The sequence below is a fragment of the Micromonospora sp. NPDC085948 genome (genome assembly GCF_040686315.1).
GTDB lineage: Bacteria > Actinomycetota > Actinomycetes > Mycobacteriales > Micromonosporaceae > Micromonospora.
Map to the genome: position 1 here is coordinate 225,431 of NZ_JBFBJW010000002.1, position 113,183 is coordinate 338,613.

The 113,183-nt window shown below is 72.1% G+C and carries 108 protein-coding genes, 1 tRNA gene and 2 riboswitches (2 of these 111 running past the window's edge); of the genes, 56 read left to right on the forward strand and 53 right to left on the reverse strand.

Going from position 1 to position 113,183, the window contains the following annotated elements; all coding sequences use genetic code 11:
- The 3 genes from AB0O48_RS06795 to AB0O48_RS06805 form a co-directional block, all read left to right on the forward strand.
- Positions 1-1,283, forward strand: the end of a protein-coding gene (locus tag AB0O48_RS06795; protein ID WP_357570802.1) for a BTAD domain-containing putative transcriptional regulator. The gene continues 1,696 nt to the left of window position 1, outside the view; the window shows 1,283 of its 2,979 coding nt (coding positions 1,697-2,979); its start codon lies beyond the left edge, outside the window; the stop codon is at positions 1,281-1,283.
- A 35-nt stretch (positions 1,284-1,318) separates the two neighbouring features.
- Positions 1,319-2,728: a class II fumarate hydratase gene (locus AB0O48_RS06800; RefSeq protein WP_357252710.1), complete on the forward strand. Its 1,410-nt coding sequence runs from the start codon at positions 1,319-1,321 to the stop codon at positions 2,726-2,728.
- 274 nt (positions 2,729-3,002) lie between these two features.
- Positions 3,003-3,587: a GNAT family N-acetyltransferase gene (locus tag AB0O48_RS06805; RefSeq protein WP_357570804.1), complete on the forward strand. Its 585-nt coding sequence runs from the start codon at positions 3,003-3,005 to the stop codon at positions 3,585-3,587.
- Here AB0O48_RS06805 and AB0O48_RS06810 read toward each other — a convergent pair.
- Positions 3,554-4,099, reverse strand: coding sequence for a CGNR zinc finger domain-containing protein (locus tag AB0O48_RS06810; RefSeq protein ID WP_357252704.1), 546 nt, complete (start codon positions 4,097-4,099; stop codon positions 3,554-3,556). The genes AB0O48_RS06805 and AB0O48_RS06810 overlap by 34 nt on opposite strands.
- 85 nt (positions 4,100-4,184) lie before the next feature.
- Between AB0O48_RS06810 and AB0O48_RS06815 the strand changes: the two genes are divergently transcribed.
- Together AB0O48_RS06815 and AB0O48_RS06820 are read left to right on the forward strand one after the other, a co-directional pair.
- Positions 4,185-5,150: an EamA family transporter gene (locus AB0O48_RS06815; RefSeq protein WP_357252701.1), complete on the forward strand. Its 966-nt coding sequence runs from the start codon at positions 4,185-4,187 to the stop codon at positions 5,148-5,150.
- Between the two features lie 13 nt (positions 5,151-5,163).
- Positions 5,164-5,886: an HAD family hydrolase gene (locus tag AB0O48_RS06820; protein ID WP_357252699.1), complete on the forward strand. Its 723-nt coding sequence runs from the start codon at positions 5,164-5,166 to the stop codon at positions 5,884-5,886.
- A gap of 149 nt (positions 5,887-6,035) precedes the next feature.
- Here AB0O48_RS06820 and AB0O48_RS06825 read toward each other — a convergent pair whose 3' ends face one another.
- Both AB0O48_RS06825 and AB0O48_RS06830 read right to left on the reverse strand, forming a co-directional pair.
- On the reverse strand, positions 6,036-7,244 hold the full coding sequence (locus AB0O48_RS06825; protein WP_357252697.1) for a hypothetical protein: 1,209 nt from the start codon (positions 7,242-7,244) through the stop codon (positions 6,036-6,038).
- Between the two features lie 396 nt (positions 7,245-7,640).
- Positions 7,641-8,261 carry a helix-turn-helix domain-containing protein gene (locus AB0O48_RS06830; protein ID WP_365064356.1) on the reverse strand — a complete coding sequence of 207 codons (621 nt, stop codon included), beginning with the start codon at positions 8,259-8,261 and terminating at the stop codon, positions 7,641-7,643.
- Positions 8,262-8,468: 207 nt separating this feature from the next.
- Between AB0O48_RS06830 and cysS the strand changes: the two genes are divergently transcribed.
- Both cysS and rlmB read left to right on the forward strand, forming a co-directional pair.
- Positions 8,469-9,884 (forward strand): cysteine--tRNA ligase, encoded by a 1,416-nt coding sequence (cysS, locus tag AB0O48_RS06835; RefSeq protein ID WP_357252694.1) that lies wholly within the window; start codon positions 8,469-8,471, stop codon positions 9,882-9,884.
- Complete coding sequence (rlmB, locus tag AB0O48_RS06840) at positions 9,884-11,029, forward strand: 23S rRNA (guanosine(2251)-2'-O)-methyltransferase RlmB (RefSeq protein WP_357252691.1); 1,146 nt, start codon at positions 9,884-9,886, stop codon at positions 11,027-11,029. The genes cysS and rlmB overlap by 1 nt, the downstream gene beginning before the upstream one ends.
- A 48-nt stretch (positions 11,030-11,077) precedes the next feature.
- On the opposite strand, the gene AB0O48_RS06845 is transcribed toward rlmB, so the two are convergent.
- Positions 11,078-11,659, reverse strand: a complete 582-nt coding sequence (locus AB0O48_RS06845) for a hypothetical protein (RefSeq protein ID WP_357252688.1) — start codon at positions 11,657-11,659, stop codon at positions 11,078-11,080.
- 168 nt (positions 11,660-11,827) lie between these two features.
- Positions 11,828-12,919 carry a sn-glycerol-3-phosphate ABC transporter ATP-binding protein UgpC gene (ugpC, locus tag AB0O48_RS06850; protein ID WP_357252685.1) on the reverse strand — a complete coding sequence of 364 codons (1,092 nt, stop codon included), beginning with the start codon at positions 12,917-12,919 and terminating at the stop codon, positions 11,828-11,830.
- A 341-nt stretch (positions 12,920-13,260) separates the two neighbouring features.
- On the opposite strand from ugpC, the gene AB0O48_RS06855 reads away from it, so the two are divergent.
- A tRNA-Thr gene (locus AB0O48_RS06855) sits at positions 13,261-13,337 on the forward strand.
- 116 nt (positions 13,338-13,453) lie between these two features.
- Here the strand turns inward: AB0O48_RS06855 and AB0O48_RS06860 are convergent.
- Positions 13,454-14,371 carry a copper transporter gene (locus AB0O48_RS06860; protein ID WP_357252682.1) on the reverse strand — a complete coding sequence of 306 codons (918 nt, stop codon included), beginning with the start codon at positions 14,369-14,371 and terminating at the stop codon, positions 13,454-13,456.
- A 232-nt stretch (positions 14,372-14,603) separates the two neighbouring features.
- Positions 14,604-15,527 (reverse strand): NADP-dependent oxidoreductase, encoded by a 924-nt coding sequence (locus AB0O48_RS06865; protein ID WP_365063692.1) that lies wholly within the window; start codon positions 15,525-15,527, stop codon positions 14,604-14,606.
- Positions 15,528-15,623: 96 nt separating this feature from the next.
- Here AB0O48_RS06865 and AB0O48_RS06870 point away from each other — a divergent pair, with 96 nt between their 5' ends.
- The 4 genes from AB0O48_RS06870 (at position 15,624) to AB0O48_RS06885 (ending at position 18,238) form a co-directional block, all read left to right on the forward strand.
- Positions 15,624-16,598: an AraC family transcriptional regulator gene (locus AB0O48_RS06870; RefSeq protein ID WP_365064359.1), complete on the forward strand. Its 975-nt coding sequence runs from the start codon at positions 15,624-15,626 to the stop codon at positions 16,596-16,598.
- 39 nt (positions 16,599-16,637) lie between these two features.
- The gene (locus tag AB0O48_RS06875; RefSeq protein ID WP_357252675.1) at positions 16,638-17,039 is read left to right on the forward strand and encodes an AraC family transcriptional regulator; all 402 of its coding nucleotides are present in this window, start codon (positions 16,638-16,640) and stop codon (positions 17,037-17,039) included.
- 35 nt (positions 17,040-17,074) lie between these two features.
- Positions 17,075-17,494: a VOC family protein gene (locus AB0O48_RS06880; RefSeq protein WP_357252672.1), complete on the forward strand. Its 420-nt coding sequence runs from the start codon at positions 17,075-17,077 to the stop codon at positions 17,492-17,494.
- 99 nt (positions 17,495-17,593) lie between these two features.
- Positions 17,594-18,238, forward strand: a complete 645-nt coding sequence (locus AB0O48_RS06885; RefSeq protein ID WP_357252669.1) for a histidine phosphatase family protein — start codon at positions 17,594-17,596, stop codon at positions 18,236-18,238.
- Here AB0O48_RS06885 and AB0O48_RS06890 read toward each other — a convergent pair.
- On the reverse strand, positions 18,226-18,756 hold the full coding sequence (locus AB0O48_RS06890; RefSeq protein ID WP_357252666.1) for a hypothetical protein: 531 nt from the start codon (positions 18,754-18,756) through the stop codon (positions 18,226-18,228). The two genes, AB0O48_RS06885 and AB0O48_RS06890, sit on opposite strands and share 13 nt — an antisense overlap.
- Positions 18,757-18,940: 184 nt before the next feature.
- Between AB0O48_RS06890 and AB0O48_RS06895 the strand changes: the two genes are divergently transcribed.
- The gene (locus AB0O48_RS06895) at positions 18,941-19,708 is read left to right on the forward strand and encodes an enoyl-CoA hydratase/isomerase family protein (protein WP_357252663.1); all 768 of its coding nucleotides are present in this window, start codon (positions 18,941-18,943) and stop codon (positions 19,706-19,708) included.
- A gap of 63 nt (positions 19,709-19,771) precedes the next feature.
- Positions 19,772-21,280 carry a serine/threonine-protein kinase gene (locus tag AB0O48_RS06900; RefSeq protein WP_357252660.1) on the forward strand — a complete coding sequence of 503 codons (1,509 nt, stop codon included), beginning with the start codon at positions 19,772-19,774 and terminating at the stop codon, positions 21,278-21,280.
- A gap of 61 nt (positions 21,281-21,341) precedes the next feature.
- On the opposite strand, the gene AB0O48_RS06905 is transcribed toward AB0O48_RS06900, so the two are convergent.
- The 4 genes from AB0O48_RS06905 to AB0O48_RS06920 all read right to left on the reverse strand — a co-directional run bounded on the left by AB0O48_RS06905 (position 21,342) and on the right by AB0O48_RS06920 (position 25,343).
- Positions 21,342-21,785 carry an HNH endonuclease gene (locus AB0O48_RS06905; protein ID WP_357252658.1) on the reverse strand — a complete coding sequence of 148 codons (444 nt, stop codon included), beginning with the start codon at positions 21,783-21,785 and terminating at the stop codon, positions 21,342-21,344.
- 213 nt (positions 21,786-21,998) lie between these two features.
- Complete coding sequence (locus AB0O48_RS06910; RefSeq protein WP_357252655.1) at positions 21,999-23,210, reverse strand: hypothetical protein; 1,212 nt, start codon at positions 23,208-23,210, stop codon at positions 21,999-22,001.
- Between the two features lie 67 nt (positions 23,211-23,277).
- The gene (locus AB0O48_RS06915; RefSeq protein ID WP_357570810.1) at positions 23,278-24,831 is read right to left on the reverse strand and encodes an FAD-dependent oxidoreductase; all 1,554 of its coding nucleotides are present in this window, start codon (positions 24,829-24,831) and stop codon (positions 23,278-23,280) included.
- Between the two features lie 29 nt (positions 24,832-24,860).
- Positions 24,861-25,343: an MSMEG_6728 family protein gene (locus tag AB0O48_RS06920; RefSeq protein ID WP_357252649.1), complete on the reverse strand. Its 483-nt coding sequence runs from the start codon at positions 25,341-25,343 to the stop codon at positions 24,861-24,863.
- Positions 25,344-25,438: 95 nt separating this feature from the next.
- Here AB0O48_RS06920 and AB0O48_RS06925 point away from each other — a divergent pair, with 95 nt between their 5' ends.
- From AB0O48_RS06925 to AB0O48_RS06950, 6 genes are all read left to right on the forward strand, one after another.
- Complete coding sequence (locus AB0O48_RS06925) at positions 25,439-27,409, forward strand: NAD-binding protein (protein ID WP_357252646.1); 1,971 nt, start codon at positions 25,439-25,441, stop codon at positions 27,407-27,409.
- Between the two features lie 69 nt (positions 27,410-27,478).
- On the forward strand, positions 27,479-27,778 hold the full coding sequence (locus AB0O48_RS06930; protein ID WP_357252642.1) for a type II toxin-antitoxin system Phd/YefM family antitoxin: 300 nt from the start codon (positions 27,479-27,481) through the stop codon (positions 27,776-27,778).
- Complete coding sequence (locus tag AB0O48_RS06935) at positions 27,775-28,017, forward strand: type II toxin-antitoxin system RelE/ParE family toxin (protein WP_357570811.1); 243 nt, start codon at positions 27,775-27,777, stop codon at positions 28,015-28,017. The genes AB0O48_RS06930 and AB0O48_RS06935 overlap by 4 nt, the downstream gene beginning before the upstream one ends.
- A gap of 90 nt (positions 28,018-28,107) precedes the next feature.
- Positions 28,108-31,044 (forward strand): BTAD domain-containing putative transcriptional regulator, encoded by a 2,937-nt coding sequence (locus tag AB0O48_RS06940; protein ID WP_357252639.1) that lies wholly within the window; start codon positions 28,108-28,110, stop codon positions 31,042-31,044.
- A 30-nt stretch (positions 31,045-31,074) separates the two neighbouring features.
- Positions 31,075-32,064, forward strand: coding sequence for an ATP-binding cassette domain-containing protein (locus tag AB0O48_RS06945; protein ID WP_357570813.1), 990 nt, complete (start codon positions 31,075-31,077; stop codon positions 32,062-32,064).
- Entirely contained in the window at positions 32,061-32,846 is a 786-nt protein-coding gene (locus tag AB0O48_RS06950; RefSeq protein ID WP_357252634.1) for an ABC transporter permease, read from the forward strand. Before AB0O48_RS06945 ends, AB0O48_RS06950 begins: the two co-directional genes overlap by 4 nt.
- A gap of 27 nt (positions 32,847-32,873) precedes the next feature.
- Here AB0O48_RS06950 and AB0O48_RS06955 read toward each other — a convergent pair whose 3' ends face one another.
- On the reverse strand, positions 32,874-34,112 hold the full coding sequence (locus tag AB0O48_RS06955; protein ID WP_365063707.1) for an APC family permease: 1,239 nt from the start codon (positions 34,110-34,112) through the stop codon (positions 32,874-32,876).
- Between the two features lie 10 nt (positions 34,113-34,122).
- On the reverse strand, positions 34,123-34,869 hold the full coding sequence (locus AB0O48_RS06960) for a phosphatase PAP2 family protein (protein ID WP_357252628.1): 747 nt from the start codon (positions 34,867-34,869) through the stop codon (positions 34,123-34,125).
- 102 nt (positions 34,870-34,971) lie between these two features.
- Between AB0O48_RS06960 and AB0O48_RS06965 the strand changes: the two genes are divergently transcribed.
- On the forward strand, positions 34,972-36,183 hold the full coding sequence (locus AB0O48_RS06965; protein WP_365063710.1) for a DUF4032 domain-containing protein: 1,212 nt from the start codon (positions 34,972-34,974) through the stop codon (positions 36,181-36,183).
- A gap of 38 nt (positions 36,184-36,221) precedes the next feature.
- On the opposite strand, the gene nagA is transcribed toward AB0O48_RS06965, so the two are convergent.
- Genes nagA through AB0O48_RS06980 form a run of 3 tightly spaced genes read right to left on the reverse strand, consistent with a single transcriptional unit; the run spans position 36,222 to position 39,249 of the window.
- On the reverse strand, positions 36,222-37,331 hold the full coding sequence (gene nagA, locus AB0O48_RS06970) for an N-acetylglucosamine-6-phosphate deacetylase (RefSeq protein WP_357252622.1): 1,110 nt from the start codon (positions 37,329-37,331) through the stop codon (positions 36,222-36,224).
- Entirely contained in the window at positions 37,328-38,323 is a 996-nt protein-coding gene (locus AB0O48_RS06975; RefSeq protein ID WP_365063714.1) for an ROK family protein, read from the reverse strand. Before AB0O48_RS06975 ends, nagA begins: the two co-directional genes overlap by 4 nt.
- On the reverse strand, positions 38,320-39,249 hold the full coding sequence (locus tag AB0O48_RS06980) for a sugar isomerase (protein WP_365063717.1): 930 nt from the start codon (positions 39,247-39,249) through the stop codon (positions 38,320-38,322). The genes AB0O48_RS06975 and AB0O48_RS06980 overlap by 4 nt, the downstream gene beginning before the upstream one ends.
- A 190-nt stretch (positions 39,250-39,439) precedes the next feature.
- Between AB0O48_RS06980 and AB0O48_RS06985 the strand changes: the two genes are divergently transcribed.
- The 6 genes from AB0O48_RS06985 (at position 39,440) to AB0O48_RS07010 (ending at position 44,513) form a co-directional block, all read left to right on the forward strand.
- Positions 39,440-40,225 carry a DeoR/GlpR family DNA-binding transcription regulator gene (locus AB0O48_RS06985; RefSeq protein ID WP_357252614.1) on the forward strand — a complete coding sequence of 262 codons (786 nt, stop codon included), beginning with the start codon at positions 39,440-39,442 and terminating at the stop codon, positions 40,223-40,225.
- A 122-nt stretch (positions 40,226-40,347) separates the two neighbouring features.
- The gene (locus tag AB0O48_RS06990) at positions 40,348-41,358 is read left to right on the forward strand and encodes an ATP-binding cassette domain-containing protein (protein ID WP_365063721.1); all 1,011 of its coding nucleotides are present in this window, start codon (positions 40,348-40,350) and stop codon (positions 41,356-41,358) included.
- Positions 41,355-42,371, forward strand: a complete 1,017-nt coding sequence (locus AB0O48_RS06995) for an ABC transporter permease subunit (RefSeq protein WP_357570818.1) — start codon at positions 41,355-41,357, stop codon at positions 42,369-42,371. The genes AB0O48_RS06990 and AB0O48_RS06995 overlap by 4 nt, the downstream gene beginning before the upstream one ends.
- A gap of 111 nt (positions 42,372-42,482) precedes the next feature.
- The gene (locus AB0O48_RS07000) at positions 42,483-42,890 is read left to right on the forward strand and encodes a DUF3263 domain-containing protein (RefSeq protein ID WP_365063724.1); all 408 of its coding nucleotides are present in this window, start codon (positions 42,483-42,485) and stop codon (positions 42,888-42,890) included.
- A 124-nt stretch (positions 42,891-43,014) separates the two neighbouring features.
- Positions 43,015-43,863 (forward strand): hypothetical protein, encoded by an 849-nt coding sequence (locus tag AB0O48_RS07005; protein WP_365063727.1) that lies wholly within the window; start codon positions 43,015-43,017, stop codon positions 43,861-43,863.
- 140 nt (positions 43,864-44,003) lie between these two features.
- Positions 44,004-44,513: a GNAT family N-acetyltransferase gene (locus AB0O48_RS07010; RefSeq protein ID WP_357252603.1), complete on the forward strand. Its 510-nt coding sequence runs from the start codon at positions 44,004-44,006 to the stop codon at positions 44,511-44,513.
- A gap of 61 nt (positions 44,514-44,574) precedes the next feature.
- On the opposite strand, the gene AB0O48_RS07015 is transcribed toward AB0O48_RS07010, so the two are convergent.
- From AB0O48_RS07015 to AB0O48_RS07050, 8 genes are all read right to left on the reverse strand, one after another.
- Positions 44,575-45,507: a superoxide dismutase gene (locus AB0O48_RS07015; RefSeq protein WP_357252600.1), complete on the reverse strand. Its 933-nt coding sequence runs from the start codon at positions 45,505-45,507 to the stop codon at positions 44,575-44,577.
- Positions 45,508-45,599: 92 nt separating this feature from the next.
- The gene (locus tag AB0O48_RS07020) at positions 45,600-47,813 is read right to left on the reverse strand and encodes an AAA family ATPase (protein ID WP_357252597.1); all 2,214 of its coding nucleotides are present in this window, start codon (positions 47,811-47,813) and stop codon (positions 45,600-45,602) included.
- Between the two features lie 36 nt (positions 47,814-47,849).
- Complete coding sequence (locus tag AB0O48_RS07025) at positions 47,850-48,365, reverse strand: hypothetical protein (protein ID WP_357252594.1); 516 nt, start codon at positions 48,363-48,365, stop codon at positions 47,850-47,852.
- A gap of 37 nt (positions 48,366-48,402) precedes the next feature.
- The gene (locus tag AB0O48_RS07030) at positions 48,403-49,149 is read right to left on the reverse strand and encodes an ATP/GTP-binding protein (RefSeq protein WP_357252591.1); all 747 of its coding nucleotides are present in this window, start codon (positions 49,147-49,149) and stop codon (positions 48,403-48,405) included.
- Positions 49,127-49,615 (reverse strand): DUF742 domain-containing protein, encoded by a 489-nt coding sequence (locus AB0O48_RS07035; RefSeq protein WP_357252588.1) that lies wholly within the window; start codon positions 49,613-49,615, stop codon positions 49,127-49,129. Before AB0O48_RS07035 ends, AB0O48_RS07030 begins: the two co-directional genes overlap by 23 nt.
- Entirely contained in the window at positions 49,612-50,085 is a 474-nt protein-coding gene (locus tag AB0O48_RS07040) for a roadblock/LC7 domain-containing protein (RefSeq protein WP_355027544.1), read from the reverse strand. The genes AB0O48_RS07035 and AB0O48_RS07040 overlap by 4 nt, the downstream gene beginning before the upstream one ends.
- A complete protein-coding gene (locus AB0O48_RS07045; protein ID WP_357252584.1) occupies positions 50,082-52,610 on the reverse strand; it encodes a sensor histidine kinase in 2,529 nt (842 codons plus the stop codon). Before AB0O48_RS07045 ends, AB0O48_RS07040 begins: the two co-directional genes overlap by 4 nt.
- Positions 52,597-53,775, reverse strand: a complete 1,179-nt coding sequence (locus AB0O48_RS07050) for a hypothetical protein (RefSeq protein WP_357570821.1) — start codon at positions 53,773-53,775, stop codon at positions 52,597-52,599. The genes AB0O48_RS07045 and AB0O48_RS07050 overlap by 14 nt, the downstream gene beginning before the upstream one ends.
- A 375-nt stretch (positions 53,776-54,150) precedes the next feature.
- Between AB0O48_RS07050 and AB0O48_RS07055 the strand changes: the two genes are divergently transcribed.
- Both AB0O48_RS07055 and AB0O48_RS07060 read left to right on the forward strand, forming a co-directional pair.
- A complete protein-coding gene (locus tag AB0O48_RS07055) occupies positions 54,151-57,015 on the forward strand; it encodes an alpha/beta fold hydrolase (RefSeq protein ID WP_357570822.1) in 2,865 nt (954 codons plus the stop codon).
- Positions 57,015-57,881: an ABC transporter permease subunit gene (locus AB0O48_RS07060; protein ID WP_357252575.1), complete on the forward strand. Its 867-nt coding sequence runs from the start codon at positions 57,015-57,017 to the stop codon at positions 57,879-57,881. Before AB0O48_RS07055 ends, AB0O48_RS07060 begins: the two co-directional genes overlap by 1 nt.
- Positions 57,882-57,890: 9 nt before the next feature.
- On the opposite strand, the gene AB0O48_RS07065 is transcribed toward AB0O48_RS07060, so the two are convergent.
- Entirely contained in the window at positions 57,891-58,571 is a 681-nt protein-coding gene (locus AB0O48_RS07065; protein ID WP_357570823.1) for a DUF4232 domain-containing protein, read from the reverse strand.
- 413 nt (positions 58,572-58,984) lie between these two features.
- On the opposite strand from AB0O48_RS07065, the gene AB0O48_RS07070 reads away from it, so the two are divergent.
- Positions 58,985-59,440 carry a DoxX family protein gene (locus tag AB0O48_RS07070; RefSeq protein WP_357252568.1) on the forward strand — a complete coding sequence of 152 codons (456 nt, stop codon included), beginning with the start codon at positions 58,985-58,987 and terminating at the stop codon, positions 59,438-59,440.
- A 123-nt stretch (positions 59,441-59,563) separates the two neighbouring features.
- On the opposite strand, the gene AB0O48_RS07075 is transcribed toward AB0O48_RS07070, so the two are convergent.
- The 3 genes from AB0O48_RS07075 to AB0O48_RS07085 form a co-directional block, all read right to left on the reverse strand.
- Positions 59,564-60,172 carry a hypothetical protein gene (locus AB0O48_RS07075; RefSeq protein ID WP_357570824.1) on the reverse strand — a complete coding sequence of 203 codons (609 nt, stop codon included), beginning with the start codon at positions 60,170-60,172 and terminating at the stop codon, positions 59,564-59,566.
- Positions 60,165-60,356, reverse strand: a complete 192-nt coding sequence (locus AB0O48_RS07080) for a type II toxin-antitoxin system HicA family toxin (RefSeq protein WP_355027555.1) — start codon at positions 60,354-60,356, stop codon at positions 60,165-60,167. The genes AB0O48_RS07075 and AB0O48_RS07080 overlap by 8 nt, the downstream gene beginning before the upstream one ends.
- Before the next feature lie 151 nt (positions 60,357-60,507).
- The gene (locus AB0O48_RS07085) at positions 60,508-60,813 is read right to left on the reverse strand and encodes a metalloregulator ArsR/SmtB family transcription factor (protein ID WP_357252559.1); all 306 of its coding nucleotides are present in this window, start codon (positions 60,811-60,813) and stop codon (positions 60,508-60,510) included.
- Between the two features lie 91 nt (positions 60,814-60,904).
- Between AB0O48_RS07085 and AB0O48_RS07090 the strand changes: the two genes are divergently transcribed.
- From AB0O48_RS07090 to AB0O48_RS07100, 3 genes are all read left to right on the forward strand, one after another.
- Positions 60,905-61,873 carry a DMT family transporter gene (locus AB0O48_RS07090; protein WP_357253714.1) on the forward strand — a complete coding sequence of 323 codons (969 nt, stop codon included), beginning with the start codon at positions 60,905-60,907 and terminating at the stop codon, positions 61,871-61,873.
- Between the two features lie 143 nt (positions 61,874-62,016).
- A riboswitch (SAM riboswitch) is annotated at positions 62,017-62,152 on the forward strand.
- 10 nt (positions 62,153-62,162) lie between these two features.
- The gene (gene thrC, locus AB0O48_RS07095; protein WP_365063742.1) at positions 62,163-63,449 is read left to right on the forward strand and encodes a threonine synthase; all 1,287 of its coding nucleotides are present in this window, start codon (positions 62,163-62,165) and stop codon (positions 63,447-63,449) included.
- Positions 63,450-63,824: 375 nt separating this feature from the next.
- Positions 63,825-64,844 carry a GNAT family N-acetyltransferase gene (locus tag AB0O48_RS07100; RefSeq protein ID WP_357253718.1) on the forward strand — a complete coding sequence of 340 codons (1,020 nt, stop codon included), beginning with the start codon at positions 63,825-63,827 and terminating at the stop codon, positions 64,842-64,844.
- A gap of 9 nt (positions 64,845-64,853) precedes the next feature.
- Here the strand turns inward: AB0O48_RS07100 and AB0O48_RS07105 are convergent, their stop codons facing one another.
- Positions 64,854-67,046 (reverse strand): hypothetical protein, encoded by a 2,193-nt coding sequence (locus AB0O48_RS07105; RefSeq protein WP_357570826.1) that lies wholly within the window; start codon positions 67,044-67,046, stop codon positions 64,854-64,856.
- A 178-nt stretch (positions 67,047-67,224) separates the two neighbouring features.
- Between AB0O48_RS07105 and paaN the strand changes: the two genes are divergently transcribed.
- Positions 67,225-68,898 carry a phenylacetic acid degradation protein PaaN gene (gene paaN / locus AB0O48_RS07110; RefSeq protein ID WP_357570827.1) on the forward strand — a complete coding sequence of 558 codons (1,674 nt, stop codon included), beginning with the start codon at positions 67,225-67,227 and terminating at the stop codon, positions 68,896-68,898.
- 179 nt (positions 68,899-69,077) lie between these two features.
- On the opposite strand, the gene AB0O48_RS07115 is transcribed toward paaN, so the two are convergent.
- Complete coding sequence (locus AB0O48_RS07115; protein ID WP_357253722.1) at positions 69,078-69,608, reverse strand: GNAT family N-acetyltransferase; 531 nt, start codon at positions 69,606-69,608, stop codon at positions 69,078-69,080.
- 282 nt (positions 69,609-69,890) lie between these two features.
- On the opposite strand from AB0O48_RS07115, the gene AB0O48_RS07120 reads away from it, so the two are divergent.
- Together AB0O48_RS07120 and groL are read left to right on the forward strand one after the other, a co-directional pair.
- Positions 69,891-70,094: a cold-shock protein gene (locus tag AB0O48_RS07120; RefSeq protein ID WP_088950422.1), complete on the forward strand. Its 204-nt coding sequence runs from the start codon at positions 69,891-69,893 to the stop codon at positions 70,092-70,094.
- Positions 70,095-70,569: 475 nt separating this feature from the next.
- The gene (gene groL / locus AB0O48_RS07125; protein ID WP_030490078.1) at positions 70,570-72,192 is read left to right on the forward strand and encodes a chaperonin GroEL; all 1,623 of its coding nucleotides are present in this window, start codon (positions 70,570-70,572) and stop codon (positions 72,190-72,192) included.
- Between the two features lie 56 nt (positions 72,193-72,248).
- Here the strand turns inward: groL and AB0O48_RS07130 are convergent, their stop codons facing one another.
- The 3 genes from AB0O48_RS07130 to AB0O48_RS07140 form a co-directional block, all read right to left on the reverse strand.
- Positions 72,249-72,497 (reverse strand): hypothetical protein, encoded by a 249-nt coding sequence (locus tag AB0O48_RS07130; protein ID WP_357253725.1) that lies wholly within the window; start codon positions 72,495-72,497, stop codon positions 72,249-72,251.
- Between the two features lie 78 nt (positions 72,498-72,575).
- Positions 72,576-73,511, reverse strand: a complete 936-nt coding sequence (locus AB0O48_RS07135) for a GNAT family N-acetyltransferase (protein ID WP_365063751.1) — start codon at positions 73,509-73,511, stop codon at positions 72,576-72,578.
- 40 nt (positions 73,512-73,551) lie between these two features.
- A complete protein-coding gene (locus tag AB0O48_RS07140) occupies positions 73,552-76,086 on the reverse strand; it encodes a S8 family serine peptidase (protein WP_357253728.1) in 2,535 nt (844 codons plus the stop codon).
- A gap of 226 nt (positions 76,087-76,312) precedes the next feature.
- On the opposite strand from AB0O48_RS07140, the gene AB0O48_RS07145 reads away from it, so the two are divergent.
- Together AB0O48_RS07145 and AB0O48_RS07150 are read left to right on the forward strand one after the other, a co-directional pair.
- Positions 76,313-78,130 carry a glycerol-3-phosphate dehydrogenase/oxidase gene (locus tag AB0O48_RS07145; RefSeq protein ID WP_357253969.1) on the forward strand — a complete coding sequence of 606 codons (1,818 nt, stop codon included), beginning with the start codon at positions 76,313-76,315 and terminating at the stop codon, positions 78,128-78,130.
- 88 nt (positions 78,131-78,218) lie between these two features.
- Positions 78,219-78,752, forward strand: coding sequence for a hypothetical protein (locus AB0O48_RS07150; protein ID WP_357253730.1), 534 nt, complete (start codon positions 78,219-78,221; stop codon positions 78,750-78,752).
- A gap of 39 nt (positions 78,753-78,791) precedes the next feature.
- On the opposite strand, the gene AB0O48_RS07155 is transcribed toward AB0O48_RS07150, so the two are convergent.
- A complete protein-coding gene (locus tag AB0O48_RS07155) occupies positions 78,792-80,192 on the reverse strand; it encodes an FAD-linked oxidase C-terminal domain-containing protein (RefSeq protein ID WP_357253732.1) in 1,401 nt (466 codons plus the stop codon).
- A 68-nt stretch (positions 80,193-80,260) separates the two neighbouring features.
- Between AB0O48_RS07155 and AB0O48_RS07160 the strand changes: the two genes are divergently transcribed.
- Positions 80,261-80,551: a DUF4031 domain-containing protein gene (locus tag AB0O48_RS07160; RefSeq protein WP_357253734.1), complete on the forward strand. Its 291-nt coding sequence runs from the start codon at positions 80,261-80,263 to the stop codon at positions 80,549-80,551.
- On the opposite strand, the gene AB0O48_RS07165 is transcribed toward AB0O48_RS07160, so the two are convergent.
- The gene (locus tag AB0O48_RS07165) at positions 80,517-81,179 is read right to left on the reverse strand and encodes a metal-dependent phosphohydrolase (RefSeq protein WP_357253736.1); all 663 of its coding nucleotides are present in this window, start codon (positions 81,177-81,179) and stop codon (positions 80,517-80,519) included. The two genes, AB0O48_RS07160 and AB0O48_RS07165, sit on opposite strands and share 35 nt — an antisense overlap.
- 139 nt (positions 81,180-81,318) lie before the next feature.
- Between AB0O48_RS07165 and AB0O48_RS07170 the strand changes: the two genes are divergently transcribed.
- Positions 81,319-82,521, forward strand: coding sequence for an FUSC family protein (locus AB0O48_RS07170; protein WP_365064363.1), 1,203 nt, complete (start codon positions 81,319-81,321; stop codon positions 82,519-82,521).
- 15 nt (positions 82,522-82,536) lie between these two features.
- Here AB0O48_RS07170 and AB0O48_RS07175 read toward each other — a convergent pair whose 3' ends face one another.
- Entirely contained in the window at positions 82,537-83,802 is a 1,266-nt protein-coding gene (locus tag AB0O48_RS07175; protein ID WP_365063756.1) for an aminotransferase class V-fold PLP-dependent enzyme, read from the reverse strand.
- A gap of 46 nt (positions 83,803-83,848) precedes the next feature.
- A riboswitch (SAM riboswitch) is annotated at positions 83,849-83,969 on the reverse strand.
- Between the two features lie 23 nt (positions 83,970-83,992).
- Here AB0O48_RS07175 and AB0O48_RS07180 point away from each other — a divergent pair.
- Entirely contained in the window at positions 83,993-85,474 is a 1,482-nt protein-coding gene (locus tag AB0O48_RS07180; protein ID WP_357253740.1) for a PrsW family intramembrane metalloprotease, read from the forward strand.
- Between the two features lie 25 nt (positions 85,475-85,499).
- Here the strand turns inward: AB0O48_RS07180 and AB0O48_RS07185 are convergent, their stop codons facing one another.
- Together AB0O48_RS07185 and AB0O48_RS07190 are read right to left on the reverse strand one after the other, a co-directional pair.
- Positions 85,500-85,667, reverse strand: coding sequence for a hypothetical protein (locus AB0O48_RS07185; RefSeq protein ID WP_357253742.1), 168 nt, complete (start codon positions 85,665-85,667; stop codon positions 85,500-85,502).
- A 93-nt stretch (positions 85,668-85,760) separates the two neighbouring features.
- Complete coding sequence (locus AB0O48_RS07190) at positions 85,761-86,099, reverse strand: co-chaperone GroES (RefSeq protein ID WP_355027574.1); 339 nt, start codon at positions 86,097-86,099, stop codon at positions 85,761-85,763.
- A gap of 106 nt (positions 86,100-86,205) precedes the next feature.
- On the opposite strand from AB0O48_RS07190, the gene AB0O48_RS07195 reads away from it, so the two are divergent.
- Positions 86,206-87,570 (forward strand): AI-2E family transporter, encoded by a 1,365-nt coding sequence (locus AB0O48_RS07195; protein ID WP_357253743.1) that lies wholly within the window; start codon positions 86,206-86,208, stop codon positions 87,568-87,570.
- 112 nt (positions 87,571-87,682) lie between these two features.
- Here AB0O48_RS07195 and AB0O48_RS07200 read toward each other — a convergent pair whose 3' ends face one another.
- Positions 87,683-89,845 carry an ATP-dependent DNA helicase gene (locus AB0O48_RS07200; RefSeq protein WP_357253745.1) on the reverse strand — a complete coding sequence of 721 codons (2,163 nt, stop codon included), beginning with the start codon at positions 89,843-89,845 and terminating at the stop codon, positions 87,683-87,685.
- A 143-nt stretch (positions 89,846-89,988) separates the two neighbouring features.
- On the opposite strand from AB0O48_RS07200, the gene AB0O48_RS07205 reads away from it, so the two are divergent.
- Positions 89,989-90,495: a DUF402 domain-containing protein gene (locus AB0O48_RS07205; RefSeq protein ID WP_365063762.1), complete on the forward strand. Its 507-nt coding sequence runs from the start codon at positions 89,989-89,991 to the stop codon at positions 90,493-90,495.
- A gap of 19 nt (positions 90,496-90,514) precedes the next feature.
- Here the strand turns inward: AB0O48_RS07205 and sigJ are convergent, their stop codons facing one another.
- Entirely contained in the window at positions 90,515-91,480 is a 966-nt protein-coding gene (gene sigJ, locus AB0O48_RS07210) for an RNA polymerase sigma factor SigJ (RefSeq protein WP_357253749.1), read from the reverse strand.
- A 170-nt stretch (positions 91,481-91,650) separates the two neighbouring features.
- Between sigJ and AB0O48_RS07215 the strand changes: the two genes are divergently transcribed.
- The 3 genes from AB0O48_RS07215 (at position 91,651) to AB0O48_RS07225 (ending at position 94,365) form a co-directional block, all read left to right on the forward strand.
- The gene (locus AB0O48_RS07215; RefSeq protein WP_357253751.1) at positions 91,651-92,592 is read left to right on the forward strand and encodes a PPK2 family polyphosphate kinase; all 942 of its coding nucleotides are present in this window, start codon (positions 91,651-91,653) and stop codon (positions 92,590-92,592) included.
- A gap of 128 nt (positions 92,593-92,720) precedes the next feature.
- A complete protein-coding gene (locus AB0O48_RS07220; RefSeq protein ID WP_053655020.1) occupies positions 92,721-93,347 on the forward strand; it encodes a DUF47 family protein in 627 nt (208 codons plus the stop codon).
- Between the two features lie 4 nt (positions 93,348-93,351).
- Positions 93,352-94,365: an inorganic phosphate transporter gene (locus AB0O48_RS07225; RefSeq protein WP_357068198.1), complete on the forward strand. Its 1,014-nt coding sequence runs from the start codon at positions 93,352-93,354 to the stop codon at positions 94,363-94,365.
- 51 nt (positions 94,366-94,416) lie between these two features.
- Here the strand turns inward: AB0O48_RS07225 and AB0O48_RS07230 are convergent, their stop codons facing one another.
- Positions 94,417-95,385: a Gfo/Idh/MocA family oxidoreductase gene (locus AB0O48_RS07230; RefSeq protein WP_365063769.1), complete on the reverse strand. Its 969-nt coding sequence runs from the start codon at positions 95,383-95,385 to the stop codon at positions 94,417-94,419.
- Positions 95,386-95,490: 105 nt separating this feature from the next.
- On the opposite strand from AB0O48_RS07230, the gene AB0O48_RS07235 reads away from it, so the two are divergent.
- Complete coding sequence (locus tag AB0O48_RS07235; protein ID WP_365063772.1) at positions 95,491-96,324, forward strand: NUDIX hydrolase; 834 nt, start codon at positions 95,491-95,493, stop codon at positions 96,322-96,324.
- A gap of 135 nt (positions 96,325-96,459) precedes the next feature.
- Here the strand turns inward: AB0O48_RS07235 and pstB are convergent, their stop codons facing one another.
- The 7 genes from pstB to AB0O48_RS07270 all read right to left on the reverse strand — a co-directional run bounded on the left by pstB (position 96,460) and on the right by AB0O48_RS07270 (position 103,658).
- The gene (gene pstB, locus AB0O48_RS07240; protein WP_355027583.1) at positions 96,460-97,236 is read right to left on the reverse strand and encodes a phosphate ABC transporter ATP-binding protein PstB; all 777 of its coding nucleotides are present in this window, start codon (positions 97,234-97,236) and stop codon (positions 96,460-96,462) included.
- 17 nt (positions 97,237-97,253) lie between these two features.
- Complete coding sequence (gene pstA / locus AB0O48_RS07245) at positions 97,254-98,342, reverse strand: phosphate ABC transporter permease PstA (RefSeq protein WP_357253757.1); 1,089 nt, start codon at positions 98,340-98,342, stop codon at positions 97,254-97,256.
- Positions 98,339-99,430, reverse strand: coding sequence for a phosphate ABC transporter permease subunit PstC (gene pstC, locus AB0O48_RS07250; RefSeq protein ID WP_357253759.1), 1,092 nt, complete (start codon positions 99,428-99,430; stop codon positions 98,339-98,341). The genes pstA and pstC overlap by 4 nt, the downstream gene beginning before the upstream one ends.
- Positions 99,431-99,468: 38 nt before the next feature.
- The gene (gene pstS / locus AB0O48_RS07255; protein ID WP_365063777.1) at positions 99,469-100,575 is read right to left on the reverse strand and encodes a phosphate ABC transporter substrate-binding protein PstS; all 1,107 of its coding nucleotides are present in this window, start codon (positions 100,573-100,575) and stop codon (positions 99,469-99,471) included.
- Positions 100,576-100,865: 290 nt separating this feature from the next.
- Positions 100,866-101,792 carry a mycothiol synthase gene (mshD, locus tag AB0O48_RS07260; protein WP_357253763.1) on the reverse strand — a complete coding sequence of 309 codons (927 nt, stop codon included), beginning with the start codon at positions 101,790-101,792 and terminating at the stop codon, positions 100,866-100,868.
- Positions 101,793-101,920: 128 nt separating this feature from the next.
- The gene (locus AB0O48_RS07265) at positions 101,921-102,745 is read right to left on the reverse strand and encodes a polysaccharide deacetylase family protein (RefSeq protein ID WP_365063780.1); all 825 of its coding nucleotides are present in this window, start codon (positions 102,743-102,745) and stop codon (positions 101,921-101,923) included.
- Between the two features lie 193 nt (positions 102,746-102,938).
- The gene (locus tag AB0O48_RS07270; protein WP_357253767.1) at positions 102,939-103,658 is read right to left on the reverse strand and encodes a response regulator transcription factor; all 720 of its coding nucleotides are present in this window, start codon (positions 103,656-103,658) and stop codon (positions 102,939-102,941) included.
- A gap of 242 nt (positions 103,659-103,900) precedes the next feature.
- Here AB0O48_RS07270 and AB0O48_RS07275 point away from each other — a divergent pair, with 242 nt between their 5' ends.
- The 7 genes from AB0O48_RS07275 (at position 103,901) to AB0O48_RS07305 (ending at position 108,988) form a co-directional block, all read left to right on the forward strand.
- The gene (locus AB0O48_RS07275) at positions 103,901-104,962 is read left to right on the forward strand and encodes a hypothetical protein (protein WP_357253768.1); all 1,062 of its coding nucleotides are present in this window, start codon (positions 103,901-103,903) and stop codon (positions 104,960-104,962) included.
- A 104-nt stretch (positions 104,963-105,066) separates the two neighbouring features.
- Positions 105,067-105,855, forward strand: a complete 789-nt coding sequence (locus AB0O48_RS07280) for a DUF2993 domain-containing protein (RefSeq protein ID WP_357253769.1) — start codon at positions 105,067-105,069, stop codon at positions 105,853-105,855.
- A 92-nt stretch (positions 105,856-105,947) separates the two neighbouring features.
- A complete protein-coding gene (locus AB0O48_RS07285) occupies positions 105,948-106,025 on the forward strand; it encodes an Ms5788A family Cys-rich leader peptide (protein ID WP_310503780.1) in 78 nt (25 codons plus the stop codon).
- Between the two features lie 206 nt (positions 106,026-106,231).
- A complete protein-coding gene (locus tag AB0O48_RS07290; protein ID WP_357253771.1) occupies positions 106,232-107,080 on the forward strand; it encodes a sulfurtransferase in 849 nt (282 codons plus the stop codon).
- Between the two features lie 2 nt (positions 107,081-107,082).
- The gene (locus AB0O48_RS07295) at positions 107,083-107,403 is read left to right on the forward strand and encodes a DUF1416 domain-containing protein (protein ID WP_357253773.1); all 321 of its coding nucleotides are present in this window, start codon (positions 107,083-107,085) and stop codon (positions 107,401-107,403) included.
- Positions 107,404-107,579: 176 nt separating this feature from the next.
- Positions 107,580-108,065 carry a winged helix-turn-helix domain-containing protein gene (locus tag AB0O48_RS07300; protein ID WP_357253973.1) on the forward strand — a complete coding sequence of 162 codons (486 nt, stop codon included), beginning with the start codon at positions 107,580-107,582 and terminating at the stop codon, positions 108,063-108,065.
- Between the two features lie 155 nt (positions 108,066-108,220).
- Positions 108,221-108,988 (forward strand): hypothetical protein, encoded by a 768-nt coding sequence (locus AB0O48_RS07305; RefSeq protein ID WP_357253975.1) that lies wholly within the window; start codon positions 108,221-108,223, stop codon positions 108,986-108,988.
- 18 nt (positions 108,989-109,006) lie between these two features.
- Here AB0O48_RS07305 and AB0O48_RS07310 read toward each other — a convergent pair whose 3' ends face one another.
- The 3 genes from AB0O48_RS07310 to AB0O48_RS07320 form a co-directional block, all read right to left on the reverse strand.
- Positions 109,007-111,061 carry a glycogen debranching N-terminal domain-containing protein gene (locus tag AB0O48_RS07310; RefSeq protein WP_365063787.1) on the reverse strand — a complete coding sequence of 685 codons (2,055 nt, stop codon included), beginning with the start codon at positions 111,059-111,061 and terminating at the stop codon, positions 109,007-109,009.
- Positions 111,058-111,438, reverse strand: coding sequence for an SCP2 sterol-binding domain-containing protein (locus tag AB0O48_RS07315; protein ID WP_357253777.1), 381 nt, complete (start codon positions 111,436-111,438; stop codon positions 111,058-111,060). Before AB0O48_RS07315 ends, AB0O48_RS07310 begins: the two co-directional genes overlap by 4 nt.
- A 78-nt stretch (positions 111,439-111,516) precedes the next feature.
- Positions 111,517-111,891, reverse strand: a complete 375-nt coding sequence (locus AB0O48_RS07320) for a DsrE family protein (RefSeq protein WP_030490116.1) — start codon at positions 111,889-111,891, stop codon at positions 111,517-111,519.
- Between the two features lie 12 nt (positions 111,892-111,903).
- Between AB0O48_RS07320 and mtfM the strand changes: the two genes are divergently transcribed.
- Together mtfM and AB0O48_RS07330 are read left to right on the forward strand one after the other, a co-directional pair.
- Positions 111,904-112,008: a small membrane protein MtfM gene (gene mtfM / locus AB0O48_RS07325; RefSeq protein WP_030327764.1), complete on the forward strand. Its 105-nt coding sequence runs from the start codon at positions 111,904-111,906 to the stop codon at positions 112,006-112,008.
- A gap of 114 nt (positions 112,009-112,122) precedes the next feature.
- On the forward strand, positions 112,123-112,710 hold the full coding sequence (locus tag AB0O48_RS07330; RefSeq protein WP_365063792.1) for an FABP family protein: 588 nt from the start codon (positions 112,123-112,125) through the stop codon (positions 112,708-112,710).
- Here the strand turns inward: AB0O48_RS07330 and AB0O48_RS07335 are convergent, their stop codons facing one another.
- On the reverse strand, positions 112,711-113,183 hold the 3' portion of the coding sequence (locus tag AB0O48_RS07335; protein ID WP_365063795.1) for an aminotransferase class IV. Its footprint extends 406 nt past the window's final position; the window shows 473 of its 879 coding nt (coding positions 407-879); the start codon falls outside the window, past its right edge; its stop codon occupies positions 112,711-112,713.

Consider the following 113,183-nt stretch of genomic DNA (forward strand, 5'->3'; position numbering starts at 1 on the left):
TGCACGACCTGGTCCGGGAGTACGCGCGGACCCTGGTGTCCGAGCCGGGCCGCGAGGTCGAGCGGCGGGACGGCATCGAACGTCTCCTCGACCACCATCTGCACGTCGCCACGGCGATCGCGCGCAAGACGGAACTCTCCTCGCTGCACTCGCTGATCGTGGTGGCGGAACCGCTCCGCCCGGACCTGGTCGCGCTCGTCGCCGAGCAGGGCCAGGCCTGGCTCGACGAGAACCTGGCCGTGTGGACCGCCCTGGTCCGACTGGCGGAGACCGAGGCATTCCTCAACTACTGCTGGCAGTTGGCGAGGGCGTGCTGGTACGCCCAGTTCGAGGGCGGTCGGCTGGATGAGCTGATCGAGACCCACACGATCGGCCTGCGCGCCGCCGAGGCGTTGGGCAACGACCGGGCAGTGGCGACGATGCTCAACTATCTGGCCTCGGCCCACTACCGGCTGGGTGATTTTCCCGAGTCGATCCGGGTCATGGAGAGGTCACTCGAAATCTTCCGCGAGCTGGGTCTGCGCAGCGGGTTCCGCAACACCCTCGGCAACCTGGGCAGCTCGTACGCCGGCAACTTCGAGTTCCGCCGCGCCCGGGAGTGCTTCGACGAGGCCCGCGCGGTGGCGACGCGGATGCGCGACAAGGAAGCGCTGACGAACGAACTCAACAACCTGTCGATGACCCTGCTGCTGTGGGGACGGCTCGACGAGGCGCTGCTCGTTGCCCGACGGCACCTGAGCATTGCCCGCGAGGTCGGCGGCCCGCGCCGGATCGGCAACGCCCTCGGGCATCTCGGGATGATCCGGCATCGGATGGGTGATGTGGGACCGGCCAGCCGGTTGCTGCGGGTGGCACTGCGTTTCAAGCGGGAGATGGGCACCCGGTTCGGTGAGGGTGAGGTGTTGAACGAGATCGGGATGATGGAACGGGAGGCCGGGCGTCCGGAACAGGCCGCCGACCTGCACCGTGCGGCACTCGTCGCGATGACCGAGGTGGGGGACCGCGTCGCCCAGTGCGGTTCGCGCAACCTGCTGGCCCGAGCCATCCTGGACCAGGGGGACGTGACGAGCGCACTTGACCTGCATCGCCGGGTGCTCGCCGACGCCACCGGGCTGGGTGCCAGAAACGAGCAGGGTCGGGCACTGGAAGGAATGGCCCGCTGTCTGCTGCCGACCGACCCGGCGGCGGCGCGAGCGCATCTGACCCGGGCGCTGTTCCTGCTCCGTCAGATCGAGTCGCCGGACCAGCGCGAGGTGGAACGCCTGCTCGCCGAGTTGGGCTGACGGATCATCTGCGAGTCGGCGGCGGGCGCGGCAGGATGGTACGTGTGACGACTCCAGAGGCGACCGGATACCGGATCGAACGCGACTCGATGGGCGAGGTGGAGGTGCCCGCCGAGGCGCTGTGGCGGGCACAGACCCAGCGTGCGGTGCAGAATTTCCCGATCTCCGGCCGCGGCATCGAGCCGGCCCAGATCAAGGCCCTCGCCCAGATCAAGGGCGCGGCGGCCGAGGTCAACGGCGAGTTGGGCGTGATCGAGGCCAACGTGGCCGCCGCCATCGCCGCGGCCGCCGCGCACGTGGCCGACGGCGGTTACGACGACCAGTTCCCGGTGGACGTGTTCCAGACCGGCTCGGGCACCTCGTCGAACATGAACGCCAACGAGGTGATCGCCACGCTCGCGGGCCGGGAGCTGGGCTCACCGGTGCACCCGAACGATCACGTCAACGCCTCCCAGTCGAGCAACGACGTCTTCCCATCGTCGATCCACCTGGCCGCCACGCAGTTCATCGTGGAGGATCTGCTGCCGTCGCTGGGCCACCTGGCCTCGGCACTGGAGGCCAAGGCGGCGGAGTTCGAGACGGTGGTCAAGGCCGGGCGCACCCACCTGATGGACGCCACCCCGGTCACCCTGGGCCAGGAGTTCGGCGGGTACGCCGCCCAGGTTCGCTACGGCATGGACCGGCTGGAGGGCGCGTTGCCCCGACTGGCCGAGCTGCCACTGGGTGGCACCGCCGTCGGCACCGGGATCAACACCCCGCTCGGCTTCGCCGCCGCCGTGATCGGCAAGCTACGTGAGTCGACGGGGTTGCCGCTGTCCGAGGCGCGTAACCACTTCGAGGCGCAGGGTGCCCGGGACGCCCTGGTGGAGACGTCGGGGCAACTGCGGACCGTGGCGGTCGGTCTTTACAAGATCGCCAACGACATCCGGTGGATGGGCTCCGGGCCGCGTGCCGGACTCCGCGAACTGCGTATCCCCGACCTCCAGCCCGGCTCGTCGATCATGCCCGGCAAGGTCAACCCGGTGGTCGCCGAGGCGATGCGACAGGTGTGCGCACAGGTGATCGGCAACGATGCGACGGTCGGCTTCGCCGGCTCCCAGGGCGACTTCGAGCTGAACGTGATGCTCCCCGTGATGGGCCGCAACCTGCTGGAGTCGATCCGGCTGCTCTCCGCGGTGAGCCGGCTGTTCGCCGACCGGCTGGTGGCCGGCCTGGTCGCGGACGCCGAGGTCTGCCTGGCGTACGCCGAGGGTTCACCGTCGATCGTCACCCCGCTCAACCGCTACCTGGGGTACGACGAGGCCGCCTCGATCGCCAAGGAGGCACTGGCCAAGCAGACCTCCATCCGCGAGGTGGTGATCTCCCGGGGGCACGTCGACTCCGGCAAGCTCACTGAGACCCAACTGGACGAGACGCTGGACCTGCTCCGGATGACCCACCCCTGACCTCCGGTCGGCGGGGAGCGCGCCGTGCGGGGTGATCGCGCTCGATCCAGGAATTAGTGGCCTCCACACGCCCGGACCCCACTGTTTCCTGGATCGAGCACGATCTTGCGTGGTCGGTCGGGTGGTGAGCGGGTGTTCTCCCACGCAACTTCACCGACGTTGCTGTCTCGTGGTGGCCTGAGGCAGCAACTTCACCGATGTTGCGCGGATCTTGGGCTTGGGCGGGGCGGGTAAACGGCTCGACGGTGGTGACGGGCGGCGGGATGATCCCGTCATGGGTGACCTGCCACGGACCGAGCGGTTGTGGTTTCGGCGGCTGACCATGGCCGACGTCGACGTGCTGGTCGAGTTGGACAGTGATCCCGAGGTGATGCGGTTTCTCAGCGGTGGTGTCGCCACGCCGCTGGCCACGGTCCGCGACGAGCAGTTGCCCAGGCTCCTCGGCCAGTACGAGCGGCATCCCGGGCTGGGTCGTTGGGCGGCGCTCGACCGGGAGAGTGGCGACTTCCTGGGCTGGTTCGCGCTCGACCCTTCGGCGGACGGCACCGAGGCCGAGTTGGGCTACCGGCTGCGGCGCTCGACGTGGGGTCGGGGGCTGGCTACCGAGGGGTCGCGGGCGTTGGTCCGGTACGCCTTCGACACCGTCGGGGTGCGGCGGGTCTGGGCCGAGACGATGGCCGTCAACGAACGCTCGCGGCGGGTGCTGGCCAAGGCGGGTCTGCGCTATGTGCGGACCTTCCACCTCCAGTGGGACGACCCGATTCCGGGGACCGAGCAGGGCGAGGTGGAGTACGAGTTGCGGGCCGAGGAGTGGGCGGCCGCCGCTCAGGAGCGACCGGTGGCCCGACGGGCGCGGTAGGCGGTCACCGCGGCGCGGTTGCCGCAGCCGGCCTCGCAGAACCGCCGGGACCGGTTGCGGGACAGGTCGACGACGACGTTGTCGCAGTCCGGGTACTCGCAGACTCGCAGTCGGCTCAGCTCGCCCATCCGGACCAGGTCGGCGATCGCCATCGCCGCCTCCACCGCGATCCGGGTGGCCAGTGGCGCGTCGCGGGGCACGGCGTGCAGATGGTACGGCTCGTCGTCGTGCTCGATGAGCTGCGGCAGCGCCCGGTGTTCCAACAGCAGGCCGTTGACGATGGCGACGATCTCGGGCGGCTCGGCGTCCCAGATGCGGCGCAGCCCGGGCCGCAACCGCTGGACGGCGCGTAGCTCGGCGTCGGTGTGCTCGTGCCGCCCACTGTAGGAGTGGCGGACGAAGAACGCGTCCAGCGCGGCAACGTCGGGCAGCAGTTCGCCGGACCGACCTGCCGTATTCACAAGCGCGGCGGCAGCAATCAGGGAACACTCGGTGTCATGAGCAAAGAGCATCTTGACTCCTGTCAGAGCTTCCGCCTAGCGTCATCAGCACAAGGATAGTTTGCTCATGACACGGTGCCGACCCGAGGAGCGCGACATGCACTCACGACCTGCCGCCGGCGTCGCGTTGGCGCTGCTCTCCGCAATCACCTTCGCCACCTCGGGCACCTTCGCGCGATCACTCATCGAGGCCGGCTGGTCGGCCGAGTCGGCAGTGATCGCCCGGGTCGGCATCGCCGCCCTGGTGCTGGCGATCCCCGCCGTGCTCGCGATGCGGGGGAGGTGGGCCGTCCTGCGGAGCAACGCCACGTCCATCGGGCTGTTCGGGCTCCTCGGGGTGGCGCTGGCCCAGGTCTGCTATTTCAATGCCGTGCGCTACCTGCCGGTCGGTGTCGCGCTGTTGCTCGAATACCTGGGCATCATCCTCGTCGTGGGCTGGATGTGGCTGCGGCACGGGCAACGACCCCGCCAGCTCACCGTGGCCGGGTCGGTAGCCGCCCTGATCGGACTGGCGTTCGTGCTCGACCTCGCTGGCACCGCCGACTTCCACCCGGTAGGGGTGCTCTGGGGGCTGGGCGCGGCATTCGGCCTGGCCGGATACTTCGTGCTCGCCGGACGGGTCGACCCCCGGTTGCCCTCGGTCGCCATGGCCAGCGGCGGAATGGCCATCGGTGCCGTCGTGCTGCTCCTCCTCGGGCTGACCGGTCTGCTGCCGCTGCACGCCACCTTCGGCGAGGTCACCTTCGCCGGGCAGCCCACCAGTTGGCTGCTGCCCATCGCCGGGCTCTCGCTGGTGGCCGCCGTCATCGCGTACCTGGCCGGCATCGCCGGCAACCGGATCCTCGGCCCCCGGCTGTCGTCGTTCGTCGGGTTGACCGAGGTGCTCTTCGCGGTGCTGATCGCCTGGCTGTTCCTGGACGAGTTGCCCACCGGCTGGCAGCTCCTCGGCGGCGCGATGATCGTCGCCGGGGTCGCGCTGGTCCGACTCGACGAGCTGCGCAGGACTCCATCAGCGTCCGCGTCCGACCCAACCGAGCCGGCGCTGGCGCTCGACGGTCGGTGAGACAGTGGGCAGCGTGCTGACCACAGTGGTGTTCGACGCCGACGAAACTCTGCTCGATCTGCGCCCCGCGGTGACCGGCGGGCTGGAGGCCGTCCTCGACGAGATGCGACGGCGTACCCCTGCGGCGACCGAGGTGACGCTCGCCGAACTCGAATCGGACTGGGACGCGGTCTTCGGTGACCTGTCGGCCGCCCCGGTCATGGAGATCCGCCGCGCCGCACTGGCCCGGTCGCTGGCCCGCGCCGGCCTGAACGACGACCTGGACGACATCGCCGACCTCTTCTTCGCCCGCCGGTTCGCCCTCACCAGACCCTTTCCGGACGTGCCAGCGGCGCTGGCCACGCTGCGCTCCCGGTATGCCCTGGGCTTCGCCACCAACGGCAACAGCCGCGCCGAGCGCTGCGGGCTCACCGGAGAGTTCGCCTTCGAGGTGTACGCCCACCAGAACGGCCTGCCCAAGAAGCCGGCCCCGGACTTCTACGCGGCGGTGGTAGCCGCAGCCGGGGTGCCGGCCGGGCAGATCGTGTACGTCGGGGACTCGTGGGAGCACGACGTGGTGGCACCCCGGCGGGCGGGCCTGCGGTCGGTGTGGTTGAACCGGCACGGGCTGCCTCGTCCACACGGTCACCCGCCCGACGCCGAGGTGTCCAGCCTGGCCGACCTGCCAGCCGCGCTGGCCAGCCTGCCCGCCGGGCTGACCGACGTGCCGGCCGAGCCGGCCGGTCTGCGGGCCTGACCGACCGTCGAACGGTGCGGGCTTGCGGTGCGGGCTGGCCGTGCGGGTCGGCGGGCTTGATCCACTCGGGTTTCCTGAGGGTGGGGTGTCGACGTCCGGTGGACGGCGCGGTTTCCAGGAATCTGAGTTGATCGTGGTCCGGTGGAGGGTCACCGTCGCCACCCGCGGGAGGCCAGCGCGGCGCGCACCTCGCCGAGCACCGCCGGGAACTCGCCGTGCAGCCGTCGACTGGTCACGTGCAGGACCAGCCAACCCGCGCCGACCAGCAGGTTCAGTCGACGGCGGTCGCGGTGCAGCTGGTCTGCGTCAGAGCGCCACTGCCCGTCGTAGTCGACAGCAACCCGAAACTCGGGCCACGCCAGATCGGGATGCAGGACAACGCCATTGGCCAGGTACACCGGAAGTTGGACGACTGGGCGTGGCAGCCCACCGAGCACCAGCCGTACGCGTAGGTGCGACTCCGGTGGGGACTGGGCTGAGCCGTCGGCCAGGTCGAAGAGCCACCGCGCTCGTCGCCCACCGGGCCGGTCCGCGTTTCCGGCCGCCAGAGCGCCAAGCGTGTCGCGATCGGTCAGTCCCTGACCGAGCAGCGAGTCGACGATGGCGACGGCACGGACCGGGTCGAGCCAGACGGCGGTCTCCCAGGCGGACCGTCCCGGGTCGGAACGGGGAATCCTGCCGCCCGGCTCCCAGGGTGGCCCGGGCGTGTCGACTCGTCGATCGTCGTCGCATCTGGGCAGTGCCACGCTGCCCGTTTCGACCGACAATGCGGCTGGCCCGGGCATTTGCCGTGTGCGGCCGGGTGGCATTCCGACGGCGGTCTGACGCCCGACTCTCCGGAGAGAGTCCGCGTCTGGTGTTCGGCTCGGGCCTGGCGGGCGTCCGGCGACCGCTGCTCGCCCGGGGTGCGTCAGTCGACGTGCGTGGTCCGGTGTTCGATTGTCGTTCGTTGCACGACACGGGTTCGGCATGCTCCCGGCCCGCCCCGGTGACTCGATGGTTGACAGTGGGGTGCTGGCGTTGACGTGCACGCGGAGGCCGCGTTGGGGACCGATCCGCAGGGGTCGGGGCACGAGGACGTGGACGTCGTCGGTGAAGGCGGCGGCGTGTTCGACACCGTGCAGGTAGGCGGCCGACGGGCCAGCGATCATCACCCCGGACGGCAGCCGGAGGAGGGCCGCGCGACAGGCCAGGGCGTGGTCCCGGTCCAGCCGCGCGTCGGCGTACACGTCGTGGCGCAGCCGCACCCAGGCGGAGCTGCGTAGCTGATGCTCGGTGAGCAGGCCATCCCGGACAGCGTCGGAGCCGCGGAAGACCTGCCAGGTCAGGGCGTCGGGGCGATGCGGACGTGGTGGCATGCCGAGCAGCCTGCCGACCACCGGTCGGCCGCCGAAACCCCTGTGGACAACCTGACCCACGCCCGCCCTCGCGCCCTGTGGACAACCACGAGCCCGCCCGCCGATCGTGGTATGGCGCGCCCGCCTGGTCAGATCCCGGCCCGTTGGCGGACGTCTTCTGTCCAGGCCACTTCGTGCGGGGTGATCCGGGCCGTGGGACGTGGCGGTGCTGCCGGTGGCGATGTGTGCCGGGCGGCGCCTGTCGCGGGCAGGATCCGGGCCGTGGGTCGGCAGTGATCGACTCGCGTTTCTGGAAGGTGGGCCATCGCAGGCCTTGGGATACCGCGCCATCCTTGAACCCGAGTCGATCAATGGCAGTGCCGGGCCGGGCGCGAGGTGGTGGGGCGGCGGTCGGGATCAGGTCAGGGCGGTGGTGATGGCTGTGGCGGCGGCCAGCACCTGGGGTCCGATCGTGTCGACGTCCAGTGGAGCGAGCGCGACCACGCCGACGCTGGCCTCCAACCCGGGCACGCCGAGCACCGGTGCGGCCACCCCGTACGCCCCGGCCTGCAACTCCCCGCTGCTGCTCACCGGCGTCGCCTCTCCGGCTCGGCCGGCCAGGATGGCTCGGCCCGCCGCCCCTCGATCCAGCGGGTGCCGTGCCCCGGCGCGGTACGCGACGTGGAACGACGTCCAGGTTGGCTCGACCACGGCCAGGGCGACGCCCTCGCCACCCTCGACGACGGTCAGATGTGCGGTTGCGCCGGCCTGCTCGGCGAGGCGGCGTAGCGCGGGCAGGGCACCTTCGGCGAGCAGCGGCTGGGCGCGTCGGGCCAGGTGCAGCAGCCCGGCGCCGAGGCGCAGCCGACCGTCGCCGTCGCGGCGCAGCATGCCGTGCCCGGTCAGTGGGCCGACCAGCCGGTAGACGGCGGCCCGGCCGATGCCGAGCCGGTTGGCGGCCTCGGTGACGGTCAGGCCGCCTGCGGCGTCGGCAACCAGGTGCAGCAGCCGTAACCCTCGGTCGAGGGTCTGCGACATCTCTCCGGGACGTCCCGCCACGGCATCGGCACGCCCGGCCGCGCTGGCTTGTCCGACCGGGCCGGCTTGTCCGATCGGGCTGGCCTGCCCCGGCACCGCGTCGGTGGGGGCTGGAGTATCGCCGGAGCGTGCGGTCGCGTCCACGCCTGGCAGCGTACGACCCGGCACCGGCAGGTCCGGACAGGCACGGACAGCTACCCTTGTACGGTGACACTACGCCTGTATGACACCGCCACCCGATCGGTGCGGGACTTCGTCCCCCGGGAAGCCGGCAAGGTGGGGGTCTACCTGTGTGGTCTCACCCTCCAGTCTCCGCCGCACATCGGTCACCTTCGCTCCGGCGTCAACTATGACGTGCTGCGACGGTGGCTGCTGGCCGCCGGCTACGAGGTCACCTTCATCCGCAACCTGACCGACATCGACGACAAGCTCCTGGTCAAGGCGGGCGAGCAGGGGCGACCGTTCTGGTCGATCGCGTACGCGAACGAACTGCTCCTCGCCGAGTCGTACCGGGCGTTGAACGTACTGCCGCCCACCTATGAGCCGCGCGCCACCGGGCACATCCCGGAGATGCACGAGCTGATCACCAAGTTGATCGCCGACGGGCACGCGTACCCGGCCACCGACGGCTCCGGCGACGTCTACTTCGACGTGGCGTCGTGGCCGGCGTACGGGTCGCTGTCGGGCCAGTCTCCGGACGCGATGCAGTCGGCCGGGGACGCCCCCGACCGGGGCAAGCGGGACCCGCGCGACTTCGCGCTCTGGAAGGGCGCCAAACCGGACGAGCCGGCGGACGCCTACTGGCCGTCGCCGTGGGGGCTCGGCCGCCCGGGTTGGCACATCGAGTGCTCGGCGATGTGCTGGCGGTATCTCGGCCCGGAGTTCGACATCCACGGCGGCGGGCTGGACCTGACGTTCCCGCACCACGAGAACGAGATCGCCCAGTCCAAGGCCGCCGGTCTGCCGTTCGCCCGCCACTGGGTGCACCACGGTCTGCTGAGCATCGGCGGGGCCAAGATGGGCAAGTCGGCCGGCAACGCGCTCGACCTGGCGTACGTGGACTCGCTCGGGGTGCGGCCGGTCGAGCTGCGTTACTACTATGCCGCCGCGCACTACCGCTCGGTGATCGACTACTCGGAGGACTCGCTCCGCGACGCCGCGACCGCGTACCGCCGGATCGAGGGTTTCGTGCAGCGGGCGGCCGAGCGGGTCGGCGTCGGTCAGCCCGGCGAGCTGCCCGGCGGCTTCGTCGCGGCGATGGACGACGACCTCAACACGTCCGCCGCGCTGGCTGTGCTGCAACAGCACATTCGGGACGGCAATACCGCGCTGAGCGTCGGCGACGATGTGACCGTCCGCACCACCCTGGCCGCGGCACGGGCGATGCTGGATATCCTCGGGGTCGACCCTCTCAGCCCGGCCTGGACCGGCGGTGGCCGCACGGATGATCTACGTGCCGTGGTGGACTCCCTGATCGCGTTGGCCCTGGAGCAGCGCGCGCAGGCCCGGGGCCGCAAGGACTGGGCTGCCGCCGACGCGGTACGGGACCAGCTCAAGCTGGCCGGTGTGGTGGTCGAGGACACCCCCCAGGGCCCCCGTTGGACTATTGGAGAGCAGGACTGATGGCCGGCAACTCGCAGCGCCGTGGCCGGCGACTGACGTCGAAGGCAGGCGCCCCCAAGGGCACCGGCGGCAAGAACAAGGACTCGTTGGCCGGGAGGGGGCGCACCCTGCCCGCCGACGAGCGGCCGTGGCACAAGGGCTACTCGGGCACCGAGAAGCTGCCCCAGCGCACCGCCTGGAAGCAGGACAAGGAGCGTCGCGCGGCGGCTGAGGAGGGGCGCGCCCCCAAGATCGGTCAGCCGGGCAGCAAGGACACCACCTGGGGCCGGGGCGGCGGTCGGGGCGTACCGGGCGGCCGGGGTGCCGCCACCGGTAGAGGTGCAACCGGCGGCCGGGGTGCCACCGGTGGCCGAGGCGGCCCTCGGGTCGCGCCGGGGCGCAAGTCCAACCCGAGCAAGGACACGCCGGAGCTGCTGGTCGGGCGCAACCCGGTGCTGGAGGCGCTGCGCGCCCAGGTGCCGGCGACTGCGCTCTACACCGCGCAGGGCATCGACATGGACGACCGGATCAACGAGATCATCCGGACTGCCGCCGACCGGGGCATCGCCAACCTGGAGATCAGCCGGGCCGAGCTGGACCGGATGACCGGCGGGGTGCTGCACCAGGGCGTCGGGTTGCAGGTGCCGCCGTTCGCGTACCAGCCGTTCGAGGACATGGTCGCCGCCGCCCTGGAGCAGCAGGCCCCGCTGCTTGTGGCGCTGGACGGTGTCACCGACCCGCGCAACCTGGGCGCCGTGATCCGCTCGGCTGCCGCGTTCGGCGCGCAGGGTGTCTTCGTACCCGAGCGTCGTGCCGCTGGGATCACCGCGACCGCCTGGCGGACCAGCGCCGGCGCGGCCGCGCGGGTGCCCGTGGCGCAGGTGACCAACCTGACCCGGTCGCTGAAGGCGTGCCGCGACGCCGGCTTCATGGTGGTCGGCCTGGACGCCGACGGTGACACCGACCTGTACGACCTGGAGGCCGCCGTCGGCCCCCTGGTGGTCGTGGTCGGTTCCGAGGGGCGCGGGCTGTCCCGCCTGGTCGGGGAGACCTGCGACCTCACCGTCAGCATCCCGATGATCTCCGAGGTCGAGTCGCTGAACGCCAGCGTGGCCGCCGCGGTCACCCTCGCCGAGGTCGCCCGCCGCCGTTCGGTCGAGCTGTAACGACGTCGACGAGGCCCCTTCCGCCCGGTGCGGGAGGGGGCCTCGCCGTCAGATCTGCCGGGTCCAGGAGACGAAGAGCAGCGCCCCGGCGAGCGCCATCAGCAGGGTGGCCGGGAGTAACCAGCGCGGACCTCGCTCCCCGTCCAGGCGCCGGGTCAGCCGTTGGTGCACGGCGGCGATGCCGATCAGCGCAGCCAGGCCGGCCGCGGCGATCGGCAGGCCGATGAGGAAGTGCGCCAGCCACGCGCCGGCCCGGGTCGGACCACCCCAGGCGTCGTCGTAGGGCCCGGAGACCACCAGGCCGTAGAGCACGCCGCGCAGCACCAGTAGCAGTTGGACGCCGAGCGGCAGCAGGGCCACCGCGCCGAGGAGCAGGCTGAGCAGCGCGTGGCCCAGCACCGCGACCGGGCCGGGTCGTCGGCCGGGCACGGGCGTCGGGGGCGCGCCGAGCAGTCCGGTACGCAGGGACCGCCACCGCGCGACGGCGGCATCGGCCCCGCCCCACGGGGTCGTCACCAGCGCGAACAGGGCGACCGGCACCAGCGTCGCGCAGTAGACGAGGCTGCGGCCGGCCAGGCGGACCACCAGGTACGACCGGGGACTGTTGATCGGTTGAGCGGTGGCGGACACGGCGTCTCCTCGGGTTGGGCGTGCCACGAGGCTAGGAGCGCGGCCCGCCGTGCCGAGTCACCCCAGAGAGCCACATCCGCGCTGGCTCCGCGGGGTGAAGAGCCACCACCGGTACGACGACAGGGGCGGCCCGCCGAAGCGGACCGCCCCTGTCGGTTGCGCGTTACGTCAGATCCGGCCGCCGGTGGCGGCGTGGAAGACGTGGCTACGACCGGTACGCGGCTTGACGAACACGGTGTCACCCATGTTCGGCATGGTGCGCCGGTCGGTGCGGACGACGAAGCGCTCCGAGCTGCCACCCAGCGCGGCGTGCCCGTAGACGTTGGCGTCCGAGCCGAGGTCCTCGACCAGCTCGACCACGACCGGCATGCCACCCTCGGTCGGGCTGACCAGGTCGCAGTCCTCCGGACGGAAGCCCACGGTCACCTTGCCGTTGCCACCCTCGGCGCGGGCCGCCGCGACCTGCTCGCGGGTCAGCGGGATGTTCAGCTCGGCGAACTCGGCGCCCTGCTCGTTGAGCGCGACGGTCTTGATGTTCATGGCGGGGGAGCCCATGAAGCCGGCGACGAACACGTTCGCCGGGGTGTCGTAGAGCGCGCGGGGGGTGTCCACCTGCTGGAGGACACCGTCGAGCAGCACGGCTACGCGGTGACCCATGGTCATGGCCTCGACCTGGTCGTGCGTGACGTAGACCGTGGTGACGCCCAGCTTGGCCTGCAGGGACGCGATCTGGGTACGGGTCTGCACACGCAGCTTGGCGTCGAGGTTCGACAGCGGCTCGTCCATGAGGAAGACCTGCGGCTCGCGGACGATCGCGCGGCCCATCGCGACACGCTGACGCTGACCACCGGAGAGCGCCTTCGGCTTACGGCTGAGGTATTCCTCCAGCTGCAGCAGGGCTGCCGCTTCCTTGACCCGCCGGTCGATCTCCGACTTGGAGGTCTTGCGCAGCTTGAGGGCGAACGCCATGTTCTCGTACACCGTCATGTGCGGGTAGAGGGCGTAGTTCTGGAAGACCATCGCGATGTCGCGGGCCTTCGGGGGCAGGTGGGTGACGTCACGCTGGTCGATGTAGATCGACCCGGCGTCCACGTCCTCCAGGCCGGCGAGCATCCGCAGGCTCGTGGACTTGCCGCAACCGGAGGGGCCGACCAGGACGAGGAACTCGCCGTCGCCGATCTCGAGGTTGAGCTCGTTGACGGCGGGACGCTCTTGGCCCGGGTAGACCCGGGATGCCTTGGAATAGGTGACCGTAGCCATGGTGAAGCGCTTCCTTTCACCGGCAGGAACGTGCCGGACGATCCGAGTGAAGGAGCGACCGGCACGTATCCGTGCCGGTCAGCGGACGGCGGCTCGGCGCGCGGGGGCACCGGGCTGTCTCCCGTGTCAGTGAACCGTAAACGGGTTTCCCCCTGCTGCCAAGGCAGGGCGGCACCCAACCTGGCCCACGGCCTACGCATTCCGGTCACTCGGGCACGCTCAACCACCAATCGACACGCCCGTGGACCCTTGCGCGTCGGGTTGTTGACGTTTCCAATGCTCGGGAGGCCTCGCGAGCGGGATATCCGGACGTCACTCGCTATGCTGACCTCGACGCACGCGCCCCTGTAGCTCAGCTGGCCAGAGCACTCGCCTTGTAAGCGAGATGTCGCCGGTTCGATCCCGGCCGGGGGCTCCAATTTCACAAGGCGTTTCGGGGCGGTGCCGCCGCCGGGGCGTCAAGTTTCACTCCGGCGCTGCGGCGTGCGGCCCATGCGTGAGGGCTGGGGTTCGGTCCTGATGAGGTCATGAAGCTCATCCGCCGGTGATCGTTTGCCGTGGGATGAGGGCGTCAGCATCACCGGCAGTGCCGTAGCGACCTCCCCGGTTGGCGGTAATCTGCTCAGCCAGGGCGAGCGCCGCCGCGACCTGACCTTGCGCCCCAGCTACACCGTCTACCGTCGAGATCCGTGCGTGCAGCGCTTCGTCGCCGCGGACTATCCCGACAGAGCTGCCGTCGCCGGAGATTGTGCCCGCCAAGACGGTCCGTCCGATCAGGGCGATCTGTGCGGCCATGGTCACGATCGCGGCGTTCCGCTCGGCTGAGTTTCGCTCCACGTATGGTGCCCCGGTCACCAGGACCGCCCCATCCGAGGGGCCGTCGAGCTGTTTGGGTGCGGCGAGGTACCCGGCGTTCGCGAAGGCGGGCAGCACCGTCGGATGGTGGGCGCTGGCCGGTCCGAGCAGAGTCGTGGCCAGGAGGGCGCTAGCGGTTTCGACTCCGTTGCTGTTGCCCGGCAGAGTGATCGGCGGAGGGCTGCTACGGCGGGTCAGCCCAAGCAGGTCCAGACTGTTCTTCGGGTCGAAGAATGCTTCCTGGATGTGGATGGGCCCGGACACGGCGGCGCCGGCCAGCTCAAGCTTTTCGATCACGCCCTCGGCACGGTCGCGTCCGGACGGTGTCGTCAGTACCACGATTCGGCGGTTGGCCAGCGTCCCGCGCAGCACTGCGGGCGCCGTGTCGTTGATGTAGTCGTCCTTACGGCTCGCCTCCTCTTGGAGGTCGTCGGTCGTCTGACGAAGCTGATCGTTGGTCTTGTGCGCTGCATCGATCGAGCCCCGGAGCACGTCGGTGGCGTAACCGTTCGCTGCGGCGGTGCCGAATACCGCACCGACCGCCAAGGCGACAAACACCGCGGCAAGCGAGATGACGTGGTAGCGAAAATTGATCATCGGCGCACCTTAGTGACGAGGTCCGTGCGAGTCACTGGGACAACCCGCGCGGTGCGAGCCCGCCCGCTGCCGGCAAGAAAGCGGCGGTAACCTGGATGATCATACGGCGGCTGACGGCAGTCGATTGGCCCTGAACGGCATTCCAGTTCCATCAGGCATTTCCGATGGTCGCTGCCACGAGATGGTCACTGCCACGAGTCGACCGGACCACGGCAACGGCCCACGGGTTCCGTCACGGCATCAGGATGATCTTGCCGCGGGTGCGGCCGGACTCGGCGTCGTCGTGCACCGCGGCCAGATCGGCGAACGGGCGGGACGCGGCGATGTCCAGATGGACTGCGCCGGCGTCGACGAGCTTCACCAGCGCGCCCAGGTGATTCACGTCGTTTCGGGCGACCATGTGCACCGCGCGCAGTGGGACGTCGGGAGGTGGTTCGATCGGGGTGGTGACGGAGACGATGACACCGTCGGGCCGAACCAACGGCACCAGGGCCGCAGCCTCCACGGGGCTGATGGCGACCAGGTTGAGGACGATGTCGACCGGTTCCTCCACCGCATCGCCGACCGGCGTGGCCGTGTAGTCGATGATCTGGTCAGCGCCGGACCGGCGGACGGCGGCGGCACTGCGCGGGCTTGCCGTGGCGATGACCTGCGCTCCGGCGTGCCTGGCGAGTTGGACGACGAACCCGCCGACGCCGCCACCCGCGCCGTTGACCAGGACCCGCTGCCCGGACGTGACGCGGCCATGCTCGAACACCGCCTGCCACGCGGTGAGGCCGGCAACAGGCATGGCGGCGGCGTTGGCGAGCGGGATGGCGGCGGGTGCCGGGACAAGGGTGTCGGCTGGGGCGGCTACGTACTCAGCTGCGGCGCCGCCGCCGTCGAGCCGGCCGATGACTCGGTCGCCGACGGAGAGAGTGTGCACGCCACCACCGATCTCGACCACGGTGCCTGCGACGTCCCAGCCGAGCGTGTACGGCAGGTCGACCGGGAGTATCGACCGCAGAAGCCCGGACCGCAGCGCCGTTTCGGTGGGATTGAACGAGGATGCGGCGACCCGGAGGAGTACCTCACCCGGGCCGGGCACCGCGCGCGGGACGGTTTCGTAACGGATGACGGTCGGATCGCCGTACTCGTGGAATCGGGCTGCTTTCATACCTCGAACCTATGGAGCAAGCCGAGGACGGACCATCTGCCTCGATCCTTGATTCATGCTCGATCGTCTCGACGTCGATACTCTCGCCGAGTGGATGTGCTCAGCGACGTGATAGCGGTCATGCGTACCGGCCAGCCACGATCAGCGCGGGTGGAATGGCAGGCGCCGTGGGCGCAACGATTCGCCCCCGTGCCGGGATCCGCGGGCTTCCAGATGATCCTGCAGGGGCCGTGCTGGCTCATCCCGCCGGACACCGACCCGGTGTCACTGGCCACCGGGGATGTGGTGTTCCTACCGCACGGCAGGGGACACGCCCTTGCCGACAGTCCGTCGACCCCACTGGTCGCGCCCGCCTGCGACCCGAACGACGGACGGTTCCTTCAGCGCTACGCCACCGCCACCGTAGGCGAACCTGTCGGCACCGGCGGTCCTACCGCGGTGACGCTCTGCGGTGCCTACCAGCTCGATCGGGCCCGCACTCATCCGCTGCTGGACGACCTGCCCGGCCTCATCCACCTCCCCGCCCACCTCGGGCGTCAGCCCGAACTGCGCGCCACGGTGGCCCTGCTCGCCGCTGAGTTGCAAAGACCCCGCCTCGGCACGGATGCCATAGTGCCCGCCCTGCTGGACACGCTGTTGCTCTATATCCTGCGCGCCTGGTTCGACGAGCAGGCCACCAGCGGTGTCGCCACCGGCTGGGCTGCGGCGCTCAACGACCCGGCCATCACCGCCGCCCTGCGGTCCATGCACCGTGACCCTGCGTGGCCCTGGACGGTCGCGACGCTGGCCTCCGAGGCAGGGCTGTCCCGAGCGCCGTTCGCGCGTCGCTTCACCACCCTCATCGGCGAACCGCCGCTCAGCTATCTGACGTGGTGGCGGATGACCATCGCGGCCCGGCTCCTTCGGGAGTCCGATGCCCCACTGAGCGCCGTCGCGCACCAGGTCGGCTACCGGTCGGAGTTCGCCTTTGCCAGCGCGTTCAAGCGTCGATACGGGGTCGCCCCCGGCAGATACCGCTGCGCCGGTCCGCCGAGGGCGACGACTGCCCGTGTCGGTTGGTCGGCCCGATAGCCTGGAGCCTGGCAGTGAGCGAAAGCGGGACGGGGGCCGATGAGTCGCGCGGTGGAGGAGTCGAACCGGGCGATGCTGCGTGCTCGGGACGCGATGGACCGGGCGTACGCCGAGCCGCTGGACATCCCCGCGCTGGCGCGGATCGCGTACGTCTCCGAGTCGCACTTCATCCGCACCTTCCGGGCCACGTTCGGTGAGACACCGCACCGTTACCTGCAACGCCGCCGGGTGGAGCGGGCGATGATGTTGCTGGTGGAGACCGATCGGGACGTGACGGACATCTGCTATGCCGTCGGCTTCAGCAGCCTGGGCACGTTCAGCCGGACGTTCCGCCAGATCGTCGGCGAGTCACCCTCGGATTTCCGGCGGCACCGCGTCGCGCCGAGCAACGTGCCGTCGTGCTTCGCCAAGGCTTGGACCCGACCAAGTAGTTTTGGATAAGCAGCAGGTCACGGGCGCCCTCTAACGTCATGGGCATGACGATGAACGCGATCAGCCGCTCCCAGATCTACGTCCTCGACCAGGACGAGGCGCTCGACTTCTACGTGAACAAGCTCGGCATGGAGGTCAACACCGACCAGGATCTCGGCTTCATGCGGTGGCTGACGGTCAACCTGCCCGGCGACCCGGAGCGGGAGATCCTGCTGGAGAAGCCGGGCGCACCGGCGCTGGACCCGGCCACCGCCGAGCAGGTCCGCGAGCTGCTCACCAAGGGCGCCCTGGGTGGGTACCTCTTCATGACGACCGACGACGCCCACAAGACGCACGAGGAACTCGTGGCGAAGGGCGTCGAGATCACCGACGAGCCGACCGAGCGCCCGTACGGGATCGACTTCGGCATCCGGGACCCGTTCGGCAACCGGATCCGCATCGGCCAGATGTTCCCGCGGGCGTAGGGGAGCGGACGGCGTCGGCCGGGCCGACTGAGCTGACGGCCGCAGGACCGGGAGGTGCGGGGTGGAGCCCGTGCCTCCCGGTGTGTTGGGGTGGGCGGCATGCTGACTCGCCTGCTGTACCTCGCCCGACACGCCGAGCAGGACCTGACCGCCGTGCGGGAGTCGGACGACGGCGAGCCGGACACGGGCCTGACGGAGCGCGGCCGGCAGCAGGCCGCGCTGCTCGGCGAGCGCCTGCGGGGCCGCCGGTTCGCCGCCGTCCACCACGGACCGTTGCGCCGGGCCGCGCAGACCGCCGAGCTGGTCGCCGGGTCGCTGCCCGAGAGCCCGGTGTACGCGTCGGAGTTGGCCGGCGACCACCTCCCACACGACACGGACCCGGCCGGCCTGCCACCCGCGTACGCCAAGTTCCTGGCGCAGTTTTCGGCGGCCGAACGGGTCGACGGGCCGCGGGTGACGGCGGCGGCCGTGCGGCGGTTCGCCGGCCCGGTTCCCGGGGAGGCCCCCGACGGCGAGCCGGTCCGCGAGCTGGTCGTGACGCACAGCTTCCTGATCGCCTGGCTGGTGCGGCACGCGCTCGACGCGCCGGAGCGGCGTTGGCTGGGTTTGAATCTGCACAACGCGGGCCTGACCGTGATCCGGTACGGCCCGGCCGGCCCGCCGAATCTGATCGCCGTCAACGACGTGGCCCACCTTCCGCCGGAGTTGCGGGGTACCGGCCTGCCCCCGGACTACCTGGTCTGAGTGCCGGTTGCCCGCAGCAGCAGCTTGACCAGGGCCTGGGTGGCCGGCGGTGGGCTGGCGTCGGCCGGGCAGTCGACGTAGCCGGTCTCGATGCCGCCCACGGTGAGCCGGTAGCTGAACGCGTCCGAGCAGGTGGTCGAGCGGGTCGGCTGCCGTGCCTCGGCGGCCAGCCGGGGGTCGGCGGCCAGTCCCGTCAGGCGGCCGAGGTCGGCGGGGGTGAGCTGGCCGGTACGTCGACTGCCGGCCCGGTCCACCGCGGTCCACCGACCGTCCGGCTCGACGGTCACGGCGTCACCGCGGCCGGCGAAGCCGCCGGAGGTGCGCAACATGACCTGGGTTGGCGTGCCGCTGGTCGCGGGGCCGCCGGTGGGCGGCGGGGTGGCGGTGTCGGCCGGGCCGGGAGCGGCGCTGGCCGAGGGTTGGGTCGGGGTGGTGGGAGCTCGGTCGACGCCTGTGCAACCGGTCAGGACGGCGGTCAGGAGCGCGATCGTGACGGCGGTCGTCGATGCGGGTCTCATGTCCGTCGGACGAACGATTCCAACCGCTGGTTCCCCCCCGAGATTGCTTGGGCAGCGCGCCTGCGCCGGGCTTGGCCGATCGTCTTCGCTATGGTCGCCGCACCGGCGTGCGACGCCGGCGGTCAGATTGGCGGCGTCGCTCAGATTGGCGGCGCCGCTCCACGGTGGCGCGGAAGGAGCGGACGTGTCGGACGCGGAGTTGACCGTCGAGGTGACCGGTCCGGTCGCGACGGTGGTGATCCACAACCCGGCCCGGCGCAACGCGATGACCGCCGCCATGTGGCGTCGGCTCCCGGAGCTGCTCGACCGGCTGGAACCCGACCCCGATGTGCGGGCGCTGGTGCTCACCGGCGCGGGCGACGCCTTCTGCGCCGGGGCGGACCTGGGTGATCTGACCGAGCTGCTGGACGCCGGCGACGCCAGCATCGCGGTGGCCGCCGAGGAACGGCTGGCCGGCTTCGCGAAGCCGACCGTCGCGGCCATCCGGGGTGCCTGCGTCGGCGGTGGTGCGCAGCTCGCGGTCGCCTGCGACCTGCGGATCGCGGCGCAGGACGCCCGTTTCGGCGTACCCCCGGCCCGGCTCGGTCTGGTCTATCCGGCACCGACGACCCGCCGGCTGGCCCGGCTTGTCGGCCCGTCCGCCGCCAAGCATCTGCTGTTCACCGCCGAGCTGATCGACGCCGAGCGGGCACTGCGGGTCGGCCTGGTCGACGAGGTGCTGCCACCGGACCGGCTCGCCGCGCGGGTGGACGAGTTGACCGCGACGATCGCCCAACGGTCGGCGCTGAGCATCGCCGCGGCGAAGGAGATCATCGACGACCGGGCCGGGGCGGCCCGGATCGCCTGGTGGCATCGAAAGGTGCTGACCACCGGCGAGGCCCGCGAGGGGGTCGCGGCGATGGCCGAGCGGCGTGCGCCGCGCTTCGCCTGGCGGCCGCCGAGCGACGACTGAGTGCGCGGGCTGCCGGCGGGGAGGGGGTGGCCCGCTGCCGGCCGGTACGGCAGGCTGTCCGTCGTGCAGCGTGATCAGTTGCTTGCGGGCCGCTATCGGCTCCTGGAGCGTCTCGGCAGTGGCGGCATGTCGGCGGTGCACCGGGCGTACGACGAGGTGCTCGAACGAGATGTCGCGGTGAAGGTGCTCGTCGCCTCGGACACCTTCGCTCGGCAGCGGATCCGGGCCGAGGCCAAGGCGGCTGCCCGACTGTCGCATCCGCACGTCACCGGCGTGTACGACTACGGCGAGTCGCCGGTGGACGGTTCGCCGGTCCCGTTCGTGGTGATGGAACTGCTCGACGGTCTCACTCTCGAACAACGGCTGGCGGCCGGGCCGATGCCGCCGCGCGACGGTCTACGGGTCTGCGCCGAGGTGGCTGCTGCTCTCACGGCCGCGCACGCTCAGGGGTTGGTGCACCGCGACATCAAGCCGAGCAACGTGATGCTCACGCCGACCGGCGCCAAGGTGCTCGACTTCGGCATCGCGGCCGTCGCCGGCGAGTCGGAGATCGACTTCGAGGGGCGGCTGCTGGGCACTCCGGCCTATCTCGCCCCGGAGCGACTGGAGGCCGGCGAGGTGCTGCCGGCCTGCGACGTGTACGCCCTGGGCCTCCTGCTGCACCGGGTGCTCACCGGCCGGCTGCCGTGGGCGGCCGAGACGCAGACCGGGATGCTCCGCGCGCACACGCACGTCGAGCCGGACCCGCTGCCGGAGATCGACGGTGTGCCGCCCGAGGTCCACCGGCTCTACCGCTGGTGTCTGGCCCGCGACCCCGCCGATCGGCCGCCGGCCGCGGAGGCGGCCCGCATCCTGCTCGCCGCCATCAGCGGAGCGACGTCCGAGGGGACGGGCGTCACCGCGACACCGGAGGCCGGCCCAGCCGAGCCGACCGACACCGCGACCGCCGACTCGGCCGCTCCGACGAGACGCCTGTCGTGGCGTCGGCGTCGTCATCGGGCCATCCTGGCGGTCGGCGGCGCGGTGCTCACCGCGATCACCATGGCCGGGTCGCTCGGCGACTTCGGCAATCGTCGACCGGAGGAGGGTCCTCCCCCGACCGGCCGGGGCCCGGGCACCACCGCCGTGGGGATGCCACACGCTGCGGAGCCGGCCGACGAGATCACGACCGGGCCGTCCGCCGTCCCGCCGGCCCAGGACACCGCGCCTGCTGCCCGGACCGGCCCCCCGACCGGTCCGGACCCGACGGCGACCCCCGCCCCGACAGCGGCCCCGACCGCCACCGCGCCCGGTCCCACGCCGACCACGCCCGGCCCGGCCGCGTCGACGCCCACCCTTTCCGCGGACATGCCAGTGCAGGCGCAAGGAGGGACGATCACCGTCCGCTGCGTGGGGAAGTCCGCCGAGGTGCTCGCGGTGGCACTCGCGCCCGGATTTCGGGCGGAGGCCTACGACCCGGGCCCGGCGAAGCAGATCCGGGTCGAGTTGACCTCCACCGAGCACCGCAGCGAGATCCGGGTGAACTGCCCCAACGGCCGCCCGAACCCGCAGGTGAAGGAACGCGCCGCCTGACCCGGGGGCCGGCGGGTGCCGCGCCCCGGGACGCGGCCCCCCGTTCCCGCCGGCCGGTCCGTCACCGCCCGGCGAGTGCTCCCCAGCCCGGGTTCACCGGCTCCCGGCGCAGCGGCATGCCCGCCTCGGCCGGCGTCCGGTCACCCTTGCGCTGGTTGCAGCCGTAGCAGGCGGCGGTGGTGTTCCGCCAGGTGTTCCGGCCGCCGCGCGAGCGGGGCAGGATGTGGTCGATGGTGGAGGCCGGCCCACCGCAGTACGCGCAGCAGCGGTCGTCGCGGCGCATGACCCCGGCGCGGGACCAGGCCGGCCCGCCGCTGAACCTCCACCTGGTGACGACGTAGCGGACCAGCCGCACCACCCGGGGCATCGGGAAGACGCCGATCACCTGGTCCGGCTCGGCCTCGTGGATCTCGGCGACCCGGCGGCAGAGCATCCGCACGGCATGTTGAACGGTGACCCGGTGCAGCGGGCCGAGGTCGGCGTTGATGACGAGGACGGCGTCCACCGGGGCTTCCTTTCACGATGGTGACGGACAGCGAAGAGCCGCCCGGTCCGGTTGGTGGACGGGGCGGCTCGGCGCGTACGGGTACGCGTCAGTCGGGCCGGCCCGCCCGGGGACCTTCCGCTCGGCAGCCGTCGCCGGGCAGCGTCGACGGCACGGTGCTGACGTGCGACATCGTCATGATCTGCTCCCGCGGCGGTGGTTGACCTTGCCTGATCACGGTAGGTCGGGGTGGGTGAGGGGGGCAACGTATTTCGATCGACCGCCCGGCTCCTCCGGGCGGCGTGGACGGCGGGTCCGGGGTGCGACGACCGCCGTGCGCCGGGCGGCGGTCAGCGGCCGGTCCAGCCGCAGTGCCATGCGCGCGGTGAGTTCGCTGTCCAGCAGGGGCCGGTTGACCTCGCCGGCGACCGCCAGCGCCGGCCCGGAGACCGACCGCCAGATCGCGGCCAGGCCGGCGCCGAGACCCACCAGGGCGACGGTGGCCCGAGTGGTCGGTGAGCCGGCGGCCGCGGCGGCGCTCACGCCGACCACCGCGAAGAGCACCAGCAGCAGGGGTACGAGCACGGGCCAGAAGATGCCCCGCGCCGCCTGCGCCACCAGCCGCCGATCCCGAATGATCAGGTTCCGGGCGATCACCGCGTAGTCCTCCTCGTCGAGCAGGTCGCGGGGGTGCAGGCCGCCGGTGAGCACGTCCCGCCAGAGGTCACCCTGGCCCCGCAGCGCGCGGCTCAGCTCGGCGGGCGCCGGTTCGGCCGGGTCCCCGTGGCCGGCCCGGTCCACCGCGGTCGCCCAGGCGGCCAGCGACCGGCGCACCACCGCGGCCGAGTACGGCGGCAGCACGCTGGCCAACTCGTCCAGCCAGCGGCTGATCTGGATCTGCCGACCCCCGAACTGCTTCAGCAACTGGGTGGCGTCGCCGGCTCGGACGGTGTCGGCCACTGATCGGCCCAGCCGGTAGGCCAGCCCGACCCGGTGGTTGGTGGCCATCGCCCAGCGCAGCACCTCGACGTTGAGGTCGTCGAGGGCGAGCAGCAGCGGCACCGGGTCGGCCGGGTCGGGCCGACCCGGGTCGGGCAGCAGGGTCCGGGCGGCGGACGTGTCGGGCACCGGCCCGGTGTGCCGGGTGAGTTCGGCGATCTGGGCCAGCGCGACGTCCACCCCGTCGAGGTACATGCGCATCCGCCGGTGGGCGGACATCTCGGTGAGGTTGGAGAGCTTGGCCGGCGGTACGGGTGGTCGGGCCTCGACGGGGGCGCCGAACTCGGTGTGCTGCCCGTGGTGGTAGGCGTCCGCCATCCACCAGCCCAGGCGCAGTGCGGTGACGATGCAGGCGCGTTCGTCGTGGATCAGTGGGTACGCGTCGTCGCGGCCGATCTCGCCGATTGGTGGGCGGTTCTCCGCGCCGGCGCGGTGCAGTGGTGACATCCCCCGCTGCCCTCCCGCCCGGTCGATCGACGGTTGATCAACCAAGCGTACGGCAGCGTACCGATGCTTATGTTGTGTTTTGTCGGTTTGGGCTGGCGCGACGGGCCAGCAGCCCCCGGGGCCGGATCGACCGCACCGGCTCCGCCGCGCCGCCCTCCGCGCGCAGGATGTGGTTCGCGGCGATGATCCCGGTCGCCGCGGAGCGTTCCATCAACGCGCTCGGGAAGTCCGTGGCGATGCCGTCGCCGGCCAGATAGAGGCCGGACGCGTCGGTGCGTACCCCCGGTCGCCAGGCGTGGCTGCCCGGCGTGAACGCCGGCGCCTGCGCCTCCACCCGGGCCCGCAGCTCGCGGACCCGCAGGTCGCCGGCCTCCGGCCAGAGCGCGATCAGCTCGCGGCGCATCCGCTCGGCCAACTCCTCGGCCGGCACCCCCGGCTCGCAGGCGTACGCGTGCAGCTCGATGATCGACCCACCGGTCTGCCGCGCCCAACGCCGCGACTCGTTCTCCAGCCGGTGGTAGAGCGTCACCGAGTCCAGCGTGGGCTGGCGGGACACCCCGCTGAACACCGCCCGCTCGGCGGCCACGTCCCCGTCGCACCAGTACCGGGCCACCGCGTACGGCGGGCCGGGCTGGCCGAAGGCGGGCATCCGGGCGGTCAGCTCCGGTGCCTGCTCGACCAGGTCGGGGGAGGCCGCGACAAGCGCGGCGAGCGCCGGCGGGTCGACGGCCAGCACGACGTGACCCGCCGGATGACTGCCGCCGTCGGTGGTCGTCACCCGCCAGCCCTCGGCGTCCCGGTGCACCCCGGTCGCGGCGCAACCGGTGCGGACCCGACCGCCGTGCTTCTCGACGTGCCGGGTCAGCGGCTCCCAGATCGCCGTGGCGTAGTCCTCGTCCGGGCAGTCGAACGCCAACCCCTCCGGGTTGCCGAGCAGATAGAAGTGGAACTGGGCGACCATCTCGGCGGCCGACATCTCCGCCTCGTGGTTGAAGAACGAGTGCGAGAAGACCTCGAACAGCATCGCCCGCGCCCGGTCCGGCAGCCGCAGCGACGCCAACAGGTCGTCGGCCGTGGTGTCGTCCAACTCGGCGTAGGTGCGCACCGGGTCGTAGCTGAGCAGCGGCAGCGCGGCGTCCCGGTTGATCAGGCGCAGGTCGCCCAGGCGCAGACTGGGGCTGCGCAACAGCAGCGCGAGCAGGCTCGCCGGCGGTGCGGGCGGCAGCCTGCCGAACTCCTCGGTCGGCCACTGCGTACTGAGGACCGGGTAACCCGGAATGGGCTTGAGGAAGCCCAGGTCGGGATCGATCCGGCGGAGGATGGACCGCCAGTTGTAGTACTGCCGGAAGAACGCGTGGAAACCGTGCTCGTTCTGCTGGCTGCCCTCGGCGAGCGCCTCCGGCCAGGCGCCCAGTCGACCGCCGAGCGTCGGTGCCGCCTCCAGCACCGTGACCGCCACGCCCCGCTCGGCAAGCACCACCGCCGCCGACATGCCGGCGATGCCGCCGCCCACCACCACCGCCGCGCTCGGTCGCGGCACGTGGTCCGCGCCACCGCCGCCCGGGTCGACCAGATGTTGGCGTACGCCGATGAGCCGACCCGCCACCTGCGACAGCGCCATGGGCACCTACCTCTCTCCGGCAGTCTCCTCTACGCGAGGCACCGGCGCGCGCGGTCCGAGGCAGGCCAGACGTACTCCAGATCCGTCGGAACGTCGTCACCGAAGAGGGGTCGGTAGTGCTCCGGGTCCTTGCGGACCAGCGACGAGCGGTGGCTCAGGTGCAGGTCGTCGCGACCCAGCCAGGGCGGCAACTCACCAGCCTCGGCCAGCTCGTCCTGGGTCCGTACGACGCCGGCCCCGCAGGCGGCCGCGAGGTCCACGGTCATCGTGGTGGCGCAGGTGTCCGCCCGCCCCGGCTCGGTCCACACCGCGCACATGTCCAGCCCGTAGCGGACGAGCGCCTCCTCGTACCCGGCCCACATCTTCACCGCCGGGTGGTTGCGCCAGCCGTACCCGGGTCGGGTGAGCCCCCGCAGCACCTGGATGGCCTCCACCCGCTGTTTGCCCAGCCGCTTCTGGTCCAGCGTGCGGGCGCTGGCCAGGAAGTCCGGGTACGGGAGGAACGTCTGCATGCGGCTGCACTACCCGTCGCGGGAGCCGGCATGCCTGGCCGCGGGATGATCCGGACGGGGTCGCCCACGGTGGCCGTGCTGATTACGATCCGGGCATGGCGGAGCCGTGGCGGGACCGGGCGCGACGGGCGGTCGAGTGGAACTGGCGGCTGCGGTCGGTAGGTGATCCCCGCCCGCACTACGTGATCTGCGGTAAGGACGCGCTCGCCTACTACGTGGCCCGGGCGATGCTCGAATCCGAGCTGCCGGCGGGCGGAGCCCGGGTGACGGTCGTGGTGCCGGAGCGTTACCGCAGCAACGGCCCGGACGTGGCGGGGTTGCGCGGACTCCGGGTGGTCCGCTCGGATCGGCTGGACGTGGCCACCTTCGAGGCCGCCGGCCTGGCCGGGGCGACCGGATTGGCCCTGCTGCACCAGGACGACGTCGGCAACCTGCACGCGGCGCTCTGCGCGCAGGCCGTCGACCAGCAGGTCCGCCAGGTGCTGCGGATGTTCAACGGCACTCTCGCCGACGGCGTACGCAAGCTGATCAGGGCGCCGGTCGAGGTGCTCTCCGACGCCGAGATGGCCGCGCCGGCCTTCGTGGCCGCCGCGCTCGGCGAGGTCGACCCCAGTTCCTTCCAACATCGGGACAAGACGCTCCGGGTGGCGCGGCGCGCCGACGTCCGCCCGCAGGACGTGGTCTGCGCCCTGGCCCACCTCACCGAGGCGCAGGGGGTGGAACTGCTGCCGGCCGAACAGGTTGGCGCGGACCTGGTGCTCGCCGAGGCGACCGGTCAGCCGCCGGGCACCGAGGTCGCCGCCCGTCGGCTCGTCCGGGCCCGCCAGCGACGCCGTCCGGTCTCGGTGCTGCTGGGAGCGGTACGCGGCTTCGCCACCCGCAAGATCGGCGTCGCGGTGATGCTGGTGCTCGCGGTGATCGCGGTCCTGGGGGCGCTGATCTCCCGCACCGAGGAAGCCTCCCCACTGGAAGCCCTGTACCTGACCCTGGTCACCACGCTCAGCGGCGCCGACCCGGACACCACCAAGTCGGCCGGCGCGCAGATCATGCAGGTGGTGCTCAACCTGGCCGGGTTGGCACTGATCCCGCTGATCACCGCCGCCGTGGTGGACGGCATCGTCAACGCTCGACTGGCCCTGCACACCGGCCGGTTGCAGCCCGCGCGGGCCGGGCACGTCGTACTGGTCGGCCTGGGCAACGTCGGCACCCGCGTCATGGCGCAGCTCCGCGAGTACGACGTCGAGGTGGTGGCGATCGACAAGGATCCGGAGCCGCGCGGTGGTGCCCTGGCCCGTCAGCTGGGGGTGCCGCTGATCGTCGGTGACGCCGCGCTGCCGGAGACGCTGGCCGCCGCGTCGGTTGTCGACTGTCAGGCGCTGGTGGTGGCGTCCACCGACGACGTGGCCAACCTGGAGGCGGCGCTCGCCGCCCGCGACCTCCGCGCCGACCTGCGCGTGGTGCTTCGGCTCTTCGACGGTGACTTCGCCGAACGGGTGGAGGAGACCTTCGCCCTCGGGGTGTCCCGTTCGGTCTCGTACCTGGCCGCGCCGGCCTTCATCGGGGCGCTCACCGAGCGCGCGGTCATCACCACGATCCCGGTCGACCGGCACGCGTTGCCGGTCGCCGAGGTGCCGGTCGCGGCCGGCTCCGAGTTGGACGGCCGGCCGCTGGGTGTGGTCAACCGGGACGGGCAGGTCCGGCTGATCGCCCGCACCCCGGCGGGTGGCACCAAGACGATCTGGTGGAAGGACCTCGACCCCCGCCAGGTGATCTTCGCGGGCGACCGGCTGACAGTGGTCGCCCGTCGGCGCGGCCTGGACTGGCTGACGCACCAGTCCGCCCCGCCGGCCCGGCCAGGCCCGGCCTCCCGGCCGGCCGGATCGGTCCACGGCGGAGTGCCCACCCCGGTGGCGGCGTCTCCCCCGGTGCCGGGCCAGACGGACTCGGGGGCCGGCGGGGCCAATCCCGTTCCTCCCGGCGGCGGTGCTCCCTCGACATCCACCGGCGGCCCAGAAGACGAATTCGAACTGACCCGCCGGCAGGACGGGACCGCCGAGGTGAGCTGAGGCTTCCTCGTCAACTGCATACCTCTCCGACGATCAAGGCCGCGCGGTACCGCGTGGTACAGTTCGTGCATGGAGAGGATCACGCTGCGGGAATTCCGCGACGGCGCGGGGCGGGTGCTGGATGGTGTCGAGCGCACCGGTGAGCCGGTCATCATCACGAAGTACGAGCGGCCCGTCGCCGTACTCATCGGCATTGACGAGTGGGAGGAGATCGAGGCGTTCCGGGATCGCCGGGACTCAGCGGTGATCGCCCGATCTCGTGCCGAAGGCGAGTTCGTGCCGCTGTCGGCGGCGCTGGAGTCGCTCGGTGTCGATCCACGTGAGGTGGAGGCGCTTCTGGCCGAGCGGGCCAACGGCGAGGCGGCGTGAAGGTTCAGATCGACCGAGACGTGCTGGTCTGGCTGCACAAGCAGCCGCGCAACGTGTTCCTGACCGTTCTGGGTGCAATCCTCGGTTTGGTCTCCGATCCCGCGCCGCAAAATTCGACCGAGATGCGCGACGGATCTGGGCGCCGTTTGCGGGTCGGTGACTACCGGGTCCTGTACCGCCTCGACAGTGACGAGCTGACCGTCCACGACGTCGGTCATCGTAAGGATGTCTACTCATGACCCGTCTGGCTGTGCGCCCTATCTGCGCGCGACGAAGTTGACGAGCGGCTGACCGAGTTCACCGGCCGGCACTGAGTGACAATCAGTGCCATGCGTTTCCGCGTCCTGGGGCCGACCCAGGTGTTGCTGGCCGACGGGCGTGAGATTCCCGTCGGCGGTCCGCGGCTGCGCGCGCTACTGGCGCTGCTGCTGCTCGACGCGGGCCGGGTGGTGTCCGCCGAGCGGCTGATCGACGGTCTGTACGGCGAGCACCCGCCGCGGGGTGCCGCCAACGCGCTCCAGTCCCTGGTGTCGCGCCTGCGTCAGGCGCTGCCCGCCGAGCACACCCCCGTCGAGTTCCACCCGGCCGGTTACCGCCTCGCCGTGGATCCCGCGGACGTCGACGCGTACCGGTTCGAGCGGCTCGCCGAGGCCGGGCGTCGCGCGCTCGCCGGCGGTGACCAGCCGCGCGCGGCGGCCGTGTTGCGCGAGGCGCTGGAGCTGTGGCGCGGTCCCGCCCTGGCCGACGTCATCGACGTGGCTGGCGTACCCGCGCAGGCGGCCCGGCTGGACGAGCTGCGGCTGGCCGCCACCGAAGACCGGATCGAGGCGGAGTTGGCGCTGGGCGGGCACGCCGAGCTGGTCCCGGAGCTGCGGCAGCTCGTCGTGGCGCAACCGCTGCGGGAGCGGCCGCGAGGCCAACTCATGCGCGCCCTGTCCGCGCAGGGCAGGCCGGCAGAGGCGCTGGCCGAGTTCGAGGACGCCAGACGCAGCCTGGCCGAGCAGCTCGGGGTCGACCCGTCGGCGGCGCTGGCCGCGATCCACCTGGCCGTGCTGCGCGGCGACGACAGCTCTGCCGTGCTGCGCGGCGACGACAGCTCTGCCGTGCTGGGCGGCGACGAGAGTTCCGCCGTGCGTCCGACGACCGAGCAGGCGCTGCCGAGCCAGCTCACCACGTTCGTCGGGCGCGAGGAGGAGCTCAAGCGCGTGGGGGAGCTGCTCGGCGAGCGCAGGCTGGTCACCCTCACCGGCCCCGGGGGAGCGGGCAAGACCCGGCTGGCCATCGAGGCGGCGGGCCGCGCGGACGGTGAGGTCTGCTTCGTCGAACTGGCCGGGCTGGCCGACGGGTCGGACGTACCGCAGGCGGTGTTGAGCGGGCTCGGTCTGCGGGACGCGGGCCTGCGGGCACCGGCCGAGCCGGGCCGACAGTCCACCGACCGACTGGTCGAGGCGCTTGCCGAGCGGCGGTTGCTGCTCGTCCTCGACAACTGCGAGCACGTCATCGCCGCCGCGGCCCGGCTCGCCGCACGTCTGCTGGGCGCGTGCCCGGCGCTGCGGGTGCTCGCCACGAGTCGCGAACCGCTCGGGCTGGCCGGCGAGGCGTTGTGCCAGTTGTCCGGGCTGACCCTGCCGTCACCGGACGCGTCGACGGAGGATGCCGACGACTACGCGGCGGTCAGCCTCTTCGTGCAACGGGCAGCTGACGTCGCACCCGACTTCACCGTCACACCGGCCAACGTCGACGTGGTGCTGCGGATCTGTCGTACCCTCGACGGCCTGCCGTTGGCGATCGAGCTGGCCGCCGCGCGGCTGCGGGCGTTGCCCGTCGCCGAGGTGGCCGCCCGACTCGACGACCGGTTCCGGTTGTTGTCCATGGGCAGCCGGGCCGCGTCGCCCCGACACCGCACCCTCCGGGCCGTGGTCGAGTGGAGCTGGGACCTGCTCGACGACGCCGAACGCACACTGGCCCGCCGCCTGACCGTCTTCGCCGGCGGCGCGACGCTGGAGGCCGCCGAGCGGGTCACGGGCCTTCCCAGCGCCGAGTTCGTCGACGCGCTCAGCGGTCTGGCCGACAAGTCCTTCGTGGAGTTGAGCGGCGGCCGGTACCGGATGCTGGAAACGGTGCGCGCCTTCTGCGCCGAACGTCTCGCCGAGGCCGGCGAGGCCGACCAGCTACGTCGTGCCCACACCGCGTACTTCCTGGAGTTCGCCTGGACCGCCAGCGACCACCTCCGGCAGGTCGAACAGTTGCACTGGTTGCGGCGGCTCGACGCCGAGCGGGACAACCTGCACGCCGCGCTGCGCCGTGCCACCGCGGCCGGTGACGCACCCGACGCGGCCGGGCTGGTCGCGGCCCTGTCGTTCTACTGGTGGCTGCGTGGCATGCGCGGGGAAGCGGCCCGGTTGGCCGCCGACGTCCTCGACCTGCTGGGGGACGAAGCGCCGTCCGGGCTGCACGAGGAGTTCGCGCTCTGCGTCTACAACGCCTCGCTCGCCGGAGTCGGCCACCTGCCGTCGCTCGGCACGCAGCGGTCCGTGATCCGCAGCCTCGACCGGCCACCTCGACAACCGTTCCTGCTGTACCTGTCGGGGATCTCGACCGGGCCGCCGTCCGGCGGCGCCGACCACGTCGAGGAGCTGATGCGGGAGCTGCGGCGGCTGGTCGGCCCGGACGCCTGGATCAACGCGCTCGGCGCGATGGGTAGCGGCTCGGCACTGATGTGGAGTGGCGACTGGGACCGGGCCGGGAGCGCGTTGGCCACCGCGCTCGACGGCTTCCGGAGCACCGGCGACCGGTGGGGCTGCATGATCACGCTCGGTGCGCTCGGCGAACTGGCTGCCTGGCAGGGTGACCCGGAGACGGCGAGCGCCCACATGGACGAGGCCATGGGACTGGTCGAGGAGCTCGGGTCGGCCGTCGACCAGGCCGACATGCTGCGGACCAGGGGCGAGATCCGGCTGCGGGCCGATGACCTCACCGGGGCACGGGACGACTTCGCCGGTGCGCTGCTCCTGGCGCAGCGCAGCGGCGCGCCCGAGTTCGTGGCCAGTGCCCGCCTCGGCCTCGCCCAGGTGGCCCGGCTGCGCGGCGATCTGGTCGAGGCGAGACGGTTCTGCGAGGAGGCCCTGGTGGGTGGGCTCACCGGGTGGTACGTCGGCGAGGCCACCCGTGCGGAGATCATCTTGGCTCTCGACGAGATCACCAAGGCGGAGCGGGCCGAAGCCGCGAGCCGGCCCGGTGCGCCGCCGTCAGCGGACGGTGCGTGACCCGTCAGCGCCCGACCGCACCCTGGCGGCATGACGACATTCGACGTGACAGCGGAGGGGCTGGGCAAGCGGTACGGCCCGACCCGCGCACTGGACACCTTCGACCTGACCGTACCGACCGGCACGGTGTACGGGCTGCTGGGGCCGAACGGCGCCGGGAAGACGACTGCCGTACGGATCCTCACCACGCTGCTGCGCTTCGACGCCGGCCGGGCCACCGTTGCCGGGTTCGACGTGGGGCGTCAGCCGGACGAGGTGCGCGCCCGGATCGCGTTGACCGGTCAGTACGCCGCGGTCGACGAGATCCTCAGTGGCCGGCAGAACCTGGAGTTGTTCGGCCGGCTGTTCCGGCTGGGTCGGCGGGCGGCCCGCCAACGCGCCGACGAACTGCTGGAACGGTTCGGGCTGGAGGAGGCGGCGAGTCGGTCGGCCGGTGAGTACTCGGGTGGGATGCGCCGCCGGTTGGACCTCGCGGCCAGCCTGATCCGTACACCGCGGGTGCTCTTCCTCGACGAGCCGACCACCGGCCTGGACCCGCGTAGCCGCAACCAGGTGTGGGACCTGGTCCGTGGCCTGGTCGCGGACGGGACCACGGTGCTGCTCACCACGCAGTACCTGGAGGAGGCCGATCAGCTCGCCGACCGGATCTCGGTGATCGACGCCGGTCGGGTGGTGGCCGAGGGCTCGCCGGACGAGCTGAAGTCGAGGACCGGCGGCGACCGGATCGAGGTGGTGGTGCGGGATGCGGCCGACCTGACCCGGGCTGCCCGCATCGTCGCATCGATCTGTGCCGCGGAGCCGGAGCGCGACCCGGAGGTGCGGCGGCTCAGCGTGCCGGTGGCCGACCGGGTCGCCGGGCTGGTCGACGTGGTGCGGGCGTTGGACGAGGCCGGCGTCGCGGTGGAGGACATCGGCCTGCGGCGCGCGACGTTGGACGAGGCGTTCCTGTATCTGACCGGGCACCGACCGGACGAGGCCCGCGAGCCCGTCGGCGTTGGAGGAAAGGCGGACGTGGCATGACGGCTGCGGTGACCGACGGCTGGACGATGACCAGGCGGAACATGATCCACGTGATCCGCGCACCGGAGGAGCTGATCCTCTACTTCTCGCTGCCGATCATGTTCGTGCTGGTCTTCGGGTACGTGTTCGGCAGCGGCATGCAGGTGGCGGGTGGTGGCAACTACCGCGAGTTCCTGCTGCCCGGGGTCTTCGTGATGACGATGCTGTACGGCCTCGGCGCCACCGCGACCGGCGTGGCGCTGGATCTCAGCCGGGGTGTCGTCGACCGGTTCCGGTCGATGCCAATGGCCCGGTCCGCCCTGATGACCGGCCGCAGTGCCGCCGACCTGCTCCGCGCCCTGCTGGAGATGTCCACCCTGCTGGTCTGCGGCCTGCTCGTCGGGTGGCAGTGGCGGCAGGGTGTCGGCAAGGCGTTGCTCGCGGTCGGGCTCCTCCTGCTGCTCCGGATCGCGATCACCTGGGTCGGGATCTACCTGGCGCTGCTGGTTCGCAATCCGGACACGGTCGGCGTGATCGTCTTCCCGGCGGCGTTTCCGTTGAGCGCGATCTCGAATGTTTTCGTGTCGCCCGAGCTGATGCCGTCGTTCATCGGGACGATCTCGGAGTGGAACCCGTTGTCGGCCACCGTCGCGGCGATCCGCGAACTGTTCGGCAACCCGGGCCTGGGTGGCGACTCCTGGCCGGCGGAGCACGCCGTGCTGTTGGCGGTGCTGTGGCCGGTGCTGCTGATCGCGACGTTCGCGCCGCTCGCGGTGCGCCGCTACCGGCGGCTGAGCCGCTGACCCCCGCGCGCCGGTGGCCTGCTCAGGTCACCGGCGGGCGGGGCGCAGCGCGTACCAGGCGGCACCGGCGGCGAGCACACCGAAGCCGGCGAGGACGCTGCCCGTGGGCAGGTTGACCGCGAGCAGCAGACAGCCGACCAGCCCCAGGCCGGCGAGCACCCGCACCGGCAACCGCCGACCGGGTTCCCGCCCCAACGTGAGCGCCGCCGCGTTGGTGATCGCGTAGTAGACCAGCACCGTGCAACTGGAGAAGCCGATGGCACCGCGCACGTCGCCGAGCAGCACCACCACGATCACCACGGCGGCGACCGCCAACTCGGCCCGGTGCGGCACCCGGTGCACCTGGTGCACGGCGGCCAGCGCGCCGGGCAGGTCACGACGGCGGGCCATCGCCAGGGTGGTCCGGCCGACCCCGGCGACCAGGGAGAGCAGGACACCGACGACCGCGATGGTGGCCCCGGCGCGGACCACCCAGGCCAGGCCGGGCAGCCCGGCGGCGGTCACCACGTCGACCAGGGGCGCCGCGGAATCGGCCAGCCGGTCGGCGCCGAGCACGCCGAGCGCGATCACGGCCAGCACCAGGTAGATCGCGAGCACCACCCCGAGCGCCAGCGGCACCGCCCGGGGGATGGTCCGCTGCGGGTCGCGAACCTCCTCGCCGAGCGTGGCGATCCGGGCGTACCCGGCGAACGCGAAGAACAGCAGCCCGGCGGCGGTGAGCACCCCTCGGGCGGAGCCGCCGGGCTCGCCGAGTCGCTCCAGGTGCACCGGCCCGCCCACCAGGCCGACGGTCGCGACCAGGGCCAGCACCGCGAGCACCAGCGCGACCAGGACTCGGGTCACGGTGGCCGTCTTGCCGATGCCGCGCAGGTTCACCGCGGTCACCGCGAGCACCGCGCCGACGGCGACCAGCCGGGCCTGCCCCGGCCACAGGTACGCCCCGATGGTCAACGCCATCGCCGCGCAGCTCGCCGTCTTGCCGACCACGAAACCCCAGCCGGCCAGGAACCCGGCGAACGGCCCGAGGCGCTCCCGCCCGTAGACGTAGGTGCCGCCGGACTCCGGGTAACGGGCCGCGAGCCGCGCCGAGCTGGTCGCGTTGCAGAAGGCGATGAACCCGGCCAGCACCAGCGCGGGCAGCAACCCGGAGCCACCGGCCGCCGCCGCGGCCGGGCCGAACACCACGAAGACGCCCGCACCGAGCATCGAGCCCAGACCGATGACAACCGCATCGGGTACGCCGAGCCGCCGCGACAGTCGATCCACAGACTGAAACCTAGGGGTACGAGGTGAACGGCCGGTCCCAGGCGCGTAGCCGGCCGGGGAGCGGGAGGTCGTCCCACGGCACCCGGTGCAGCACCCGGTCCAGGAACAGCCCGATCAGCAGGGCTGCCACGCCGTCGGTGAGCCAGTGGAAGTTCAGGTAGGTCGTGGTGACCAGCAGGATGGCCGGCGGGGCGAACCGGATCAGCCGGTGCACCCTCGGGTGCAGTCGCCCGGCCGTCAGCGCGGTCAGCAGGACGGCTATCACCCCGTACCAGAGGATCGCGTTGACGACGTGCCCGGACGGGTAGGACAGGTCGTACTCGGTGGGCGGCAGGTCGTTGAAGATCCGAACCGACTGGGTCGGCGGCAGATCGGAGCTGGGCGCGGCCCGGTCGGTCAGGACCTTCAGCGGCCCGACCGTCAGGTAGAGCAGCACGAAGGCCCCCGCCACCAGCAGCAACGGCCGTACGGTGCGGCCCCGCCAGGCCACCGCCACGGCGAGCGCCCCGGCGAGGGGCGTCAACAGCCAGCCCCCCTGGCCGATGAGGTTGAACGCCCGTGCCGTCCAGTAGATCGGAGCCGGGTGGTGGGCATACGCCCACTCCCGGACCGCCAGGTCCAGCCCGAGCAACGCACCTGTGGCGAGGGCCACGGTCACCGCACCGAATCCGACCAGCAGCAGGGCGTCGAACCACCAGCCGGCCGGGCGGACGGGCCGTAGCCGCAGGTCACGTCGTACCGCCGTGGGTTTGAGCACGCGACCACGCTACCGGCCCGGCGCGAGGCCGGGGTGTTCGGCGCTGTGTGCCCAACCACGATGTGAGGCGGATGTGGGGGGCGAGGCGTCATGCTTGTGCCCGTGCGGATCACGTCTGCCCTCGTGGACCCGGCGCTGCTCGACCTGCCCTGGTCGACACCGCTGGAGGAGTGGCCTGCCCAACACCTGGTGGCCCTGCCGCAGGGCATCTCCCGACACGTCGTCCGGTTCGTCCGGCTCGGCGACTACGTCTACGCGTTCAAGGAGACCCGCGAACGGATCGCCGAGCGGGAGTACGACCTGCTCCGGGCGCTGGAACGGATCGACTTCCCATCGGTCGAGGCGGTGGCGGTCGTCGCCGACCGGCAGGCCGAGGACGGGGAACCCCTCGAATCGGTGCTGATCACCCGGCACCTGCAGTTCTCCCTGCCGTACCGGGCGCTGTTCTCGCACACCCTGCGGCCGGAGACGATGAGCCGGCTGCTCGACGCGCTGGCCGCGCTGATCGTGCGGATGCACCTCACCGGCTTCTTCTGGGGTGACTGCTCACTGTCGAACACGCTGTTCCGCCGGGACGCGGGCGCGTTCGCCGCCTACCTGGTGGACGCGGAGACGGGCGCGTTGCACACCTCGCTCTCCAAGGGGCAGCGCGGTGAGGACCTGGAGATCGCCCGGGTGAACATCTTCGGCGAGGCGTTGGACCTCCAGGCCGCCGGACTGCTGCACGAGTCCATCGACCCCGAGGTGGTCTGCGAGGAGGTCGTGCAGCGCTACGAGCGGCTCTGGCACGAGATCACCTACGAGCAGGCGGTCGAGCGGGAGGCCCGGCACGACATCGAGGGTCGGATCCGCCGCCTCAACGAGTTGGGCTTCGACGTGGCCGAGGTGGCCATGTCCTCCATCGACGACGGGCGTTACCTGGTCCGGCCGAAGGTCGTGGACGCCGGCTACCACACCCGGCGGCTGCTGCGGCTGACCGGTCTCGACGCCGAGGAGAACCAGGCGCGCAAGCTGCTCAACGACCTGGACGCCTACCGGGCGGAGAGCGACCTGGTCGACGAGCAGCAGGCCGCGCACCGCTGGCTCACCGAGGTCTTCGAGCCGGTGGTCCGGGCCGTTCCCGCGCACCTGCGCCGCAAGTTGGAGCCGCAGGAGCTGTTCGCGCAGATCATCGAGCACAAGTGGCTGCTGTCCGAGCAGGCCGGTCGGGACGTCGGGATGCGCCACGCGGTCCAGTCCTACCTGGCCGACGTGCTTGTGCATCGCCCCGACGAGCAGGCCGTGCTCGGAGTCGACGTCCCCGCCCTGAGCTGACCCGGCCTCCCCTGGCCGGGACCGCCGGCCCGGACGCTTCACTCCACCCAGGTACCGCCGCGGAGGACCCGGACCACGTTGAGGTCGGCGTCCAGCACCACCAGGTCGGCGCGGAGGCCAACCTGGAGGGAGCCCACCCGGTTGCCCAGGCCGATGGCGCGTGCCGGGGTGGTGGCCACCATCCGCGTCGCGTCGGCGATCGGGATTCCGGCGTTCACCGCGTGCCGCAGCGCGGCGTCCATGGTCAGCGTGCTGCCGGCGATGGCACCGTCGCGGGCGAGTCGAGCCACCCCGTCGGTCACGGTGACGGCCTGGCCGCCCAACTCGTACTCGCCGTCGGGCATTCCGGCGGCGGCCATCGCGTCGGTGATCAGCGCCGCACGGTCCGGACCCGCGGTCGCGGCGACGAAGGTCAGCATGCCGTCGTGCAGGTGCACCCCGTCGGCGACCATCTCGCAGATGACGGTGGGTGCGTCGAGCAGGGCCACCACCGGCCCCGGCTCACGGTGGTGCACCGGGCGCATGCCGTTGAACAGATGGGTGCCGACACTCGCGCCGGCGGCGACCGCGGCGCGGGTCTGCTCGTACGTCGCGTCGGTGTGACCTACCGCCGCCACCACCTTCTGTGCGGTGAGCAGCTTGATCGCCTCCAGCGCGCCGTCGCGTTCCGGGGCGAGGGTGACCATCCGGACAGCGCCCCGGCCCAACTCGATCAGCTCGGTCAACTCGTCGGTCGACGGGTCGCGGAGATACTCCGGGTTCTGTGCCCCACAACGGGCCGCGGACAGGTAGGGGCCTTCGAAGTGGACTCCCGCCAGCACACCCTCGTCGACCAGCGGGGCGAACGCCTCGGTGGCCGTGCGCATCAGCGGGAAGGGCGCGCTGACCAGGCTTGCCAACAGGGTGGTCGTGCCGTGTGCGAGGTGGAAGCCGGCCGCCGCTCGGGCCTCGTCGGCGTCCCCGGTGGTGAAGGTGTGCCCACCGCCGCCGTGGGTGTGCATGTCGACGAAGCCGGGCAGGATCCAGTTGCCGTCCCGGACCGACGGATATTCGGCGACCGCGGTGATCCGATCCCCGTCCCACTCGACGCAGCCCTGTCGGATGACACCGTTCGGGGTCACCACTCGGCCGTCCACCCGCACGGTCATCGCTCCTCCTGATTGTCACGGACGCGTACCGCGTCACGGTCACGGACGCGTACCGCGTCCAGGGCGAGCAGGGCGGCGCCGAGGCAGCCGGCCTCGTCGCCGAGGGCTGCCGCGACCAGCCGCGGCTCCCGGTGGAAGGTCATCCGCTCGTGCAGCGCCGCCCGCAGTGGGACGAGCAGCCGGTCCCCGGCCTGGGCCAGGCCGCCGCCGAGCACGATCGTCGCCACGTCGAACAGAGCCTGCCCGGTGGCGAGGCCGTCGGCGAGCGCCTCGATCGCCTCCTGCCAGACCTGCCCGGCGAGTTGTTCCCCGGCTGCGGCCCGTTCGGCGACATCGGCCGCCGTCACGGGAGCGCCCGCCGCCTCGCCCGCCAGGTCGGCGTAGCGGCGGCCGATGGCGGCGGCCGAGGCGATCGTTTCCAGGCAGCCGGGCCGACCGCAACCGCAGCGCGGGCCGTCGGGCCGGACCAGGATGTGGCCGATCTCCCCGGCGGCGCCGTGCGCGCCGACGGACGCCGAGCCGTCGACCACGTGGGCGGCGGCGATGCCGGTGCCGATCGCCACGAACAGCACGTGCCCGGTGCCGCGCCCGGCACCGAGCCGTGCTTCGGCGAGGCCACCGACGCGCACGTCGTGGCCGAGTGCCGTGGGCAGGCCGAGCCGTGTCACCGCCAGGTCCCGCAGGGGTACGTCCCGGAAGCCCACGTTCGCCGACCAGACCGCCACGCCGCGCGCCTCGTCCACCACACCGGGTACGGCGATGCCGACCGCGATCGGCGTGAGCCCGTCGGCGCGGGCCTTGTCGGCCAGCCCGGCAGCCACGTCCAGGATCGTGTCGACCACGGCCGCCGGGCCGCGCGCGGCCTGGGTGGGGTGCCGCTCGGTGCGTACCGCGACGCCGTCCGGTCGGACCAGGGCGCACTTCATGCCGGTGCCGCCCACATCCAGCGCGACGACGACCTGGCCGGTGGACCCGGCGTCGCCGCTGGTCACGCCAGCACCACCGACCGGGACAGGTGTCGGGGCGCGTCCGGGTCGAGGCCCCGGCTGGTCGCCAGCGCGACCGCGAAGCGTTGCGCCAGGATCAGGTCGGCCATCGGGTCGACCGGGGTACGACCGGCGGACCAACTGCCCAGCACCGTGCGCCAACCGTGCGTGCGGCTGTGCACGAAGGCCGCCCCGGTGGCGGCCACGTCCTCGGGTAGTCCGTCGGGTAGCTCGCCGAACGCCCAGACCAGTCTGCCGGGCGCACCGACCGAGATGGGGCCGTGCCGGTAGTCCATCGCCGGGTACGCCTCGGCCCAGAAGGTGGCCGCCTCACGGCACTTCAGCGCCGCCTCCTGAGCCAGCCCGATCGTCCACCCCCGACCGAGGAAGGTGACCTGCTCGATGGTTGCCGGGTCGATCGGCAGTGGGGATCGCACCGCCACTTCGGCGTCGGCGGCGAGCGCGGTCACCGGGTCACCGAGGTGAGCCCGGAGCAGGGCGAGTGCGGTGGTCGCGAAGCGGGTCTGCACCACCGACCGCTCGTCGGCGAAGGGCATGGTCACCGCGGCGGTGGCCAACTCGACCGCCGGGGACCCCGGGTCGCCGACGATCACCGTGGTGGGGGTGTGCCCGCGCAGCGCGGCGAGAAGCTCCAGCACCTCCGTGGTGGTGCCGGAGCGGGTGATCGCGATCAACCGGTCGTAGCGGCGCCCGGCGGGGAACTCGGACGCCTGGAACGCGTCGGTCTCGCCCTGGCCGGCCTGCTCGCGGCGGCCCGCGTACGCCATCGCCATGAACCACGACGTGCCGCAACCGACGACGGCCACCCGCTCGCCGGGGCGGGGCAGGTCACCGTGGACGACGCCGGCCAGCGCGGCCGCCTCCCGCCAGCAGTCGGGCTGGCTCGCGATCTCCGCGTCCACGTACGCCATGGGAACTCCTCGCCGGTGCGCAATACGGCTCGTTAGGCACGCATTTCGCGCGTCATTCTGCGCGAACGGCGGTGGTCGTGGCAACTGGCCGACCGATCGCGCAGACCAGCCTTTTGCGTAAGCCTAGTTTCGCGCACTAGTGTGCACGCAATCAATCACCGTCCGTGCTGTCACTGGGAGGACCCCCGCGGTGGACCGGTACGCCAGATGGAACGCCCTGCTCGAGATGCTGACCGACAACGGCCGGGTCAGCGTCGAGGCGGCAGCCGAGCGGCTGGACGTCTCCCAGGCCACCATCCGGCGTGACTTCGACCAGCTCGCCCAGCAGCAGATGATCACCAGGACCCGGGGCGGCGCGGTTGCCAACGGCGTGTCGTACGACCTGCCGCTGCGCTACAAGACGGCCAAGCACTCGGCGGAGAAGCAGCGGATCGGCGCCGCCGCCGCCGCGCTCGTCACGCCGGGCACCGTGGTCGGTCTGAACGGCGGCACCACCAGCACCGAGGTGGCGAGGGCGCTCGCCGTGCGTCCGGACCTGAACACCAGCGCCGAGGGTGCCCAGCTCACCGTGGTGACCAACGCCCTGAACATCGCCAACGAGTTGCTGGTCCGGTCGCGGATGAAGGTCGTGGTGGCCGGCGGGGTGGTGCGCCCGAAGTCGTTCGAACTCGTCGGCCCGCTGGGCGGGGCGCTGCTGCGCGAGGTCACCCTGGACGTCGCCCTGCTCGGCGTGGACGCCATCGACCCGCAGCTCGGCGCGGCCGCCCACCACGAGGGGGAGGCCGCGATGAACAACCTGATGGTGGCCCGGGCCAAACGCGTGGTGATCATTGCGGACTCGTCCAAGCTGGGCGGTCACGCCTTCGCCCGGATCTGTCCGGTCGAGCGGGTCGAGACCCTGGTGACCGACTCCGGCGCCGCCCCGGAGGTCGTGGAGGCGTTCCGCGCCGTCGGCGTACAGGTCATCTGCGCCTGAGTGCTCACGCTCCGTCGATGAAGTGACCCGTTCGGCGCGTCGATGCATACCCCGTATTGAACGTGTCTGCATACCGCGTATGGTGTCGGCTGTCACGCCCACCCATCGGGGGAGGTGCAGCTTTGCCGGCTGTCCTGGAGATCGAAGGTCTACGTAAGACGTACAAGAGTCGTCGACGCGGTTTCCGCAACGCGCTCGACGGCTTCGACATGCGGGTCGACGCAGGGCAGGTGCACGGCTTCCTGGGCCCCAACGGGTCCGGCAAGACGACCACGCTGCGTACCCTGCTCGGCCTGATCCGACCCGACGGCGGCCGGATGTCGCTGCTCGGGCACGAGGTCCCCGACGCGCTGCCCACCGTCGCCGGCCAGGTCGGCGCGATCGTGGAGAGCCCGCAGTTCTTCCCGCACTTCACGGCACGGGACACACTGTCCCTGCTGGCCGGGGCGGGCGAGGTGCCGGCCGTCCGGGTCGACGAGGTGCTGGAACTCGTCGGGCTGCGCGACCGGGCCGACGAGCGGGTCAAGACGTACTCGCTGGGCATGAAGCAGCGGCTCGCCGTCGCCTCGGCCCTGCTGAAGAACCCGAAGCTGCTCATCCTCGACGAGCCGGCCAACGGCCTCGACCCGGGCGGCATCCGGGAGATGCGCACGCTGATGCGCGGTCTCGCCGAATCCGGGATGACGGTGCTGCTGTCCAGCCACATCCTCGGTGAGATCCAGTTGATCTGTGACTCGGTCACCATCATCTCGCTGGGCCGGCGGGTCGCGTTCGGCCCGGTCGACGAGGTGCTCGCGCAGCACTCGTCCGGCGCGGTCCGGGTCCGGCTGGAAGCGGTGAGCGACCTGCCGGCGGCCACCGAGGCACTCACCGCAGCCGGCATCGGGGTCACCGGTCACCACGACCACCTGATGTTGACAGGCGTCGACAAGCCGGCCTCGGTGACCCGCCTGCTTGCCGAGCGCAACCTCTACGTCAGCGAGTTGGCGCCGATCGCCGTCGATCTGGAGAGCGTCTTCCTCGAACTGACGTCCACCGCGCCGGTCCCCGGTCAGCACCGGCAGGTCGACGAGTCCATGAAGGTCGGTGGGACGGGTCAGCCCGGCGCCGCCGGGGGAGGGTGGGGCGCGTGAGCCTCTTTCGTACGGAGCTGCGCCGACTCACCAAGCGGCGGTTCACCAGGTACATGACGCTGCTCGGCCTGCTGGTGCTGGCCGCGGTGGTCGTCGGGGTGTTCTTCACCAATCAGAAGATCGACGCCGGCCAGCTCGCCAAGGCCGAGCGGCAGGCCGAGCAGCAGTACCAGGACCAGGTGCGCTGGAGCGAGCAGGCGCGGGCCGACTGCGATCGGGCCAAGGCGGCCGGTACGTCGAACGACGACCGCTACCCCGACGACTGCTCGCAGATCTCGCCGCCGCCCCGCGAGGCGATCGAGGCGCAGTGGTTCCTGCCCTCGACGTTCGACTTCCGGGAGACGTTCGACGAGACGCTGATCCCGTTCGCGGCGATCCTCGCCCTGGTCGGGTTCGTGGTCGGCGCGTCCTTCATCGGTGCCGAGTGGAGCAACGGCGGCATGATGAACCTGCTGCTCTGGCGGCCGAAGCGACTCACCGTACTGCTCACCAAGCTGGCCGCGCTGCTCACCGGCATGCTGGCGGTGACGCTGCCCGCCGCGGTGCTCTGGTTCGCCGGGTTCTGGGGGGTCGCCACGTTCCGCGGCAGCACCGAGAAGATGACCTCCGGGGCCTGGCAGTCGTTCGTGCTGACCGGAGTGCGGGCTGTGGTCCTGGTGCTGGTGATCACCACCATCGGCTTCGCCCTGGCGTCGCTGGGTCGGCACACCGCGATGGCCCTGGGTGGCGTGGTGGCGGTGATGGTGGTCGGCCAGTTCGGCCTGGGCATCCTGCTGGGGTTGGCGAACGTGCGCTGGCCCGAGGCGTACCTGCTGCCCACGTACCTGCTGGCCTGGGTGTACAAGAAGGTCAAGTTGCAGGACTGGGACTCCTGCGAGGCGACCTTCAACGGGTCGTGTGAACCGGCGACCCTGGTCATCACCTGGCAGCAGTCCTCGGTGCTGCTCTCGGTCGCGGTGGTGGTGATCCTCGGGGCGGCGCTCTGGACGATGCGTCGCCGCGACATCTCCTGACCGGATCGTTCTGACGCGGCGCGGCCGGCCCGGCCGTCGGGACTCCCGGCGGCGCAGGGTCGGCCGCGCCGGCTGGTGCAACCCAGGTCTTCCCTGGCTAGGCTGAGGACCATGTCCGCCGACGCCACCCCGGCCGCCCCCGAGCCGTCCACTGACGCTCGTCGAGGTGATGTCGCGGGTGTGGTCACGCCGTCGGTTCCGACTCCGCGGCCGGTGCCGCCCATCGAGAGCACCGATGATCTCGAGCCGGACGACGGGATCGCCGTTGCGCCGAGCGCGCCGACAGCCGTCGGGCTGACCGAACGGGAACGGGCCATCCTCGCCTTCGAGCAGCAGTGGTGGCGGCACGCCGGCGCCAAGGAGCAGGCCGTACGGGACACCTTCGGGCTCTCCTCGACCCGCTACTACCAGTTGCTCAACGGGCTGCTCGACAACCCGGCCGCGTTGGCCGCGGATCCCGTGCTGATCGCCCGGCTCCGCCGGTTGCGCTCGTCGCGCGCCCGCAACCGTCGCCGCTGACCGGCACCGCCCGGCAGGAATGTAGCCGGGTCCACGGGGTACGCGGGGAGCGCTCCGGGGCCGCCGCTGGGCGGGTGGCCGGAGGTTGACGGAGGGGGCGGGCGATGGCGGGCACCAATCCGACGTGGGAGTGGCGGTGATGCGGGTACGCGCCGCGTCCGCACCGGCCCCGGGCCGGCCGGTGAACGAGGACCTGGTCTTCCAGCTCGGTCCGCTGGTCGGCGTCCTGGACGGCGCGACCGTGCCGGAGGGCTTCGACACCGGCTGCGTGCACGGGCCGGAGTGGTACGTCCGGCACCTGGCCGCCCGCCTCGGCGTCGCCGAAGCGGCACGCCCGGCGGCACGGCTGACCAGCAACCTGGCGGCGGCCATCCTCGCCGTGCGCGCCGACCACGGTGGGCAGTGCGACCTCGACCATCCCGGCACCCCGTCCAGCACCGTGTGCCTGCTGCGGGACTGCGGCGACCAGGTGGACTACCTGGTGCTCTGCGACAGCCCTCTGGTCCTGGACGCCGGCGGTCAGGTCAGCGTGGTCACCGACAACCGGCTGGACGCGGCGATGGCCGAGCTGCGGGAGACGGTGGCCGTCCTGCCCGGCGGCGCGGCGGATCCGGTCACCCGGTTCCGGCACGCCGTGAGCGTGCAGCGGGAGCGGATGAACCGTACCCACGGCTACTGGGTGGCGGCCGCCGACCCGGACGCGGCCTTCCACGCGGTGACCGGGTCGATGCCTCGGCGAGGTTCGACGGCGATCCGCCGGGCGGCGCTGCTCAGTGACGGCGCGTCCAGTGCGGTGGAGCAGTTCGAACTCACCGACTGGGCCGGACTGCTGGATCTGTTGAGTGCCGACGGGCCGGGCGCGTTGCTCGACCGGGTCCGGGCGGCCGAGCGCGACCACCCGGACCGGTTGCGCCGGCACAAGCCCACCGACGACGCGTCGGTGGTGTTCTGCGAGTTCGCGCCGGCGGTTTGAGCTTCTTACACCCGGTCGGGTGACAACAGAGCGTGATGTGGAACACCTCGCCCGCCCGACCGGCCGGTACCGTTGTCCGGACCGCCAGTGGATGGCCAATGGGGTGGACTTCGGCCGATGAGCGCGGCAGACTGCGGCACGTGGCGGGTGCGGTCCGGCTGGAGCCGGTGGACGAACAGAACCTGGAGCCGTTGCTCTCCGTAGCGGCTGCCGAGGCGGAGCCCAGCGATGTGATGCCTCCGGTCGAGGCCCCCGCCGGCTGGTCGCTCGCCCGTCGCGAGGCGTTCCGGGAGTTCCATCGGGCCAGCTTCGGCGGGCTGGACGGCCCCACCCGCTCGCAGATGTACGCGATCCTCGTGGGCGGCGAGGTACTGGGTATGGTTCGGATGACTCGCTGTGACGAGCCCGGCACGGTGGAGGCCGGCATGTGGCTCGGTCGCTCGGCGCGCGGGCAGGGGATCGGCGCGGCCGCCCTGCGGGAGTTGCTGAACGCCGCCGCTCGGGCGGGCATGCGGGTGGTGGTCGCCGAGACGACTCCGGACAACTTCGGCGCGGTCGCCGTGCTGCACCGGTCCGGCGCCAAACTGTACGAGGAAGACGGCAAGGTGCGTGCCGAGATCTGCCTGGACTCGACCCCGCCGGCGCTCTGAGGCGGTCCGGCGTGCCCGGGCGGGTCGGCGGCGACCGCAGGGCCGCCGCCGACCGCCTGGATCAGGCCGGCACCCGCACGATGTCGTAGTCGGTGGTCGGCGTCGACTCCACGTCGAACCGCCCGTTCACCACGTACAGCGCCGAGCCGAGCAGGTCACCGGTGGCCGGCGACCGTAGCAGCGGACTCGTGATCTCCCGCTGCACGGTCCCGGCGGTGTAGCCGGCGTTCAGCCGGACCACCGCGATGACGTTGCTCAGGTTCCGGATCACGTAGAGGGTGCGACCGCGCAGCACCAGCCCGTCGGCCCGGTCCACCGAGTAGCCGCCGAGGTGGAAGACGCGGCTGCCACCGGTGCGCGGGTCGACGCGGACGAGTTGGCCGGTCAGCATCTGCGCGACGAGCAGGTCGCCGTCCGGAAGCGCCACGATCCCGTTGTTGAACGCGTCGGGTGTCGCGCCCGGACCGGTGAGCGGCAGCACCCGGACGGCGGCGGGGGCGGGCAGGCGGCCACCCGGACCCAGCGGCACCACGTACAGCACCGGTCGGGTGGAGTCGGTGAAGTAGACCGCCCGGTCGGTGATCACCAGGTCGTTGACCAGGGTGTTGGGGTCGGTGGTGAACGGGTAGTGGGCCAGCCTGGCACCGCTGGCCGGGTCGTACACGCTGGCGCCGCCGCCGGTGAAGTCGGCGGTCCAGAGCCGGCCCCGAGAGTCGATTTTGATCCCTGCCTTGGCGGCGCCGGGTGTGCCCGGGATCAGCACCGAGCCGCGCCCGGTGCGGAGGTCACCCCGCCACACCGCGCCGTCCAGCACGGACCCGACGTACACCGTCGTGCCCCGACCGATGGTCAACCCTTCCGGGGTGAAACCGTCGGGCAGGGCGATCCGGGCCGGGAACGGCTTCGTCGGGTGGGCGGTAGCCGGCGCACCGACCGTGGCCAGGGTGGCCGCCGCGACCAGGGGGACGAGGAGAAGGGACAGCAGCTTGCGCAAGGAACACCGCCTGACGTCCAGGTGGAGGACTCCACAGAGGAATGTGACGCCCTAACAACACTCCGGAGGCACCAAAAGGTTGGGCGCGGTGCTCAGTCCCGCCGGGCGGCGTACGCGGCCAGCGCGGCGACCTGCGCCGGATCCAGCGAGGGGCGCACCCGTGCCCGTGCCGTCGAGACGTGCCCGGCGGTGACCGTGGCGGCGGTGAGAGACTCCCGCATCGCGGCCAGCGCCGCCTCCCGGACCAGCGCCGCGCAGTCCGCCGCGGAGAAGCCGGTCAGCTCGTCGCCGAGGGCGGCGAGGTCGACGTCCGGCGCCAGCGGCACCTGCCGGGACGCGGCTCGCAGGATCTCCGCGCGGGCCGGCCCGTCCGGCGGTGGCACGTAGACCAGCCGCTCCAACCGGCCCGGCCGCAGCAGCGCCGGGTCGATCAGGTCGGGCCGGTTGGTCGCGCCGACCACCACCACGTTGCGTAGCGTCTCCACCCCGTCCAGTTCGGTGAGCAGCGCGGCGACCACCCGGTCCGTGGTGCCCCCGTCGGTGGCCTGCCCGCGTACCGGCGCCAGGGCGTCCACCTCGTCCAGGAAGATCAGGGTGGGGGCCGCCTCCCGGGCCCGGCGGAACAGCTCGCGGACCGCGCGCTCGCTCTCGCCGACCCACTTGGAGAGCAGTTCCGCGCCCTTCACCGACAGCACATTGGCCCGCCCCGACCCGGCGAGCGCGGTGACCAGGTAGGTCTTGCCGCAGCCCGGTGGCCCGTAGAGCAGCACACCGCGGGGCGGCTGCACCCCGAGCCGGGCGAAGGTGTCCGGGTAGGTCAACGGCCACAGCACCGACTCGGTGAGCGTCTGCTTGACGTCGTCCAGGCCACCCACGTCGTCGAGGGTCACCGAGGCCAGCTCCAGGGTCGACGCCGCCATGGTGGTCGGCCGGACCACCTCCCGGGCGGCCGTGAAGTCCGCCATCGACACCGTCGGCGTCTCGGCGGACTTCTGCCGCAGCGCCGCGCGTACCCCGGCCTCCCGGACCAGCGCGGCCAGGTCCGCCGCGACGAACCCGGGGGTACGCGCGGCCACCTCGTCCAGCCGGACGTCGTCGGCCAACGGCACCTGTCGGGTCAGCACGGTGAGCTGTTCGCGGCGCAACGCCTGGTCGGGAAGCGGAATGCTGATCCGCAGCGACAGCAGGTCGGGTGCGCGCAGCGCGGGGTCGACCGCCTCCGGTCGGCCGGTGGCGCAGACGACCGCTACGCCGGCCCGCACGCACTCCGCGAGCACCTGGCGGAACACCGTCGCCACCGGGCCGGGCTCGTCCGCCGGTGCGAGCGCCTCGACGTCGCTGACCAGCAGCACCGCCGGCCCGCCGGCTCGGGCCGCCGTCGCCGCGGCACGCAACCGGTCGGCTGCGGCCTGGTTCGTCGACGCGGCCACCTCGGGTGCCCACAACGGGTGGACGCGGGCACCCACCCGGGCGGCGACGGCCCGGACCAGCGCCGACTTCCCGGAGCCGGCCGGACCGACGAGCAGCACCCCCAGCGAGATGGTGGTGCCCAGCCGGCCCAACACCTCCCGGTGGTGGAAGCCGAGGTCGAGCAGCTCGGTCAGCTCCTCGGCCTGGGTACGCAGCCCGGGAAGCTCGTCCACGTCGGGCACCCCCTCCGCCGGGACCGCCTCGGTGACCGCACCCGGCCGGGCCGGCGCGGTATCGGCCGGAACTGGCCCGCCGTGGGTGGCGGGACCGTGCTCCCAGCCGATCATCGTGTCCATGGTGACCAGCGCGCCGGCGGCCGGCTCGACCGTACGCACGGTGAGCAGGGTGCTGGTCCAGGCGACACCGACAGTGTTGGCGAGGCTGCGCCGAGCCGCCTCGACCAGGCTGCGCACCGAGGCGTCCGGCAGCACGTCCTGTGGCAGCAGCGACACGTCGTCGCCGCCGGTGAGCACCTTGCCCAACAGGGCCAGCCGGAGCATCTCCGGGCTGACCGCCGCGACCACCTCCACCGGCCCGGCCAGGACGACCCGGGCCGCCGGCACCAGCGGCACCGGGCTGACCCGCACCTGGGCGCCGTCGCGCACACCCAGGTTGCCCAGGGTCAGGTCGTCGGCGTACAGCAGGGAGCTGCTCGCGCCCGGTGCGGCGGTCGCCACGATTCCCGCCGTCTCGCGGCGGCCGGCAAGCCGGACCGGGTCGCCGGGCCGCAGCCCCAGCGCGGTCAGCGCCTCCGGATGCAGCCGCACGATGCCCCGCCGGGCGTCCAGCGCGGCCGGCCGTAGGCTCGCCGTCAGGGTCAGGTCGGGTTGCGCCACCGCCCGACCGTAGCCGCCGCGGGCCAGCCCCGCCGGTCAGCGCCGCGGATCCAACTCGTCCAACAACGACGGATCCCGTCGGATCAGCTCGGCCAACCGGGCCGCCGGGTCCGGGGTCAGCCCGTCCGGGCCGGGCGCCCACTCGGGGACCGTCCGGCCGGACAGCGGCCACGCCGGCGGGGGTTCCACCGGCGGCGGCGGGGGCACCGGCCCGACCGTGACGTCCGGCCCGTCCCAGGAGACCCGCATGGGGTACGTCCGACCCTCGTGCTGCACCTGCACCGTCACCACCAGCCCGGGATGGCCGCCGACGACCTGGCGGATCGCCTCGGCCACCTCCTCGACCGGACCCCACCCGGGGACCTCGCCCGGGGAGTCCGCCCCCGCGTGCCGGGGGTCGTGCCGTCCCGGCCCGGCGCCGCGGACGTCGTCCGTGCCCGGCCCCGGAAGGCCCGGCGGCGGGATGCTGTCGTCACGGTCGTTGGTCCGCCGGCGCCGCGCCTCCTCGCGCCGGGCCAGTCGGGCCAGCGTCTCGTCCAGGTCGCCCCTCACCAGATCACCTCTTCCCGCACGGCCGGAGCCGTTCGGCTCAGGCTTGCCTGTCCCGGGTGGCACGTTCCAGCGCACGGTCCAGGACGACAAGCAGGGCGTCCCGCACCGAGAGCCGGTCCCGGGCGTCGAACTGCACAAGGGGCACGTGGTCACCGATGGCCAGTGCCCAGCGGATCTCGCCGAGTTCCAGGGCCAGCCGCCCGTCGAAGGCGTTGACCCCGACCACGAACGGCAGCCCGGCCCGTTCGAAGAAGTCGATCGCGGGGAAGCAGTCGTCCAGCCGGGCGCTGTCCACCACGACCAGCGCGCCGAGCGCCCCGCGGGCGAGGTCGTCCCACATGAAGCCGAACCGGGCCTGCCCCGGCGTGCCGAACAGGTAGAGCTTCAGACTCCGGTCGATGGTCACGCAGCCGAAGTCCATCGCCACCGTCGTGGTGGTCTTGGTGGAACGGATACCCGGATCGTCCACGCCGATCCCGGCGGTCGTCATCTCGGCCTCGGTGGTCAGGGGAGCGATCTCGGAGATCGCACCCACGGTGGTGGTCTTGCCCACCCCGAACCCACCGGCCACCAGGATCTTGACCGGGATCGGCGGTGCCGCCGGCTTACCGACCGGCGGCGAGGGCCTCCCCGCGCCGGATGGCGGCTGGTACGGCGGCGGCGGTGGGCCGGCGCGTCCGACTGCCGGCCCGGCGCCCGGCACGGCGTAACGGGCGGCGGCGCTGTTTCCGGCGGCCCCGCCGAGCGGGGCGACCGGCCATTCAGGAGATCGCACGAAGTCCATCAATCACTCGCAGGATGAGGTCGGGGTCGGCGGCGTCGTTGGTGTCGCTGACGTGCACGTCCAGGTGCCCGGCCGCCCGTAGGTCGCCGACCAGGACCCGCGTCACGCCCAGGTGCAACCGGGCGCGGGCCGAGATCTCGGCAACCGAGATCGGTGCGGCGCAGAGCGCGATGATCGCCTGGGATTCCGGTGCCAGCAGGGCATCGGGAGCGCCGGTCGGCCAGCCGCCGTCCATCCGGGCGGTCACCTGCGTCTCCAGCCCGATCGCCGGGTCGGCACCCGCCACCCGTCCGGAGGTGAGCACGAACGGACGGGGACCGGCTGGTCGACCATCGTCCGGCTCCGGCTCGGGCAACGCCGGCGCCATCACCTCGCCCGCGTCGGTCGGGCGAGGCGTGTGCAGATACGGGCGGATCCGGGTCCTCGGTTCCGGGTCCGGATCCTCGCCGGCGACGTCGGGGGTCACTGCTGAACGGCGTTCTTCAACTCGACGATCAGCCGCGGGGTCAGGGCACCACCGGCCCGCCCGGCGAAGAGCGTCATCTCGTACGCGACGGTGCCCAGGTTGGCTGACCGGTCGGCGACCACCCCGAGCACGGAACCGCTGCTGATCGCGCTGATCAGCAGGTAGCCGTCGGCCATGTCGACGATCACCCGGTTCAGGCCACCGAGGGCGTACCAACTGGCCGCCCCACCGGCGAGACTCGTCATCCCGGAGACCACCGCGGCCAACCGCTCCGCGTTGGACCGGTCCTTGATCGCCGACATGGCCATCAGGAGGCCGTCCGAGGAGACCGCGATCGCCTCCAGGACCCCGGCCGTGCCGGAGGTGAAGGAGTCCAGCAACCAGTTGAACGTGCGGGCCTCCGGGCTGAGGTCCCCGCTCGCGCCGGACTGGCTCTGGTCGACGTTGTCGTGCAGGAAGGGACTGGTCACCGTGATGATCCTTCTTCGTTCCGGCGGTCAGGGCCGACTTCGCGGAGCGCGCGGGCGACGCCCTCCTCGAACTCGCTGATCTGCTTGCGGACCTCGGCCGGGTCACCGAGGTGCGTACTGGGTGGCTGACAGGCCGGGACGACCGTGAGGTTCGCCCCCGGCACCCGTCGGCTCAGTCGGGGCCGACCCGGTGTGGTGTCGGACGGATCGGCGCCACCGGCCACCGTAGGGCCGACGCCGCCCGGTGTGCTCGGCAGGTCGACGGTGTTCAGTTCGGCCCGGCGTACACCGGCCTGGAACGCCTCGACCAGGGCCCGCGCGGCGGCGGGGTCCGCACTGGTGGCGTCCACCGGCCGGGTTGGTGGGGCGGCGGCGTGCAGGCTGGCCCCGGGCACCCGCTGCCGAACCCGGGGAGTGCTCGGTGCGCCCGACGGTTCCGGCTCCGGGGCGGCGGGTGCGGCCTGCTGCGGCGGCTGCCCGGGGCCGAACGCGTTCCAGGACGGGCTGGCCTCCAGGCTGCGGGTGGCCCGGCTGAGCAGGTCCGAGTCGAAGCGGGTTGGCTCGGTGACGGTCGTCGTGATGGACCGTGTGGCGCGCTCGGACGCGGCCGCCGTACGCCGGTCCCGCTCCGGCACCGAGGCCCGGGCGACGGTGCTCCCGGCCGGGTCGGCACGGCGCAGCACAAGTGACGTCGACGGGATCTCCAGGTATGCCGTCACTCCACCGCCGGTGGTGGCGGCCAGTCCCACCTCCCAGCCGTGGCGCCGGGCCAACCGGCCCACCACGAAGAGGCCGAGCACCTCGGTCGGTGCCAGGTCGAGTCGTTCCCGGCGGGTGAGCCGGGCGTTCTCCTCGGCCAGCCGTTGCTCACCCATGCCGATGCCGTGGTCCACGACGGTGACCCGCGCGCCGATGCCGGACGTCTCGGCGGTCACCAGCACCCGGGTGTGCGGCGGGGAGAAGGCGGTGGCGTTCTCCATCAACTCCGCCAGCGCCAGGATGAGGTCGCCGACCACCGCCGGGGCGGCTGAGATGCCCGCCGGCACCCGCACCTCCACCCGGGTGTAGTCCTCGATCTCGCCGAGCGCCAGCCGGACCACGTCGGCCAGCGGCACCGGCGCGGTGTGGGCGTCGGCGCCGGCCGAACCGGAGAGCACCACCAGGCTGCCGGCGTTGCGTCGCAACCGGCTGGAGATGTGGTCGAGCCGGTACAGGTGCTCCAACCGGCCCGGGTCGGCCTCCTGCTTCTCCAACCGGTCGATCAGCGCGATCTGCCGGCCCACCAGGTTCTGGGTACGCCGCCCGACGTGGCCGAACATCTGCGCCACGTTGCGCCGGCCGGCGACCTGCCGCTCGACCAGCCGCGCGGCGGTGCTCTGCACCCGGTCGAAGGCCCGCGCCAGGTCGCCGATCTCGTCGTTGGCCCGGATGTCCACCGGTTCCAGCCGGATCGGCTGGGGGCTCTCCCCCTCGTCGTCGGTGACCCGGACCAGCTCCGCCTCGGCGACCCGGGCGACCCGGTCCGCCGAGCGGGTGAGTCGGGTCAGCGGTCGGGCCACCGTCCGCGCGACCGCCGCGCTGAGCAGCACCACCAACGCCAGGATCAGGGCCGCGGTGGCCCCGACCAGGTACGCGGCCGTCAGCGCGCGCCGCTGCTCGGCGGTCACCTCGGTGAGTACGTCGGCGACCAGCTTCTTCTCCACGAACTGACCGAGCCGGATCATGGTGCGGACGGCCGGGAAGAGCGCCTCCATCGGCACGTCGCGGACGGCGCTGGCCGGGTCGCGGGCGCTGGTGGCCAGGAAGTCCGAGCTGGTTCGCGCGGCCACGGCCGCGTCGTTGAGCTGGGCCACCTTGAGCTGCTCGGGTGTGATCAGGCTGCGGAAGCGCTGGTTGTCGACCAGGAGCGCGGCGATGCACGCCACGTACCCGTTGATGGTGTCCGAGGTGCCGACCGCCTTGACCAGCAGGCTCAGGGTGGCGCAGGCGCCCAGCCCCTCGTCGGCGCGGAGCAGCCCGTCGAGGGCGAGCACCTGACGGCCCGGCAACGTGTCGGTGTCCACCCCGAACACCAGACGCAACGAGTCGATCAACCCATTGTTGACCGGGCCGAACGCATCCATCACCTGGCCCGGGTTCGCGACCCGGGCCAGCACGGACGTGCGCAGCTCGATGAGACTGGACACCCCGTCCAGGGCGTGGTCGACCCGGTCGGTGAGCGCGCCGCTGCGCCCGGCCCGCAGGTCGGCCACCCGGTCGTCCACGTCGGCGGACTTGCGGACCACCTCGCCGCGCTCGACCCGGCCGAGCAGGAAACCGACCGAGAGGATGCGTTCCTGCTGGAGGTCCTGGACGAGGCTGCCGACCCGGCTGGCGAGCCGTACCCGCTCGGCGGTGTCGCTGGCCCGCTGGGCCGCGCCCACCCGGTCGAGCATCACGGGCACGGCCAGGCCGACCATGCTGAGCAGCGGGATCACCACGAGCAGTGCGAGCTTGCCGCGGATCCGGAGCCTACCGAGCAGCATCGAAGGCCCCCCACCGCGCGGGCTCCGCGTCGCGCGCCACGTCGGCCGGTTGCAGCCCGCGCGGGTCGTTGGGCACCGGTTGCCACGAGTCTGCCGGCGCAGGGGTGTCGGCACTCTCCGCGTGGGTCACCGCCAGGGTCGCCCGACGCCGCGCCCGGCCACCGGCGGCGACCTGCAGCGCGGCGAGCCAGCTCAGCAACAGCACCGCGAGTACGCCCGCTGCGCCGATCAGCCATCGGCTCCGGTTGAAACCGTCGATGCGTTCGACCAGCAGGGCGTCCAGTTCGGCGAGGATGACCGGCTGAAGTTGGCGGGCCGCCCGGTGCGTGTTGAGTCCGGCGGCGCTCAGATGACCGGGGTCCACCACGCTCGTGCCGTTGGCCGGAGTGGAGTACGCGGCCAGCGCCTCCACCGAGCGTTGGTAGGTGTCCAGTGGGGTGAGGACGTTGGCACCGAGATCGGTGCTCTCCGAGCCGTCCACGGCGGAGCGCAGGTTGTCGACGAGGTCACCGGCGGGTGCCAGGGCGGCCACCCGCAGGCCGGCCAGCTCCATCATGCCGCGTGGTTGCTCGGCGGCCGGCCGGCGGGAGACCAGCATGCCCAGGTCGGCGAGCCGGCCGGCGGCCACCACCGCCTCGGGCAGTTCCTGGCCGGCGCTGCCCTGGAGGAAGAAGGAGTCAGCGACGGGGTCACGGACCAGCCCGGAACTCTCCCGGACCTTGCGGTGCAGTGCCAGCAGCAGGTCCGAGACCTCGCTGTACGCCGTGTAGGCGGCCTCCGGGTCGACGGGGCTGCGGCCGCGCAGTGCTTCCACCTTGGCGCGTACCCCGGCCCAGCGTTCCTGGCTGAGCAGCTCGGCGCCGATGCGGGCGTCCACCGCGGCGGCCTCCTCGACCGCCCGGTTCAGCGCGTCGCCGGACACGGGTCGATTGCTGACCGCGGCGGACTGGGCCTCCACGAGGGCGTCGGTGACCGACCCCAGCGCGGTGAGGTACTGCACGCCGAGTCGCTCCCGGGCGGCGAGGTCCCGGTCGTCGGTGGTCTGCTGCCAGGCGGACGTGACGAGCAGACCCACCGGTGCCAGGAGTGCCCCGACAAGCAGCAACGGCAGCAGTCGGCCCAGGGTGGACGGACGTCGACGGGCCCGCGGCGCGGGGACTGTCATGGTTGTGTCTCCTCCGGCATGGGGCGCGGATCGGCGCGGTGTCGGGTGACCCCGACAAGTCCCGTGCACCGGACCGGAAAACTAACCGACCCCCTCGCTGGTCAGGCCTCGGTGGACGAGTCAGGTTCGCGTCACTTCGAGCAATGTCACCATTCGCCCCCGTTCCCGACACGCTCTGTTTCGTCAGTGGGTGTGACATGGAGGGATGCAGGCCGATATCCGTGAAAGATCGGAATTCACGGGATCCGAACTCAACTCACTGTGCCGCGTCGGACATGGCGCGCTCGCTGCCGTCCGTGCACCGATCGGGGCAACCGGACGGACGTACGGCGGATCTCAGCCAACGCTCAGGCTGCGGGCCGTACCGTGTGCCGCATGACATCGCCGTCGCCGGCCGCGTGGTTCCGGCGTGCCCTGCCCACCCGCCGCCGCGCGATCGCCGCGGCGGCGGTCGTCGCGCTGCTGGCCGCCGCCGTGACCTGGGCGGTGTGGCCACAGGGGTCGGGCGTTCGCAGCACGAGCGAGATGCTCACCGTCCGCTCCGGACCGTCCGACGACCAGCCGGTGGAGCTGGACACGACCTTCTACCTGCCCGGCGACGCCTCGTCCGCGCGGAAGGTCCCGGCGGTGCTGTTGGCACACGGATTCGGCGGCACGAAGGAGTCGGTGCGCTCCGACGCGGAGGAGTTCGCCGGGCGCGGCTACGCGGTGCTCACCTGGACCGCGCGGGGTTTCGGCCGCAGCGGCGGTGAGATCCACCTGGACAACCCGGACTACGAGGTGCGCGACGCGTCTCGGCTGCTGGACTGGCTGGCCGCCCGACCGGAGGTCCGCACCGACGCCGCCGGCGACCCGAAGGTCGGTGTGGTCGGCGGCTCGTACGGCGGTGGGTTGGCGCTGTTGCTGGCCGCCCAGGACCGTCGGGTCGACGCGATCGTCCCCATGATCACCTGGAACGACCTGTCCCGTGCCTTCCTGCCGGAGAGCACCGGCGGGGCGCCGACCGAGGGCGTGTTCAAGAAGGGCTGGGCCGGTCTCTTCTTCGGCGGCGGCGGCAACGTGGGTTCCGGCCCGGCGGGGCTGTCCGGCGGGACCGCCGCCCAGCCGCAGGGCGCACCGGCGTCGGCCGGCCCGCCCAGCCCGGGGCCGGGCGCCGGTCCGGGCAGCGGTCCCGGTGGTGCCCCGGCCGGTGCGGCCGACCCGTCCTGCGGCCGGTTCGCGGCCGACGTGTGCGCCGCGTACCTGCGGATCGCCACCACCGGGCGGGCCGATCAGGCGGCCGTGGACCTGCTGCGCCGCTCCAGCCCGGCGGGCGTACTGGACCGGATCAAGGCGCCCACCCTGCTGGTGCAGGGCGAGGCGGACACGCTCTTCCCGCTCGGCGAGGCGGACGCGAACGCGAAGGGCATCGCCGCCGCGGGCACCCCGGTACGGGTCGCCTGGTTCACCGGTGGGCACGACGGTGGCAGTGGACCCCGGTCGGACGAGGACCGGGTGAAGTTCCTGACCGTCCAGTGGCTCGACCACTACGTCAAGGGCGAGGGCGACGCTCCCGGTGACGACTTCACCTGGTCGCGGATCGCCGGTTTCGACGCGCTCGACCGGGGTCTGGTCGCGACCGGATTCCGCCGCGCCGACTACCCGGGTCTGACCGGCAACGCCCGCCGGGAGGTCACGGTCGCCGGTCCGGCCCAGCCGATCGCGAACCCGCCGAACGGCAACCCCGCCGCCATCTCCTCGATCCCGTTCGCCGGTGGGCTCACCTCCCTGCTGGACGGCGTGGCCGGTGACGTTCCCGGCCAGCACGCCCGGTTCGAGTCGACGCCGTTGACCGAGGCGGTGGACGTGGCCGGTGCGCCCACCGTCACCCTGCGGGCCGCGTCGCCGACCGGCACGGCGGTGCTCTTCGTCAAGCTCTACGACGTCGACCCCGACGGCGCGGCGACCCTGCCGAACGGGCTGGTCGCCCCGATCCGACTCACCGGCCTGCCGCAGCGTGTGCAGGACGCCACCCCGGTCACCGTGACGCTGCCCGGGATCGTCCGCCGGGTGGAGGCCGGGCACCGGCTGAGGCTGGTGGTGGCCACCTCGGACCAGGCGTACACCACGCCCGCCGAGCCGACCGTCTACACGGTGTCGGCGGACGGCGCGGTCAGCCTGCCCACGGTCGACGGCGAGCCGATCCCCACCGCCGCGACGCTGTGGCGCTGGGTGCTCGCCGGTCTGCTCGCCGCCATCGCGATCGGCCTCGTCGTGGTCGTCGCCGTGCTGCGCCGCCGGCATCGCCGCCAGGACCGGTCGGTGCATCCGGAGTACGCGGACACGCCGTTGGCCGTGCGCGCGCTGCGCAAGGAGTACGCGGACGGCTTCGTGGCGGTGTCGAACGTCGACTTCGAGGTGCACCCCGGTCAGGTGGTGGGTCTGCTCGGACCCAACGGCGCCGGTAAGACCACCACCCTGCGGGTGCTGATGGGGCTGACCCAGCCGACCGCCGGGGAGATCTACGTCTTCGGTCGCCGGCTGGTGCCCGGCTCGCCGGTGCTGTCCCGGATCGGCGCGCTGGTCGAGGGACCCGGTTTCCTGCCGCACCTGTCCGGGTTGGAGAACCTGAAGGCGTACTGGCGGGCCACCGGCCGGCCGTGGGAGGACGCCCAGTTCGACGCGGCCCTGGAGATCGCCGGGCTGGGTGACTCCGTACAGCGGAAGATCAAGAACTACAGCCACGGTATGCGTCAGCGGCTGGCCATCGCCCAGGCCATGCTCGGGCTGCCCGAGCTGCTGGTGTTGGACGAGCCGACGGACGGGCTCGACCCGCCGCAGATCGCCGAGATGCGCCGGGTGCTCCAGCGCTATGCCACGGACGGGCGGGCGGTGCTGGTCTCCAGCCACCTGTTGGCCGAGGTGGAGCAGACGTGCACCCACGCGGTGGTGGTGAACAAGGGTCGGATCGTGGCGTCCGGGCCGGTGGAGGAGATCGTGGGCGAGTCGCCGAGTGTGCTGTTCGACGTCAGCGACCCGGTGGCGGCGCGGGCGGTGCTGGACCGGCTGCACGGGGTGCGGGTGCTGCCGGAGAGCGACGGCCAGTTGGTGGTCGACACCAACGGCACGGCTCGCAGCGAGGTGGTGGCCGAGCTGGTGCGCGCCGGCATCGGGGTGGACCGGGTGGTGCCGCGACGCCGCCTGGAGGACGCGTTCCTCGCCCTGGTGGGCGACAACTCTCGGGGAAGCGGTGACCGGTGATGGCTGTTACTGGCGCGGGTGCGGCCCAGGGCTACCGGCCGTCGGCCACCATGCCGTTCGGGGCGGAGTTCCGCCGGCAGGCGTCCCGGAGGCGTACCCAGCTGGCGCTCGGGTTCATGGTGCTGCTGCCGCTGATCATTCTGATCGCGTTCCAGTTCAACTCCGGTGGCGACGACGACAACGGCAACAACGAGTTCGCCAGTCTGGTGGACCTGGCCACCTCCGGTGGGCTCAACTTCACCCTCTTCTCGATCTTCGTCTCGGCGTCGTTCCTGCTCGTGGTCGTCGTGGCGCTGTTCTGTGGCGACACGGTGGCCAGTGAGGCGAGCTGGGGCAGCCTGCGGTACCTGCTGGCAATCCCGGTGCCCCGGGCCAGGTTGTTGACGGTGAAGCTGGTGGTCGCACTCGCGTACTCGGGACTGGCTCTTGTGCTGTTGGCCGGCACCGCGTTGTTGGCCGGCACCCTGCGCTACGGCTGGTCGCCGCTGCGCAGCACGGTCGCCGCCGAACTGGAACCCACCGAGGGGCTGCTCCGGTTGCTGGCCGTGCTCGGCTACCTGGCGGTCGTACTGCTGGTGGTGGCCGGATTGGCGTTCCTGCTGTCGGTGACCACGGACGCCGCGCTCGGCGCGGTCGGCGGTGCGGTACTGCTCTGGATCCTGTCCAGCATCCTGGACCAGATCACCGCCCTGGGCGCGTTGCGCGACTTCCTGCCCACCCACTTCAGCACCGCCTGGCTGGGGTTGCTCTCGACCCCGGTGCAGACCGACGACGTGGTGCGCGGCTGCATCTCGGCGATCAGTTACGCGACGCTGTTCTGGGGGCTGGCGTTCTGGCGCTTCACCCGCAAGGACATCACGTCGTAGCGGCGGGGCTCACAGCCGGCCGTCGGGCGGGCTCACCGACGACGGCACCGCGCTGGGCGCCGGCGGCCGGGCCGGCCGGGTCGGCACCGGCGCGGACGGTTCGGCCTTCTTCCAGGCGCTGACGCCGATCCGGCCGGTGTTGCCCAGGTCGATCGGTCCGTCCGGGTCGACCTCCTCGGCCGGCTGCCCGGCCGCGGGTGCCACCGTCAGGTACTCGCCGTTGGTGGCCACCACCGTCGAGTCGGTGACGAGGTTGCGCCAGAGCAGCACTGCCGTGGCCCGTTCGTTCGGGGCGAGGGTGACCTCGCGGGGCGGTTGGTCGAAGCCCGAGGTGATCTCCTTGCCACCGTTGACCACGCGCAGCAGGACCGGCTCGCGCTGCTCGTCGAACACGTGCAGCACCGGGTATCCGTTGAGCTGGTACGGGCGGTCGCCGCAGTTGACCAACTCCAGGCCGAGGGCGCGTAGGCCCATCGCGGCGTCGCCACCGGTCGAGCGGATCCGGACCCCGGTGGCCGGGCAGTCGGCCAGCGGGTCGGTGCTCGCGGACGGGCTCGGCGCGGCCGGCGGGGGGCCCGGCGGATCCCCACCCTGGCCCCGATGGTCGTCGGAGGTGCAGCCGCCGAGCGCGAGAGCCGCCGCGACCGCCGCGCTGATGCGCAGCCGTGCTGCCGTGTCGCGGGAGACCATTCGTTGATCCTCGCCCACGTGGGCGAGCCGCCGCCGCGCGGCCCCGACAGTCGGTTGCCCTGTCGAGCTGCCCCACCTGCCCGCCGATCATGAGGTTATTGCCGTCCTTCTCGGCGAGTCCTGACAACAACCTCATGATCGGCGCTGGAAGTCCGCTTGGTGCCCGCGGCCTGTGGGGCAGGTTGTATCCACAGTATGGGAGCGCGCCCATGGCCGTTGGATCGTCCTTTAATTCGTTCTATCCGCAGGTCAGGGGTCATGGTGACGCGGCTGCGCCGGTACGGGCGCTCGACGCCAGGCCGTGGACACCGGTACATTCCGACCGGGGACTTTCCCACTAGCAAGGAATTTATAACCTTCGATACTTTCATGCCTCACATTGAAGAGATCTCAACCCTTCGATGGAGGTACCGATGAACGCTTCTCGGCTCGGCGGGCCGACCCTGTCCCTGTTCCGCATCGTGATCGGCCTGCTGTTCACGTTGCACGGCCTGACCTCGGTCTTCGGGTTGTTCGGCGGCAACCCGATGACCGGTACGGCGATACCCATCGGCACCTGGCCGGGCTGGTGGGCCGCACTGATCCAACTGGTCTGCGGCGTACTGGTGCTGGCCGGGCTCTTCACCCGGCCCGCCGCACTTCTCGCGTCCGGCTCGATGGCGTACGCCTACTTCGTGGTGCACCAGCCGGACGATCTGCTGCCGCTGCACAACGGTGGTGAGCTGTCGGCGCTCTTCTGCTGGTCGTTCCTGCTGGTCGCGGCCCTCGGCCCGGGTTCCTGGGCGCTCGACACGCTGCTCGCCCGTGGTCGCGACGTTCGGCCCGCGCCTGCGGTGCCGGCGACCGAGCCCAGCTCGATGGTCATCTGACCGCACCCGTACCGCGCGTCGCCGGAGCCTCGACGAGGCGGCTCCGGCGACGCGCCCGGTCCGGGTTGCAGGGGTGGAACTGGCGATCTCGCGGACTTGATGCGCACTGCCACCATTGGCCGTTCAGCTGGCCAGCAAGGCCGGTGCCGGGGAGCCCACGGGGCGTCGGCGCATGACCTCCGCGATCGTCGTTTCGCCCGAGAGTCCGAGGTCCCCCAGTGGTCTGGCGGCAGCATCGAGATCCTCGGCGTTCGTGAGATGGAACGACCAGAGCAGCTCGTCAGCTACGTTGCAGACCACCACCGCCGCGTCGCCGGACGGATGAAGCTGAGCGGAGATGTCGTGCAGTGCGTCCGAGGGCACCGCGGCGATGAAAAGCACCTCGCCCGTCCTGGTGCGTGGCGACGAGAGCAACTGCTCCCGCTGCTCCGCCACAGTGAGAGCGGCACGTAGGCGCTGTGCGGTGGCGGAACGCTCAGTCCGGTGCCCATCCTGACTCTGGCGGATGATGTAACTCGTGCCAGCCGAGTCGTACATGTCCTCCACGTGGACACGAATCTGTACTGGCAGTGGGACATCGGCGAAGCGGAGGATTTCCGGCAGGTCTGCGCGCAGTTGAAGCAGGCTGCTGCGCCCGCCCATCAGCCCCGGTATCTGGGGGCTGTGGAAGGCCCAGTCCTCGTCATCCGTGTTCGGGCTGATCACGATCAGATCGATGACGTTTTCACGCACTCTTCAGCACCTCCCTGGCTTCCTCGGGGGTGAGCCCGACCTGTTGTACCAGTATGACGCCGACCGCGCGTGGTGAGACGGTGGATTTGTCGTGAAAGGCAAAGGTGATCGACGGGCGACCGTTGGCAACGAGGCGGCGATGAGAGCCGGACTGCCGCTCGACCCGGTAGCCGAGTTCGCCCATGAGCAACCTCAACAAGGCTCTCGCCTTCAACGATGGCCACTGGCTCCCCATGCACAGCAGTTTCCTCCATCCGAGCGTGTCTCACCCGTACCGACACTGACCGTTGGTGATGCTGTACTCAGCGCACGCACCGCTTGTCCGTCAGGCCCATCTACGCCGAGGTGTGTGCGCCGAGCACCGCGTCCAGGAGGCCGGGGTAGAGGCGGTCCAGCTCGTCGCGGCGGAGCCGGACCAGGCGGCTGGTGCCGGCGGCCCGGGTCCGGGTCAGGCCGGCCTCGCGCAGCACCTTGAGGTGGTGGCTGCGGGTCGCCTTGGAAACGCCGAAGTCGAAGCTGCCGCAGGCCGCCTCGCCATTCTCGACAAGCGCCCGCACGATCTGTAGCCGCACGTCGTCGGCGAGTGCGGCCAGCACGGTGGTGACCGGTACGTCGGTCAGGTCGGGTTCGTGCGGCTCCATGTGACCAGTGTAACCCTTGTTCGACAACTCTCGAACAACGCCCTAGGGTCGGTGTCGTTGGTTCGACGATACTCGAACATTGGAGCTGACGATGCGACCCCGTGCCGCCGCCTACCCGCTGCTCGCCGTGCTCGGTTGGGGCGTGATGTTCCCGGTCCTGGCCAGTGCGCTGACCCGGGTCGACCCGCTCAACCTCACCACCGCCCGCTACCTGCTCGCCAGCGCCATCCTGGTCGCGATCCTGCTGCTCCGCGAAGGTTCCGGCGCGCTGCGGCACGGCGGCCGGACGGGCGAGATCGTGCTGCTCGGCGTGGTCGGCTTCGCCGGCTTCAACGTGCTCACCAACCTGGCGCTCGAACACGCCGCCCCGCAGCAGATCGCCCTGTTCGTGGCCACCACCCCGCTGATCACCCAGTTGGTCCGCTGGGCGCGCGACGGCGTACGGCCGAAGCCGCTCTTGCTGGCCCTCTCCCTGGTGGCGCTCCTCGGAGTCGGCCTGGTGATCACCCGCGGGAGCCTGGCCGGGCTCGGCCAGTTCGGTCTCGGTGGGCTGATGATGATCGGCGCGGTCCTCGGCTGGGGCATCTACACACACGGTGCCAGCCGGTTCGGCGACTGGTCCCCGCTGCGCTTCACCACCCTGACGGCGCTCGCCGGCACGGCGGCCATGCTGGTCACGAGCATCGGCGCGGACGCCGTCGGCTGGCAGCACGCGCCGGCCGCCGCCGACCTCGCGGCGGTCACCCCACAGTTGGCGTACGCGGTGGTCGTCGGCGCGGTCATCGCGGTCCTGGCCTGGAACACCGGTGTGCAGCGGCTCGGTGCCGCCAACGCGGCGCTGTTCATGAACCTGGTCCCGGTCACCACCTTCGCGGTGCAGATCGCCCGCGGCTACCGCCCGGAGCCCATCGAGCTGGTCGGAGCCGCCATCACGATCGGTGCGCTGGTCGCCGCGAACCTCGCCACCCGGCCTCGGATCCGGCCCTCGTCCCCGCCGCAGTCGACCGCGACCACGGACCAGATCGCCGTGGTCGACCCGGTCGCGGTGAGCGCCCGCTGACCCACCTGCCGGCGCCCCCGGGCCCCGCAGTTGGGGACGGGAGGCGCCGCCGCCGGTGACTCGCTGAGTTGTTCGGCTCACAGCGTGGGATCCGCGGTGGAGGCGACGCAGATAGTTGCCTAGACTCGACGGCACAACTGCATACCTCATCCAGAGGGGCTGAGGGATACGGCCCGACGACGCCCCGGCAACCACCCTGCGCGCTCACCGCTGAGCGACCCGCGGGGCAGGTGCCAATTCCGTCCCCGCCGCACCGTGCGATGTGGGGAAAGATGAGAGGACTCTCGACATGACGTCGACGCTCGCCGCCTCCGGCATCGACACCTCCGCCAGCCCCGCCCGCGCCCTGGTCTGTCGGGCCTGCTCGGCCCGTTACCCGCTCGTCGCCCAGCACGCCTGCTACGAGTGTTTCGGCCCCCTCGAAGTCGACTACGACATCGCCGCCCTGGCCACCGTCACCCGTGAGCAGATCGAGGCCGGCCCGGAGAACATCTGGCGCTACGCCGCACTGCTCCCCGCCGGGCAGGACCCAGCCAGCCGGGTCACCCTCGACCCGGGACTGACCCCACTGGTGGCGGCCCCGCACCTCGCCGCCGAGCTGGGCATCACCGCGCCGCTGTGGGTCAAGGACGACAGCGCCAACCCGACCCACTCCTTCAAGGACCGGGTCGTCTCGGTGGCCCTCACCGCCGCGAAGGCGCTCGGCTTCACCCGGTTCGCCTGCGCGTCGACCGGCAACCTGGCCAACTCGGTGGCCGCGCACGCCGCCCGTGCCGGGGTGCCCTCGGTGGTCTTCATCCCCAGTGACCTGGAGCAGGGCAAGGTCATCACCACCGCCGTCTACGGCGGCGAGTTGGTCGCGATCGACGGCTCGTACGACGACGTCAACCGGCTCTGCGGCGAGTTGGTGGAGACCGACGAGTTCGAGGACACCGCGTTCGTCAACGTGAACGTCCGGCCGTACTACGCGGAGGGCTCCAAGACCCTCGGCTACGAGGTGGCCGAGCAGCTCGGCTGGCGCATCCCGGCGCAGGTGGTCATCCCGATGGCCAGCGGCGAGCTGCTCACCAAGATCGACAAAGCGTTCTCCGAGCTGGTGGAGATCGGCCTGGTCGAGGCGCCGGCCGGCGGCTGGAAGGTCTTCGGCGCCCAGTCCGCGGGTTGCAACCCGATCGCCACCGCGCTGCACGCGGACACCGACACGATCATCCCGGTCAAGCCCACCGGCATCGCCAAGTCGCTCAACATCGGCGACCCGGCCGCCGGCGTCTACGCGCTGGAGGCGGTCCGCCGCACCGGCGGCTGGATGGAGTACGCCGACGACGACGAGATCCGCGCCGGCATCCGCGATCTGGCCCGCACCACGGGCGTCTTCGCCGAGACCGCGGGCGGGGTGACCGTGGCGGTGCTCCGCAAGCTCGTCGAATCCGGTCGGCTCGACCCGACCGCGGAGACCGTGGTGTTCAACACCGGCGAAGGTCTGAAGACCGTCGACGCGGTGGCCGGCCAGGTCGGACCGACCCACCACATCAAGCCCTCGCTGCGCGCCGCCCGCGACGCCGGCCTCCTCGGCTGACCCACCCCGCCACCCGCTCGCCGGCCGGCCCGTGGCCGTTCGCCGGCGGCCGTCGGTCGGTTGGGGTTGATCCACTCGGGTTCCTGGAAGGCGCGGTGTCCGTCCGGCCCGGACACCCCGTTCCCAGGAAATCCGAGTGGATCACTCTGTGACTGAGATTTCGCTGTGAGTGTGGAAAACCCGCCGCTGCGGACTTGACGGCAGGAACCGGACGGCGCAAGATGCTCCGTGCGGGAGGGCATTTCGCCGAAGACTTTTGAAGTTCTTGCGACCCAACGCCGGAGGCGTTGTGCGAGTGTCCCTCCCGACCACGTTCGATCGGGCCAGCGAGTAATTCGCTGGCCCGATCGCTTTTCCGGGCGCACGCTCAGCGCCATGAGCATCACGATCGCGTCGTTCGACGGCACCGACCGAGCCGCGGTCGACGAGGCGTACCTGATCGGCGCGGCGGCCAAAGACGCCGATCTGCCGGACCTTCCACCCTTCTGCCGGCGACGCTTCGACGCGATCTTCCACACGCCGATGCCCGGTGTCGAGTCGCTCTGGGCGCTGGCCCGGCTCGACGGGGTGCCGGCCGGTCACCTCCAACTGGACCTGCCCTACCTCGACAACACCGACAACGCCGGCGCGGAGCTGACCGTGCATCCCGATCTGCGGCGGCAAGGCGTCGGGCGGGCGCTGCACGAGTACGGGGTGCGCCTGCTCCGCGAGCGCGGCCGCAAGCGGATGGTCGCGATGGCCGTCTCCGCGCTGCCCGGCGGGCCGGCCCGAAGCGGGGCGGGCGACGCGTTCGCCGCCGCCACCGGCGCCCAGCCCGCCCTCGCCGAGGTACGCCGCCGGCTCGTTGTCGACGAGATCGACCGGATCGCGCTCCGGGCGGCGCTGGCCGAGGCCCAACCGCGGGCCGAGGGCTACCGATCGGTCTGCTGGCAGGGAGCGACCCCGCAGGAGTACGTCGCGGACATCGCCTACCTCGACGGCCGGCTGATGATGGACGCGCCCATGGGTGACGTGCAGTGGGAGCCGGAGCAGGTGGACGCCGAGCGCATCCGCGGCAACGAGCGGGCGTTCGACGCCCGGGGCCGGCGGCGCTACCACCTCGGAATGCGCCACGAGGCGACCGGCCGGCTGGTCGCCTGGACCCTGCTGGACGTGGGCGCCTCCGCCGACTGGCACGCGTACCAGCAGATCACCATCGTCGACCCGGCCCACCGTGGGCACCGGCTCGGCCTCATCGCCAAGGCCGAGAACCTGCACCACCTGCTCACCCACGAGCCGGCGGTCCGCGTGATCGACACCTGGAACGCGGCCAGCAACGGCTACATGGTGGCGATCAACGAGCAGCTCGGCTTCCGCCCGGTGGACTCCTGGACCGACTGGCAGCTCACGCTCTGACCCGGGCGGTCACCCGTCCGGCCGTTCCCAGCGCTCGACCAGCTCGCGGATCGCGGCCTGGAAGTCGTCGTCCGGCGTGTACCGGTGGCCCTGCACCGGAGGGGGCACGGTGTCCGTCGGTGGAATGAGGAGTCCCTTCGGATCCCGTACCCGACGGTCGACGTGGGCGGCCGGGTCGTCGGGTCCGTCGATGGGCGGGTCGAACACCGGTCCGCCCACCGCGTCGGTGTACCGCCACAGGTTGATCCACCGCCAGGCCAACCGGCTGCCGACCTCGCGCAACATCTCGTCGCTGACGTACGCGGGGAAGATCCGCCGGTACAGGTTGCCGAGCGGGGTGCCGTAGGTGAGCAGGGCCACCCGCTGGCGGCAGTGGTCGGGGAGTTGGAGGACCGTCACCGCCGCGAGCACGCTGCCGTGACTCTGCCCGGACAGCACCACCGCGTTCCCGTCGACGGTGAGCTGCCCGATCCGGCGGGTCAACTCCGGGACGGCCCGCTCGACGTAGCACGGCGGGGCGAGCGGGTGTGCGGCACGCGGCCAGAAGGTGGCCAGCTCCCAGAGCACCCCGACCAGCCGGATCGCGCCGGATCGGTAGGCAACGAGTCCCATCACCGCGAGGACCGTGGCGAACAGTCCGATCAGCAGGGCGCCCAGGTCGGTCACGAAGATCACCGGGCGGGCCAGCGGCTCGCCGCCGAGGCGCAGGGCGAGCGCACCCGGCCCGGGACCGATCACCGAGAGCCCCGCCGCCGCGAGAGTGAGTAGCGCCAACACCACGTACGCGGTGGCCAGCAGCGGCCCGAGCCGATCCGTGAGTCGGGCGCGCATGATCGCGTCGCGGACGGCCCGGACCCGTTCCGGGGCCGCCCGGGAGGCCTCCGGATAGTCCTGCCGAACCAGTTCCTCGGCCTCCCGGCGGCGACGATCCCGGCCGATCCGGGGTCGGAGCAGGGCCGTCACCACCACCAGGAGCACGGCGAGGGAGAAGCCGAGGGTGGCCCAGCGGAAGGCAATCGGCGGCGACAGCGGAGGCGCACCAGGCGGCAGCGGCCTTGCCGGCGTCGGGCTGGAACCACGGTCCAGATACTCGGCGAGCCCGTAGGTCAAGCCCGAGTCGTAGGCGACGCCCAACCCGATCGCGACGGTTATCAGCACCGGCGCGCCCACCCCGGCCAGCCGAAAGAGGGGGCGGGGAAGGGAACGGCGCTGCACCACGACCACCAGGCCGAGCATCGCGAGCAGCACCACCTGCCCGGCGAACAGCCCGGCGGCCAGCATCCCGTACCCCGGCAACATCCCCTCGGCCGTCCAGGGCGGCCGTGGCAGCAACGCGTACCCCAGGGTCAGCGCGGTGAGCGCGACGGCCACCCAGCGGATCGTCCGCGAACTCCGCTGGTCCTGCTCTCCGCCCCGCTCTATCGCCGGCCGGCAGAGCAGCACCACCGCGCCGGCGAGCAGCGCCACGACCGCGGCCAGCAGCAGCCAGCCGGGCAGGGTGGCGTCGTGCGGCGCCAGAGCCAGCAGCAGAGTCACATCGAGCGTGCCCAGCGCCACCGCGACGTGCACGGAGCGCAGGCGGCGCAGCAGCGAGCGGGTGTCCCAGAAGGCGGGCGCGTCGAGCCGGTCCGCACCCACCCCGGGCGCGTGGTCGCTGTCCTCGGGGAGTTGCCAGGTCCGGGCACCGAGCCGCCAGATCAGGACGATCGCGATGATCGGCAGTGCGGCCAGCAGCGCGAGCCGCTGCCCCGGGGGCACGTCGCCCAGCCAGGACAGTTCCCGCCGCCCCTCCAGGCACCTCGGGTAGGCCGCGCACTGCCAGGCGATCAGGTCGAGGGACACCCCGACGGTGGACAGCACGTACATCGCGGTCATCGTCGCGGCCAGCAGCCGGCACAGCGCCTGGGCGGCGTGGCCGCCGCGACCGGTGACCGGCAGCATCCACACCGCGATGTTGCTGAGCATGAACGGCAGGAGGAGGACCAGGGAGAACGTCCGGGTCGCCGTGCCGCCGGTCAGCCGGCTCCAGCGGTACGCCTCAACCGCCACCCCGTCGCGATCCGACTGGGGACCGTAGCCGGGCCGCGGCCGGTAGAAGCCGGCGTTGTCGTCTCCCGCGACCCGCGTGACGATCGGGCGGTCGAGGATCGCCTCCGGCCCCTTGTTGGCGACCCCGTGCACCCGGATCTCGGTGATCCTCACCTGCCGCCCTTTCCTGGCCGGCTTCCTGGCTGGAGGCCCGCGGTTACCCGCTGCCGGCCCGGGCAACCCCGGTGCTGTCGGGCATTGGCGCTACTGCTCGCGGACCGGACTGCGGCATGAGTCGCTGTCGGGCATTCGCGCTACTGCTCGCGGACCGGACTGCGGCATGATGGCGGGCATGACGGAGACCCCGCAGCCCCTGTACGACAGGCACGCCGACACCCTCAACCGTGCGCTGACCGCGATCACGGAGCGGGGCTACTGGTCCGCCTATCCCGAATCTCCCAGCCCCCGGGTGTACGGCGAGACCGCCGCCGCCGACGGCAAGGCCGCCTTCGAGGCGTACCTCGGTGGTGACTTCCCGCTCGACCAGCCGGGCACCGGCGCTCGGGTCGCCACCGAGACGAGCCCGTTCGGGGTGGAGTTGGCGGTGCGTTACCCGCACGCCGGCCCCGGCGAGCTGATCGACGCCGCCTCCGCCGCGCTGCCGGCCTGGCGCGACGCCGGCCCGCAGGCCCGCGTGGGGGTCTGCCTGGAGATCCTCGACCGGCTGCACAAGCACATCTTCGAGCTGGCCAACGCGGTGCAGTTCACCAGCGGGCAGGCGTTCGTGATGGCCTTCCAGGCCGGCGGCGCGCACGCGCTGGACCGGGCGCTGGAGGCGCTGGCGTACGCGTACGCCGAGATGACCAGGCACCCGGGCACGGCCGGCTGGGAGAAGGCCGCCGGCAAGGGCGACCCGCTGCGGATGACCAAGACGTTCCACGTGGTGCCGCGTGGGGTGGCGCTGGTGATCGGCTGCAACACCTTCCCGACCTGGAACTCGTACCCGGGGCTGTTCGCCTCGCTGGTCACCGGCAACCCGGTGCTCGTCAAGCCGCACCCGCGCGCGGTGCTGCCGCTGGCCATCACCGTGAAGTACGCCCGGGAGGTGCTGGCCGAGGCCGGGTTCGACCCGAACCTGATCATGCTGGCGGCCGAGGCGCCCGGTGAGAAGCTCGCCAGCGACCTGGCCCTGCACCGCGCCGTGAAGATCGTCGACTTCACCGGCTCCACCGAGTACGGCGACTGGCTGGAGACGCACGCCCGGCAGGCGTCGGTCTACACCGAGAAGGCCGGCCTCAACACGGTCGTCATCGACTCCACCGACGACTTCGCCGGCATGTGCCGCAACCTGGGCTTCACGCTGACCCTCTACAGCGGTCAGATGTGCACCACCTCGCAGAACATCCTCATCCCGGCCGGCGGCATCGAGACCGACCAGGGGCACAAGAGCTTCGACGAGGTGGCCGGCGGGATCGCCGCCGCCGTCGGCAAGCTCACCGCCGACCCGGCCCGGGGCGTCGAGCTGACCGGCGCCATCGTCAACGACGGGGTGCTGGAGCGGCTGGCCGAGGTCACCAAGGTGGGCGAGCCGGTGCTGGAGTCACGGGCCGTGGCCCACCCGTCGTACGCCGACGCGGTGGTGCGTACCCCGACGATCGTGAAGCTGACCCCGGACGACGCGGAGACGTACGGCCGGGAGTGGTTCGGGCCGATCTCGTTCGCCATCGCGACCGACTCCACCGCGCACAGCCTGGAGCTGCTGTGCCGCACGGTCGGCGAGAAGGGCGCGCTCACCGCGGGGGTCTACTCCACCGACGAGGCCGTGCTGGACGCCACCGAGGCGGTCGCGGTCGAGGTCGGGGTGCACCTGTCCTGCAACCTGACCGGCGGGGTCTTCGTGAACCAGTCGGCGGCGTTCTCCGACTTCCACGGCAGTGGCGCCAACGCGGCGGCCAACGCCGCGCTGACCGACGGGGCGTACGTGGCCAACCGGTTCCGGATCGTGCAGTCGCGGCGTCACGTCTGATTTTTAGTTGCGGTTGGGGTTTCCGGGGGGAGCCCACCCGCTCCAGGCGGTCAGGCTTGATCCTTCCGCGGGCGGGCTCCCCCCGGAAACCTGTTGTGGGCAGGCTGTCCTCAGGCGCTGCCGGCTTTGGGGCAGCAGCACCGGGGTTTTGCCGTGGGATGGGTTTCCGGTTTTCGGGGTTAGGCGGGGCGGCGCATTTGTAGTTCGGTCAGTGCGGGGATGGTGGGGTGGGGGACGCGTACCCCGGTGTCTTTGAAGCCCAGCCGTTGGTAGGCGCGGTAGGCGCGGTCGTTGCCGACCACCACCTCCAGCAGCAACTCCCCTCGGCCGCAGGCGCGTGACCAGGCGGCCACCCCGTCGATCAGCTCACCGAGCAGCCCGTGCCCCCGCCAGGCCGGCGTGACGTAGACCGCGTAGATCACGGTGAGCCCGGGTTCGCCCGGAGAGACCGTGCCACCGGCGTGTCCGACGAGCCGGCCACCCGGGTCGGCGATGAACTGCGCGTTGCCGGGGCCGGTCGCGGTGTACGCGACCCGGGCGGCGAACTCGGTGTGCGGTCGGGCCGCCGCGTCCGCCAGGGTCTCCAGGAAGGCCAACGGTGCGTCGGCGAGCATCTCCAGACGCAGTGCCCGCATCCGGGCGGCGTCCTCCGGCCGGACCCGGCGGATCTCCGCCCGCCGGAGGGCGGTCGCGCCCGTGTCGGTGGTCATGCCCGCATGCCTATCACAGCGTCGGTGGCCGTCACGGCCGAGCTGTGTACGGCAGTCGCCGCCCTGGATCCGGTGGCCCGAAACCCGACCGACCAGCGCAATCGGAGCGCCCCAGAGCATGCCCGATTTGTGGCCGTGCGCGGCGCTGACTCCTCGTGTAGCGTGCGATTTCGGTCACCTTTTTCAATGGTCGCCATCGATCGCTGAGGTGGTGGCCGGTCGGCGTCCGGCCGTGCCGTGCGCCAGGTCAGGCAACACCGCGCATAGTGAGGGAAGTGCACCGTGGCACAGGGCTCCGTGAAGTGGTTCAATGCCGAAAAGGGCTATGGCTTCATTGCCGTCGACGGCGGTCAGGACGTCTTCGTTCACTTCTCCGCGATCGAGATGGACGGCTACAAGGCGCTGGACGACGGCCAGCGGGTGGAGTTCGAGATCGCCCAGGGCCAGAAGGGCCCGCAGGCCGAACACGTACGCGTCATCGCCTGAGTTTCCCTCCTCGATCGGCCCCGCGCGTCTGGGCCGCGACGCGGGCGCACCGCGGTCGGGGCGGTGGCGGTGATCGGGGTCACCGCCGTACCTGCCTGCCGGCCCACCTTGCCCAGTTGATCGGTCTGCTGGTGACGTACGTCGAGCGGCGCGCCCATGAGGCGCCGGTGAACACTGCCGGACTGGCCGCGGAACTCGGCTGAGCGGCCCCATCGTGCTTGCACTCGCCAGGGGAGAGTGCTAAACAAGTCATTGGCACTCGCATACCGCGAGTGCCAGCGGTCGGGACGGTGGGGCCAGGTTGCACCGGCGTGGAGACGCCGGGGCGACACATGGCCGGTCGTCGCGGGCTATCCGGCCCGGCCGAAGGACGTCGTCGTCGCCAGGTGGCGACGTCCCAAGGTGCGTACACCAGGCGGCCCATCCGGGGCACACAACTCGGGTGGCCCGTGAGTGTCCAGGAGGACAACGCCGTATGGCCAAGATGATCGCTTTCGACGAAGAGGCGCGCCGCGGCCTCGAGCGGGGCATGAACCAGCTCGCCGACGCCGTAAAGGTGACCCTCGGCCCGAAGGGCCGCAACGTCGTGCTCGAGAAGAAGTGGGGTGCCCCCACCATCACCAACGATGGTGTGAGCATCGCCAAGGAGATCGAGCTCGAGGACCCGTACGAGAAGATCGGCGCTGAGCTGGTCAAGGAGGTCGCCAAGAAGACCGACGACGTTGCCGGTGACGGCACGACGACGGCGACCGTCCTGGCCCAGGCCCTGGTTCGCGAGGGCCTGCGCAACGTGGCCGCTGGCGCCAACCCGATGGCCCTGAAGCGGGGCATCGAGGCCGCCGTCGCGAGCGTCTCGGAGGAGCTGTCCAAGCTCGCCAAGGACGTCGAGACCAAGGAGCAGATCGCCTCCACCGCCTCCATCTCCGCTGGCGACAGCACCGTCGGCGAGATCATCGCCGAGGCGATGGACAAGGTCGGCAAGGAAGGCGTCATCACCGTCGAGGAGAGCAACACCTTCGGGCTGGAGCTGGAGCTCACCGAGGGTATGCGCTTCGACAAGGGCTACATCTCGGCCTACTTCATGACCGACCCGGAGCGTATGGAGGCCGTCTTCGACGACCCGTACATCCTGATCGCCAACAGCAAGATCTCGTCGGTGAAGGACCTGCTCCCGATCCTGGAGAAGGTCATGCAGTCGGGCAAGCCGCTGCTGATCATCGCCGAGGACCTGGAGGGCGAGGCCCTCGCCACCCTGGTGGTCAACAAGGTCCGTGGCACCTTCAAGTCGGTCGCCGTCAAGGCGCCGGGCTTCGGTGACCGCCGCAAGGCCATGCTGACCGACATCGCCATCCTCGCCGGTGGCCAGGTCATCAGCGAGGAGGTCGGCCTCAAGCTCGACGCCGCCAGCCTCGACATGCTGGGCCGCGCCCGCAAGGTCGTGGTGACCAAGGACGAGACCACCATCGTCGACGGTGCCGGTGACGCCGAGCAGATCCAGGGCCGGGTCAACCAGATCCGGGCCGAGATCGACAAGAGCGACTCCGACTACGACCGGGAGAAGCTGCAGGAGCGGCTGGCCAAGCTGGCCGGCGGCGTTGCGGTCATCAAGGTCGGCGCGGCCACCGAGGTCGAGCTCAAGGAGCGCAAGCACCGCATCGAGGACGCCGTTCGCAACGCGAAGGCCGCCGTCGAGGAGGGCATCGTCCCGGGTGGTGGCGTCGCGCTGGTGCAGGCCGGCAAGACCGCCTTCGACAAGCTCGACCTGGTCGGCGACGAGGCCACCGGTGCGAACATCGTCAAGGTGGCGCTGGACGCCCCGCTGCGGCAGATCGCCGTCAACGCCGGCCTTGAGGGCGGCGTCGTGGTGGAGAAGGTCCGTAACCTCGAAGCGGGTCACGGCCTCAACGCCGCCAACGGCGAGTACGTCGACCTGCTGGCCGCGGGCATCATCGACCCGGCCAAGGTGACGCGCTCGGCGCTGCAGAACGCCGCGTCCATCGCGGCGCTCTTCCTCACCACCGAGGCCGTTGTCGCGGACAAGCCGGAGAAGACCCCGGCTGCCCCGGCTGGCCCGGGTGGCGGGGACATGGACTTCTGAGTCCAGTTCCGACACCGAACGGGGCGGGCCGCTGACGCGGTCCGCCCCGTTCGTCGTCAGGTCGGCAGTGGGCGCTGGTTGCGCCGCTTCTGTGCCCGGTTGTACGGCGGAAGCAGTTTGATCGGCGCGTCCACCATCTCCCGTGGCTCCTCGACGACCGCCGACTCGCCGTCGGTGGTCATCTCGGCCAGTTGCTCGGCGTCGCCGTAGTCGAGCCGGTCGAACGGCACGTGACCGGGGAGCTCACCTACCGGTTTCCAGGTGATCGGCGGGCCGTCCTCGGTCTGGTCGTCATCCGTGGTCATGGCTGCCTCCTCTACCAAAACGGTAGGGGGCGTCGATGGCCGACGCGGGCGAATGAGGCAATGCCCCTTTTGCCCCGGTTACGCCACCGGCAGGGTTCGCCGGTACAGGAAGAAGACCCGCTCGATCCGGGCACCCGCGCTGCCCGAGTAGAACGGCACCGGCCCCACCCAGCCGATCTCCGCCCGGGTCAGCCCCGCCACCTGCTGATCCCGCAGGCACCGTCGCAGCAGCACACCGCCGATGCCGGACCCCTCGGCTGCCGGCGCGGTGCCCATCGGCCCGAACCAGCTCGGCCGGGACGACCCGTACGCGGCGAAGCCGAGCACCTCGCCGTCCCGCTCCGCCAGGTGACAGCCGGCGCCGTCGCGCCCCACCGACCCGACCAGCTCACCGTCCCACGTACCGCCGAAGGTGGACCTGGCGAACGCGGTCAACGCCGGCAGGTCCGCCGGCTCCGCCCGACGTACGGTGACGCCCTGACCGGCCAGTCGCCGCTCCGCCGCCTCGGTGGACCGCAGCGCCGGCGACCCGTCGTACGACAGGTCCGCGGTCATGTTCCAGGCGGTCCGGTCCTGCTGGTAGCCGAGCGCGAGGGCGGCGCAGACCGCAGGCGTGTAGCGGACGTCGATGCCGGGCCACGCGTAGTACGGCGGGTTGCCGGCCAGCAACACCTCGGTCGCTCCGCGCTCGGCCAGCACCTGCTCGGCCGACCGCAGCAGCGCCCGACCGACGCCCCGGCGGCGGTGCTCCGGCAGGACCGCGACCAGGTCCACGTGCCCGACACCCGGCTCGATCGCCGACACCGAGCAGAGCAGCACCCCGACCAGGTCCACACCCCGGTACGCGCCCAGCCCCACCACCGGACGGTCGGCGGCGGCCCGGGGCCAGAGCACGTCCACGATGGGGGCCGCCTCGGCGGCGTCCTCGGGCAGATCGAGGGCCTGCTCGCAGAGCCGCGCCACGGCGGGGGCCAGGTCGGGGGTCAGTTCGGTGACGGTGATCTCGGCGTCCATGGTCGCCGACCCTAGATCACCGGGTGCCGGTCCGGGTACCTCACCGCCGGGCGGCCTGGACGGCCGCGTACGCGTCGACCTGGCCCGAGCCGGTGACGTTGGAAGGACCCCCGCAGGCGTCGGCCGGGTTGTCGGAGCGATAGGTGGGTGTCGCCGCCGTCGCGGTGTCCCGCAGGATCTGCCGGGTACGGTCCACGTCGCCGACCAGCGCCGGGTTCGCCGACCACATCAGCGCGACCACGCCCGCCACCTGCGGGGTCGCCATCGAGGTACCGTCCAACGCCGCGTACGTGCCGCCCGGCATCGCCGACACCACACCCACGCCCGGGGCCAGCACGTCCGGCTTACCCGGGCCACCGGGCGCCGGCCCGCGCGAGGAGAACTCCGCGACCCGGCGCTGCCTGTCCACCGCGCCCACGGTCAACACGTCCGCGTACGGAGCCGGCGGGTCGTCGATGGACGCGCACCACGGCCCGGTGTTACCGGCGGCGGCGACCACGAAGATCCCGGCGGCGTCCAGCGCGGCGGTGGCCGGCCGCAGCACACCCCTGTCGCAGCCCTCGATCGGCGGGCAGCCCCACGAGTTGGTGAGCACCTGCGGGGCGCGCTCCGGACGGCCGTCGGTGAACGGGTCGCCGCCGACCGGGAAGGGCGCCAACATGAACTGGAGACAGTCCAGGTAGTGCGCGGGGCTGCCGAGGTTGCGGTCCAGGTTGACGCAGCCCACCCACTGCGCGTCCGGCGCCACCCCGATGCCGTCCCGCCCGACGGCGCTGCCCACCGTGTGGGTGCCGTGCCCGCCCTGGTCGGTCGGGCTGCGGGTGCCGTCCCACGGGTCGTACCAGGAGTCGTCCCCGCCACGGAACCCGGGCCGCAGCGCCGGATGGGTGCCATCCACGCCCGAGTCGGAGCTGCCGACCACGATGCCGGTGCCGGTCACCCCGAGCTGGGACCACACCCGGTCGGCGCCGATCTGGCTGATGTTCCACTCCGGCCCGGAGGGCTTGGGCGCGGTGCCCCGACTCTGCCCCGCCGGGGCGGGCAGCGGCCGCAGGCGTTGGCTGACCAGCACCCGGGCCACCTCGGGGCGACGGGCGAGCCAGGCTCGCACCGCCGGGCCGCCGTCCACCTCGACCGCGTTGACCAGGTAGTACGAGATCGGGTCGAGTCGTAGTCGACTCAGCCCCCGGACCAGGTCGGCCTGGCTCTGCTCAGCGGTCGTCACCAACCGCCGGTAGACCTCCGCCGCGCGGGCGTCCCGCCCGGCCCGACCGGGCTGCCCGGCCGGTAGACCCGTCAGGTCGGCCTGCGCGCGCAGCACCACGAACAGCCGCTCCCCGTACAGGCCCGGCTGGCCGGGGCCGAGGTCGACCACGCCGAACGTCACCAGCAGCACCACGGCTGCCACCGCCGCGACCCGACGGCTCGGGGTGCGTGCCGTCGGCCGAGCGAGCAGCACCGCGTAGCCGATGGCGACCAGGACGGCGACGGCGAGCCCGGCAGCGGCGGCGGCCGCCACCCAGAACGGGATGTCGCGGGTCCCGACCAGCAGCAGGGTGATCTCTTCCGGGTCGGTGAAGGCCAGCGGGCCGAGTGCGGCCAGGCCCACCAGCCAGCCGGTCGCCGATCGGCCGGCGCGCGCGGCGTCGGCCGGGTCGGCGGCGGGCCGCCACGTCGCGGCCCAGAGCGCGGCCAGGGCGAAACCCACAGGTGGCAGGGTCAGCAACGCGGGCAACTGCGCGCCGGACTGGCCGGCGCCGGCGGCGACCAGCAGCAGCGCCACCCCGGCGACCAGACCGCCGACCAGCACCAGCCGAGCCGGCCGGGGTGGCCGGCCGACCGCGAACCGCGACCAGAAGGTGGCGTCCAGCAGCGTCGCGGCAAGCCCCCCGAGCGTGGCCGCCGCCAGGAGCGCGAGCGCGGTCTCCAGGAGCCCGCCGAGCGCGCCCAGCCAGGCCCACGGCAACAGCAGCGCCACCCCGGCGGCGACCGCGAGCAGCGGAACGGGACCGGGTCGCCGCAAACGCCCCACCGGCCCCGCGCTCCCGAGGGTCTCGGGCGGTGCGGCGTCGCGGTCTCCGGTGGGCTCGGTCCGTGCGGCGTCGCCGTCGTCGGTGGGTGCCGGGCCGCCGACCGAGCCGGCCGGTCCGGGGTACGCCCGCCGGCGCGCCGACCAGCGCACGGCGAGTGTGCTGAGCGCCGCCACGCCGGTCAGGGCGGCGAGGTACGCCTCGTGGTGCACCGGCGGCACGACCCGCAGCAGCGTCAGCACCCCGAGGACGAGTGTGCCGATCAGCCAGACCCGCCCGGTGGCCCGGACCGTCGCCGACCTGGGCAGCATGGCCAGCAGCAGGGCGGGCGTGCCCGCCAGCACGACGGTGGCCAGGCCGAGCACCGGCCAGAGCCAGGCGATCCGGTCCCGTCCGAAGCCCAGCAGCAGTTGATCGGTGAGCCAACCACCGGTCTGGGTGGCCACGGTGACCGCAACCGTCCAGCAGCCGACGAACACGGCCGCGACCACCGGCCACGGGGAACTGCGGTCGCTGACTCCGGGGTACGCAGGGTGACCGTGCATCCGAGAACCTTACGACCACGACGACGAATTTCGACCCGGCCGTCGCGTTGTGGGCGGACCCCGCCGCGCGGCGCACAGGCGTGGACCGGACCGGCGTGGTCCGTTCGGGGACGGGGCAGCGAGGCGTGTCGCGGGCGACACGTCGCAGGTAGACGCCGTACGGAGCGGGCGGCGAATGTCGACATGCCGGCGCGGCGGTTACGGTGGAAGGGTGCGTGACCCCAGTATCTCCCGATCCGTCGCCGGTCAGCTCTCGCCGATCCGCCGTGCGTCCGACCTGCGGCGGCTGCGCGCCGAGCGCTTCGACGTGCTGGTCATCGGTGGTGGGGTGACCGGTGCGGGTGCCGCACTGGACGCGGCGTCCCGGGGCCTGAAGGTGGCTCTGGTCGAGGCGCGCGATCTCGCCGCTGGCACCTCCAGCCGGTCCAGCAAACTGATCCACGGCGGCCTGCGCTACCTGGAGCAGTTGGAGTTCCACCTGGTCCACGAGGCGCTCACCGAGCGCGGCCTGCTGGCCACCCGGCTCGCGCCGCACCTGGTGCGCCCGGTGCCGATCATGGTGCCGCTGCCGGCCGGACGGGGCCTGCGGGACCTGCCGGCCCGGATCTTCCGCCGCTCGTACTACGGCGCCGGGGTGGCCGCGTACGACGTCTTCGCCGGAGTCTTCGGCGGTGGCCGGGGCATGCCGCTGCACCGGCACCTGACCCGGGAGGGTGCCCGGAGGATCTTCCCGAGCCTCCGGGCCGACGCGGTGTCCGGCGCGATCCGCTACTACGACGGGCAGGTCGACGACGCCCGGCTGGTCGTCACCCTGGCCCGCACCGCGGCCAGCCTCGGCGCCACGGTGGTGAGCAGCGCCCGCGCCGTCGGGCTGATCCGGCAGGCACGCGAGGTGACCGGCGTACGCGTCCGGGACCTGGAGGCGCCGGCGGGCTCACCCGACGCGGAGTTCGAGGTGCATGCCCGTACCGTCATCGCCGCCACCGGGGTGTGGAGCGACGACATGTCGCGGATGCTCAACGACGTGGGCCTGCGGCCCGGCGTCCGGGTGCGCGCCTCCAAGGGGGTGCACCTGGTGGTGCCCCGCTCGGCGATCACCGGCGAGACGGGGCTCATCCTGCGGACGGCCAAGTCGGTGCTCTTCGTCATCCCGTGGGGCGGGCACTGGATCATCGGTACGACGGACACCGACTGGCGACTGGACCGGTCCCACCCGGCTGCCTCGGCCCGCGACATCGACTACCTGCTGGAGCAGGTCAACACGGTGCTGGACCGGCCGTTGACCACCGCCGACATCGAGGGGGTGTACGCCGGGCTGCGGCCACTGCTGGCCGGCGAGGCCGACTCGACGTCGAAGCTCTCCCGTGAGCACGCGGTCTTCGAGCCGATGCTCGGGCTGCTGCTGGTCGCCGGTGGTAAGTACACGACGTACCGGGTGATGGCGTCCGACGTGGTCGATCGGGCCGCCCGGCGGCTCGGTGGCGCTCGCTCGTCGCGTACGGCCGATCTGCCGTTGCTCGGGGCGGACGGCTTCCCGGCGATGTGGCGGGACCGGGCCGATCTGGCCCGCCGGCACGGTGTGCCGGTGGGCGTGGTGGAGCATCTGCTGGAGCGGTACGGCACCCTGACCCTGGACCTGTTGGCGCTTGTCGACGCCGATCCGCTGCTCGCGTCTCCGCTGGCCGGCGCTCCGGAGTACCTGGCGGCAGAGGTCACCTATGCGGCGCGCGCCGAGGGTGCGCTGCACCTGGAGGACGTGCTGACCCGGCGGACCCGGATCTCGTTCGAGACCAGCCACCGGGGGTTGGAGTCGGCGGAGCACACCGCCGAGTTGATGGGCGCGGTGCTCGGCTGGGACGCGGCCACCCGGGCTCGGGAGGTCGAGCACTACCGCGCTCGGGTGGAGGCGGAGCGGCAGTCGCAGTTGATGCCGGACGACGCCGCGGCGGACGCGGCCCGGCTCGGCGCTCCGGATGTCCGGGGTTATGCGGCCGATCGGGGTGGCGGTGACGATCAGGCTGAGCTGCGGCCGTCCACTAGGTGACGAATTGTAACGTTACTGGTTGGTAACCATCGATACCGGCCCGGATGGTGGTTTCGAACGCTACCTACGGTGGGGTAGGTTTCCGCGCGTGCTTCCCCGCGCGCACCCTCGTCTGCTACTACCGGTCGTCGCCGTCGTCCTCGGCGGCGCACTGACCGGGTGCTCGCTGTTCGACCGGGAGCCACGGGGCACTCCGGTGGCAGAACCGACGTCCTCGGCGGGTGGCGGCGCGCAGCTGGAGATCCCCGCCACGGTCGCGGTCGGCCAGGTCAGCCTGATTCAGCGGCTCGGCGAGGACGGCCCACTGCGCACCCTGAGTGTCGAACGCGACGGCGCGTGGCAGTGCCTCGACTGCGCCGGTGACGGGGTCACGTCCCGGGGCACCCTGGCCCCGGAGTTGACCGAACGGCTCCAGGTGCTGCTCGCCAACCCGGCACTTGCCGACGAGACCGATCAGGTCCGGAGATACCGCTCCACCTGCATCGACGCGCTCACGTCCAGCCTGCTCACCTCGACCGGGCTGATCACCTCGCAGGACTGCCCCGGCGAGGAGCGCACGCCGGTCGCCGGGGAGATCCTGCTGCTGCTCACCCAGGCGACCCCGGCCGAGATCAAGGGCTGACCCGGGCCAGTTCAGGTCAAGGGCTGTTCCCCGGTCAGCTCAGAGCACCTTGCCCGGGTTGAGCAGACCGGCCGGGTCCAGCGCCGACTTGATCGCCTGGTGCACCCGGACGCCGACCGGCCCGATCTCCCGGGCCAGCCAGTCCCGCTTGAGCAGCCCCACCCCGTGCTCTCCGGTACAGGTGCCGCCCAGGTCCAGACCGAGCCGCATGATCTCGTCGAAGGCCCGCCGGCCCCGCTCCACGCTCGCCGGGTCGGCCCGGTCGACCACGATGTTCGGGTGCATGTTGCCGTCCCCGGCGTGCCCCACCACGCCGATCGGCACCTCGCACTCCACGGCGATCCGGGCCACCCCGTCCAGCAGTGCGGCGAGCGAGCCGCGCGGCACCGCCACGTCGTCGATCACCAGACCGCCGTTGCCGCCCGGGTAGGCGTCGGCCGCGAACTTCTCCATCGCCGGATGGGCCAGTCGCCGCGCCTGCAACAGCGCCGCCGCCTCCACCGCGTCGGTGGCCGCGTAGACCTCGTCGGCGCCGGCCGCCGTGCAGACCTCGGCCAGGCTGGCCAGGTCGTCGGCGGCCCGGGGGCCGGTGTCCGCGGCGGCCAGCAGCAGGGCCTGGGCGTCGGTCCGCAGCCCCATTGGCTGGTACGCCTCGATCGCCCGCAGATGGGTCTGGTCCAGCAGTTCCAACAGGCTGGGGGTGAGCCCACGGGCCGCGATCTCGGCCACCGCAGCGCCGGCCGCCGCTGTCGATCCGAAGACCGCCACCAGGGTCAGCGACTCGGCCGGGGCGGGCCGCAGCGCCACGGTCACCTCGGTGATCACGCCGAGGGTGCCCTCCGAGCCGACGAAGAGCCGGGTCAGGTCGTAGCCGGCCACGCCCTTCGCCGTCCGCCGGCCGGTGCGCAGCACCTCACCCGAGGCGAGCACCACCTCCAGGCCGAGCACGTACTCGGTGGTCACCCCGTACTTCACGCAGCACATGCCGCCGGCGTTGGTGGCCACGTTGCCGCCGATCGTGGACGACTCCCAGGAGCCGGGGTCCGGCGGGTACCAGAGCCCCTGCCTGGCCACCGCGCCGGCCAGCGCCGCGTTGACCACCCCCGGCTGGACCACGGCGATCCGGCTCACCGGGTCGATCTCCCGGATCTCGTCCATCGCGACGGTGCTCAGCACCACCGCGCCGTCCACCGCGTTCGCCGCGCCGGCCAGCCCGGTCCGCGCGCCCTGCGGCACCACAGGTACGCCGTGGCGCGCCGCCGCCCGGACCACCGCGACCACCTGTTCGGTGCTGCGCGGACGGGTCACCACGAGCGGGGTGCCGGCCGCGCACAGGTCGGCCTCGTCCCGCTGGTGCATGCGCAGCAGGTCCGGGTCGGTGAGCACGGCGTCGGCACCGAGCGCGGCGCGGAGATCGTCCAGGAGCGTGGTGGGGGCCATGCAGCCGAGGCTAGGTCGCCGGCCGGCGATCATCAACGTGATCAACTACGCGAGATAGCTTGGACGTCATGCTCTACCTGGACCGGCCGGCCTGGCCGTGGCGCGGTCGGCTCTGGTCACACCTGATCAGTGACGTCTCGTACGCCGAGCTGCACGCCTTCGCCGAGGCCCTCGGCGCGCCCCGCCGCGGCTTCGACCGGGACCACTACGACATCCCCGCCGACCGGTTCGCGGCGGCGGTGTGGCTCGGTGCCCAGGTGGTGCCGAGCCGGGAGCTGGTCCGGTTGCTCCGCGCCGCCGATCTGCGCCGCCCGAAGCACCTGGTCAGCCCGCGCCCGTCGGCGGCCCCGCAGCGGTGAGGGTGGCCAGTTCCCGGCGTACGTTGGCCCGGGCGGGCTCCTCCCAGCGGGCCGCCAGCGGCGGCAGACGAAACAGCGCGGGCAGCGCCAGCAGGCCGCCGAGCACCGCCGCCCGCCCGGCCCGGAAGGCCGGCTCCGGCACGTGCGCGTACTCCCGTCGGATCGCCGTCGCGTACCTGTCGTAGGTCGCCGGGGGCGCTGCCAGCACGGCGAGGTCCGCGTCGCAGAGCAGCGCGCCGTCCCGATCGTCCGGACCCACGACGTGCCCGGCGGTGAGCAGCACCAGCCGGCGCACCTCGGCCGCCGTGGGCGCCGGCACCCCGAGCCCGCCGAGCACGCTCTCGGCCAGCGCGGCGCTGTCCTGTTCGTTGGCGTCACCGCCGGCCCGCGGGTCGTAGACCGCGTCGTGCCACCAGGCCGCCAGCCGGACCAGGTCGGCCCGGTCGGCCAGCTCGGCGTGCTCGTCCACCACATCGAGCACCGCCGTCAGGTGGGCCACCGTGTGGTAGTGCCGGTGCGGCTCCCGCCACCTGTCGAGCAGCCGTTCGCCGGCCCGCGTCCACCCCGCGTCCGGCGTCGTACCAGCACCCCGGGCTGCCGCCCGCCACCGCTCCAGCAGATCGACCACCGGCCGAGTCTGCCGCATCCGGGCACGGCGCGCGACGCGGAAGGATTCAGCGGGCCTGTCCCGGGTAGTCGCGCCCATGGCCGTGGCTCGGGACAAGCGACCACCAATGGTGCGACGTACCGCGCTGCGCGACGGGCTGGTGGACGTCGACGGCGCACGGATCGCCGAGGCCACCGAGCAACTGCGCGACCGCGGCCGGGCCACCCTGCACGACCGGCTGCACCGGGTACGGATGGCCGGCGGGCTGGCCGTGCAGGCGGGGCTTGCCGCCGGGCTGGCGTACCTGATCTCGCACAAGGTGCTCGGCAACCCGCAACCGGTCTTCGCGCCGATCTCCGCGGTCGGCACCCTCGCCGCGTCGGTCGGTCAGCGGTTCCGCCGGACCATCGAGCTGATCGCCGGGGTGGGGATCGGGGTGGCCATCGGCGACTTCCTGATCTACCTGCTCGGCACCGGGGCCTGGCAGCTCGGCCTGGTGGTCACCGTCGCGATCCTGTTCACCATCTTCGCCGGGGCGAGCGTCGCCATCGTCATCCAGGCGGCGGCCACGGCGGTGCTGATCGTGACGCTGAGCCCGTCAACCCAGAATCTGGAGATCCCTCGCTTCGTGGACGCCTTCCTCGGTGGCGGGATCGCGCTCCTGGTGACCGCCGTGCTGCTGCCGCTGAATCCGCTCCGGGTGATCAACCGGGCCGCCCGGCCGGCGCTGGACCTGCTCGCCGCCCAGCTCGACGCCACCGCGGACGGGTTGCGCAACCGGGACCGCGCCGGCGTCCAACGGGCCCTGGACCGGCTGCGTAACAACAAGGAGGAACTGGCCACGTTGGCCGAGGCGATCGAGGGGGCGAAGGAGACCGCCACCCTCTCGCCGGCCCGCTGGCACCGCCGCAGCGAGCTGATCCACTACGCGGAGGCGGCCGACCCGATCGACCGGGCGATGCGCAACACCGGCACGCTGATCCGCCGGTCCGTCACGTTGATCGAGGACGACGAGCCGGTACCCGATCCGATGCCGGACGCGATGGGCCACCTCGCCGAGTCGGTCCGGCTGCTCAAACACGAGTTCGCCGCCGGCGAGGAACCGGCGAAGGCCCGGGAGCGGTCGCTGCGCGCGGTCAGCGAGGCGGGTCGGGCGTACGGCGCCGGCGTCGGCTTCTCCGGCAGCGTGGTCGTCGCCCAGATCCGGACCACCGCCAGCGACCTGCTGGTGGCCTCCGGGATCGAACAGGAGGAGGCGAACCGGTGGATCCGCACCGCCTTCGGGGAGCAGGAGCGGCCGGTCGGTGAGCCGGCCGAGCCGGGCGAGGCGCCGAAACCGCCGACCGCCCCGCCCGTCGGCTGACCGCGGCCGCGCTCCTCAGCCCAACTCGGCGAGCGCCGCGAGCAGCCGGTCCACCTGCTCGACGGTGCTGCCCAGGCCGAGGCTGGCGCGCAACGCCGTGGGCGGCAGGTCCCGTCGGCCGGTACGCCCCGCCGCCTCGGCGAGCAGCCGCCGGGCCAGCGGGTGGGCACAGAACAACCCGTCGCGCACGCCGATCCGGTGCGTGCTGGCCAGCCGCGCGGCCACGTCGGCGGAGTCCCGGCCGGCGACCACGAACGAGACGATGCCGACCCGCGGCGCGTTCGGGCCGAAGGTGCGCAGCTCCACCACGTGCGGCAGCGCCTCGATGCCGGTCCGCAGTCGCGTCAGCAGCGCCTGCTCGTGGGCGGCCAGCGCATCCCGGTCGGCCCCGCCGAGCGCCGTGCACACGGCCGCCAGCGCGACCGCGCCGAGCAGGTTCGGTGTGCCACCCTCGTGCCGGGCCGGACCGGTTGCCCAGGTCACGTCGTGGGTGGCCGGGCCGACGTGGCTGGTGGCGCCCCCACCCGCCAGGTACGGCGGGGCGGCGTCCAGCCAGTCCGCCCGGCCGATCAGCACGCCCGCACCGAACGGCGCGTACAGCTTGTGGCCGGACACGGCCAGGTAGTCGGCGTCCAGCGCCAACAGGTCGACCGGGGCGTGCGGGGCGAGTTGTGCGGCATCGAGCACGATCCGGGCACCGTGCCGGTGCGCCACCCGGGCCAGCTCGGCGACCGGCCACCGCTCACCTGTCACGTTGCTCGCACCCGTCACCGCGACCAGCACCGGCAGTGCCGGACTGCTGCCCCGGCGCAGCTCGGTGAGGGCGGCGGCGAGGTCGCGTACCGCCCCGGCGGGATCGGCCGGCACCGGCAGCCGTACCGAACCGCGGGGCCAGGGCAGCAGGTTGGCGTGGTGCTCGCCCGCGAAGGTGACCACCGTGGTGCCGGCCGGCAGCGACCGCGCCAGCAGGTTGAGCGCGTCAGTGGTGTTGCGGGTGAAGATCACGTGATCGTCTGCCCGGGCGTTGAAGAAGTCACCGATCGTCTGCCGGGCCTGCTCGTACGCGAGGGTGCAGCGCCGCGACAGCGCGCCCGCGCCGCGATGCACGCTGGCGTACCAGGGCAGCAGTTCGGCCACCGCGTCGGCGGCGGCCCGCGCGCAGGGTGCGCTCGCCGCGTAGTCCAGGTTGATCTCACCGGGCACGCCGAGGACGTCCAGCGGCACCGACGCGGGCGCGACGGTGGGCAGGGTGGGCAGCGAGGGAACGAGGGTGACGGGCACGCCGGAACCTCCGGGGTCAGGGACCCCGGGTGCGGCATCGGGACGGGGTCCGCGCTTGCCCAGCACACCGATCGGGCTGGGCCCGGTCATCACCCGGGGCACCCCACCGCGAACTCGACGAGGGTTGCCGGCCAGCAAGCCGGGGCTGAACGCTGGCACTCGTGACCTGCGGGCAGCATAGCGGCAACCGATGCGACCGGACCAGCCGGCGGCGGATGGCTACGCTGACCGCATGGCCGACACCCCGCCCGGTACGCCCCTGCCGTCGCCGCCCGCGCCCGTGGCTCCGTCCGTCGGCGGAGCGCCCCGGATGCCGCTGCGCCGGCTGGGCTGGCGGCGGTTCTTGGCGTTGGCCGGGGTGGTGCTGCTCATCGCCGCCTGCGCGGTGTTCATGGTCTTCAGGCTCGGCCAGTCGCTCGGCGCGCAGGCACTGCTGATCGGGGTGGCCGCCGCCATCCTGCCGGTGCCGGTGCTGGTCGCCTGCTTCCTCTGGCTGGACCGGTACGAACCGGAGCCGTTGAAGTATCTGATCTTCTGCTTCGCCTGGGGAGCATTCGTCTCCACCGCCGCCTCGCTCACGGTCAACGAATTCGCCGCCAACCGGTTCGCCGCCTGGGGGCTGCCCGACGCGCTCACCGGCGTGCTGGTGGCGCCGTTCATCGAGGAGTTGACCAAGGCGCTGGGCCCGATCCTGCTGCTGGTGTTCCGGCGACGGGAGTGGTCCGGGATCACCGACGGCCTGGTCTACTGCGGGCTGTCCGCGGTCGGCTTCGCCATGGTGGAGAACATCCTCTACCTGGGTGGGCTGGGCTACGCGTCCGGAGCCGACCGGTACGGTCCGGTGACCGGCGTCAACCAGGTCATCTCGATCTTCATCCTGCGGATCCTGCTGTTCGGGTTCGCCCATCCGCTCTTCACCTCGATGACCGGTGTGGGGCTGGGCATCGCGGCGCGGACGGCCGACCGGCGGGTCCGGGTGCTCGCCCCGATCGCCGGCCTGCTGCTGGCGATGATGTTGCACGGCACGTGGAACCTGCTGCCCACGCTTACCCAGGCCACCGGCGAGGCGTTGATCATGCTGTACGGCTTCCTGGGCCTGATGGTGCCGGTCTTCTTCGGCATGGTGGGTTTCGCGGTGTGGTTGCGCGCCTGGGAGGGGCGGCTCACCGAGCGGACCCTGCCGGACTACGTCCGCGCCGGTTGGCTGAGCCCACCCGAGGTGGCGGCGCTGAGCAGCCTCGGCCGGCGGCACGCGGCCCGCAGTTGGGCGCGGCGGGTGGCCGGCGACGCCGGGGTGCGGGCGATGCGCGGCTACCAGTCCGCCGCCACCCGACTGGCCCTGCTGCGCGACGGCTCGCTGCGCGGCCTGGACCGCAAGCCCGCCGACCAGGAACGGACCGCGCGGGAGGAGCGGGAGCTGCTGGACGCGATGAACGCGTACCGGTCGTTCTTCGTCGGCCGGGACCCGCAGGCCCCGACGGGGGTCTGGGACGGCAGCCGCTACCACCTGCGCTTCCCGGACGGTACGCAGCGGCCGGTGGAAGCGCCGGACGACCCGGTGGTGCCGATCCCGGTGGTGCTGGCCCCCGCGCCACCGCCTCCGGTGGGCTACGCCCCGCCCGGTTGGCCCGGCCCGCGCTCGGCGGCGCCGTGGCCCACGGGACACCCCTGACGGCGGGCGCCCCCGGCCGGCGGCCTCACGTCATCAGCGAGGTGAGGAAGTCACCGAAGCCCTGGAACATCGCCATCAGCGCACCACCGATGGCCTTGAAGATCTGCGCGGCGCCGTCCGGCCGGAAGGCCATGAAGTAGATCAGGAACGCAACACTGCCCCAGGTCAACAGCTTCTTCACGAATACTGGCATCGTCCCTCCCCAGGGCCACGGTCGCCGGATGGCTTCCCGTCGTGCGGCCGGGCAAACGATGCGCGGCGCGGCCTGCTGGCCGGGGGAGGTGCGTCAGAGGTAGAGGCCGGTGGGGTCGTTCTCGATCCGCTCGGCGGCCACCGCGTGCACGTCGCGCTCCCGCAGCAGCACGTACCCGCGGCCGTGCAGCTCGACCTCGGAGCGGTCGTCGGGGTCGAAGAGCACCCGGTCGCCGGACACGATGGCGCGCACGTTCGGCCCCACCCCGACCGCCGTGGCCCAGGCGAGGCGCTTACCGACCTGGGCCGTCGCCGGGATGACGATGCCGGCGGTGGAACGGCGCTCGCCCTCGCTGCCCTCCATCCGCACCAGCACTCGATCGTGCAGCAGGCGGATCGGCAGGCCGGCGTCCAGATCATTGTCCGCGGTCACGCCGCAGACGCTACCGTGTGGCCGACGACGGGTCCGCCGGTGGTTACGCCGGTGGTGGTCGGGGCATTGTGTGGCGGAACTGCCCTACGGTGTCCGGAACGGACGTATGCTGTCCGACCTGTCGCTGTGGGCGGGCCGGTTTAACTGCCAGGAGGTGCGCTTGAGCCGCTTCGAGCGGGTACGCGGGCGGCTTCGTCGCGCCTACCAGTCACGACAGGAGTCGGCCCCCGCCGACGAGGGCATTTCGCCCGACGAGTTGGGTGACGTGTCGGACGCCGCACGGGTGGCGTCGCCTGCCGTGCCGGGGCCGACCGCACCGCCGACGGCCTCGGTCTTCGGCGCGGAACCTCCGGTGGACCTGCACAGCTCGACCTCCAGCCGGGACGACGCCGACGTCCCGCACGGGCTGCGGATCGCCGCCGCCTGGTGCTGGCGGCTGATCGTGATCGGTGTGGTGGCCTGGGCCCTGCTCAGGATCGTCAGCACCGTCAAGATCGTGATCATTCCGCTGGCCATCGCGCTGCTGCTCTCCGCGCTGCTCGCGCCGGCGGTGGGCTGGCTGCTGCGGGCTCGGCTGCCCCGGTCGCTGGCGACGGCGGTGGTGCTGGTCGGCGGTCTCGCCGCGGTGATCGGCACGCTGACGCTCGTGGTGAACGAGTTCATCCGAGGTGTGCCCGAGCTGAGCGAGAAGTCCTCGGAGGGCGTCCGGCAGATCCAGAACTGGCTGAAGACGGGCCCACTGCACCTCTCCGACACGCAGCTCGACCGCTACATCGACGAGGCGCAGGCCTGGATCAACGACAACACCTCCAAGTTCACCAGCGGCGCCCTGAGCACCGCCGCCACCCTGGCCGAGGTGCTGACCGGCACGCTTCTGGTGCTCTTCGCGACGTTCTTCTTCCTGCGCGACGGCAACCGGATCTGGCGCTTCCTGGTCCGGCTGCTGCCGGTGGCCGCCCGGTGGAAGGTCGACGACGCGGGCCGCGCCTCCTGGCACACGCTCGGCGCCTACGTGCGCGCGACAGTTCTGGTGGCCTTCATCGACGCGGTCGGCATCGGCATCTTCCTGGTCGTCTTCGACATCCCGTTCGCCTTCCCGCTGGCCGCGCTCGTCTTCCTCGGCGCGTTCATCCCGATCGTCGGCGCGGCGCTCTCCGGTGGCGTGGCGGTGCTGGTGGCACTCGTCGACAGCGGCCCGGGTATCGCGTTGATCATCCTCGGAGCAGTGATCCTCGTGCAGCAGGTGGAGGGCCACATCCTCCAACCGCTGATCATGGGACGAGCGGTCGCCCTCCACCCGCTCGCGGTGATCATCGGCATCGCCGCGGGTGTCGTACTCGCCGGCATCACCGGAGCGCTGGTCTCCGTGCCGCTCATCGCGGTGCTGAACACCGGGGTCCGCCGGCTCGCCGCCCGCAGGGTCCCGGACACCCCGCCCGACGCGGTGGTCGTCGCCTCCCAGGCACCCTGACCCCGCGCCGTCCCAAGATCACGCACGATCGTGGAAACAGTGGCCTCCCCGCTCGGGGAGGCCACTGTTTCCTTGTTGTAGCGCGATCTTGGCGGCGCGTGGCGCGGCTGGGTCAGGACTTGGCGAGGCGTTGCAGGGCGCCTCGGGCCACCTCGGGGCGGGTCGTGTACCAGAACGGCGGCAGCGAGCGGCGCAGGAACGGCCCGTAGCCACGGGCCGTCTCCAGCCGGGAGTCGAGCACCGCGACCACGCCCCGGTCGCCGGTCGCCCGGATCAGCCGGCCCACACCCTGAGCCAGCCGGACCGCCGCGATCGGCACGCTGACCGCCGAGAAGCCGGAACCACCGCCCGCATCCACGGCCGCGGCACGGGCCGCCGCCAACGGCTCGTCCGGGCGCGGGAACGGCAGCCGGTCGATGACGACGAGCTGGCAGGCGTCACCCGGCACGTCCACGCCCTGCCAGAGCGACATCACGCCGAACAGGCAGCTCGCCCGCTCCTCCCGGAATCGGCGGACCAGCAACGGCAGCGCCTCCTCGCCCTGCAACAGCACCGGCAGGTCGGTCCGCGCGCGCAGCAGCTCCGCCGCCTGCTGCGCGGCCCGCCGAGAGGAGAAAAGCCCGAGAGTACGACCACCGAGCGCCTCGACCAGCCCGAGTAGCTCCTCCCCGGCGGCGTCGGGCAGCCCGGAGACGCTGGGGCGGGGCAGGTGCGCGGCGACGTACAGGATGCCCTGCCGGGCGTAGTCGAACGGCGAACCAACGTCGAGTGAGCGCCAACCGGGACCCTCGGTCGCCGGTACGACAGCACTCGGGGCGGCGTCGCCGGCGAGCCGACGGCCCGGTGACTCGGCAACCGGGCGACCCGTGCCGGTGCGGGCAGCCAGTGCGGCGGCGGCGGGGGTCGGCGGGGCGGGCGGCGGGGCGTCCAACCCGAGGGCGCGGGCCACCGTGTCGAACCGACCGCCCAACGCCAGGGTCGCGGAGGTGGCGACGACGGTGCGCTCGTCGTACAGGTGGGTGGCGAGGGTGCCGGCCACCGACAGCGGCGCCACGACAAGCGCCCGACGGCTGCCGCTGTCGTTCTTCTCCACCCAGGCCACGTCGTGGTCGCCCTCCTCGAGCAGCCGCTGGGCGGTGGTGGACAGCTCGTCCAGGGCGGCCTTGGCCTGCTGCTTGCGGACCGGGTCGGGGTCGTCGGACTTGATGTCGCCGATCGCGTCCAGGGCGGAGCGGGTCGCCGCGTCGAGCAGCGTGCACGCCTCCCGCAACGGCGTCGGCAGCCCGGCGGTGAGTCGCCCGGCCGGCGCCTCGGCCAGCCCGACCGCGAGGGCGTCACCGGCGGCGGTGAGCGCCTCGGCGGTCTCCGGCCGCAGCAGCGTACGGGCCCGCCGGGTGGTCCGGTCGATCAGCTCCGGCACCAGCTCCGCCTGCGCCGCGGAGGAGACCCGGTCGGCCAGCTCGTGTGCCTCGTCGACGATGAGCAGCTTGTGTGGCGGCACGATGTGCCGGTCGGCGAGCATGTCGACAGCGAGCAGGCTGTGGTTGGTCACCACGATGTCGGCCTCACGGGCACGGGCGCGGGACGCCTCGGCGAAGCACTCCTGCCCGAACGGGCAACGGGTCGCGCCGACGCACTCGCGGGCCGGCATGGACACCAGCCGCCAGGCCTGGTCGTCGACGCCGGGGTCCAGCTCGTCGCGGTCGCCGGTGGCGGTCTTCTCGGCCCAGTCGCGCAGCCGCTCGACCTGCTTGCCCAACCGGCCCGCCTCACCGAGCCACTTCGTGCCGCCCCCCGGCCGGGCCGCGGGGGCGTCGAAGAGGGTGTCCTCCGGTTCCTCCTCGGTGGAGTTGTCCAGTCGGGCGAGGCAGAGGTAGTGGTGGCGACCCTTGAGCACCGCGAAGGTGGGCCGGCGCCCCAGCACCGGCTCGACCGCGTCGGCCAGCCGGGGCAGGTCGTGGTCGACCAGTTGGGACTGCAACGCCAGGGTGGCGGTGGAGACCACCACCGGGCCGTCCACGGTGAGCGCCGGCGCGAGGTAGGCAAGCGACTTGCCGGTGCCGGTGCCGGCCTGCACGAGCAGGTGCTCGCCGCCGGCCACGCACTCCTCGATCGCCGTGGTCATCTGCTGCTGGCCGGGGCGTTCCGCGCCGCCGGGCACCGCGCCGACCGCCGCCGCCAGCAGCTCCGTGCCGCTGGGCCGGGCACCCCGCCGCCGGCCCTTGGCGCGGGCCGACGGAGTGGCGGAACCGGTGGTGCTGCGGGGCGGAGTCACCGTGCGACGGTACCCGCCGCCGCCGACACCGGCCGTGCCCCTCCGCCGCGTGGCGCGCCACGGGCCACGCTGGTCGTCCAGGTCGCGCCGTCCGGTTACCGCCGCACTACGACGGGTGGGCAGTATCGGTTAGGGTGCGAATCATGCCGAGCGACATGGTCCGCGTGATCTACCGCAAGTACGACGGCAGCGCCCACCGCGACTACCCGGCCCGCCGGCTCACCGAGGACGACCTCGGCATCTGGCTCGGCGTGCCCCAGGGCACCGAGTCGGTCTACCACGGCCGGCCGTCGGTGGAGAAGATCCCGTTCGTTCTGCTGGTGCCGCACCGCGCCTGGTGGACGGCCATGTTCAACCCTCCGCCCCGCACCAGCGAGGTCTACTGCGACATCACCACCCCGGCCCGCTGGGAGTCCAACGACACCGTCCACCTGATCGACCTGGACCTGGACGTCGTCCGGCGTCGGGCCACCGGCCTGGTGGAGCTGCTGGACGAGGACGAGTTCGCCGAGCACCGGGCGCGCTTCGGCTACCCGGACGACGTGGTCGCCGAGGCCGAGGCGGCGGCGCAACGGCTCTTCGGGGCGCTCGGCGACGGCACCGAGCCGTTCGCCACCTCGTACCGCAAGTGGTTGGGCCTGGTGGTCTGACGCCGCACGCCCGGCCGGCTCACCAGCGCGGTGGCCAGCGGTCGCCGTCGCCGAGCGGGGGCAGGTCGGCCAGCTTCTCCGGGTTGATCTGGTTGTAGATGGCGGTGATCCGGCCCTGGTCCACGGCGAACACGGTGACCAGGCGGATCGGCCGCCCGTCACTGTGCACGGTCTCCATCTGCAGGCCGAGCGCGCCGTCGACGAGCACGAGCCGGGCCAGCACCCGTCCGGCGTAGCGGCCGGTCCGGCCGAACAGGCCGAGCGTGAAGCGACCCACGGCGTCCGCGCCGACGACCGGCTGGCGGGCCGAGGGGTAGTGCCCGCCCGAGTCACCGACGAAGACCACGTCCGGCGCGAGCACCTGGAGCAGTTGGTCCAGCTCGCCGGACTCGGTGGCGGCGACGAACGCTTCGAGCACCCGGCGCTGCTCGGCCAGGTCCGCGGTGTGCCGGGGCACGTCCGGCGCGGTGACCGCCCGACGTGCCCGGTAGGCGAGCTGCCGGGCGGCCACCTCGGTGGTGCCGAGCACGTCGGCGACCCGGGCGAACGGCATCGCGAACACGTCGTGCAGCACGAGCGCGACCCGCTGCTCCGGCGCGAGTCGCTCCAGCACGACGAGCAACGCCGTGCCGACCTGGTCGGTGCGGACCGCCCGTTCGGCCGGGTCCGGCGCGTACCCGTCCGTGAGCGCCGCCGCGCCCAACGGGCTCACCACCGGCTCCGGCAGCCACTGCCCGGGGTACGTCTCCCGGCGGACCCGCGCCGAACGGAGCACGTCCAGGCAGATCCGGGCGCAGGTGGTGGTCAGCCACGCGGACAGCTCGCGGATCTCGGCGCGGGCGCTCGGGTCGGCGAGAGCCCCGGCGTAGCGCAGCCAGGTCTCCTGCACGGCGTCCTCCGCCTCACTGCGGCTGCCCAGCATCCGGCGGGCCACCGAGAGCAGCCGCCCCCGCTCGGCCTCGAACTCCGTCGCCAGATCCTGCACGACCCACCACCCTCCCCGCCGGCACCGCCCAGACGTCCATCCTCCCGCCGACCGGGCGCGCCGGCAGCCCCGCGTCCGACGGCGGGCCGACCCGCGGACCGTGCCGACCGGTGGTGGGGCGGGGTGGGCCTCGACGGGCGGATCGCCTGCGATTGGGCGATGATCCGTGGATGAGCGCACCCCAGCAAGGGCAGATCGTGGCACCGGACGGCGGTTCCGTGCGGGAGTTGCTGCGGGTCACCGCACCTGTGGATCTGGGCGCGGTCGACCCGCGGTCCACGCCCGGCGTGCCGAGTACGGCGGGGCGCGGCGAGCACCGTAAGGCCTGGGCGCGGGAGCAGGTGGAGCTGGTCGGCGGCGAGCTGGCCCGGCAGCAGGAAATGCTCTACGCGATGGCCAAGACCGGGTCGGATCGCCCGGCGCGCCGGGTGCTGCTGGTGCTGCAGGCGATGGACTGCGGTGGCAAGGACGGCACGATCAAGCGGGTGGCCGGCGCGATGAATCCGCTGGGCCTGCACATCCGCTCGTTCGGGCCGCCGACCCGCCAGGAGTTGCGGCACGACTTCCTGTGGCGGATCCGGCGGGAGTTGCCGCCGCCGGGGTACGTGGGGATGTTCAACCGATCGCACTACGAGGACGTGTTGATCGCCCGGGTCGGCTCGCTGGTGCCGGAGGCGACCTGGCGAGCACGCTATGACGAGATCAACTCGTTCGAGCGGGAGTTGACCGAGGGGCGGCTGACCGTGCTCAAGGTGATGCTGCACATCTCGTACGCCGAGCAGGGCAAGCGCCTGTTGGAGCGGCTCGACGACCCACGCAAGCACTGGAAGTACAACCCCTCCGACGTCGACTCCCGGTCGCACTGGGACGACTACCAGGCCGCGTACGCCGAGGCCCTCAGCCGGTGCGGCACGGACGCCGCGCCCTGGTTCGTGGTGCCGGCGGACCGTAAGTGGTACCGGGACTGGGCGGTGGCTCATCTGCTGCGTGAGACGTTCGACACCCTCGACCTGGGGTATCCGGCTGCCGATTTCGACGTCGATCGTGAGCGGGAGCGATTGGTTGCTGGGGGAGTGGATGCGGGTGGGACGGCCGAGATGAACAGCAGGTGAACGAGCGGTGAATGAGGCTTGGCCAGGGGTGGGCCGGCGAATTCGCGGTTCTACCGGCTCCTAGCATTCACCGAGCGGACGTTCTTCGGGCTCCGCCACCCTTCCACCGACGCGACGAGGTCTGTGCTGTGAAGTTTTCCTTCCGCCCCACCGAGGGCGCCTTCTACGAGCTCTTCACCAGGGCCGCGCAGAACCTGGTCCGGGGCACCGCGCTGCTCAACGAGCTGGCCCTGCCGGGTGTGGACGTCCAGTCCGTCAGCGAGCGGCTGACCGAGGTCGAGCACGACAGCGACCAGATCACCCACGACCTGTACAAGAAGATCAACTCGACGTTCATCACGCCGTTCGACCGGGAGGACATCTACCGGCTCGGCTCGCTGCTCGACGACGTGATGGACCACCTGGAAGCGGTGGGCGACCTGCTCTACCTCTACGGGCTGACCGAGCTGCCGGCGCTGCCCCGCGAGCTGCACGAGATGGTCAACGTGCTCGACCAGCAGGCCAAGCTGACCGCCGACGCGATGCCCCGACTGAAGTCGATGAAGGATCTTGAGGACTACTGGATCGAGTGCAACCGGCTGGAGAACGAGGGCGACCGGATCAACCGGCAGTTGCTCGTCCGCCTCTTCTCCGGTGAGTACGACGCGTTGACGGTGCTGAAGATGAAGGAGGTCGCCGACGAACTGGAGGCCGCCTGCGACGCCTTCGAGCACGTGGCCAACACGGTCGAGACCATCGCGGTCAAGGAGTCCTGAGCCGGTGACCTTCACACCCGAACTCATCGCCGTCCTGGCGGTGATCGGGGTAGCCCTGGCGTTCGACTACACCAACGGCTTCCACGACGCCGCCAACGCGATCGCGACAAGCGTCTCCACCCGGGCGCTGACCCCCAGGATCGCCCTCGGTCTCGCCGCGGTCGGCAACTTCGTCGGCGCGCACTTCGGCGCCGGCGTCGCCAAGACCGTCGGCGACGGCCTGGTCACCCTCCCGACCGGGGTGAACAGTCTCGGCGTGGTCTTCGCCGGGGTGCTCGGGGCGATCGCCTGGAACCTGATCACCTGGTACTTCGGTCTGCCCTCGTCGTCCTCGCACGCCCTCTTCGGCGGCCTGGTCGGCGCGACCCTGCTGTCCACCGGCGGCATCGTGCAGTGGGGCAACATCGGCGAGAAGGTGCTGCTGCCGATGGTGCTCTCGCCGATCGTCGGCCTGACCCTCGGCTACCTGCTGATGCTCGCCATCCTCTGGCTGTTCCGGAAGGGGCAGCCGGGCAAGCTCAACCGGGGCTTCCGCTGGGCGCAGACCGTCTCGGCGGCGGCCATGTCGGTCGGTCACGGCATGCAGGACGCCGCCAAGACCATGGGCATCGTCGTGCTGGCGCTCTACACCGGCGGCTTCCAGGAGAGCAAGACGCACATCCCGGGCTGGGTGTTCTGGACCTCGGCGACGATGCTGGCCCTGGGCACGTACGCCGGCGGCTGGCGGATCATCCGGACCCTCGGTCGCAAGATCATCGACCTGGGGCCGCCGGAGGGCTTCGCCGCCGAGACGGTCGCCAGCGCGGTGCTCTACTTCAACGCCCTGGTGCTGAAGGCCCCGATCTCCACCACCCACACGATCACCTCGGCGATCATGGGTGTCGGCGCGACGAAGCGGCTCTCCGCGGTCCGCTGGAACGTCGCCGGCAACATCGTGCTCGCCTGGATCATCACGTTCCCGGCCGCAGCGCTGATCGCCTGCGTCACCTACCTGCTGGTCCGGCCGCTCTTCGGCTGACCGGACCCGGCACCTAAACGGCCCCGGTCACCGCGACCGGGGCCGTTCGGGTCACTCGTACCGGACGCCGATCTGCTCGCGCACCGTGTCCAGCAGCGCCATCACCTCAAGGGTCGTGGAATGCGGCACCACCGGGCTCTCGGTCAGCCCGGCGGCCAGGCAGCGCTGCACCTCGATCGCCTCGTACTGGTAGCCGTTGCCGGCCCCGTCGGCAACGATCGTCTCCGGCTCCGCGCCGGCCCGGTGCAGGACCACGGAACCCGGCCGGAAGAACGGCTCCGGCAGGTCGATCCGTCCGGTGGTGCCCGTGATCGAGGCGGTCTGCCCGCTCAATCCGACCATGCCGCAGCTCAGCGTTGCCAGCGCTCCGCTGTCGTAGCCGAACAGCATGCCGGTGTTCTCGTCCGTCCCCTCCGGGCCGAGCTGCGCCCAGGAGCGGATGTGCTGCGGCACGCCGAGCAGCAGGTGGGCCAGGCTGATCGGGTAGATCCCCAGGTCGAGCAGGGCGCCCCCGCCCAGCGCGGCGTTGCGCATCCGGTGCTCCGGCGGGAACGGCCCGGCCACCCCGAAATCGGCCCGGACGCCGGTCACCGTGCCGATCGCCCCGTCCGCGATCAGGTCGACCACGCGCAGGATCAGCGGATTCAGCCGCATCCACATGGCCTCCATCAGGAAGACCCCGGCGGCGCGGGCGGTGTCCACCAGTTCGGTGCTGGTGGACAGGTCGAGGGTGAACGGCTTCTCCAACAGCACCGCCCGCCCGGCGGTCAGGCAGGTCATCGCCGCCTCGTGGTGCGCGGAGTGCGGGGTCGCCACGTAGATCGCGTCCACCTCCGGGTCGGCGGCCAACTCCACCCAGGAGCCGTACGCGCGCTTCGCGCCGTGGGTGTCGGCGAACCGCCGCGCGCTCTCGACGGCGCGCGAGCCGACCGCGACCAGCTCGGCGTCCGGCACCAGCCGGAGGTCTTCGGCGAAACGGCTGGCGATGTGGCCGGTGGCCAGGATGCCCCAACGAGTCATGCAGGGCACGCTAGCCGAGCCAGCTAAACCCGCCACTGCCCCCACCCACCCGACGAGGCTGGCGCGCTGCCGGCGGTCGCGCTGCCGCGAACTAGGCTCGCGGGCATGACGATCGACAGTGACGGCTTCGCCGCCCCGGCCGCCCTGGTCGAGCACGCCCGCCGGTTCCAGGCCGAGGGCGGCACCCCGGCGACGCCGCGGGTCGCCGCCACCGTGCTGCTGCTGCGTCCGACCGACGTCGACTTCGAGGTGTACGTCATCCGCCGGGTCGCCGCGATGACCTTCGGCGGGATGTACGCCTTCCCCGGCGGTGGGGTGGACCGCTCCGACTCCGCTGCACACCTGGACTGGGCCGGGCCGGCACCCGCCGAGTGGGCCGGGCGGCTCGGGGTGACCCCGGAAGCCGCGCAGGCCGTCGTCTGTGCCGCCGCCCGGGAGGTCTTCGAGGAGGTGGGCGTGCTGCTTGCCGGCCCGGACCCGGCGACCGTGGTGGGCGACGTCAGCGGGGACGACTGGGAGGCCGCCCGGCAGGACCTGGAGGGGCGCCGGCTGGGCTTCGCCGAGCTGCTCGCCAACCGGCAGCTCACCCTGCGGTCGGACCTGCTGCTGCCGTGGAGCCGGTGGATCACCCCGGAGTTCGAGCCGCGTCGCTTCGACACGTACTTCTTCGTGGCCCTGCTGCCGGCGGGCCAGCGGACCCGCGACGTCTCCGGCGAGGCCGACCACACCCTGTGGATACGCCCGGCGGACGCGCTGGCCCGCGCGCAGGCCGGCGAGCTGACCATGCTGCCACCGACCCTGGTCACGCTGGCCCAGGTGGCGGCGGCCGGTGACCTGGCCGGGGTGGCGCGAGCGGCGGCCGATCGGGACGCCGCCAGCCCGGTCACCCCACGCCTGGACCTGCCCCCGGACGGCGCACCCCGCTTCGTCCTGGGCTGACCGGGAGTTGCCGCGCTGCCCGCCGGGCTCGCTCCTACCGAAAGATCGCGCTCGAACAGGGATGTAGTGGCCTCCGTTGCACGGTGAGGCCACTACATCCCTGATCGAGCGCGATCCTGGGTAGGGGTATGCGGCTCAGCCGAAGCGGCCGGTGATGTAGTCCTCGGTCTTCTTCACGCTCGGGTTGCTGAAGATCTTCTGGGTGTTGTCGTACTCGATCAGCCGGCCCGGGTCGCCGGTCTTCTCGATCGAGAAGAAGGCGGTCCGGTCCGACACCCGCGCGGCCTGCTGCATGTTGTGCGTCACGATGATGATCGTGAACTTGTCCTTGAGCTGGAACATCAGGTCCTCGATCGCCAGGGTGGAGATCGGGTCCAGCGCCGAGCACGGCTCGTCCATCAGGACGACCTGCGGCTCGACCGCGATGGTCCGGGCGATGCAGAGCCGCTGCTGCTGACCGCCGGAGAGGCCCGCGCCGGGCTTGCCCAGCCGGTCCTTGACCTCGTCCCACAGGTTCGCCGAGCGCAGTGCCTTCTCGGCCGCGTCCTCCAGGATCGACTTCCGGCGGACGCCGTTGAGCTTCAGCCCGGCCACCACGTTCTCGAAGATGCTCATGGTGGGGAACGGGTTCGGCCGCTGGAAGACCATGCCGATCGTGCGCCGGACCGCGGTGACGTCCACGTCCCGGTCGTAGATGTCCTGGTCGTCGATGGTCAGGCTGCCCTCGACCCGGGCGCCCGGCAGCACCTCGTGCATGCGGTTGATCGACCGCAGGAACGTGGACTTGCCGCAACCGGACGGCCCGATCAGGGCGGTGACGGTCTTCGGCTCGACGGTCAGGTTGATGTTCTCGATCGCCTTGAAGCCGCCGTAGTACGCGGTGACGTTCGAGGCGGAGACGCGCTTGGCCATGGTGGTACCTCCGGGGTTCATCGGCTGAGCCTGTTGCGACGGGCCAGCAACTTCGCCGCGATCGTCAGGATGAGCACGAGGGCGACCAGGGTGAGTGCCGCGGTCCACGCCCGTGCCGGTGCGTACTTCGACGCGTCACCGGCCTGCTGGTAGACGAAGAGGGACAGCGACGACTGGCTGTTCTCGAAGGGGTTCGTGTTGATCGCGGCGCCGCCGCCGGCGACCAGCAGCACCGGTGCGGTCTCGCCGGCCGCGCGGGCGATGGCGAGCATGACGCCGGTGACGATGCCGGGCAGTGCCGTCGGCACCACCACCCGCAGGATGGTCTTCCACTTGGGTACGCCGAGCGCGTACGCGCCCTCGCGCAGTGGCGCCGGGACGAGGCGGAGCATCTCCTCGGTGGACCGGACGATGGTGGGCAGCATGAGCACGCTCAGCGCGAGCGCGGCGGCGAAGCCGGAGAAGCTGGGCCGGCCGTCGTTGAACCACGGCGACACGACGAGCACCCAGAACGCCAGCACGAAGAGGCCGGAGACGATCGACGGGATGCCGGTCATCACGTCCACGAAGAACCGGATCGCGAAGGCGAACTTGCCCCGCCCGTACTCGACGATGTAGATGGCGCAGAGAACGCCGAGCGGGACGGTGATCAGGGTGGCGATGCCGACCTGCTCCAGCGTGCCGACGATCGCGTGGTACGCGCCGCCGTTGGCGTCCCGGGCCCCGATGTTGTTCATCGAGGTCTGGAAGAAGTTGCCGTCCAGCCGCTCGGTGCCCTTGCTGACCAGCGTCCAGACCACCGAGATGAGCGGCAGCACCGCCAGCACGAACGCGGAGTGGATCAGCGCGCTCCAGGTGCGGTTGCGGGCCGACCGGCGCCCCTCGACCGCGTTGGCCGCGGCGAAGAGCCCGACCAGGTAGAGCACCGCGCCGAGGACGACCACGAGGACCGGGCCGCCGATGTCGGTGCCGTAGACGAGCACGGCGGAGAGCGCCAGGGCCGCCACGGCGATGGCCGGGGCGGCGTACCAGGGCAGCCGCCTGGCCCGCAGCGAGTCGGGCTGGGCCGGGGGCCGGGTGCGGTGGGAGGTGACGGTTGTGGTCATGCGGCCGACTCCGTGAACTCCCGGCGGCGGTAGATGATCGCCCGCGCCGTGATGTTGACGATCAGCGTGATGGCGAACAGCACCAGGCCGGAGGCGATCAATGCGCCCCGGCCGGTCTCGTTCGCCTCGCCGAACGCGTTGGCGATGTTGGCGGCGATGGTGTTGCCGCCGTTCTGGATCAGGTTGAACGAGATGTTGAAGGTGATGCCGAGGGTCAGCGCCAGGGCGATGGTCTCGCCGAGCGCCCGGCCGAGGCCGAGCATCATCGCGGCGATGATGCCGGGGCGGCCGTACGGGAGCACCGCGGTGCGGAGCATCTCCCAGCGGGTGGCGCCCAGGGCGAGGGCGGCCTCCTCGTTCGCGGTCGGCGTCTGGAGGAACACCTCGCGGGAGAGCGAGGTGATGATCGGCAGCACCATGATCGCGAGCACCAGAGCGCCCAGCATGACGGACGCCCCGAAGGGGCCGTCACCGCCGAAGAGCGGGATCCAGCCGAAGTGCTGGTTCAGCCAGACCGAGAAGTCCCGCACCGGGCTGCTGAAGACGTCCCGCCCCCACAGACCGAAGACCACGCTCGGTACGGCGGCCAGCAGGTCGACCAGGAAGCCGAGCGCGGTGCCTAACCGGCGCGGCGCGTAGTGCGAGAGGTAGAGCGCGATACCGAGCGCCACCGGCACCGCGATGAGCAGTGCGAGCGCCGAGCTGAGCACGGTGCCGAAGGCGAGCGCGCCGATACCGAACTTCGGCTGGGTTTCGTTGGGGGACCAGCCCTCGTAGGACCAGAAGTTCTCGGTGTTGGCGCGGAGGGCCGGCACCGCCTTGGCGACCAGGAAGATCGCGATGGCGGCGATGATGACCAGAACGGCGGTGCCGGCGGCCAGGGTGAGACCGCGGAAGGCCCGCTCGGCGCCGAACTTACGGCTGCGCGGCAGCGCGCCGCCGCCGCCCAGCTCGGTGCCGCCCGGGGAACGGGTGCTGACTGGTGCCTCGGCCACACGCGCCGAGGCACCGGCGGACCACTCGTGACTCTGAGTCACGTGCGTCCCACCGGTGCCGGCGTCGGCCGAGCGGTGAGGGGTTTCACCCATCTGCTCGCTCGATTCGGTTGCGGAGGTGTGGAATCGGGTCAGGAGAGGTTCTTGACCGCGGTCTCGACCTTGGTGCGGACCGTCTCCGGCAGCGGGGCGTAGCCCAGCTCGGTGAGAGAGGCCTGGCCCTCGGCGCTGGCGGCGTGGCCCAGCAGGCCCTTGACCAGCTTCAACTTGTCGGCCGCGAGGCCCTTGCTGCAGACGACCTCGTACGTCGCCAGGACGATCGGGTAGGCCCCGGTCTCCTTGGTGTTGTAGTCGATCGACAGCTTGAGGTCGTCGCCCTGGCCGTCGACCTTGGCGCCGGCGATGGTCTTGCCGGCCGCCTCGGCGGTCAGCGCGGCGAACTCGCCGTTGCCGTTGCCGATCTTGGACATCTTCAGGCCGGCGTTCTCGGCGAACGACCACTCCATGTAGCCGATGGAGCCGTCGGCAGCCTTGACCTTGCTGGCCACGCCGTCCGAGCCCTTGGCGCCGGTGCCGCCCGGGGCCTTCCACGCCTTGGCGTTGCCCAGGGTCCAGTCGCTCTCAGCGGTCTTCGAGAGGTACTTGGTGAAGTTGTCGGTGGTGCCCGACTCGTCCGAGCGGTGGATGGTCTGGATCGTGGTCGCCGGGAGCTTGGCGTCCGGGTTGTCGGCCTTGATCGTGGCGTCGTCCCACTTGGTGACCTTGCCGGCGAAGATCTTCGCCAGGGTGGCCGGCTTGAGCTGGAGGTTGTCCACGCCGCTGACGTTGTAGGCGACGGCCACCGGGCCGATCACCATCGGCAGGTGGATGGCCTTGCCACCGACGCACTTGGCGTCCGCCTGCGGCTGCTCCTCCGGCTTGAGCGCGGAGTCGGAGCCGGCGAAGTCGGCGGTCCCGGCGATGAACGCCTGGATGCCGGCGCCGGAGCCGGAAGCCTCGTAGTTGATCGTGGTGCCCTGGCACTTCTGCTGGTACGCCTTGATCCACTCGGCCATGGCGTTCTTCTGCGCCGACGAGCCCTGGGCGTTCAGCGTGCCGGTAGCGCAGTCGACCGCGGCGGCCGAGCCCGAAGCGTTCGCGCCGGAGGCGGGCTCGTTGTTGTCCGAGCCGCATGCACTGAGGCCGAGCGTCGCGGCAAGAGCGAGGCAGGCAATAGTGCCGTACCGCTGGAGCTTCACCTGAGGGGTTTCCCTTCGCGTCTGACTTGGCGCCCCGATCCCGGGGCCCGAGGACCGGCACTGACCGGCTGACACGAAAGTTAGAAGTGCCAGGTAGCCGGTTCGCCGGTCGCAAGTGAACGCGAGGTGAACACGTACGGCCGCCGAGATGACCGCTTGCTGAGGGCGAGTTGTCCGTTAAGTGAACCCGGATACACCTGTCGGAAGTATGGGTATATTTCCGGTTCGCCGTTATGCCGCCGAGGCCCGGCCGTTACCGCGCGGTGATCGGCCGGGGAGCGGGTCGACGGTCAGCCCAGGTGGTAGTTGATGTGCGCGGACCAACGGGCGAAGCCCAGCCGCTCGTAGAGCGCGACGGCCCCGGCGTTCGACTCGTCCACGTAGAGCATCACCCGGTCCAGGCCCCGCTTGTCCCGCAGGTACGCCAGCCCGGCGGTGGTCAGGGCCCGGCCGAGCCCGCCGCCGTGCGCGGTCGGCTCCACGCCCAGCACGTACACCTCGCCGATCCGGGCCGACCCCGGGCGTTCGTGCACCTTGGTCCAGTGGAAGCCGAGCAGTCGACCGGTGGCGGTCTCCTCGGCGAGCAGGAAGCCGGCCGGGTCGAACCACGGCTCGCCGAGGCGGACGCGCAGGTCGTCCGAGGTCCACCGCCCCTGCTCGGGGTGCTCGGCGAAGGCGCGTGAGTTGAGGATCAGCCACGCCGCGTCGTCCGACCCGGGCCGGAACGCGCGCAGCGCCACCCCGTCGGGCAGGCGCGGCTCACCCAGCGGAGCGGCCAGGGGGCGGCGCAACTGCCAGAGCACCCGCGCCCGGGTGAACCCGAGGTCGACGCCGAGCGCCGCGGCTGACGGGTGGTCGCCGTGCGCCCACGCCCGCAGCGGCCCGGTGGCCGAGGCGAGTACGCCCCGGGCCAGCGCGCGACCGGTGCCCCGGCGTCGGTACGCGGGGTGCACCACCAGCTCGACCCCGATCCCGCCGACCGGGTCGGTGGTGTCGAGGTGCGCGTACCCGGTGAGGGTGCCGTCGTCGGCGCGGGCGATCAGGTGCAGGGCCGGGGCGTCCGGGTCACGGAGGCGGAGCAGGACGTGCTCGTCCAGCGGGTCGGCGCCGTCGGTGTCGCCGGCGGCGCTGGCGAGGGCCAGTATCTCGCCGATCTCCGCCGGCGCCAGTCGGTCGGTCCGGGTCACCTGGTCGCTGGTCGGCTCCGCGCTGCTCATTCCGCCACCGTATCCGCTGCGTGTCCGGACGAATCTCCAACGCGGCGGGTCGTCGTCCGGGAGCGCCGCAGGCCGGCCAGGGGCGTGACCGCTCGCGCCAGCATCGGCGCGGACCCGGACGCCGCGCCTCACGTCGGGTCGGTGGGCAGCGCCTCCAACTCGAACCTCGCGGTCAGGTCGGGCAGGATCCGGCGCAGCGCGTCCACGGTGCCCTGCCGGTTCCCGCCGGCGTCGTGCAGCAGCACCACCGAGCCCGGTTCGGCCTGCGTCAACACGGTCGCGGTGATCTTGCCGGCGCCGGGCAGTTCCCAGTCCGACGGGTCCACCGACCAGTGCAGCGAGGTCATGCCGAGTTGCCGAGCCACCGACACCACGGGGTACGTCCACGCGCCGCCCGGCTGGCGGTACCAGACGATCGGAGCGTTCGGCACCGCCGCCCGGATCGCCGCGTTGGTGCGCAGCAGATCGGAGCGGATCGCGTCGGCCGAGCGGGCGCCCAGGCCGACGTCGTGGTGCCACGAGTGGTTGCACAGGGTGTGCCCCTCGTTGACGATCGCCTGGATCAGGTCGGGGTGGTTCTGCGCGTTCTCGCCGACCACGCAGAACGTGGCGTGCACGTCGTACTCGCGCAGGAGGGCGAGGACCTGTGGGGTGTAGCGCGGGTCGGGGCCGTCGTCGAAGGTCAGCGCGAGACGCGGGGAGCCGGAGGTGGCGTGCGCGCCGAACAGGTTGTCGGTGCCCGTATTCGGCGCCGACCCGTCCTGACCGGTCTCGGCGGGGCCGGTGCTGGCGCTCGGGGTGCCGCTCGGCTCGCCACCACTGGGCTGGTCGGCGTAGTGCGGCCCGTCGGCACCTGTCGTGGCCCCGGTGGAGAGCCCCGGAACCTGGTCGGGCACGAGACTGCGGCCCAGCGCGTACGCCGAGCCGAGCAGTGCCGCCACCACCACGGTCACGATCCCGGCCGCCCTCGCGGTCGAGTTGCCCCGCGTCACGGCCTGTGCCCGCCTGGCCGGTCACGCCGGCCCGTCGCCCCCGTGGTCACTGCGCGCACAGCCGCCCCCTTCTCCGACAAACCCGGCAGTCAGAATAGGACTGCCAAGCTGCGCAAAAAGGGCATATGGGAAATCGCTCGGGGCGACTCGCGGATCAGACCGGCAGTGGCACGTGCTCCGCCTCGGGCAGCGAACGCGACGGCGGAACGACGAACTTGTAGCCGACCTGGCGAACCGTGCCGATCATCGACTCGTACTCCGAGCCGAGCTTGGCGCGCAGCCGCCGGACGTGCACGTCCACCGTGCGGGTGCCGCCGAAGTAGTCGTAGCCCCAGACCTCGCGCAGGAGCTGGTCCCTGGTGAACACCCGACCCGGGTGCTGGGCCAGGAACTTCAACAGCTCGAACTCCTTGTAGGTGAGGTCGAGCGGCCGACCCTTGAGCTTGGCCGCGTACGTGTCCGGGTCGATGTTCAGCTCGCCGGCCCGGATCGAGCCGCCCGCGCCAGCCGTCGCGTTGCTCAGCCGGCCCACCGCCAGCCGCAGCCGGGCCTCGACCTCGGCGGGGCCGGCCGAGGCGAGGATGACGTCGTCGACGCCCCAGTCCGCGTTCAGCGCGATCAGGCCGGCCTCGGTCACCACCGCGACGAGCGGCACGCCGAGCCCGGTGGCGTGCAACATGCGGCAGGTCGCGCGGGCCTCGCTCAACTCCGAGCGGGCGTCCACCATCACCGCGTCCGGGCTGGGGCCCGCGACCAGGGTGCGAACGTCGCGCGGCGCGGTACGAACCGAATGCGGCAGCAGGTCGAGTGCCGGCAGCACAGCCGACGGTTCGCCTGCGCGCGCAGTCACCAGCAGCAGGATTTCCACGATCACCTCCGTCCCGGCGGCGCACGGCCGCACGCGACCAGACACACTCACGGGGGAGCGCGCTGAGAAATTGCGTGGTCCCGGCGTCGCTGACGGGCGGGGTAACGGGATGAGCGTAACCGATCGCCTTGGCCGCGCCGTCAGGCCATTTCCCGTTTGTCTACCTTGCCCCTGATCGTGGCCCAGGTTTTAACGTTGCTGAAACCCGTGACCACCGCTTCGGGCCGTCGGTCTGGCACGATCGGGTCGTGTTTCCCTCCACGTCGCCCGAGGCCGGCCGCGAATCGTGGCCCGCCGGGCCCCACCCGGGTCCGGCCGCCACACCGAGCCGCGGCCAACCGTCCGCGCCGCGTACCGGCCCGGCCACCACCACCGACGGCGACCGCCGCGAACGGGGTGGGCCTCGTCGGGCCCGGCGAGCCGGTGAGCCGGCCCGCCGATCCGAGGACGAGGTCGACGAGCCGGAGGAGGAGGTCGTACCCCCGGTCGAGGTACGCCGCCAGTTGGCGGTGACCATCGCCGGCTTCGCCGCGCTGCTCGGCCTCGGTCTGGTGCTCGGCGCACAGACCTCGGGTCCCGGTCACCGCCTGCCATTCGCCTTCATCATCTTCGGCGTCCAGTTGCTGTTCGTACTGGCCTGGACCATGGCCATGCGACCGCCCGCGCTGCTGGTCGTCGCCGGGATCAGCGCCGTGGTCGCGGCGCTCGTCGACATCGCCGCGGTGCAGACCGACGTCGCCGGCCTGGCGCCGCTGGGCTACCTGGCGGCCGGCGGGTTCCTCGCCGCGGTTCTCGGCCAGTTGGTCCGTCGGGTCGACCGGGTCCGGGTCACCGACTCACTCGGCGCCACGCTGCTCATCGTGGTCGGGGTGGTGGCCTTCGGCACCCTGATCGTGCTCAGCCGGATCCCGGCCGGCACCCAGGCGATCACCGTCTGCCTGTCCGCCAGCGGCGTCGCGCTGACCGTCGCCCGGTTGACCGACGCCGTGCTGCCCTGGCCCCGACTGGCTCCGCAGGTGCCGCGCGGCGCCGCTGGCGTGGTGGCCGGCGCGATGGTCGGCACGCTCACCAGCGCACTCCTGGGCAGCTACCTGGTGGCACCCTTCACGCCGACCCGGGCCGCCGTGATCGGCCTGGTCGCGGCGGTCACCGCCGTCCTCTCCGATCTCGCCGTGGGGTACGCGGAGGCGGGGCGGCTGATGGCCGGCGAGACGCCCACTATGTGGGTGGCCCGGCACATGCAGGGTCCGCTCGGCGGCTTCGCCCTCGCGGCGCCGGCCGCGTACGCCATGTGCATGCTCTTCCTCTGAGTCACGGTTGAGCGCGGAGCCGCTCGGGTACCAACGGGTGCGCCGCCCTGCGGCGTCGGTATGAACGACCCGTCGCGGCGCGACGGGCGGAGACAGGAGGCGGCGTGGCGCAGGACTATCCGGTGGACGAGGCGCGACCCCGACGGCGTGGCCGCAAGCTGCTCATCGGGCTGTTCGTGCTGCTCCTGCTGCTGGCCGGGTTGCTGGTCGTCGCCGACCGGGTGGCCGTCGGGGTCGCCGAGCGGATGATCGGCGAGCGCGTCCAGCAGGAGGTCGCCAAGCAGGGCGGGCAGGCCGCCAAGCCGGACGTGGAGGTCGCCGGAGTCCCGTTCCTCACCCAGGTGCTCGACGGTCGCTACGAGCGGATCTCGATCAAACTGCGGGACGTGCAGGCCCCGGTCGAGGGCGACACCGTGCGGTTGCCGGTGCTCAACGTGGACGCTCGCAACGTGCGGGCCTCGCTGGACACCCTGCGTACCGGCCAGGGCGACGTCGTGGCGGACACCGTCAACGGCACCGGCACGATCAGCTACGAGAGTCTGACCGCGCTGCTGAAGCGCCCGGGGCTCGTCCTCGGCGAGCAGAACGGCAAGCTCGCCGTCACGGGTCCGGCCGACATCCTCGGTCAGAAGATCACGATCAGCGGCACCGCCGACGTCACCGTCGCCGACAACGGCGCGGTCGCCCTGCGGTTCAACGACCTGGACGCCGCGGGTCTGCCGAACCTGCCGCTGGCCCGCACCTTCCTGAACAACTTCGCCAAGAGCATCTCCATCGACGTGCCCCTGCCGGATCTGCCGTTTCAACTCGCCGTCCGGGAGGTCCGCCCGCTGCCGGAAGGCTTGGCGGTCACCGCCGACGCGAAGAACGTGCCCATCAATTCCGTCAGCTGAGTGGCGACCCGGGCCGGACGACGGCCCGGGTCGTTCCCGGATGGTGGTCGGCCCAGTGGCAGCACGGTCACCGGCTGGTAGGCTCCCTGCTCATGGGGACCCACCTCACCAAACGGCGCGCGGTCGACCTGTGCCGCGTGGCCACCTGCCTGTGTCGCCCCGTCATCTGACGGCGGGGCTGTCTCCGGCCGCCTGACGGCGGCCACCGGCACAGGGTTCTCGCACCCTCCGGTGATCCCACCGAATGCCCGGCAGCGGCGCCGTCGCACGAACCCGTGATCCCGTCCTTCCGCTGGGTCCCGCGCGTGGTGCGACAGTTACACCCATCAATGCTCGCGCGTTGGCTCACCATCCATCCTCACCAGGGAGTGATTCGATGAGTCGCGACACCGCACTCGTTTCGGCCGAGTGGGCCGAGAAGAACCTCGACGCCCCGGGCGTCGTCTTCGTCGAGGTCGACGAGGACACCTCGGCCTACGACACCGGCCACATCGCCGGCGCCATCAAGATTGACTGGAAGACCGACCTGCAGGACCAGGTCCGCCGGGACTTCGTCAACAAGACGCAGTTCGAGGCGTTGCTCTCCGAGCGGGGCATCAGCAACGACGACACCGTCATCCTCTACGGCGGCAACAACAACTGGTTCGCCGCGTACGCCTACTGGTACTTCAAGCTCTACGGCCACGGCGACGTGAAGCTGCTCGACGGCGGTCGCAAGAAGTGGGAGCTGGATGCCCGCCCGCTGGTCACCGACTCGGTGACCCGCCCGGCGACGCAGTACGTCGCGCAGGAGCCGGACACCTCGATCCGGGCCTTCCGGGACGAGGTCGTGGCGGCGATCGGCACCAAGAACCTGGTCGACGTGCGCAGCCCCGACGAGTTCGCCGGCCGGCTGCTCGCCCCCGCCCACCTGCCCCAGGAGCAGGCGCAGCGGGGCGGCCACATCCCGACCGCGATCAGCGTCCCGTGGTCCAAGGCGGCCAACGAGGACGGCACCTTCCGGTCCGACGACGAGCTGCGCCGGATCTACGGCGACGCGGGCCTCGACGACGGCAGGGAGACCATCGCCTACTGCCGCATCGGTGAGCGCTCCTCGCACACCTGGTTCGTGCTCCAGGAGCTGCTGGGCCACCGCAACGTCAAGAACTACGACGGCTCCTGGACCGAGTACGGCTCGCTGGTCGGCGTGCCGGTCGCGCTCGGCGACGAACCCGGGGAGGCCTGATCATGACGCTCCCCACCGCCGCGGGTTGCGCCGCACCCGACCAGGCCGCGCCGCTGCCGGCCAGCCTGGACCTGGAGAAGGAAACCGTCATCACCGGGATCGTCCGCTCCGCTGAGGACGAGCCGGTGCCGGGTGCGTACGTCCGGCTGCTCGACTCGACGGGCGAATTCACCGCCGAGGTGGTGACCTCGGCGGCCGGCCAGTTCCGGTTCTTCGCCGCGCCGGGCTCCTGGACGCTGCGGGCACTGTCCCGGCACGGCAACGGCGACACCGCCGTCACCGCCGGCCGGGGCGTCAACGAGGTTGGCGTCACCGTCGCCTGACCCACTGCTCCGATCGACCGGGGCCGGACACCCACGCGGGTGGCCGGCCCCGGTCGTTTGTCGGCAGGGTCGTCAGGCGGTGCGGACCAACGAAACCCATTGGTGTACGTCACTATCTACTGGTGGAAATCACGGTTGGTGCGCAGGGTGGCGGCGAGTCCGGCGCGGAGGTTCCGATCGTCGTCTGCGTCAGCGCGGACGCCGGGGTGCTCGGTCGGGTGCTGCGCCGGCTCGACGGGGTCGGCTCGGTGGTGAACTGCGCCGACCTGGCCCAGTTGCGGGCGCTGCTGTCCCCGTCGCCGGGTGGCTCGACGTCGGTCGTCGGGCCGGTCGCCGCGCCCGCGACGCCGCAGGGACCCGTCCGCTGGGGTGAGCTGGTCGTCGACCCGACCGCACACCTGGTGACCTGGCGGGGCGACCCGCTGCCGCTCTCCCGCGCCGAACGGGAACTGCTGGCCCGGCTCATCGGCCCGCCGCTGGTGGTGTGGAGCTACGAACAGCTCTGCGCCTCCGCGCTGGGCGGCGCCGACACCGCGGCGCTGCAGTCCACGATCAAGCGGCTCCGGCGCAGGTTACGAGGCCTGCCGGGCGGACCGCAGGTGCACGCGGTGCGCGGCGTCGGCTATCGACTCGGCCCGCCGCCCCGGCTGAACGGCCACTGACCGTACCGCCGACTGCCTCCGCCGCCGGGCCGGCGGCGGGCGCGTGACACCATGACCGGGTGAGCGGTGCTGTCCAGACGGGTTGGGCCTCTTCGGCCGGTCCCACCGTGCCGGCACCCGCCCGGCGACGGCGGCGTTGGCTGCTGGCCGCGACCGTGGTGTGGGCCGTGCTGCTGGCCGTGCTCACCACCATGTCGGTCCGCACCGATCCGCCGACCGTTCGCGAGCAGCGTTCCCTCGACCAGGCCGGCCCGGTGGTCGACCGGGCGATAGGTGAGCTGGCGCGGGCCGCCGGTGCCGCCGGCCTGCTGGAGCTGAGCCCGCCGCGGATCGCTGCCGGCTGCCGGGTCACCCCGTTCGCGGAGGGGGCGAGGCTGCGACGCGAGATCGGCGTACTCGCGCCCACCGGCACCGAGAAGGCCGTGTTGGACGGCATCGCCGATCGGCTGCCGGCGACCTGGCGGGCCGGCGTCGGCTCCGGGCTGGACGGCCCCGAGCTGTACGCCGACGCGGGTGAGTTCGTGGCCGTCGAGGGTCGGCCGACCGTGGACGGCCGAGTGCTGTTGCTCGTCGACACCGGTTGCCGGCCGGTCGGCTCCGGCTACCGACCAGCCCAGCCGACCGCCGCCGGTCCGGAAGCCGCCGCACTGACCGCCGCGCTGGCGGCCCTCGGCCGGCCCGGCGACACCGCGCCGGAGCTGGTCACCGCGCCCTGCCCGGGCGGCGGGTCGGCTCGCACCGCACGGTCCGCGGGCGGCCCCGGCCCGGCCGTGTCGCCGGCCGCCCTCGCTCCGCTGGCCGACGCCACCCCACTGCTGGACAACCCCCCGGTGTACGCGTACCGCACCGGCGCGGTCACGGTGCTCGCCGAGCTCGTCCCGGACGACACCCGGCTGGCCGCCACCGTCGGCTGCCCGAGCTGAACCGGGCAGGTCCTCGGGTCAGCCCTCACCCGGTGGATCCGACTGTTCGCGGCTGCGCCCCAACGCGTCGACCATGCCCCACCGGCCCGGGATGTCCAGCAGCTCGACCCGGCCCATCCCCGGTGGCACGGCCGGGTCGATGATCAGGTGCTCGCCCTGCGGCTCCAACCCCAGCATCACCCGCAGCAGCAGCAGCGGGGTGCCTGTCGACCAGGCCTGCGGGCTGCACGCCGTCGGGTACTCCACCGGGTAGTCGGTGAGATCCCGGTCGTAGCCGGCGAACGCCTCCGGAAGCCGCCCCTCGAAGTATCGGGAGGCCGCTAGCAACGTGTCGCAGAGCTTCCCCGCCTCGTTCCGGAAGCCGTACCGCCACAACCCCCAGGCGATGATCGAGTTGTCGAACGGCCAGACCGTGCCCACGTGGTAGCCGATCGGGTTGTACCGTCCCTCGTCCGCGGCGAGCGTGCGCACCCCCCAGCCGGAGAACAGCCGTGGCCCGAGCAGGTGCTCGACCACCTTGCCGGCACGGGACTCGTCCACGATTCCGCTCCACAGCAGGTGCCCGATGTTCGAGGTGAGCGCGTCCACCTGCCGGCCGTCGGCGTCCAGCGCGACCGCGTAGTACTCGCGGTCGGCGATCCAGAAGTCGCGGTCGAACCGCCGCTTGAGGTCGGCGGCCTCGCCCTCCAGTCGGTCGGCGAACTCCGGGTCGTTCCAGAAGGTCCGGGCCAGCCGCGCGGCCCGGATCTTCGCGTCGTACGCGTACCCCTGTAGTTCGCAGGTGGCCCGGGGAAACCCGGGGAACTGGCCGTCGGCGTACGAGATGGCGTCCCAGGAGTCCTTCCAGCACTGGTTCTGCAGGCCGGTCTCCGGGTTGCGGGTCTGGTACCAGAGGTAGCCGGTGCCGAGCAGGTCGCCGTACGTGTCGATCCACTCCAACGCCGCGCGGACCTGCGGCTCCAGCCGGCGTACCAGTGCGGAGTCGCCGGTCCAACGCTCGTACTCGTCGATCAGGATGATGAACAGCGGTGTCGAGTCGGCCGACCCGTAGTACGGCGAGTGCGGCTGCTCCTCGAAGCCGGCGGTCTCCCCGTACCGCAGTTCGTGCAGGATCTTGCCGGGCTCCTCGTCCCGGAAGTCGTCCACCCGGTGCCCCTGAAGACCGGCCAGCATCAGGATGGTCGGTGGGACCAACTCCGGCAGGAACGGCAGCACCTGCAGTGAGGTGATGATGCTGTCCCGGCCGAACAGGGTCATGAACCAGGGCAGTCCCGCGGCGATCAGCCGCACGCCCAGGGCGATCGACTCGTAGCGCAGGGCGGCCAGGTCGTTGAGGCTGCGCCGGTACGCCCCGGCCAGTGGTTCGCAGTCGCACCCGAGCTTCGGCGCCCGGTCGACCAGTTCCTGCTGCTCTGCCCGGATGACGTCCGCGCTGCGGCTGCCCCCGTACGGCAGGGTGGCCCGGATGTCCTCGCCACGGGCGCCGTAGACGACGCTTGACACGTGCAGCCGGGTGGTCCAACTACTGTTCCGGGCGATCCGGATCCGGAAGGCCATCCCGCTGGCATCGACCTGCGCCGGCGCACTGCTGCGGACCACCATCTCCCGGTGGAACGCCTCCCGCCGGTAGGTCAGCCGCAGCTCGTTCTCGGCGACCGAGACGGTGGTCCGGCCCCGCTTCTGCCGCGAGTTCTTGATCTCGAACAGGTCGGCGAAGTCGGCCCCGATCTCGATCCGGACGGTGCACTCGACCTCCGCGCCGAGGTGGTTCAGCACGGTCAGCTCCTCCTCGAAGCTGCCCACGATCGCCCGGCTGCGGATCACCGATGCCTTCGCGTCCAGATAGTGCGTGGGTTCCCCGGGGGCGAGGAAGAACTTGGTGCGGTACGACTCGGCGTCGTCGACGGAGAGGGCGTGCAGCCGTTCGCCGTCCAGGGTGAGCACCCACGTGGACAGGAATCGGGTGTCGAAGGAGAACAGCCCGGTGGGGAAGTCGAAGGATGGTTCGATGTCCCCTCGCCGGTCGCTGACCAGGAAGGTGTTGCCGTCCAGGATGCTGACGAGTTCCTTCACGCCGGTCGTCCGGCTGTCCTGCGCGCCGTTTCGCGGGGGTCGCGGGTGCCGGGCGGGTCCGGGAAGAACCGGCGGAAGGCGAGGAAGAGCACCACGTTTCCGCTGAACGTGCTCTCGTTGCGCAGCACCGCCGCGACGCCCTGTGCCTCGCCGACGATCAGTCGGTCGAAGAGGGCGGCGCTGCTGTACCAGATGGCGTCGGCCGGGCCGCGCCCTCGGCTGACCTGCACCGACCCGGGCCGCATCCGGACCAGCCAGTGCTCGGTCTGGTGGTCGTCGCCGAGGTCGATCTGAAGCGTTCCGTCGGCCAGGCCGCCCAGGATGTCGGGGGCGCGGGACGGCAGTGCTTCGAAGAACCTCTCCGTCGCCTCGGTCACATCCGAATCGTAGGCAGCTGCCCGGGTTGTCGGGCCGGTATCCGCACTCCGCTCGAATCGACGAACCGCGTGAAGCGGTCAGTAGACGAGCGCCTGCGCGCCCTCGGCCATCGCCTCCTCGACGAAGACGGCGGCACCGGCGATCCGGACCCCGGGCAGTACGTCGTCCGGGCCGATCTCCCGTCGGGCCGCGCACTGGGTGCACGCGGTCACCCGGCCACTGGTCAGGATGACGTGCAGCAACTCGGCAAGCGGCGCGGAGTGCGGCAGCTCGAACTGCTGGGCGCGTCCGGGCAGGGCGAACCAGGTTGACTCACCGGTCAGCCAGAGCGATACGTCCACGCCGGCCGCGACCGCCGTCGCGGCGACCGTGAATGCCTGTGCGCACCGCTCCGGGGCGTCCGCCCCAGCGGTGGCCTTGACGACGAGAGTGCGGGCCATGTGGCCCAGCATAGGATGGTCGGGATGGTTACCGAGATCGGGTTTGTCAGCCTGTTGGTCGCTGGCCTGGGCGGGCTTGCCGGCGGCCTGGTCTACCTTGCCGTACGGATTTCGAGAGGACGTTGGTGAGCGCGAGGAGTGAGCCGGGCTTGCGAGCCCCGCAGTCGCGAACGAAGGTGGCCCGGTGAGCGCGAGGAGTGAGCCGGGTCTGCGAGCCCCGCAGTCGCGAACGAAGGTGGCCCGGTGAGCGAGAATCCGCTGCAGCCGCCGTGGCTGAACGCGCCGCCGGTCGAGGAGTACCCCTTCGAGGAGAGTCACGACCTGCGGGTCGGGCCGAAGCTGCACCCGGCGTTGGATGGCCTGCTGCCCTACATCGGCCTCTGGCGTGGCCGGGGCAAGGGTGGTTTCCCCACCATCGAGGATTTCGACTACGCGCAGGAGATCCGGATCAGCCACGACGGCCGGCCGTTCCTGCACTACGAGTCCCGTGCCTGGATCCTGGACGAGCAGAGCAAGCCGGTCCGTCCGGCCGGCCGTGAGGTCGGCTGGTGGCGGCCGGTGCTGGTGGACGGTCGGGCGACCGATGAGCTGGAGGCGCTGCTGACCACGCCGACCGGGATCATGGAGCTGCACCTGGGCAAGCGCACCGGCACCCAGGTGGAGTTCGCCACCGACGCGGTGATCCGGACTCCGACCGCCAAGGAGGTCACCGGCGGGCACCGACTCTTCGGCATCGTCGAGGGTGCGCTGCTCTACGCCCAGGAGTTGGCCGCGGTGGGGCACGGGCTCAGCCCGCACCTCTCCGCCCGGCTCGTCCGGGTCGGTGGCTGACTAGTTCGGGAAACCCAGCAGAGCCTGTAGGGCGGGGGTGCGCGGGCAACGGTCCCGACGCACCCCGTCCAGCGTGTGGACCTCGACCGCCCCGCGTACCGACGAGGTGAACCACACGCCGTCGGCCGCGTGCAGCTCGGCGGGGGTGACCATCCGCTCGGCGGCGCGCAGGCCCAGCTCGGCGGCGTGGGTGAGCAGCCAGGCCACGGTCGTACCGGCGAGGATGCCGGTGCTGGCGGCCGGCACCGTGCAGAGCGTGTCGTCGGTGAGCCACACCACACTCGCGGTGGGACCCTCCAGCGCGTACCCGTCGGAGGAGATCCAGAGCGCGTCGTCCACGCCGCTCCGGCGGGCCCAGCGGCGGGCGGCGCTGCTGAGCGCGTACGACGTCGATTTGATCCCGGCGGGCAGCCAGCCCAGTCCGCTGCGGGCGTCGGCGGGCATCCCCAGCGGCAGGGTGGCCACGCTGATTC

Coding starts and splice junctions, on each gene's coding strand:
- AB0O48_RS06860 (WP_357252682.1), bottom strand. CDS start 14,371: ATGATCAATTTTCGCTACCACGTCATCTCGCTTGCCGCGGTGTTTGTC.
- AB0O48_RS06945 (WP_357570813.1), top strand. CDS start 31,075: ATGACGACATTCGACGTGACAGCGGAGGGGCTGGGCAAGCGGTACGGC.
- groL (WP_030490078.1), top strand. CDS start 70,570: ATGGCCAAGATGATCGCTTTCGACGAAGAGGCGCGCCGCGGCCTCGAG.
- AB0O48_RS07090 (WP_357253714.1), top strand. CDS start 60,905: ATGCGACCCCGTGCCGCCGCCTACCCGCTGCTCGCCGTGCTCGGTTGG.
- AB0O48_RS07100 (WP_357253718.1), top strand. CDS start 63,825: ATGAGCATCACGATCGCGTCGTTCGACGGCACCGACCGAGCCGCGGTC.
- rlmB (WP_357252691.1), top strand. CDS start 9,884: ATGGCCGGCAACTCGCAGCGCCGTGGCCGGCGACTGACGTCGAAGGCA.
- AB0O48_RS07115 (WP_357253722.1), bottom strand. CDS start 69,608: ATGACCACCGACACGGGCGCGACCGCCCTCCGGCGGGCGGAGATCCGC.
- AB0O48_RS06950 (WP_357252634.1), top strand. CDS start 32,061: ATGACGGCTGCGGTGACCGACGGCTGGACGATGACCAGGCGGAACATG.
- AB0O48_RS07140 (WP_357253728.1), bottom strand. CDS start 76,086: ATGCACGGTCACCCTGCGTACCCCGGAGTCAGCGACCGCAGTTCCCCG.
- mtfM (WP_030327764.1), top strand. CDS start 111,904: ATGGTTACCGAGATCGGGTTTGTCAGCCTGTTGGTCGCTGGCCTGGGC.
- AB0O48_RS07085 (WP_357252559.1), bottom strand. CDS start 60,813: ATGGAGCCGCACGAACCCGACCTGACCGACGTACCGGTCACCACCGTG.
- AB0O48_RS06890 (WP_357252666.1), bottom strand. CDS start 18,756: ATGAGACCCGCATCGACGACCGCCGTCACGATCGCGCTCCTGACCGCC.
- AB0O48_RS06875 (WP_357252675.1), top strand. CDS start 16,638: ATGAGTCGCGCGGTGGAGGAGTCGAACCGGGCGATGCTGCGTGCTCGG.
- AB0O48_RS07160 (WP_357253734.1), top strand. CDS start 80,261: ATGCTCTACCTGGACCGGCCGGCCTGGCCGTGGCGCGGTCGGCTCTGG.
- AB0O48_RS07185 (WP_357253742.1), bottom strand. CDS start 85,667: ATGCCAGTATTCGTGAAGAAGCTGTTGACCTGGGGCAGTGTTGCGTTC.
- AB0O48_RS06825 (WP_357252697.1), bottom strand. CDS start 7,244: ATGCCACCACGTCCGCATCGCCCCGACGCCCTGACCTGGCAGGTCTTC.
- AB0O48_RS07195 (WP_357253743.1), top strand. CDS start 86,206: ATGCTGTCCGACCTGTCGCTGTGGGCGGGCCGGTTTAACTGCCAGGAG.
- AB0O48_RS06925 (WP_357252646.1), top strand. CDS start 25,439: ATGGCGGAGCCGTGGCGGGACCGGGCGCGACGGGCGGTCGAGTGGAAC.
- AB0O48_RS06915 (WP_357570810.1), bottom strand. CDS start 24,831: ATGGCGCTGTCGCAGGTGGCGGGTCGGCTCATCGGCGTACGCCAACAT.
- AB0O48_RS07295 (WP_357253773.1), top strand. CDS start 107,083: ATGACGCTCCCCACCGCCGCGGGTTGCGCCGCACCCGACCAGGCCGCG.
- AB0O48_RS06810 (WP_357252704.1), bottom strand. CDS start 4,099: ATGCTCTTTGCTCATGACACCGAGTGTTCCCTGATTGCTGCCGCCGCG.
- AB0O48_RS07235 (WP_365063772.1), top strand. CDS start 95,491: ATGACGATCGACAGTGACGGCTTCGCCGCCCCGGCCGCCCTGGTCGAG.
- AB0O48_RS07320 (WP_030490116.1), bottom strand. CDS start 111,891: ATGCTGGGCCACATGGCCCGCACTCTCGTCGTCAAGGCCACCGCTGGG.
- AB0O48_RS07155 (WP_357253732.1), bottom strand. CDS start 80,192: ATGGCCCCCACCACGCTCCTGGACGATCTCCGCGCCGCGCTCGGTGCC.
- AB0O48_RS06920 (WP_357252649.1), bottom strand. CDS start 25,343: ATGCAGACGTTCCTCCCGTACCCGGACTTCCTGGCCAGCGCCCGCACG.
- AB0O48_RS07230 (WP_365063769.1), bottom strand. CDS start 95,385: ATGACTCGTTGGGGCATCCTGGCCACCGGCCACATCGCCAGCCGTTTC.
- AB0O48_RS07215 (WP_357253751.1), top strand. CDS start 91,651: ATGAGCGCACCCCAGCAAGGGCAGATCGTGGCACCGGACGGCGGTTCC.
- AB0O48_RS06910 (WP_357252655.1), bottom strand. CDS start 23,210: ATGTCACCACTGCACCGCGCCGGCGCGGAGAACCGCCCACCAATCGGC.
- paaN (WP_357570827.1), top strand. CDS start 67,225: ATGACGGAGACCCCGCAGCCCCTGTACGACAGGCACGCCGACACCCTC.
- nagA (WP_357252622.1), bottom strand. CDS start 37,331: ATGACCGTGCGGGTGGACGGCCGAGTGGTGACCCCGAACGGTGTCATC.
- AB0O48_RS06805 (WP_357570804.1), top strand. CDS start 3,003: ATGGGTGACCTGCCACGGACCGAGCGGTTGTGGTTTCGGCGGCTGACC.
- AB0O48_RS07205 (WP_365063762.1), top strand. CDS start 89,989: ATGCCGAGCGACATGGTCCGCGTGATCTACCGCAAGTACGACGGCAGC.
- AB0O48_RS07065 (WP_357570823.1), bottom strand. CDS start 58,571: ATGGTCTCCCGCGACACGGCAGCACGGCTGCGCATCAGCGCGGCGGTC.
- AB0O48_RS07030 (WP_357252591.1), bottom strand. CDS start 49,149: ATGGACTTCGTGCGATCTCCTGAATGGCCGGTCGCCCCGCTCGGCGGG.
- pstC (WP_357253759.1), bottom strand. CDS start 99,430: ATGGGTGAAACCCCTCACCGCTCGGCCGACGCCGGCACCGGTGGGACG.
- AB0O48_RS07050 (WP_357570821.1), bottom strand. CDS start 53,775: ATGACAGTCCCCGCGCCGCGGGCCCGTCGACGTCCGTCCACCCTGGGC.
- AB0O48_RS07070 (WP_357252568.1), top strand. CDS start 58,985: ATGAACGCTTCTCGGCTCGGCGGGCCGACCCTGTCCCTGTTCCGCATC.
- AB0O48_RS07130 (WP_357253725.1), bottom strand. CDS start 72,497: ATGACCACGGATGACGACCAGACCGAGGACGGCCCGCCGATCACCTGG.
- AB0O48_RS06980 (WP_365063717.1), bottom strand. CDS start 39,249: ATGGCGTACGTGGACGCGGAGATCGCGAGCCAGCCCGACTGCTGGCGG.
- AB0O48_RS06940 (WP_357252639.1), top strand. CDS start 28,108: ATGCGTTTCCGCGTCCTGGGGCCGACCCAGGTGTTGCTGGCCGACGGG.
- pstB (WP_355027583.1), bottom strand. CDS start 97,236: ATGGCCAAGCGCGTCTCCGCCTCGAACGTCACCGCGTACTACGGCGGC.
- AB0O48_RS07055 (WP_357570822.1), top strand. CDS start 54,151: ATGACATCGCCGTCGCCGGCCGCGTGGTTCCGGCGTGCCCTGCCCACC.
- ugpC (WP_357252685.1), bottom strand. CDS start 12,919: ATGGCTACGGTCACCTATTCCAAGGCATCCCGGGTCTACCCGGGCCAA.
- AB0O48_RS07045 (WP_357252584.1), bottom strand. CDS start 52,610: ATGCTGCTCGGTAGGCTCCGGATCCGCGGCAAGCTCGCACTGCTCGTG.
- AB0O48_RS06885 (WP_357252669.1), top strand. CDS start 17,594: ATGCTGACTCGCCTGCTGTACCTCGCCCGACACGCCGAGCAGGACCTG.
- AB0O48_RS06815 (WP_357252701.1), top strand. CDS start 4,185: ATGCACTCACGACCTGCCGCCGGCGTCGCGTTGGCGCTGCTCTCCGCA.
- AB0O48_RS07290 (WP_357253771.1), top strand. CDS start 106,232: ATGAGTCGCGACACCGCACTCGTTTCGGCCGAGTGGGCCGAGAAGAAC.
- AB0O48_RS07080 (WP_355027555.1), bottom strand. CDS start 60,356: ATGGGCGAACTCGGCTACCGGGTCGAGCGGCAGTCCGGCTCTCATCGC.
- AB0O48_RS06930 (WP_357252642.1), top strand. CDS start 27,479: ATGGAGAGGATCACGCTGCGGGAATTCCGCGACGGCGCGGGGCGGGTG.
- AB0O48_RS07060 (WP_357252575.1), top strand. CDS start 57,015: ATGGCTGTTACTGGCGCGGGTGCGGCCCAGGGCTACCGGCCGTCGGCC.
- AB0O48_RS06865 (WP_365063692.1), bottom strand. CDS start 15,527: ATGAAAGCAGCCCGATTCCACGAGTACGGCGATCCGACCGTCATCCGT.
- thrC (WP_365063742.1), top strand. CDS start 62,163: ATGACGTCGACGCTCGCCGCCTCCGGCATCGACACCTCCGCCAGCCCC.
- AB0O48_RS07000 (WP_365063724.1), top strand. CDS start 42,483: ATGTCCGCCGACGCCACCCCGGCCGCCCCCGAGCCGTCCACTGACGCT.
- AB0O48_RS07180 (WP_357253740.1), top strand. CDS start 83,993: ATGCGACCGGACCAGCCGGCGGCGGATGGCTACGCTGACCGCATGGCC.
- pstA (WP_357253757.1), bottom strand. CDS start 98,342: ATGACCACAACCGTCACCTCCCACCGCACCCGGCCCCCGGCCCAGCCC.
- AB0O48_RS07285 (WP_310503780.1), top strand. CDS start 105,948: ATGGGGACCCACCTCACCAAACGGCGCGCGGTCGACCTGTGCCGCGTG.
- AB0O48_RS07135 (WP_365063751.1), bottom strand. CDS start 73,511: ATGGACGCCGAGATCACCGTCACCGAACTGACCCCCGACCTGGCCCCC.
- mshD (WP_357253763.1), bottom strand. CDS start 101,792: ATGAGCAGCGCGGAGCCGACCAGCGACCAGGTGACCCGGACCGACCGA.
- AB0O48_RS06880 (WP_357252672.1), top strand. CDS start 17,075: ATGACGATGAACGCGATCAGCCGCTCCCAGATCTACGTCCTCGACCAG.
- AB0O48_RS06800 (WP_357252710.1), top strand. CDS start 1,319: ATGGTACGTGTGACGACTCCAGAGGCGACCGGATACCGGATCGAACGC.
- AB0O48_RS06830 (WP_365064356.1), bottom strand. CDS start 8,261: ATGTCGCAGACCCTCGACCGAGGGTTACGGCTGCTGCACCTGGTTGCC.